We start from the raw sequence: 115,343 nt of genomic DNA, 5'->3' as shown, positions 1-115,343 counted from the left end.
GAATTCGTACTACTTTAAATGATAAAAGCGTACAAATAGGGTAGTTAATCTGCGGTTTAAAGAGGAAGGGTGGTTCAATTGCCAAACTCTACAGGATTGATATACAATTCACCAACGAGTGGAAATGTGGCTACACAAATCCTTGTAACTTGTTTAAATGACTCACTTAATATTCCTGCGAATATCGAGATTGAAGTTTTTAAGTGGGACACTACGCAAACCGCCAGAATTCCAGTCGGGCACGATCTATTTCAAGTCATACCCCAGGCATCCCGGACCCTGATTTATGCCTTAACCAATGCAGCGTTTTACGAAGTTCAATCGGACTACTTTAGCGCTACGAGTACAATTATTCATGTGTACGGTGTGGATTCTACAGGTGGGATTATTCAGCGGGTGTTGCAGTCAGAAATGATATTGGTTGATCGGTTTACGAATATCACCTAATTTTTGATGGAGGTGAGTAGCTTGCCCGTTGTAAATATTACAGGTGCACTCGGTGGAAATCAGTTCGAACCTTCGATTGCTGCCAACGAGTTGCTTCCGAATATCATATGTGCGGTTGCAGTAGATACAAGTACAGGCCCTACGCTCATTGGGTTTTATCGTTCTGTCGATACTGGCCAGACATGGACAACGACAATTTTGCAGCAGCCTGCTGGATACGCGGGCGCTGAAGCGCCAACCATTGATTACACATTTCCGAGTACGTTTATAGCGACAGTTCATGTATTTAACGGTGAGAATGATGGTACAATCATCAGTTACACGTCCTTGGATGATGGGGTGACCTGGTCTCCTCCAGTGTTTGTGAACAGGGGATATGGTTCTATCGTTCATAATGATGAGCCTTTTATCGCAGTGGATCGCTCCCCGGGTAGTCCGTACAGGGGAAATGCTTATGTCGGCTACACTCCACTTGCAACGATTGCTTCCTCTATTTTTGTCCAAAGATCTACTGATCAAGGGTTAAGCTGGCAGACACCTGACCGAATATCCGATCCACGAGGGATACATGACCGCTCATCAATAACTGTAGGTTTTTCAGGCCAAGTTTATGCAGGATATATTGTCACTGGCCCTGCCAGCCCTTCGGCGCTATTACGCATATCCTATGATGGAGGAATTTCCTACCAACCTCCTGTCCAGAGACAGTCCACTTTCATCTCTTCAGTAGTACCTGCGCCATCCCCTTTACCTGTTACGAATTATGCTTTTCGAGTTCAGACAAATTTGAGTTTGGGTGCTGACATATCGAATGGAGCCAATAGTGGTTCTGTCTATGCAACCTGGAATGATGCCCGGAATGGCTACACCGACATATTTTTGTGCAATTCACCGGATGGGCTTCTGTGGTCAGATCCCGTTAGCATTACCGGAGCACCCGCTGGTTCGCAAAACTTCTTCCCCTCCATTACCGTATCACCATTCACGGGAACTGTAAGGGTTATTTATTATTCTAATCAAATTAACGGGTTCCTTTTAGACGTGTATGTTGCTGAATCTTTTGACGGAGGAACTACCTTTACCAATCGCAGACTCACGACAACTTCGTTTAATCCCAACGGTAATTCCCCGGTGCCTACAGTATTAATTGGTGATTATATCACCGCTACAACGTATGCACCCGATAATTTGGCTGCAGTTTGGATGGCAACCACTCCGCCGACTGGAAAACTGGATGTTTATTTTGGAAGTTGATTACTCCAATGCATGGGGACAATTACACATAATTCACTGTAAGAAAGCTCTGTTAGCACAATGACTTCAACCCTCCAATCACCCCTCAATTGATGTACACGGCGCTCATCAACTCTAACTTGCTGGGAACGATTCGTGTAGGCCCTGAGAACTTTGATGGAGCAATGTATTCGGACTAATGTTTAGAGCCGTTCTCCTGGCTCACAGCCTCGTTACAGATCAAGCATTAACCTATTAACGGATCGTTTATCACCCTGCCTTGAGAAAGGCAGGTTTTTTTCTAATGATGAGAGTACATATAGCACTTTCATGGATCTGGCATCGTTTGTGATATAATGCGTTAGAGATTAAGGGAACGGTCTGTAAGGGTGAGAAACGGAAAGTCCAAGAGACCGATGAAATTTTGAATGGAAAGCAGGTTTACAATTCATGATGCAAAATGAAGTACAGCGATACCGCTTCAGTGAAGCCCCTGTATGGGATTGGCAGCGAGCCTATTATGAACAGAAGGGGTTACGCGCCTGGATGGATAATCAGGTACCGCAATATATTACGAGTAATCCGATGATTGCCGCGGCTTATGCCGAGATGATTTTTGGTTTTCTTCAGGACCTTGCGAGCAAGGGACAGACAACTGAGACGGTGACCATTCTCGAACTTGGAGCGGGCGTAGGGCGTTTGGCGCATCAGATCCTAATTAAACTGATGGAGTTACAGGATTTTGCAGGGGTGGAGTTACCTGCTTTTCGATATGTAATGACTGATCTGGTAGAGAATAATGTAATGGGGTGGAAAGAGCATCCTTCCATGCAATCTTTTATTCAACAAGGGATACTGGATTTTGCACGCTTTGACGCCATACAGGATACGGTATTGAATCTGGTGGTAGCAGGTACGGTTATCCGGCCAGGTGATCTGAAGCAGCCCTTGCTATTGATTGCGAATTACTTTTTTGACAGTATTCCTCAGGAGTTGATTTACATCAGTGAGGGTGAGATCTATGAGTGTGACATACTCCTCCAATCGCCAGATCCCTCTACCTACCCTGAACCTGCTCAATTGCTGGAGAACATGACAATGAGTTATGAGTACCGGCGCGCACCTGAATACAGTGCAGAGGATTACCCGTATCAGGAACTAATTGAATTGTACAAGGAAGAACTGGAAGATTCGCACATCCTGTTCCCGGCGATCGGCCTGTCTTGTCTGGACCGATTAAACAGGCTGTCGGAGTCTGGATATGTGTTAATTACGGCGGATAAAGGAGATCACCGATTGGACAACTGGAAGTTTGCCGAGCCTCCTGAATTCGTTCTTCATGGGAGTTTTTCTTTGACGGCTAATTATCATGGAATTCAATATATATTGGAAAGCCAAGGGGCGCAGACTCGTTTCACAACACATCACTACAAGGATCTGAATGTTGGATATATGTTAATGGTGGACGAACCGATGGCGTATGTGAATACACGGCTCGCTTACCATCGATTTGTTGAACGCTTTGGACCAGATGACTTTTTCAGTATAAAAGAGTGGATGGATCAACAGGTTGGCACGATGCAACTAAAGCAGATTTTACCGTTTTGGCGTCTCGGCGGATATGATGCAGAGTTCTTGATTCATAGTGCTAACCGAATCTCTAATCTTCTCCCTGAAGCAAGTGATGAAGAGATGCTTGATATTCAGCATGGAATCCACACCATGTGGTCTTCTTACTATGTAATGAAGCATCAAGGAGACGTGGCCTTTCTGGCAGGACAATTATTGTATGAGATGTATATGTATGAAGATGCCAAGCGGTTTCTCGAGCTTTCGTTGAACACGGATGCAAGGAAACGGAATACGGCTGTACTTTATGACTTGGCCGTGTGTTGTTATGAACTTGAATTGGAAGAAGAGACGCTGGCATACACCCGGAAAGTTCTGGCTTTGGAACCTGATCATGAAGAAGCGATGGCTTTGCTGAGAAGCTTTGAGTGATATTTACTTGAAACCTTCTTCTCTAATTAACGTATTAATGGGATAATCATACATTAATTTCCGACAAAAGGAATAGGGGGTTCAGTAAATGAAGAAGGTTCTGACTATTTTGCTATATCCATTTGCGTGGGTATTGGGGGCGTGGGGGATGTTGTCCGGGAATGCGGATAGCGCACTTTTTGCGAAGGATGTAGCTACAGATCGTGGCTATGATGGGCAGGAGCTTTATGATAGAATTGAACACAGAAATGCCTAATTACATACGATCTGAACTGTAAAGGTAATTGTCTCACAGAGCGATACGTGAAGTCAGTTACTCTTGAAGCGAGTGCAAGGGGCAGAAAAACTGCCTGTACAACCTTTAAGCCGGTTTCGTACCTGATTCAGGTATGAACCGGCTTTTATTAATGAATGGGGGATGAACGTTGAAGATTATTATTGGACAACCCAAGCTGGAGCAACAACTGTTGCAACTGGAAACGGAGTTAAACCAACATCCGGAAGCAGATCTGTTATTTTTCCCGGAAGGATATCTGAATCAGAACGTAAACGAGGCGAGCCGTCTGGCGGCTGCATACGGAACGATGATTGTATCAGGTCATCGCAGATTGGATGAACGTCCCAAGGATCGCTCAATCATTATTAATAAGGTAGGAGAGACTATACTGGAAAAGGCGAAGTATACACCTGCTGAGGTCGTTCAGGAGCAGGATTGGATCATAAGTACTTTATTATGCGACGAATTGGTGCAGCAAGGTTTTCGCAATGAAAATATAGGAAAAGTGGATATCATTATGCATTCGATTGGTGTGGGGATGTTCAGTGAGGAGCAGTATGCGGAATGGATTGAAAAGGCACGACAGATTGCATTACAAAATCAATGTATCGTTATGGGCACCAGCCACGCGGACGGCTCGTATCGTGACAGTGCAATTTCAATCCCGATCGCTTATTGTATCGCTCCTGACGGAGGATTGGTTCTGGAAGCCAAGAACGATACCAGGACGCGATTAATCGTTCTGAACAAGGGGGAAGTAACTGGTGCGCCTCATGGAGCGGAACCAAGACGGGTGAATATTCAAGTAACTCCCTACTAATAGCACAACGGCAAAATGGCAATGAAATGGGCTGGTGAGCTTGCCAAATCGCCCGGTCATTTGGATGGATAGCGCATATGTTATGGCATACCTTGAAATTCAAAGGAGGCCAAATGAAATGAGTGAAGTTGGATACGGTTGTAATAATGTTGGAGGAATTGGAAACGGTATGTGTACTTCTACTGCCGCAATTCTGGTACTCTTCATCCTGCTCGTTATCATCACGAAATCTTTCTGGTGCTGAGTCGGATCTAGTTAAGAAAAGGATGGTTAAACAAAGCTCCGCTGAAATTTCGGCGGGGCTTTCCTGTGTGAGTCAGATGAGCAGCAACGAGCTTTCATTTGACAACCGAAAACAATGTGCTTAAAATCACATAAGAGACTAATAACATAGATTGAAGGGATAGCAATGCCGTTTATTCGCTTTAAAGGATTCACAGGACCCCAACTGGAGGAAGTTGTACCCCGCATTACGGAACAGATGGCCTTGATTACCAATATTCCGCGAGAGAGAGTAAAGGCAGAACGTCATGATGTACAAGCTCTTACGCCTTCTCCGGCTTCAGTAGAGATCCTTATGTTCCAGCGTGATCAGGAGATTCATAATCGGATTGCATCATCCATGCAAGATATTTTGGAACAAGCAGATCTTCCTGATGTGCATATTTTCTTTAATATATTGTCACCCGCGCTGTATTATAAACAAGGCAAGCCGCTGACAGATTATCGTTTGGATTGAGAAAAAATAGCTGCACCGAAGTGTTTCGGAAGCAGCTTGGGACGAGCAGATGACTGCTCGTCTTTTATTTTTGAATCAAGAATTATGCGAGTGTGTTGTCGTATCCTTACTTCGTTTAACTCGGTTTAACGAGAAAGAGCAAAGCGCTGACACCATGAACAGAGCGCCGCCAATCACATATACCAGTCGAACCCCAAGCTGATCCGCAATAAGACCGAAAATGACTGTAGATATGCTCATGGCAGTAGATAGGATGATTTGATGTGCCGCGTATACCTTGGAGAGGGATTCGACAGGCACACTGCTCTGAAAAGCTGTTTGCTGAGCGACATCACGAATCTGGTAAGCAGGACCCATAAGTACGCACAGCACCAGAGCAAGCCAAGGAAGGCTGTTCAAGCCGTAAATGACGGTCAGCAGGCTGAATACAAGAGAACCGATGGCCATGCTGGAGATCAGATGTCTTTGTATGCGAGTCGCCAGTACGATAGCCACAACACCTCCAAGAATGGTACCCGCAGCATAACTGGAGTTGATAAGCCCCCACCAGCCTTCTTCTTGGCCGAGAGCTTCTTTCACAAAAGCAAGCGTAATCGCGCCAATCCAGATGGAGCCAGCCAGACCTTCAACCAGATCCATGAATGTAATCAGTCGCAGGGACCGATTTTTCCAAAGCATAATCCAGCCTTCCCGCAGCGCATCCCGTTTGGATGCGGATTTCTCCATTAGTTCCTGATTGTCGCGGGTCAGCGAGCTAATCATACTCATTAGAAGCAGTACGACCCATGACAAGGTTGCAGCCGCCCAGAATGTCTGTGAAGCTCCCCAGTGCATCACGATGAATCCTGTCATCGCATAACCGATGATAGTCACCGTCTGATTGGAGAAAGAGAGCAGGCTATTCGCTTTTACGAGATCTTCTCCTTGAACTAACCGCGGTGTTAAGGTGTTTAACAGCGGAGATTCCCATCCGTCCATAAACGACAGAATCGTCACTCCTACGAGAAGGAGAGGGATATGAGCAGTGAGATCGGTAAAGGCAATGGCGATTCCGGTGATCAGTAACGTTTTGGTTAAAGGAATACTGATGATAAGCCGGGAGAATACAAAACGGTTCACAAGCAATGGAGCAGTAAGTCCTGCCACGATACGTGAGGTCATTTGAATAAATGGAAACAGTGCAGCATACAGGACCGACCCGGTCTGTCCGTAAATAAAGGTTGTAATAACCATGATATATATGACATTAATGAGAGAGAGCAGCGTTTTGGCAGCCCAGTATGGATAAAATGCGATGTTCATGCTTAGGTGTCCTTTCCACACAACGATAAGTATATATTACGAGTACCGTTGTGAATGCACCACAAACAAAGTTGTCATTTTCCCATCATTGAAGTACCAAAAAAGGGCTGTCCAAGAAGGACAGCCATGCTCTCATTCCTATGTTTCAAGCCACAACGAGCGTAAAAGCAACAAGCAGCATCAACAGACTGGTCATTCTGGTTATAGCCATATAAGGAGGGCTAGGCTCAGTTTCGCCCCGGGAAATCCAGCCGTAGCGCAGGTACCAGCCGAATTTCGGAAAGCACAGATTGATGATACAGAGTGTCATGAATATAAAAAAGAGGGTTTTCATACCCGATCTTCCTTCCTCATTGTACATGACCGGCTCAAAATTAACGCTTACGTCTCGTGAAGAAGAAAACAATCAAAATAAGAATAATGACGATTAACAGAAATTTCATGAGGGTCCCTCCTGATGACATGATAAGTTTTGTTGTAAATGTTATTTAACAGACATTACCCAAGGAACACATGAATTGAATAACTATGTTACAATTAATTATATTGTCATTATATAATCACATACCATCGGGTTAATCTATAGCTTCATTTGGAACATGAACACTAAAGATTGGTGAGATGAAGGAGGAAGCATGACCAAATACAATCAACTCGCTATCCAATGGGAGTTTATCATCTCTAAAATTAAATCTTCCGTGACCGTAGTCGATGCAACCTTACCTGAATTTCCACTGATGTTTGTAAATGAGTATTTTACTCAATTGACTGGATACAGTGCGGAGGAGTCAATTGGACAAAACTGTCGGTTCCTTCAGGGGCCGGAGACAGACACGGATACTGTAAAGCAGATTCGCGAAGCGTTGGAAAAGCAACAGTCCATGAAGATTGACATCTTGAATTATACGAAAAATGGACAGAAGTTCTGGAATGAACTAAATATCGATCCCATCTTCAATGAATCAGGAGAATGTCTCTTTTTTGTAGGGATTCAATACGATATTTCAGAACGGAAATATGCTGAACAGCAGCTGCAAATGGCCGCGTCACTGGCAGAAATGAACAGCAGGGGGCAATTGGAATTCATCGGCAAATTGAACCATGAGCTTCGCACTCCCCTGAACGGAATTATGGGGATGATCGAGCTAATTAGTATGGGTGAAAGCAGCGATGAGCAAAAGGAATATTTGGAGCTGGCACGTGAGTCAGGTGAAGCCCTTCTAAATATTGTCAACAATAGTCTCGATATGGCTAAACTGGGCAGAGGGAAAATGATGTTGGAACAAATTGAATTTCAACCGTTGAAACTGGTACAACAGATCATCAAGACACATGAACCTGCCGCGCAGAATAAACAAATCCGCTTGCTCTGTCACGCAGACCTGAATCTTCCTGACGTACTCACAGGAGACCCTCTTCGTCTTCGGCAAGTGTTGGATAACCTGCTTAGTAACGCCATCAAATTTACGGAACAAGGTGAAGTGCAATTACAGATGGATGTGGAGGAGCATCGCGGGGATATGGTCACCTTAGTTTTCACTATACGTGACACAGGGATTGGCATTCCGGATACTCAGATCAATCATTTGTTCGAAGCCTTTACTCAGACCGATGTCTCTCATTCACGGAAATTTGGCGGCACTGGACTGGGGCTCACCATATGCAAAGAGCTGCTTGAACTGATGAATGGTCAAATTTCGGTAGAGAGTGTGGAAGGGAAAGGTACGAAGTTTGAGGTTACTTTGCCGTTGCTTCGACAACAGGCCATTCCTAACGTGGGTTAGTAGCAGCAGAACAGCCGGAGATTTCGGCTGTTTTTTTATGTTTTGCATTGTTTTACGAACGAACGTTCTGGTATAATGCAAGAGTTGAATGGGGGAGAGACAACATGAGTAGAAGACGCAGAAGGAGAAAGGGCACGGGGAGCCAGCGATTCAAAAAGCAGGTATTCACGCTGGTAGCCATGTTAATGGTTGCACTCTATGCTTGGGTAGGAGGAGAGTGGTCACTGGATCTTCCATCTCAATTAGGAGGAAGCAACAAGCATGTGGATCATACGATCACTTTCCCGTCAGAGCGGTATCCCGAAACGGCCAAACACATCAAAACGGCGATTAATTCAGGGCATTCGGATGTATGTACCATTGATCGAAGTGGGGCAGAGGGTAATCGGGATCTATCCCTTAAAGGTGTGCCCGTCAAAAAAGGTAAAGATCGGGATGAATGGCCAATGGCGATGTGTGCGGAAGGTGGAGCGGGTGCAGATATTCAATATATTAGTCCTAAAGATAATCGTGGTGCAGGCTCATGGGTTGGAAACCAGTTAAGTACATATCCGGATGGGACACGAGTGAAGTTTGTAGTGAAGTAAACGATGGGGGAAGAACTGTAAGAGGCACTAATACCGGAAATTTTAAAGTACATTGTAAAGTGCAAGTTGTGAAAAACATAAAACCAGACGTTGATGCGTCTGGTTTTATGGTGTGACTGAAGATATGAACACACGTCTTGTTTGCCTATAAATAGAGAGGTGCTTCATCTGGAATTACAGCTCAGCTGTACACAGATGCATTCCACTTGAATGATGAGAGCGAATGCTTAACAATCGTGTGACTTGTTCAACTTCGTCGAATGGAATCCACAGGCTTCCGTGGACGGTACGCAAGGAGAGAATGGACGCATCGGCTGTACGTTCCGGGAATCCTGTCACGGTTTGCCCGCTTGTATTGCGGACGATGATTTGCTGTTTACGGCGAATGGCAATTTCTACCTCTTTTTTCATATGTCATTGCTCCTGCTTATGGAATAGTAATTCGATATGTCAATAATTTCAATGGTTAATTTGTCTTCTTTATCTAGTCTATCAGAACTAGGTATGGATTTCCAGATACGAAATTAAATTTTACATAGGTGATTGGGCTTAGTGTGGACTATCGGTTTTTGAAGAAGCTCCTGGGGTTATATAAGGATAAGAGGGAGGGGATGCAAGTGACACAGTTATTGATCGGACTTGCGCGTACGGAGAATGAAGCCATTATCCTGTTAAATAAACTGAAAGAGGAAGGGATAGCAAATAAATATTTGGGAGCGGTAGCCAAAGAGCAGGTCAATCTTGAAGTGGTAAGCGAGAAGACCGGTCTGCCGATGCCTCTGAAGGGTGCAGGGACGGATGGAGCCTTAGGGGCACTTAAAGGTGTACTTGCTGGTCTGGGAAAGCGGATGGATCAGACGATGACCATAGGAAAAGCGGTACGAAAACTCGCAGGCAACGAGATTGGAAGTGAGACGGATGATCTGGTGCTAACCTTGACAGAAGCAGGGGTCTCTGAAAAGGATGCCAATTACTATGAAGAATGGCTGGTGCAGGGGCACATCCTGGTGGTAGTGGAATGCAGTGACGAAGATGCAGACCGAATTGCACCTATTCTTCTTTTTTAGTTTAATTTAAGCCTGATTTTAGGTTTCTTTAATGTTGGGGAGGTATTCTTACTTTACACCTCCCTTAATATAGATGGTTTATAGAAAGTTCGGGACCGCAACTCGAACTTTCTAGGCACTGCTTGCTCACGCTGGCAGTGCCTGTTTCATTTTTTTTGAATTATTTGTTGTTAGGGTATTGCAAAGTTATAAATTTCATGGTAAGATATTTCTTGTCGCCCGAAGTGATGAAGCAATACATACATATGCCGGGGTGGCGGAATTGGCAGACGCACAGGACTTAAAATCCTGCGGTAGGTGACTACCGTACCGGTTCGATCCCGGTCCTCGGCATCCATTAAGAAAAGGAAACTCCTTGATACATAAGGGGTTTCCTTTTTTTTATAGTTTGGATTCAATTTCCTGAGTCACAGGGATTGAGCGTCTTTTTTTCCGTTGGGGACGATTTACTACTATAATAAGGCATGTGTTTTGAACTCAATTCAGTTAGCCAGAATTGGGACATAGTTCAGACAATGAAAAATCAGTAAAAAAGCCTGCTCAAGTGCAGGCTTTCTTACATTAAGCAGCAACAGATCGGTGGAACCCAGAACATAGGGACGGGATACCTGAAGTTCAATTGAACTCTTCTATTAAATCCGCTGCACCACGGACTGGACAGCTCGCTGCCAGCCAGTGTAATAATTTTGTCGGGTGACTTCATCCAGCTTTGGTTCGTATGTCTCGTATAATATCAGATGGGCTGCAATCTGCTCCGGATCGGACCAAACACCTGTGCCGAGCCCGCCGAGATACACTGAGCCCATGGCCGATAGCTCAGCACAGGTGGAGCGGGCCACTACGCTACCCAGGAGATCGGCCTGAAATTGCATGAGCCAGGCATTGGAGGAGGCACCACCGTCGGTCCGCAGACCGAGCAGTTGAATGCCAGACTGCCGCTCAACGAATTCAACCGCATCTCTGACTTGATAGGCAATACTCTCCAGCGCAGCCCGGACAATATGGGCTTTAATGGTTCCGCGGTTCATGCCGGTAATTGCCGCCCTGGCAAATGGGTCCCAATAGGGTGCACCCATGCCAACAAAAGCGGGGACAAGATAAACGCCGTCGTTCTCTGGCACGCTTTCAACCAGTTCCTGCATTTCCGCAAAGGTAGAGAAAAGCCCCAAATTATCCTGCATCCATTTGATGCTGTCTCCGGTGGACCGGATGACGGCTTCAAGCGCATACGTAACCTGTCCTCCGGCACCCCAGGCGATCGTGGTTACAAGGCCGTCACCGCCATCAATCGGATGGGCGCCTACATTCATCAACACAGAGGTGCCGGTTCCAAAGGTTGCTTTGGCGCTTCCAGGCTTAAAGCAGAGGTGGCCATACAACGCGCCCTGGGAATCCCCGATCACGCCTGAGATCGGCACCCTTTCCTCAAAAAGGCTGCTGTCCGCCGTATATCCGAATATGGCATCGGAAGGCTTAACCTCGGGCAGCAGAGAAGAAGGGACAGCGAACATCAGGGCCAGGTCTTCGTCCCATTCCAAGGTATGGATATTGAACAGCGAGGTACGGCTGGCATTCGTGTAGTCGGTAGCATGTGTGCTACCGCCGGTCAGCTTCCAGATCAGCCAGCTGTCCATGGTTCCTGCGAGCAGCTTTCCTTCGGCCAGCAGCTCTGCGGCTCCTTCTGCATGACTAATGATCCAGCCCCATTTGGCGGCTGAGAAATAAGGATCGAGCATAAGTCCTGTTTTGGCGCGTATGGTCTCTTCATGGCCCGTTTGCTTCAGCCCGGCGCATAGGTCCGCAGTACGCTGGCATTGCCAGACGATGGCATTATATACCGGTTGGCCTGTTGTCTTATCCCACATTAGCGCGGTTTCCCGCTGGTTGGTAAGGGTCAGAGCAGCCAGTTCCGCCGGATGGATGCCGGTTTGCTCCAGCACGCTGTGGGCCACCTTTATGACATTATCATAAATTTCGAGCGGATCATGCTCTACCCAGCCTGGCTGGGGGAAGTGCTGTTTATGCGCCATTCCGCTGCGAGCGACGACTATTCCTTCAGAGTTTACCAGGAGTGCTTTGGTGCCTGAAGTGCTCTGGTCAATGGCCAATATATATTTCTGATTGTGGTCCATATGCTTCGCCCTTTACTTGTTGATCAATTCGAGCGCAACCTGCTTGATATTGTCGCCCGTAAGGCCATAGTGGCGGAATACCTCCGCTGTTTTGCCGGCAATGGCCGGTTCATCCGGGATGCCGAGTACCTTCATCGGAACGGGATGATGCTGTACGACAACCTCCGCCACGGCAGCGCCAAGGCCGCCGTAAATACTGTGCTCCTCAACCGTAATAATGCGTCCGGTCTCCCGGGCCGCAGCAATTATGGCCTCTTCATCCAAGGGTTTAATCGTATGCATGTTGATGACCCGTGCGGATACGCCGTTTTTGGCAAGCGCCTCGGCGGCATCGAGGGCAACACGTACGGTTTCACCGGCGGCAATGATCGTAATATCGGAACCTTCCTGTACAATTACAGCCTTACCTATTTCAAACGGATAATCGTCGGATTCGTATACGTCCTCGACCGGGTTGCGTCCGATCCGCACATATACGCCGCCGTCATATTTAACCAGCGCTTCGGTCATCTTCTTCGTTTCGTGGCGGTCAGCGGGAAGCACAATAGTCAGTCCCGGAATGGCACGGGCCACCGCGATGTCCTGTACGGAGTGATGGGACATGCCGAGCGCACCGTAGCTTACGCCGCCGCTGATCCCGATCAGCTTCACATTGGTCCGCGAATAAGCGACGTCAACCTTGATTTGCTCAATGCTGCGCATGCTCAGGAAGCAGGCAGGTGAGGTGACAAAAGGTTTCTTGCCGCTGTGGGCCAATCCGGCGGACATACCTACAATGTTCTGCTCTGCAATACCAACCTCTACGAATTGCTCCGGAAATGTATTGGCGAATGGAGCCATCGCGGCCGAACCGCGTGAATCACTGGCCAGTACCATAATATCCTGGTCGTCTTGGGCCAATTCCATCAGTGTGTCACAGATGACTTGGCGGTTGGGAATCTTGTTCATGGTTATTACACCTGCCCTTTCTGTGTCAATTCCTCAATGGACGCGCTCAACTCGGACAGGGCCAGCGTCAATTCCTCATCGTTCGGCACATGGTGGTGCCAGGCGGGAACATTCTCGGCGAAGGATACACCCTTGCCCTTGGTCGTATTGGCCATAATCAGTGTTGGTTTGCCGGGTACTTCCGGTACGGTGCGGAATGCCTGCAGCAGTTCTTCCATATCGTTGCCGTTGATGGAAACAACGTTCCAGCCGAAGGCGGTCCATTTCTCGTCCAATGGTTCCAGGCCCATGACCTCTTCGGTAGTTCCGCTGATTTGAAGCCGGTTGCGGTCGATAATGCCGACCAGATTATCTAGTTTATAATGGGCGCCTGCCATGGCGGCTTCCCAGTTGGAGCCTTCGGCCTGCTCGCCGTCTCCCATCAGACAGAAAACCCGGTAAGACCGTCTGTCCCGCTTGGCCGCCAGTGCCATTCCGACGGAAATGGGTAGACCATGGCCGAGGGCGCCGGTATTCATCTCGATGCCGGGAACCTTGTTGTTCGGGTGGCCGATGAGCCGGGTGCCGAACTGGCTGTAGGTTACCAGTTCTTCTTTGGGGAAGAAACCGCGGTCAGCCAGAACACACCAAAGTGATTCTACGGAATGGCCTTTGCTGGCAATGAAGCGGTCACGGTCTTCCCATTTCGGATTAGCGGGATCAATATTCATAATTTCATAATATAAAGCCGTCAAAATGTCAGTGTTACTCAAAGATCCCCCTGTATGGCCCGTTTTGGCGCGGTGAATAATGGTCAGCAGATCCATCCGGATTTGTGCGGCCTTGACTTTCAGTTCCTGGATTTCCATAATATCCTCCTCTGATAGATGTAATATATAAAATGAACTGATGCTTCGTAGAGGCAACTGCGCAAGGATTGGACTTTCTCTATTCTTTACACGTGTAGACCCGACTGTTTAGTGCGGGCAAGATCAGACCCCCTGAGCCAGCTTTGGATTTCCTGTTCTGTAGGATCTACGGGGTCCGGCGTCAGCCCCGGGATATAATTGCAGGCCTCGTAGATGGCCGGAATAACATTGGCATGGATGCCTACGGAATGATGAACATAAGGACCTTTGACGAGCTTTTCTTCCCACAGCGGCCAGTCGTTCACTTCCACCCATACATAGGAGCCGCGGGTATAAGGGCCTTCGATGCCACGGGCCTTGCCAAGGAACATCGAGTATTCACCGTGGTCGCCGTCGAACCGGGCAATGGTCATGCCGCCGCCGCGGATTTCGCCTTCATGGGTTCCTGGAGCATGGTCATCAAAGAGAAAGTGCTTACGCAGCTTCGGTTTCTGCTCCACAGAAAGCGAGACAGGGAAATTTCCGCAGTGGAACAGCAGTTCACCGTTGTCGTTTTCGGGATGGCGGACGGTGATGTCCGCAAAAAAGGTTGGTAATTCATTCATGGCGGCCGCCTGCACCATAATGGAGGTAATGGCTCCATGGATGTCCGTTTCGCAGGTGACCGGAATTTGTTCATCCGTCAGGATCGCATTGGCCAGACACGGCATTATCGACATCGCCTCCTGCAGCGAAGACCAGCACTGGATAGCGATAGCGCTGCTTCCCGTTTCACGGGCAAAGGACTTCATGGCCACCTTTAAAGCGGCGATCCGTCTGACGTCATCTTCGGTCACTTCGCTGTAGTCGAGCTTTTCTTTAATGTAATCCATCGTATCCAGCAGTTCGGCGCTGCTGCCGGCAGCGATTTTTCGGGTGCGGAGCTGAATATCGACAAGGGTGATCGGATGAATCTCAATGCCGAAGCGTTCAAGCAGCTCGCCCTCATTGCACATCATGGTCCAGAATGAAGCGGGACGCGGGCCGATCTGGAGAATCCGCAGGCTCTTGAATTGGCGCACAACGTTAGCTGCCGCGACAAAATTCGTGAAACCACGCTCGAATACCGGATCATTCACCCAGCTGTTGGTTACATAAGTGAAGGGGACGTTGAATCTGCGTAGTACTTTGCCTGTGGCGAAAATACCGCACTGGGTGTCGCGCAGGCGCATGCCATCCGCAAGGGGGGCTTCATCCCTCGGCCCCCAGAGCAGAACGGGCTTGCCAAGCGCTTTGCCGACCCGGGCTACCGTGTCTTCAGTACCGAAGTTGCAGTGTGGAAAAAATACGGCATCAACTTCTTCCTCTTTGAACCGCTTGGCAATCAGATCGGCATTAATGTGGTCGTCGTACAGCAGGCCTTCCTCGTTTAGGCCTTCCAGGTCCACAATGTCAATATCCATTCCAAAGCTCTCAATTTGCTTGCGGATTTCTACTTTGTACTTAAATGCATCCTCAGCGCTGAAAGTAAAACGGCGTGTTGGGGCGTAACCCAACTTTAATTTCTTCATCATCATTTCTCCTCGGTATGGAATATTTCAGCCTTGTTGAATGAAAACAATAACTAAACAAAATGACTATAGTTTAGTTATTTTGACTTAACTGAATATATTTTTCAGCTTTTTAGGTCATGTTAACATTGCGTTTAAGCGGTGTCAATGAATAATTTAGTGTAGTTTAGCTATAATAACTAAACTAATAACTAAACAAATTTGATTTTATTTAGCTAAACATTGCATCGAAACCCGATTCGGTGTAAACTTCACGTATTACTTTGTTGTGTTGTTACTTTATTAAGAAATGGAGAATCAAGGCATGAAGATGGAAGATATCGCTAAACTGGCCAATGTATCCAAAGCAGCCGTTTCATTGGCCTTCAGTGGCAAGCCGGGAATTGGCCCGGATACGCGAGAACGCATTCTCCAAGTCGCCTATGAAGCTGGATACAGCCCCAGGGGCAGGGAAGTGGCGATTACAAAAGTAGACAAATCGCTGCTTTTTCTTGTATGTACGAATTCAGGAATTATCCTTGAAGAATATTATCAACAGCCATTTTTCAAAGAATTGATTCATTTTATTGAAGAACGCTGTCGTCAGAAAGGATATTCCCTGATTTTTTCAACGGTAGATGTCGAATTTTTCCAGAGGGATATCCAGGTGGTCGCCGATGAGAAACGCAGTGTTGGAACCATAGTGCTGGGCACCAATTTGACCCGTGAGCAAATCAGGGATATTCATGCCAAACTGCCGAATCTGGTTGTACTTGACACCTGTTTTGAGACGTTGCCTGTACAATTTATTCAAATTAATAATGTGATGGGTGCATATCAGGCCGGGGTCTATTTAAGCAACATTGGACACAACTCAATTGGCTATATCGCTTCCAATGTACGAATTCATAATTTTGAGGAACGTAAACGCGGTTTTATGGCGGCGCTTTCGGAGCGAGGGCTAATGGTGCCCGAGGCAGCACATCTGTCCGTGGCGCCAACTATTCTTACTTCTCAGGATGATCTGAAACGGCAGTTAACCACTTATTTGGAGAACGGGCACAGTATGCCTACAGCCTGGTTTTGCGAGTGTGACTATATTGCGATCAGCGCCATGAAGACAATGAATGAGCTGGGCATCCGGGTACCACAGGATACTTCAGTCATAGGTTTTGATAATATTAACGAATCAATGGTTGTCACTCCGGAGTTGACTACGATCCACGTGGATAAAGAAAGAATGGCCAGTCTGGCCGTTGATCTACTGACTGATGCATTGTCGCAAGGGACAAGTAAAATTATCGTAGACACCATTTTTGTGGAACGGAATTCCTGCGCGGCTCCTGTCGATCGCGGGCTTGCAGGACAAAAGCCGGACAGCTCCGGGCTGGACTAAAATCGTATTGCATTGTATTAGAACAGGGGGACCTTGAATGAATTCACGCATGGTTTCGATTTTACAGCATCTGCTGGCTGCAGACATTCCTGTCAAAAGCGAGCATCTGGCAAAATTGATTCAGGTTACTTCACGCACCGTACGCAGTGACATCAGAGAGCTGGATGATTTCCTGGCCAAGCATGGAGCATCGGTTCAACCTGTTCGCTCAAGAGGGTATGAACTGAAGATTACAGACGATAGCAGCTTTCGTATGCTTTTACAGCAATTGTATCTGAACAATGAACCGGAGGATTCGGGATCACCTGAATACCGGCAGCTTTATTTAATCAGGCGCCTCCTGCTTGCCGGAGCGTATTTGAAGCTTGAAGAGTTGGCAGATGAGCTATATGTCAGCAAGTCCACGGTTCAGAACGATTTTAAGGGTGTTAAGCAGACATTGCTTGCCTACGGGATTGGCATAGACAAACGCCCCAACTATGGCATTAGGCTAAGGGGGGATGAAGTCCGGCTGCGTTTGTGCATATCTGAATTCGTTGTGAACCGCTCGGATGAAGAACGCACCGGAATACAGGATGCGCTGCGTATTGTCTCTCCCCGCGAGATGACGCTGATACGCAGCATCATTCTGGAACAGATTCAGAAGCTTGGCGTGAGCCTGTCAGATGTTGCCTTCAGCAATCTGACTATTCATATTGCGATCGCCTGTAAGCGAATTCGTGACGGTAACCGGGTCGCGTTGCTCATGGATGAGAAGGAAGAATTCCGGGCTGCTGAGGAATTTCAGGCTGCCGAGCAGATTGTGGCGTTGATCGAACGAGAACTGGGCTTATCTTTTCCCGAAGATGAGGTTGCCTATATAGCCATGCATCTGGCTGGAAACAAGTGGTTTGCGGAGGTAAACGGGGAAGAGATGGAACAAGCCGGTCCCGAGAAGATGCTGGACCGCGGGATTTATGAGCTGGGGAGGGAAATTCTTGCTCGAATTGACAGGGACCTTAACCTGAGGATCAGCAGGGATCAAGAGCTATTAATGGGTATTTGCCTCCATTTGAAGCCTGCGCTGAACCGTGTCAGATACGGGATGAGTATCCGCAATCCGATGCTGGAGCATGTGAAGAGCAACTATCCCTTGGCTTTTGAGGCAGGGGTCATCGGAGCCAAATTGATTGAGAGTAAACTCAATCTGTTGATTCCCGAGACGGAAATGGGCTACCTGGCTATTCATATCGGAGCGGCAATGGAAAGACAGCAGATGGATACCAGGCCCAAACGTTGCCTGGTCGTATGCACTTCGGGTGTAGGCAGCGCTCGTCTGCTGTATTACAAGTTAAGGAGCCAATTCGGCGAGAGACTGGAGGTTGTGGGCACAACCGAGCTTTACAAGCTGCAGCAGGTCCCTTTGCGCAACATTGATTTTGTGGTCAGCACTGTCCCCATTTCACAACCGTTGTCTGTTCCGGTAATTGTCGTGCAGACACTCCTGGGAGGCGGGGATATGAATAAAATTAATGATTTGCTGAACGGGGAGAAGTCGTATACTTTTCGCTACATCATGGAAGAACTCGTGTTTCTGAGAAAGAGCTTTACCACAAAGGAAGAGATCATTACGTTTCTCGGGGACAAAATGTCTGAATGCGGGTTGATTCGGTCCTCCAAAGGTTTCATCGGTCTGGTTCTCGAACGGGAAAATGCGGCACCAACTGCCTATGGGAATTTGGTGGCCATTCCCCATCCGATCATTCCGCAAAGCAATCGCACGGTATGGGCGATATGTACACTTAAGTCTCCGATTGACTGGTCCGGGCGGCCGGTACAATTTGTCTGTTTGCTCAGTATAGCCAAGAGTGGTGAAGAGCCCCAAGTGAAAATGTATCAACACCTGATGGGGCTGGTCGACGATTCCGAGATTATCCAGCAAATGCTGGAATGCAAAACGTATGGAGAGTTTGCCCAAGTTATTGTCAGACATAAACTGTATTGATCGTTCAAGGCTCTGTGTGGCGTTTGACCGGATTTTCGGCAGACGGCGGTGCGGAGTCTTTTTTTATTTTTCTTGGAGAGTGCTGTATTCGGCTGGTTGGTGCAAATATATGCGGGTGTAAGCATTTCCGCTCGTAGTGGAAAAGGATTGCGTTTAGATGTGAGTTGTAATCGTATACACTGATCTTGTAAGACAAAGAAATGGAATGTAAGAGGTGAACATAATGGATGAGTATCAGGAAATTATTATGGGGATTATAACCAATGCAGGGTTTGCCAAAAGCAAGGCTATGGAAGCTATCGCGCTTGCCCAGAAAGGCCATTCGGAGCAGGCGGCTGAATGCCTGGAGGAATGCAAGAAGGAACTGGTGAGTGCGCATAAATCGCAAACACGGCTGATCCAGCAGGAAGCGGGAGGAGCTACACATGAAGTGACACTGTTGATGGTACATGCACAGGATCATTTGATGTCAGCCATTACGACGAAGGATTTGGCGGGACATATGGTGGAGCTTTATGACAGATTAAACCGCTATGAAGCGGCGGTTGTTCATAACACTACAATCAGGGAGGACTAAGAATGAAACAAATTACTCTGGTATGCGCAGCGGGAATGTCAACAAGTATGCTGGTACAGAAAATGCAGAAAGCGGCACAGGCCCAAAATATTGAGGTAGAGATCAGAGCCACCTCCGAGAGTTCTTTCAAGGAGTATGCGGACAAGACGGATGTGTTGCTGATTGGGCCACAGGTCGGGTATCTGGAAGGTGATTTTAAAAGCAAATATGAACCTAAAGGCATTAAAGTAAGCGTAATCGATCGAATGGATTATGGCATGATGAACGGTGAGAAAGTGCTTGCCGATGCTTTAAGCCTGTAATCATTGGTTGCAAGTGGCTATTACTATAACAGACACGCTGCACTGTTGGCAGAAATGGACTTCAAGATCGGATGGCGTCAGAATGAGTACAATCTGGAGCAGTTGTGGCGGATTCACGAGAACAGCTTTTGTTAGTGAAGGATTCTAATTTCATCAAATGGAAGCGTTCTCTAACTAGTGTTTATCGATGAAATTCTAAAGCAGGAGATGAACGGATATGGCAAATGAACAAAAGCTATCCCACAAGCTGCAAAGATTCGCAGGTAAAATTCAGCAAAATCGCTATATGAGCGCTATTTCGAATGGTCTGATGTCAACACTTCCTTTTCTGATTGTCGGGGCGTTCTCAACGCTGTTCTCCGCACTTGCCTGGGAGCCTTATCAGAACTTTATTGCGCCGGTAAAAGGAATTATTGGTTTGGCATCAACCATGACTACGGGGATTATCGCCCTCTATGCCGTATTCTTCATTGCTTACAGACTGGCGCAGTCCTTCGACAAGGACCCGTTAGTTCCCGCAGCGACTGCGCTGCTCTCCTTCCTAATCCTTACGCCGGTGGAGACTTTCGACAAAGTCCGGGCATTGCCGCTGCAATGGCTTGGCGCTCAGGGATTGTTTGTAGCCATGTTTGTAGGTTTGGTCGCCGCGAGATTGTATATATGGATTGTTGACCGCAACTGGACCATTAAAATGCCGGAGGGAGTTCCACCTACGGTCGTCAAAACCTTTTCGGGCCTTATTCCAGCCATATTGGTCGCCGTCCTTTTCGTTGTCATATCCGGATTGTTCATGCAAACCTCTTTTGTTACAGTCCATCAATTTATATATACCTATCTGCAAGTGCCGCTGGAAGGTCTGGGCGGATCATTGGGGGCCCTGATTATTGCGCTGATCATCATGCAGGCACTCTGGATGTTCGGGATTCACGGAGCCATTGTCACTTTGGCTATCGTTAAGCCCATCTGGATGAGTCTGGATCTTGCGAACCTTGAGGCATTTCAGGCCGGTTCCCCGTTGCCGAATATTATTGGACTGGCGTTCTGGTACATCTATGCCAATTATGCACCAATGCTCGGATTCGCACTGTTGCTGGTCTTTCTCGCCAAGAGCAAGCAACTGCGTACGATTGGGAAACTTGGCCTGCCGGGGACGTTCTTCTCGATACATGAGCCCCTGAATTTCGGCATTCCGGTCGTTCTGAATCCGCTTCTGGCAGTTCCGTTTATCGCCTCCCCTATCGTTTGCGCGGTGCTGGGCTATTTTGCGACCACTATCGGCTTGCTGCCGGCACCAATAGGAATTTATCCTGCATTCGGAACGCCGATATTTGCTTTGGGATTCATTGAGGGCAGTTGGAGGCTTGCTGCTGCACAGCTTGTTCTTATTCCCGTTTGTATGTTGATCTATTATCCATTCTTTAGAATACTCGACAGACAGGCGCTGGAGAGGGAACGTAAAGCACAGGAGAATTCGGAACAGGAAGGGTTAGCCGGGATCAATGCCGGTGCAGTCATCTCATAAACGGACAATACACTCGGAAAACGGCGTATTCAGCGCCGTTTTCTGTTATTACTCGAGAGGGAGGAAATATTGTATGATCAAGCTTGGCATAGCGGAGAACAAACGTTATTTCGTCAGTGAAGGGGCTCCTTTTTTCTATCTAGCCGATACGGTTTGGAGCGCATTTACCAATATCTCGCTGGAGGAATGGAACTATTATCTGGACTACAGGAAAAGCCAGGGCTTTAATGTTCTGCAGATCAATTTGCTGCGGCAGTGGGATGCCAGCAGCAGTGATTTGAGTCAGGAGCCGTTTGCCCGGTGTGAAGACGGTACTTATGATTTTTATTCGCTCAATGAAGAGTATTTCAAAAGAGCAGAGCAAATGGTGGAAATAGCGGTGGGCAAAGGGTTTGTACCAGCGCTTGTCCTGCTCTGGTGCAATTATATACCCGATACCTGGGCGTCCAGAATCCGGGAAGATAAAAAGATGCCACTGGATGCAGTAGAAGCATATGTGCGTTATGCAGCGGACCGCTTCTCCAAATACTATCCGATCTATATCGTGAGTGGGGACACGGACTTTCCGTCCGAACGGGCAAATGAATACTATCGGACTGCACTTCGTGTTGTGAAAAGGCATAGCCCGGAGTGCTTGACCACCTTGCATATTCAGGGACGACTTGCGGAAGTGCCGGACGAATTCATAAACGATGGTGATCTGGATTTCTATATGTACCAGTCCGGCCACAATTCGCAGTTTCAGCCTACGGCCTACACCTTAGCTATCGACTTCAGCAGCAAGCCGGTAACACGGCCGGTGTTGAACTCGGAGCCTTGCTACGAAATGATGGGGTACAGTCGTCAGAATTACGGCCGGTTCAGTCGTGCCGATGTGCGCAAGGCTGCCTGGCAAAGTCTTTTATCCGGAGCGGCAGCTGGTGTAGCCTACGGGGCGCACGGAATCTGGAGCTGGCACAAAAAAGGCAAGCGATTCGGAGTTACAGGAGAAGGGTTTGACAGCCCTTATGATTGGCAGGCTGCCCTCAAGTTTGAGGGAGCGTGGGATTATGGATTTGCCAAATGGCTGTTTCAGATGTATGGGCTGACCGATTTGCAGCCGTGGAACATTGTGCTTAAGAACACGGAAGAGATTCGGGCAGCGGCAACCGCCAGCATGTCCAAGATCGCCATTTATATGCCTGTCAATACAGTGCTGAGGTTGGACGCGGACCTTGGTGAATATGAGTTTACGATTATCGACCTTGAACACCGCAGATTTGCGGCCGCTGTCATCACTGTTAAAGAGAAAACGACAGTTATAGATATGCATGATTTCGAAAGCGATGTTCTTTTGATCGGTGTGAAAAAATCAAATGAGGTGATATAGAATGGGGTTGGATCCTAACTTTCTGTGGGGCGGTGCAACCGCGGCAAATCAAAGTGAAGGCGGATATAATCTAGGAAACCGCGGTTTAGCCAATGTTGATTTATTGCCTACGGGCAACGATCGGGCAGGAGTAATGGCCGGGAAAATTAAAATGCTTGAATTGGATGATGAGCACTTTTATCCGGCACATGAAGCTATTGATATGTATCATCAGTATATGGATGACATCAAGTTATTTGCTGAAATGGGCTTTAAAACGTATCGCATGTCGATATCATGGACTAGAATTTTCCCCAATGGGGATGAAGAGATACCGAACGAAGAAGGTTTAATCTTTTATAAGAATATATTTCGGGAATTACAAAAACACAATATCGAGCCATTGGTAACTTTAGCCCATTTTGATGTTCCAGTTACTCTTATCAAAAAATACGGTTCATGGCGTAATCGTAAAATGATTCGTTTTTTTGAGAACTATTGTCGTACCGTATTCAATCATTACAGAGGGCTGGTAAAATACTGGTTGACCTTTAATGAAGTGAATATGATACTGCATGCACCGTTTTTGGGCGCGGGCTTATGCTTTGAACCAGATGAAAATGAAGAACAGGTTAAATATCAAGCCATGCATCATCAATTAATGGCCAGTGCGATTGCAACCAAAATAGCGCATGAAGTAGATCCGGAGAACAGGATTGGCTGTATGCTGGCAGGAGGAAATAACTATCCGTATTCTTGTCGTCCGGAGGATTATGCAAAAGCAGTTGAAAAGGATCGGGAAAATTATCTGTTCATTGACATTCAATCCCGGGGTGCCTATCCGAGTTATGCATTGAAAAAATTCGAACGAGAAAATATTCATATTGTGATGGAACAGGGAGACCAAGAGCTGTTAAAACAACATACAGTTGATTTTATTTCATTTTCCTACTACTCTTCCCGGGTTGTTGCCACCGATCCATCGGTTGCTCATGAAACGGCTGGAAATATATTCAAATCCATTAAAAATCCTTATTTGAAGTCTTCCGAATGGGGCTGGCAGATTGATCCTTTAGGATTGAGGTCAGCGCTTAATATTTTATATGACCGTTATCAGAAACCATTGTTTATTGTGGAAAATGGGCTTGGTGCGGTGGATACGCCAGATGAACATGGCTATGTGGAAGATGATTATCGAATCGAATATCTGAGAGAGCATATTAAGGCGTTTAAAGCGGCAGTCCTGGAAGATGGCGTGGAGTTGATGGGGTACACGAATTGGGGATGTATTGATCTGGTCAGTGCCACCAAGGGCGAAATGAGCAAGCGTTATGGATTTATTTACGTTGATCGTGATGATGAAGGTAAGGGTACTCTGAAACGTAGTAAGAAAAAATCATTTTATTGGTATCAAAAAGTTATCCAAAGCAACGGTGAAGATTTAGAATAAATCGTATTTAAATCTATGTCCTTAACACGAAACGAGCCTTAGAAGCGATTCTAGAGGCTTGTTTTTTGTCCGGATTTTTGAATTCTCCCGTACAATCCAAGTTCATAAATATAATCACATCATAATACATATCAGGAGACGCCCCAAGGGGAGCCCCGTTATGAATTATCAGGAACGATGGTGTATACTATCCATAGGCATAAATTACCTTTATCATGATGAACTCATGGTTGCAAAACAAAATAAATAATCGTATGGACGGAGGACTCAGCCCATGTTGAAACAGCTTAAGCCATATAAGGTGCTGCAGGAACGCAGAATCGAGGAGTTGAAATCAGACGCGTATCTGTTGGAACATCAGAAATCCGGTGCCAAAATTGTACTTTTGTCCAATGAGGATGATAACAAGGTATTCAGTATCGGTTTCCGCACGCCTCCGGAAGATAACACAGGTGTGGCTCACATCCTGGAGCATTCCGTGCTCTGTGGCTCCAAGAAATTCCCGGCTAAGGATTCCTTCGTTGAATTGTTGAAGGGTTCACTCAATACATTTCTGAATGCGATGACGTATCCGGATAAAACGATCTATCCGATTGCAAGCCGCAACGACCATGACTTCCATAATCTGATGGATATTTACCTGGATGCGGTACTCAACACGAATATATATGATAATGAAAAAATATTTCTGCAGGAAGGTTGGAATTACAACCTGACTTCAGCCGAAGATGAGTTAACCTATAACGGTGTTGTATATAACGAAATGAAAGGCGCTTTTTCTTCACCAGAACGGATTGTGCGCAGGGAAGTTCTGAATTCACTCTTCCCGGATACTACATATTCCTGTGAATCCGGTGGATTCCCTGACGAAATTCCCAATCTGACCTATCAGGGATTACTGGATTTTCACTCCAGATACTATCACCCATCCAACAGCTTCATTTATTTGTATGGGGATATGGATATGGAAGAAAAATTGCAGTGGCTGGACGAAAACTATCTGAGTGAATATGACCGAATCGAGATTGATTCTGCCATTCAGCTCCAGCCTGCATTCGAAGAAAGAGTCGACGCAGTCAAGACATACTCGGCCGGCAGCACGGAATCGGAAGTGGATAACAGCTTTCTGACCTATAATGCCGTTATTGGCACAAGTTTGGACAAGGAATTAAACGTTTCTTTTCAAATTTTGCTGTACGCACTGCTCAACGCTCCGGGAGCTGTTCTGAAGCAGGCTCTACTGGATAAAGGAATTGCAAAGGATGTATATGGTACGTATGATGACAGTTTGTATCAGCCTGTGTTCACCATCGGACTGAAGAAGAGCAATCTGTCGAGCAAAGAGGATTTTCTGGGTACGGTGAAAGACGTGCTGGAGCGTGTGGTGAAGGATGGTTTTGATCCAAAAGCGCTGCTCGCAGGCATTAATTCCTATGAGTTTAATCATCGGGAAGCAGACTATGGAAGAATGCCCAAAGGGTTGATCTATGGCTTCTCCTCATTGCAAAGCTGGCTGTATGATGATGAGGCTCCTTTCACTCATTTGGAAGCCAATGACGTATTTGCCGAGCTGAGAACGAAGATGAACGAGGGTTATTTCGAGCAATTGATTGAACAGTATATACTGCAAAATCCACATACTTCTTTTGTCGCAGTCACGCCGGATAAAGGGTTGAATGCTCGAAAAGAGGAAGCGTTAAAAGCGCATCTGAAATCGGTTAAGGCTCGGTTGAGCCAGGAAGAAATTCAGCAATTCATTCAGAGAACCGAGGCACTCGCGGAATATCAAAATGCTCCTTCAACCAAGGAACAACAGCAGGTCATTCCAACGTTATCGATAGAGGATATTGAACCGAAAGCATCCACACTGTATCAGACATTCCATCAGGTCGAAGGTACTACTGTTCTGCACCATAACATCTATACCAATGGGATTGGTTATCTGAGATTGTTATTCGATATTAAGGAAGTCCCACGGCACTTGCTGCCTTATGTTGGCTTGCTAAAAAGTGTGCTGGGTTACGTCGATACTCAAAATTTCTCATTTAATGAATTATCGAATGAAATCCATATCCATTCCGGGGGCATTCACAGCGGGATTGGTACGTATGCAAACGCACATGAGCACAAAGACTTCAGGGCTACCTATGAATTCAATGCCAAAGTGTTATATGACAAGCTTGGGTTTGCGTTTGACATGATCAAAGAAATCGTGTTCACGTCCAAATTTAATGATTCGAAGCGTTTATACGAAATTATTTCTCAGCTGAAAGGCAATTTGCAGCGCAACATGATCAGCGGGGGACATTCCGCAGGAATTGGCCGGTCGACTTCCAAACATTCGGCGGTTGCAAACTTTAGGGAATCGGTTAGCGGTATCACTTTTTACCAGTGGCTTGAGGACCTTCAGGCGAACTTTGAGGCAAGAAAAGAAGAGCTGTCGACCCGTCTTCAATCGTTGACCCGTTTTATTTTCAGACCGGAAAACTTGCTTGTGAGTTACACAGCGGATGATCAGGGATATGCGGGCTTGGAGAAACAAGTGTCCGATTTGAAGGCGAAACTGTTCACCGAAGACGTTGTCAAGGAAACAGCGGTATTCACACCTGTACAGCACAAGGAAGGGTTCAGATCACCATCTGAAGTCCAATATGTTGTTCAAACGGGTAATTTTATCGATAAAGGATATGCATACACAGGCTCACTTCGTGTCTTGCAGGGAATTCTGTCCTTGGATTACTTGTGGAACAATATTAGAGCCAAAGGCGGAGCCTATGGCTGCATGTCAGGCTTTAGACGTAATGGAGACAGCTATGTTGCATCGTACCGTGACCCGAATCTTGAGAAAACATATAAAGTATATGAAGCGATACCGCAATACTTGAAGGAGTTCAAAGCAGATACACGGGAGATGACAAGGTATATCATTGGTGCCATCCAGGACCTGGATACGCCGAGAACTCCTCATGGCGAAGGATCATTCTCTCTGGAGTGTTATCTGTCTAATGTCACCGAGGCGGATTTGCAGAAAGAACGGGATGAAGTACTGAGCACAACGGAAAGGGATATTATTGGTTTTGCCGAACTGGTGTCCACGATATTGGAACAACAGCAACGCTGTGTTATCGGCAACGAAAACAAGATTGAGGATCAGAAGCAATTGTTTGACGAAACGCTTGATTTAATCAAAAACTAGGGCTTGAATTGAATGATGCAACAATGCCGAAGGCTTAGCAGGGAATGCGCAAACACCTGATCCAAAATCCAAAGGGCGCTTTTATGAGCTGTAGTGGCTCATAACTGCCGCCCTTTTTTGTGTGTGAAAAAGAAGGTCATAGCCCGCAAAGACTGAAACTTTATTCGTCTATACTTTGTATGGACCAGGGTGGTGAGGTGTGTTCGATTACGTTTGGCATCCGACTGTGCCATCATGATTCCGAAGCAAAAGCCAGCGATGCCGAATTATTACCTGCATGTCCCCAAGCAAACCTTCAATCAGGCGGGTCTGATATTCCTTAATCACAACGTGAGTACTACAGGTGACTTATGCCTTGCTGCACACTTCTGGTCTGCTGTCCCCGGTTATGTTAAAATGGTGGATAGTCTATGAGTCGCATCATGCGGCTCTCGCAGGTGGCAGTCCGTTATGAGGGCTGCACGGGTATGTATTCATCAGGGAAAGGAGCCTATACATATGTTTGATAATGATTGGGACACTGTGCTCAAGGAAGAGACCGAAGCTGAGTATTTCAACCGTATTCGTTATGAACTCGCCGCTGAATATAAAACACAGACCATCTTTCCTCCCAAGGAGGATTTGTTCTCGGCCCTGAAACTGACACCGTATCATCAGGTGAAAGCAGTGATTATCGGTCAGGACCCCTACCATGGAGCGGGTCAGGCTCACGGATTAAGTTTTTCAGTCAGACCCGGGGTGCGAACTCCTCCTTCTTTGAAAAATATATACAAGGAGCTTCACGCGGATTTGGGTTTGCCGATTCCCAATCATGGATCACTGGTTCATTGGGCGGAGCAGGGCGTACTGTTGCTTAATGCCGTACTGACAGTACGGGAAGGACAGCCGAATTCCCATCAGGGCCTCGGTTGGCAGACATTTACAGATGCTATCATCCGGGCATTAAATGAACGTTCAGAACCGATGGTATTTATGCTTTGGGGCAGTCATGCCCAGAAGAAGGGCGCCTTCATTAACCGGGATAAACATCTGGTGCTGGAATCTACACATCCAAGTCCGCTCGCGGCGCATCGCGGCTTTCTGGGCAGTCGTCCTTTTTCCAAAGCCAATGACTTTCTGACCTCCAAGGGTATTGAGCCAATTGATTGGACGATACCGGAAATCTAGACAAAATGGGGGTGGAAACATTGCGACATTGGGTAGGACGAAAAGTAGCTGTATATCGGGCAACTGGCATACGAGAGCCATTGAAAGGAACACTGGTAGAGTGGGATGAAGAAGCGGATTGTGTACGAATCGGACCGAAACGGATCAAAGTATCGTTCGACAATATCGCAATGATCCGGCCGTTGCCTGAAGAGAGTCTTCCCTTGAAAAAAGCGCGTTCCGAGGTGCATAAGGTTGGATATGTGATGAAAAAGGCCGTGCAATTTGAAAATGCCATCTATTTCAAATCAGAGGTTATGATTTGGCGTCGGGCCAAGATTGTAGCGTTATCCACAACCATTTTACGCCATGATGATGATCAGGTTGAGCTTGCAGACGGCCGGGTTCTTCGTAAGGACAAGCATATGTTTGTTGTGCGCTCACGACGTGGAATACGATAAGTACGCTGATATTTAATATTCATTTCATGTAAAGATCATACGGATTTAATGTTAGGCCGTTATAGTAAGTAGTAACAACCCCTTCTAAATAATATATACTGATATGGGAGCCCGGCCGGCTGCAAACGGTCGGGTGTTTTTTTTGTTGAGCGGAGCAAGTTGGTGATGTAACATAGGTTTTACACTCGTGGTATACACTAATGAAATAGATAAATGAAGGAGTGAATTCCAGTGAAACGTATATGTGTTTTTGCAGGTTCGAACCCGGGGAATCACCCCGACTATACACAACAGGCTGTAACATTGGGGAAACAGATCGCTGATCGTGGATATTCACTTGTCTATGGCGGTTCGCGCATGGGATTAATGGGTGCAGTCGCAGATGCTGCTCTGGAGCAGGGTGGAGAAGTGATTGGTGTCATGCCGACGGGTTTGTTCCGGGGAGAGGTTGTTCATGGTGGTCTTACCCAACTAATTGAAGTGGGAACGATGCATGAACGCAAGGCGACGATGGCTGAACTTTCTGACGGATTTGTGGCGCTTCCTGGTGGGATGGGAACGTTCGAAGAGTTATTCGAAGTATTATGTTGGGCACAAATCGGCATTCATCGTAAACCGGTGGGTTTATTGAATGTGAACGGATATTACGAGCCGCTAATGAGAATGGTGGAGCATAGTGTGCACGAAGGATTCTCTAATACTTCACATCTCAGTCTGTGGAGTCTTGAATCCGACCCTGCCGAGCTGCTTGCCCGGATGGCAGCGTATGTCCCTGCACAATTGACTCAGAAATGGACTCAGCTGAATGAGAAGTAACTGCATGCATGATATTGGATTACCCGCTCCTGCGGAAAACTTTCCGTTCTGCCCAAGCAACTTCAAACCCGAGACATAGTCTATAGTGTACTTTCTTAAGAGGGGAGTGTCACTCATGAGCGAAATTAAAGGCGCAGGTTACGGGTACGGAGGCTTCGGCGGTGGAGCCTGGACATCCACAGGTGCAATTCTGGTGTTGTTCATCCTGCTCGTTATCATTTCCCGCACATTCATTATTTAATTCAGTCAGCCATTCCGGGACGGTGTCAGAGTCGCTCGGGCGACGCCCGATGAAGAAATGGCCTTTCCAAAGAGACGCCGGTGCGGCCGGCGTTTCAGGGGAACGGTTTTTTTCTGTCTAAAAAAAGAACCCTGCCTCAATGGATAAGAGACAGAGATTGGACGGAGTATTAGATGATTACCTCCGGACTACCAGGCAAACTGAGTGTTTTCAAGGCAATGTATACTCCAATGACGGCGGAAATAAGGAGAAGGATGGCAGAGATAAGAGCTAACTGATCGAGCCCGTGCTGTGCTGTAGCAACGGAAGTTTGATTGCTTGTTTTGTCAGGTACGGCCAGACCCCGAACAGATGCCTTTTTCATGTATTGGCGTGATCGGGGGGGAGTTCGTGTTTTACAGCCGGGTTTGAAGGATCTGCTTTTTGCAGAAATTCCAGGTAAGGGAGCTTTTTTGGAGGAAGATTTGGGAGATACCGATTTCTTCTTCGTTAGGGGTTTCAAAGGGCGACCTCCTTACAGCGGAGTGCAGTTGTCTATGACTGATACTATGTTATGTCTGCTCTACAGATTGAGTTCGCAAAATGAGTGAATCCCCAGCTTACAAGATGTTGTCCTATATGCGGGGCGTGAAATTAAACGCTCTGTTTATACAGGTATGACAAACGTCGTTTATAGTGAGAAACATAGAGTTAACTCAGGGAGGCGCTGGAATGAGAAGCATAGATATCATTGCCCATAGGGGAGCATCTGCTATTTGTCCCGAAAATACGATGGCTGCTTTTGAACGCAGCTTGCAGCTTGGGGCGACAGGTATAGAAACGGATGTGCAATTGTCCAGTGATGGCAGGTTGGTGCTAATTCATGATGAGACGTTAAGTCGAACAGCTGGAACGGAAGGTTGGGTCAAGGATAAATCGGTTGAAGAATTGCGTTCTCTTGATGCAGGCATCTGGTTTCATGCCAATTTTGCTGGGGAACGCATTCCATCACTGGATGAATTATTCGATCTGGTGCGTGGGAAGAATATTCTACTTAACCTGGAATTGAAGAATGGAATGGTTAGTTATAAGGGAATGGAGGAAAAAATCATAAAAGCAGTTCGGGATTGGGATATGGAACAACAGGTGATCCTATCGAGCTTCAATCATGCCTCACTAGTGAAGTGCAAACGTCTAGCTCCGGAAATCCGCACAGCACTTCTATATATGGAAAAGTTGTATCGTCCGTATGATTATGCAGCCAAACTCGAAGCCTCTGCTCTTCATCCCTATAAGCTGGCTGTAACACAAGAAGAAGTTGCTTCTGCGCTCGCTCAGGGCATTGCAACGCACCCGTTCACAGTGAATGATCCTGCCGAGATGCAGGCACTAATCAACATGGGTGTGCAAGGGATCATTACCGATGTCCCTGATGTACTTGCAGCGCTAACTGCTGTACATACCCGTTAATTATAGTAATGAGATCATGAGGCTGCATGGGATCTGTTGATCCGATGCAGCCTTTTTGCATACAAAAATTCATTTATGCAATAAACTTGTCCCATTTGTCCATTGCCAGAGACCGTTAGTTGACTTACAATGATCTATGGGAATGATAATCAATATCATTATCGTTATTAGTTTGGTATTAATAGAGAGGTGATTGGTATGTACATAGGATATGTCTACTCCACTCATAATGAGGGTGGGCGCATATGAGTTCGAAAGCTTCACCGGCAAGTCACGATACAGAATCGCCGACCGCCCATATACACACTCGTCCCTGGGCTGCCACATTAATCCTGACCGGGGGGGTTCTGCTGCTTGCTCTTGGGATGGCGTTGTCCATCTCGTTTGGAGCGGCAGATATTAAGCTGAGCGTAGTATGGCAAGCGATCTTCAATTTCAATCCCGACCTCACTCCACACCAGATCATATGGGAGATTCGGTTGCCGCGCATTCTTGGTGGAGCGATGGTTGGTGCCTGCTTCGCTGTAGCCGGTGCAATTATGCAGGGGATGACCCGTAACCCGCTGGCAGATTCCGGGTTGCTCGGACTGAATGCCGGCGCAGGATTTGCGCTAGCTGTCTGTTTTGCCTTTTTCCCGGGCATGCCGTATATGTATATCATTCTGTACTCCTTCCTGGGGGCAGGACTTGGCGTTCTTCTGGTTTATGGTTTCGGTGCAGCGTCCAAATCGGGACTTACGCCGCTCAGGCTGGTACTGGCAGGTGCCGCGGTATCTGCGATGCTCTCTGCATTCAGTGAAGGAATAGCGCTGTACTTCAAGGTTGGACAAGATATTGCATTCTGGACAGCCGGTGGTGTCGCCGGAACAAAGTGGTCTCAACTGGAAGTCATGTTCCCTTGGATTTTAGGTGCACTTATTGCAGGTCTGATCATCTCCCGTTCCATTACGCTGCTTAGTTTGGGAGAAGACATTGCTGTTGGATTGGGTCAACGTACAGGGCTGATTAAGCTGGTTGGTCTGATTGTGGTACTGATTCTTGCGGGTGCAGCCGTATCCGTTGTTGGAGCGGTTGGTTTCGTGGGTCTGATCATCCCCCATCTAACGCGAAAATTGGTTGGGGTCGATTATCGCTGGATTATTCCTTGTTCTGCTGTGATGGGCAGTCTGCTGCTTGTATTCGCAGATCTGGCCGCACGTATGATTAACCCGCCATATGAGACGCCGATTGGCGCCCTGGTTGCCCTGATCGGGGTACCTTTCTTCCTCTATCTGGCGCGTAAAGAAAGGAGGAGCCTGTAATATGGAATCCTCAACGCTGGTTCAAACAGAGCGTAAAAAGAAAACCAAAAGCACCATGGTATTAATTGTACTTGGCGCGTTAATTATTGCGGCTTTTATCGTCAGTATGAATACAGGGTTTACCAAGCTCTCGCCACTTGAAGTGATACGTACGTTGTTTGGTGGGGGAACACCCAAGCAGGACCTGATTTTGTTTGAATTCCGCTTGCCGCGTATTGTCATTTCGGTTCTGGTCGGTGCCGGACTTGCGCTATCCGGTTGTATCCTGCAGGGGGTATCCCGAAACCCTCTGGCTGATCCAGGTATTCTCGGTATCAATGCTGGGGCTGGGTTGGTTGTGATGTTATTTGTTTCTTTTTTTCCGACAACGACAGCGGCTCCGATATTTTTGCTGCCTATTCTGGCCCTGATCGGGGCGACCTTTGCTGCTTTTCTGATCTATGTACTTTCCTATAAAAAGGGAGAGGGTCTCCTGCCTACCCGCATGCTGCTCACAGGGATCGGTGTAGCGGCAGGGATCAGCTCGGCCATGATTGTGCTCACCCTGCGGCTCAGCCCGGAGAAGTACCAATTTGTGGCGACCTGGATGGCTGGAAGCATCTGGGGTTCCAACTGGAAATTCGTAATGGCGCTGCTGCCGTTTCTCCTTGTCCTTGTGCCGCTTGTTCTATATAAAGCTCGTGTGCTCAATGTACTGAACCTCGGTGATCAGACAGCGAGTGGTCTTGGTGCTCCGGTGGAGCGTGAAAGACTGATCTTGCTGGCTGCGGCCGTGGGACTGGCCGGATCATGCGTATCCGTCAGCGGAGGGATCAGTTTCGTGGGTCTGATCGGTCCACATTTGGCACGTCGTCTCGTTGGACCAAAACATCAGTTTCTTTTGCCTGCATCCGCACTTATTGGTTCATTGCTTGTCCTTGTGGCAGATACGCTGGGACGTGTCATTTTGCAGCCATCCGAGATCCCGGCAGGTATTCTCGTTGCGATCATTGGTGCGCCATATTTTCTGTTCCTCTTGAGTAGGACGAAATAAAAGTAATCATGTTGTGTGGTTGCTATAAGGAGGGCTTTAGCCCATGCTTCGTCGTTTTTTTACCTATTACAGACCATATAAAAAGCTCTTTATCTTAGATTTTAGCTGCGCGATCTTCGTAGCTCTGCTGGAACTGGCCTTCCCGCTCGCCGTTAATCGAGTCGTGGATGACCTGTTGCCCGGAGGACGCTGGGATTGGATATTATGGGCATGTCTTGCACTGCTCGCCATCTATTTGTTAAACTCGTTCCTCAATTTTGTCGTTACCTACTGGGGACACAAGCTGGGGATTAATATCGAAACCGATATGCGTAAGGCTCTTTTCAATCATGTACAGAAGCTATCGTTCCGTTTCTTTGACAATACCAAGACCGGACATCTGGTGTCTCGCATGACGAATGACTTGATGGATATCGGCGAGATTGCCCATCATGGTCCGGAGGATGTATTTATTGCGGTGATGACCCTGATCGGTGCATTCAGCATCATGATGAGCATTAACGGAAATCTGGCCGTGTTAACATTTATCATTGTGCCGCTCATTATTTATCTGTCGTTGTATTTTGGCAGCAAAATGTCCAAGGCGTTCAGCCGAATGTTTGGGGATATTGCGGACTTCAATGCACGTGTCGAAAACAATGTAAGTGGTATTCGCGTTGTTCAGGCTTTTGCCAATGAAGAGCATGAGAAAGCACAGTTTGCTGTGAATAACAGCCGTTTTCGCCAAACCAAGCTGATCGCATACAAAATCATGGCCTGGAACTCTTCCGTCAGTTACATGCTGATGAAGCTGGTTTCCCTCTTTGTGTTGGTGTGCGGCACATGGTTTGTCATTAATGGCAGTATGAGCTATGGACAATTTATTGCCTTTATTATGCTGTCCAACGTGTTCCTTACGCCGATTCAGAAGATTAACTCTGTGATCGAGACGTATCCAAAAGGAATTGCGGGGTTCAAACGGTATACGGAGCTGCTCGACATGGAACCGGATGTGGAAGATCGCCCGGGTGCCGTTAAGGTATCCCACTTGCGCGGAGATATCCGTTATGAGCAGGTGACCTTCGGCTATTCGGATCAGGAGCCTGTTCTTAAAGGCATCGATCTGAATATTCAGGCTGGTGAAACAGTGGCCCTGGTTGGACCATCCGGTGCAGGGAAAACAACACTGTGCAGTCTGCTGCCTCGATTCTATGATGTGCTGGAAGGTCGCATCACGATTGATGGTCAGGAGATCCAGGACATGACGCTGGATTCATTGCGCAGCCAGATCGGTATTGTTCAGCAGGATGTGTTCCTGTTCGATGGGTCCATCCGGGAGAATATTGCCTATGGCAAGCTGGATGCATCCGAAGACGAAATCTGGATGGCCGCTCGCCGTGCGCAGATGGAAACACTCATTAATTCCATGCCGGAGGGACTGGATACGCTGATTGGGGAACGCGGCGTGAAGCTGTCTGGCGGACAGAAGCAACGCTTGTCGATTGCACGCATGTTCCTGAAGAATCCACCGATTCTGATCCTGGACGAAGCCACATCTGCGCTCGACACGGAGACGGAAGCTGCCATTCAGCAGTCACTTGCGGAATTGTCTGAAGGGCGGACTACCCTGGTTATTGCCCACAGATTGGCTACCATCAAAAATGCAGACCGCATTATCGTTGTGGCCGAGCAGGGCATTACGGAGCAAGGGCGTCATGAGGAACTGCTTGCAGCTGGTGGCGTATACAGTCGCCTGCATTATGCGCAGTTTGGTGCGTGAATGTAACAGGATACAACAGCATTTGCAGATATGCCTTCGTCGGCTCAACAGGAGCAAGACGAAGGCATTTTTTTGTGCAGCTACAGAAACGTCTGTCTCTGCCTCAGCAGTTGTATGGGAAAGGAGCAGTCTGGTCCCCCAAAGGTCGTTAACATCCTATCCGTTAGGGTAATCATTAGTGAAAGGAAAAGGGTGTTCTGCTGCGTAATGCGTTCATCAGGATGCTCTGCCTTGCACATCAACATTCTAAACATATCTTTATCGTTATGAAGGAAAAACGAATTCCTTTATTGAAAGTGCCCATCATGTAAAATAAATATATATACGGGATTCTTTTGTGCATTGAGGTAAGAATGGTTCTTCTAAAGGAGGCAAACACGATGTTGCAATTGTTTATGACCTGGTTGATCTTGATCCTTATACTGGTGTTCTTATGGGAAGGGGTCAAAAAGACGGGACACGGTGGGGAAAAATCCAAGTTCAGACGTTGGGGCGGATGGTTTATCGGGATTTTTGTGCTAGGAACAGCACCTTTGGGCTATGCACTATATACGGAGTTGAAGGGAGGCTATATCGGTGCCAACATCGGCTTTGGACTGGCTTTGCTGTTTGTTTGGGCATATTGCGCCCTCTTGTTATGTGTAGGGTTGTTCTTATGGGGAAGATATGCATTCAAGCAGTACCGGAAGAAGTGATTGGATGTACGTGATGTTCATGTTAGCAGTGCTTCTCCTCTGTGCAACATTACCTATATAGGGAACGTTTAGGTGAGAAACAGTTCACGGAGGGGGAATTACATATGTTTCATCGTTGGCTTGTTTATATATCCTTGTTGATTCTCATCGTATGTCTTACAGGCTGTTCGCGGCAGGGCGAATGTGTGAATGAGCGAACGGGAGCAGAAAGTTCAATGGAAAACGGGTTTACCGGCTATGTCGTGGATCGCAAGGACGATTCCATTCTGGTCGTTGAGCCTGCTTATGAGGATTTCAGTGCAAGTGCGGGAGCGAGTCGGTATTATCCGGCAAAATGGTTCTCCAATGCGCCTGATCCACATCTCGGCGCTTACGTAGAAATCTGGACCGATGGCAGTCCGGAAAACGAGCCGTATCCCGGGCAAGCCAGAGCAGAAACGATCGCCATATCGTGCCCCGTGACACCGGTTGGTGCGCATATGACGGATGTGGATGCGATTCGAAGCGCACTGCGCTCACCTGATGCAGAGAACATCCATATTCCTGTCATTGAAGATACCCGATTTGATGCAGATTCAGGGACATGGACCATTCTTATGCGAGATGCGATGACAGCGAATGAAGGGCAAGTCGTTCATGTGATCGTGAAGGACGAGGAGCAAGTCGAGATCCAGGACGGAGAATGGGGGGATTCATAGCTGTATGATGGAGGGGAGGAGGCGTTGTATGAACATAAGAGAGATGTTACCTCAAGACAAACATGATTTTGGAGCGGTGCGTAAGCTAAGTGTATTAAGTAATGAGGAATTAAAAGAGATTTTACCGGAGCTGTTTGAGTGGTTACAAGATGGAAATTGGCCCATTTCCAAATCCGTAGAAGATTTACTTTTGAGATTCGGAGAAGAACTAATTCCCCATATCCAAAATGTATTTAAAACCAAAGATCCACAGTGGGAATATGTTATGCTGACAGGTTTGATGATTAGCAGATTGCCTTCGCAATATTTGATTATCTTGAAGGATGATTTGGGAAGGATATTAGAAAATCCTACGGCAGATGAGGTACTAGAGGAATTGGATGAGGTTATCATACCATTACTGAATAAAATACAATAACAAGTGATTTAAGAAACACATTTTTCAGTTTAGTGATTCAGAAAAGTTCATACTAAAGAGCAGTCCTTAACAACCTTGAACGGACTGGCCATTCAGGGTTGTTTTTTCTGGAAAAAAATCAAATCTATACGGTGGCGTTCACTCAAGCCTCCAGCCTAATATAACTTGAGTGATGTTTTTGCGGAGTAAATTGATGATCTGCTTATGTTTAATCTACAATCCACGAAAAAAACGAACATATGTTTTACAAATAAATTGACTTTTTGTGCCAACAACAACTATACTATTATTGTTGGCACAAAAAGTGAGGTGAAGCAATGTCCGCCAAGAAGATGGGACGTCCGTTGTCTGACAATCCCAAAAGCGAAACGATCAAAATCCGTGTTGATCAGGAAATTATGAACAAGCTCGATGCTTCGGCTGAGAAGCTAAATACGAACCGATCAGACATCGTTCGCAAAGGGATTGAGAAGATTTACGACGAACTCCAAAAATAAAAAAAGGAAGCAGCGTTCGTCCCGGAAAGAACAGCGCTGCTTCCTATCCCGCAATCACTATGAGAATGAGCTGACTGCATAAATATCCTACCATGTGCAGAACGCTCATTCAAGTCGATGCGATCACATTCCTAGGAGGATGCACATGAATTCGATTTTGGAAGCACTTTATAGCGGGCGACTTCGCCCAGACGAGATGATGATGCCAACTCATCCTGAATATCAATTATTAGGCCGACAAATTGCGGACATGACGGAACAATGGAAGAATCGATTGAGCGAGGACGAATTTCGCGAGCTTGAACAGTTGTTTGACTTGTGTGGTCAATGTGATGGCATGCACAGCGAAGCTGCATTTATTCAGGGGTTTCGACTGGGGGCCAACATGCTGATTGAAGTGATGAGTCAACGTGAGGAGTCGGTTTTGGCGACTTCTTTGGACTAATGATTTGATGAAGTAGCAGTTTATCGAAAAAAGAAGGTGTGATTTTGTATCAAGGAAAGTCAAGAAAATTTATCATTATATTGTTGTCGTTGTATACTTGTTTAACATTTTATTTCATGTTCCTGGGCTTCGATAGAAGCTCGTCCAGTCTTGATCAGGGCTTGCGATACAGCTTAACGCCTCAAGGAATTCCTTTACATTTTCCTATGGGGAGAGATTTTACGATTTGGTTTTTTGAAATGGGGAACTTTATAGCATTCATCCCTTTCGGGATGGTCATTCCGCTCCTCTTTCGCTGTGGGTTTATTCGTTTTATCAGCATATTTATTCTCTGTATTACGATGTTAGAGACATTGCAAATGGTTTCACGTTTAGGAGCGTTTGATGTAGACGATATCCTGATTAATACTTTAGGGGCTGCCGTGGGATATGGGGCACAGCGGATCGAAAGGAATCAACGGAATACATTAAAAGGACTTATTCGAATCTTTCTGACAGCGATTATTTTTTCAATAGGTATGATCACTGTTGTTGGCGGACTCAATCATTATTTAGATAACGTTGACGGAAAAAGCGTTGCACTGAATGAACTTGCTTCGAGTGACGGGGCTGTAGTATGGGATAAAGGACTTTCCGGTTTTACAGTAGGCCAGACAAAGATCGAGCCTCAAATCAATCTGTACCGTGGAAAACATCAAAAAACGAATGAGTTTTCATATCTCTTGAACGGCAAATATAAAAATATGGAAGGTTATTTCGCTATACCGGGCGATGTTTCCCGCATGGCAAGCGATGAGACGATTACGATAAGCTTTATCGCTGATGGAACAGAGATTTATTCCCTGGGTTTATCAGCTGACCAAGTGCAGAACCAGCCTGACTCTTTTCAAACTCCGTTAAAGGGGGTTAATGAACTGACTATAAAAGTAATGAATGATGGTTCAAATCGGGTGACTAATTTAGTGATGTGGGACATTACGCTGACGGAGGCAAACACAGGGCAAAAGTTCATCAACAGCATTAAATCCATTTTTTGATAGATCAAACATAAAGCCCTCGATCCTGCCACCAATGCGGCGAGATCTGAGGGCTTAATTTACTTTCATGCCAAATCAACAACAACTATACATCCACTACATATCGCTACATTAATTCGCAATATTCCCCGCCATCTTCAGACGACGTGCAATTTCCTTAAAGTCTTCTTGTGAAATGCCCGGTGCGAACTCTTCTTCCACCGCCGGAGCCTCGGGAATCGGGAACCCTTTAGGCACACCTTGAATCACTTCCAGGGGTTGTCCATCTTCCGGGTGAGTGCCTTTCCAGATCTGACTGATGGCGTTAAAGTCCTTATCGCTATAGGTATACAGCTTGGTGTGTACGCCTTTTTCTTCATATTTGCGAGCCTCGTTGAAGGATTTATTGTCCAGGGACGGGATCGGAACCAATTTGGTCACGTTGACACCTGTGGCGATTTCAAGCGCTTTGGCATACGCCACGACATGCACGCCACCGCGGACGAGGAGGAAGCCGACGACTTCCCGCGCTGCCGGGTGATCCGTCATCTCATATACCTTCATTTTATGGGTACGGGCACCACATTCGAGGAAGAAGTTATGCAGCAGATCCTCGACCAGATTGCCGCTGTTGAATACATTCGCCCCCGTCCACGGGTTGCCCATGGAGTCAAATGGCATCGCGCCTTGTGCTCCTGCCAGATAGTGATAGGAGAGACGAGCATCTTTGACCGAACCCAGCGGTGTATCGTCCGGTTCTTTGTATTCGGTAGAACCCCGCAGACAGTGGTTGATGCCGTGAGACACCAGCTCCACATGACCCAATTCCTCGGCCGTGATACTCATCACTAGATCATAGAAGGGCTTCAGCTTCTCTTTGGAACGAAAATTAAAGGATTGGTAGAGGTAGTTGTTCAATGTAGACATTTCTCCAAATTTGCCACCCAGCAACTCCTGAATGGCAGCGGCTGCATTCGGGTCAGGCTTCTCGACGTTGGGAATCTCAATCAGGATTTCATCCATGCGTTTGAACATTGGAATATAACCTCCCTCAAAATGGTGTTTCAGTCCTTAGCTATTCCAGATAATGGAGTCACTCTGTCATGGCCTATTACACGTTTAGTGGATATTTTAAACAAAAAAACAACCAAGTGGGACTAAAGGATGGCATAACTCATGCCTCATCGTTTCTTGTATCTTCCCACGTTAGTCATTTACAATCTGAATATTGTACAATCAGGTCAAGTCCTCTTGTGATAGGAGAGTATAATCAATTATTTAAGGAGTAAGAGATGGATAAACGTTGGGTGAAAATGGCATGGATCATGGTGATCCTGATGTACATAGGAAGCTTGCCTATGCTACGAGCGAAGTCCACGTGGATGAACAAACGAGGCAATTGCTCGAAGAAAAGTACAATCTGGACCGGCCACAAGAGCCGCAGACACAAGCAAACATGTTTTCGGGGGATTGGGGGATTAGTTTCCGTTACCATACGGTGCCGGATACGTTCGACAGGCTTTTGCAGATCGTTCCCTTTTCATTGCGGCCGTTGGCTTGGATCTTGCGTTTATTCGTGTAAAATGAAACCCGAACGGGCAGGATAACAGGAAACCTATTGCCCAAGGAGTGAGTGCACATGAAAATGCTCATCGTTACACTGATGACGGTGGTTCTAAGTATGGCAGGATTCACTACAGCCTCGGCTACTGGAGGTGCGGTTCCCGATTATGCAAAGTGGGGGATTATTGCGGTAAAAGAAACACAAACGAAGTATAATGTGGATATTTTGGACTATAAACATATTGGCCGCACCTCACTTACAGCAGATCAATCCCGTGAACAGTTTAAGCTATGGGTGCGTAACAAAGAGGGCAAACAATTTGCAGTATATGTGAATGTTGATTTTAATCCGTCTACACAGCAATTGAAAAAGGTACAATTCACTGAATCGGATCGACGTTGATCATACGTAAAGTCATGAGCTGATGTATGAACGGGATGTAGGATTCCACAGTGAACAGGATGTAACCAGGCATTCCTTGTTAAAAGGGGAGAGTCTGGTTTTTTCATTTCAAGAAAATCCTTTTTTTAGTTGTTGAATAAAGAACTGATGTTCGCATATAATAATGAATACAAACAAATGTTCTTATTGGAGGGATGATTATGCTAGGGAAATATATTGGTCAGATGGTGGAGCTCGTCTACATGGATCGTGCAGGACATATTACGCAGCGGCAGATTCGAATCAACAGTGTGCGAGGCGGAATGATCAGAGCATCGGCAGGAAAAGAGGGGTCACCCCGAACATTTTTGGAGCAAGGTATTTTAGCATGGCGTCCTGTACTCCATAAGGATGGGAAGGAAGAAATATGCTGAATGATTTTGAACGCAAAATTCTGCGGATTATCGTTAATTATGTGGGACAGCGGCGGCGTGTACCGCGAATGGATGAACTGGAGAACAAGACGGGCCGAGGCAAAGCCATAATTCATGAGTCATTGCTGGAGCTTGAGCGCAGGCAGCATATCCTGTGGGAAAATAAGTCCACCTTGGAAGGCATACTTATCTTGCAGGCATGGGAGCAGGAGACACAGCCGATTCGCAAAAGCCAGTCTGGTGGCGATGCCGTGAAATATTTTACCGAGTATTAGCGTTAAATAAGAAAAGCCAACCCGGATTGCCCGGATTGGCGCCCTTGCATGCATCTATTTTAGAACATAGGAAGCTGGTCGAGGTTATTGGTTGGGTCCCCGTCGGCGTCACCACGAATGTACATTTCGCCATCTTTACCTTTAAATACGTTCACACCGGCTATGGCTCCTGCTTTTACTTCTGCCAGAGCTTGTTGGTAATCCAGTACACGTCCTGCTGAAGTTTGGAACGCCGTCAGATCGCCGTCACCATTTTTTTGTACTGCTGTGAAGCTTTCGCGTGTCGTTTGATCCATGATGTCACACTCTCCTTCTCTGACCAAATAGGAATCTGGTTTCCTTTTTAGCCTGTCCAAATGCTAAGAAAGTATGTACCACTTGACGATTTTACTATGCCAAGACTAGTTTATAACGTTTACAGGCTCTTTTTCATACGAACATGCAGAATACCTGCATCATAAAAAGGTTCTTCCGAGATGACTTCATATCCGAGCTTCTCATAGAACGTCTGGGCTTGGCACTGTGCATCCAAAATAGAGTAGGAGAGGCCCAACTCACGCGCTCTTTCTTCCATGGCCAGGAGCAGGACACGCCCGTAACCAAAGGAACGATGAGATTTAAGTACAGCGATGCGCTGCATTTTGGCGGTATCCTTCGCGTAATAGATCAGACGACCTGTGGCTACGGCCTGTCCATCTGTACTTAATAATACATGATGCACATCAGGGCTAATGACATCATATTGATCAATTTCAATGTCAGCAGGCACTTGCTGCTCGATCACAAAAACATCATTGCGAATGCCCAGTGCTTTCTGAAGTTGTTCTTCGGTTGTTACATAACGGATCTCGGCTGCCAATTCCATTCCTTCTTTCTGCTCTACGCGCATATCAGACTGAATTATACAAAAAAATGCTTTTCCTGTATAGTTAGTCTGGAACATACTGGGAGAGGCGGTGGGATTCATGGGCATGGCAGGAGTGATGGCAATTACACTTTTGATGTCGGCCGGGATGATTGCTTTGTTATATTATGTGACCAAGAAGGCGTATTCCAAAAAGTGGGATGAAGAAGACGAGTGAGATGCGACGTGATATTCCTCAGGGTAAGACTTCAACGTGCCCTTGTGGTGAGTATACGTCATGCACGACAGACTTGGAATACACATCCAGCCAGACAGGAAGGTCCTCATTAACCTCATTGGGCTGCTGCAACTGTTGAAATTGTACGGTATGTTCATCCCGCTCTAAACTACAACCGACAGCAGCGCTGATTAATATAACAAGCGCAAGTAAACAGGCTACGTTTTTAGCTGTTAGATATGAACGTGCTTTGCGTTCTCTTATGTCCCTCATATGAAAGTCACCTCGACGTTAAATGGTAATCCTTCCTTTATTGTACACATATTTTATTGAAATATTACCAATAAAACAATTGACAATGAACGCGGTTACTTGGTATGATACTGTTACTTGATTGGAAAACAATCAGATATCATGATCTGTTAGCTCAGCTGGGAGAGCACTATCTTGACAGGGTAGGGGTCAGTGGTTCGAGCCCACTACAGATCATACGCAAGAAGCCTTACGATGTGAGGCTTCTTTTCTTTTTTTCGCCAAGCGGTAACGTTGTGTCTTTTGGCAAAGGTCATAAACAGCTTGTTATTCATTTTCTGCGCGGAGGGTTACCCGTCTGGGTAGAGGTCGTGGGTGGTACATCTTCGTTCAGGCTTACTTCAATGTGCCCAGATGAAAGTGATATTTGGAGCAACTGATTAAAGGGAAAGAGGGAGAACAGGCGATGAACACGATCATTTATTCAGTGGAACCACCTAAGGATTTCGAACAATTGCTTGCTCTATATGAAGCTTTGGGCTGGAATTTGTTAAATCTGACTCTCAAAGATTTGGAACGTATGTGCACCAATAGCTGGTATGCCTTATATGCATATGAGAAACAACGCCTTGTCGGCATGGGACGCATCATTTCGGACGGAGTGATCACAGGCGTGATATGCGGAGTATGCGTCCTGCCTGATTATCAATCTCAAGGAATCGGCAAGGCATTGATGCAGCAAATGGTAGAGCATTGCGAGGCTAACCAAGTGATTCCACAATTGCTATGCTCTGAGGGGTTGGAATCCTATTATGCACAACTGGGATTTGAGAGATTTACGATTGGCATGAAGAAAAATATAAATCGATAGTGGCTGATACAAGCCCAATAATAACGTCTGTTCAAGTGCTGTCCATGCACGTGTGGGATGGCATCAGAATATTACAAGAGTCGCCTAAGAGGCTGACTCTTTTTTTATTTTTCAAAAACAGTTTACAAACAAAATTAGATTGTGTACAATTAAATTGTTAACAAATGAAAAAAACGATAAATGAAGTTTAACCAATACATTTCAATGATGAAGAGGAGCCGATACAAAATGAAAACATTATATGAAACTACAGTCATCAATACAGGTGGACGTCAAGGAATCGTACAATCGCCGGATAACGTATTTATGCTCGATGTTGCTGCTCCACCTGAATTGGGAGGCAAAGTGACGACAGCTACGAATCCGGAGCAATTGTTTGCAGCGGGGTACAGTGCTTGCTTTAATTCTGCTCTGGAGTTTCAATTGAAGAAACACAAAGTTGAAATTGAAAGAAGCACGGTATCTGCTACAGTGATGCTTGTTACGGACCCTACAGATAACGGGGTGAAGCTTCAAGTAGATCTGGAAGTTAAAATTCTCGGTCTGGATGAGGAGACAGCACAGAAGTTTGTCAAACTTGCCCATGACTACTGCCCATATTCCAAAGCGATCAAAGGCAATGTCAATGTTTCTGTAGAAATGGCTTAATCAATGAGCCAGGTCAATTAAACATCTTGGACCCTATTTTTAAAGTCTGAATCAAATACCTAAAATACTGAAGGCCTCCGAAAAATCGGAGGTTTTTTCGTATGCTATTTACCTTTTCAGAGAAACCGGTATTAGACAAAGATACTAATCTTGGTTGAAATATACCCGTATGGGGTATATTATGAGTATGTAAATTGAAAACCCAAAGGAGAGTAACCCATGAAAAAATACGTAATCATAGGGCTGACTACGGTAATGGCGGGAAGTCTAATGTTAAGTGGATGTGGCAAAAGCGCTGAGCAGAATAGTAACAGCAGTGACAGTCACGCTGCGAGTACAGGAGAAATGCACCATTCTGATTCGGGAGATTTACCGGAAGGATTACATGAAAAGAGCAATCCTACATACCCAGTAGGCAGCCAGGCCGTGATGAGCACAGACCATATGGCTGGAATGAAGGGTGCAGAAGCAACGATTGTGGGGGCCTATGAGACAACGGCCTACGCGGTGTCATATGTACCTACCACGGGAGGAGATCCGGTGAAAAACCATAAATGGGTCATTCAGGAGGAAATTCAAGATCATACGGATCAACCGTATGCCGCAGGAGCAGAGGTTGTGCTGGATGCTGACCACATGCCAGGAATGAAAGGTGCCAAAGCAACCATTGATTCGGCGGAGCAGACTACCGTATATATAGTTGATTATACACCGACAACAGGTGGAGATCCGGTGAAAAACCACAAATGGGTTACGGAAGAAGAGTTATCTGTCAAATAAGAAAGCTTGAATGGATACAAGTTAGCTCCTTCATCCATGAATATAATTTTAAGAAGCGCGGTATATACCCAAACCACCCTGTCTTTAATTTTCAGGCAAATAGGGTGGTTTTACATAACATTTTTTAAATTATTATTAAATTTCCATTCAATTATGGGTTATAATGGAACAATTAAGACTAAAGCTGCTGGAAAGGGGAATGTATTATGATGGACTTTAGCAAGCCGCCCCATGCCTCCGAGTCACATACACACAAACAGCGCCATGAAGAACGTGAAGAACAGCTTTTATCCGGAGGGAAAAGCATTTGGTGGGAAATTAGCAACTGGTTGATCCTTGGTGGCATTCTCGTGGTCATCTTCTTATTATTTAAGTACGTTTTTTAATCTTCTTAGTATCATTGGATAAAGTGAGATCATAAGCACATTTAAATCACTTAGGTGAAAAACAAGAACACTAGGAAAGGGGCCAGATATATATGGGCTCTTTTTTCTTTACTCCTTTACTTCTTTACTTCTATAAATATAAAATATATTTACTTAAATAACAAATGACAAAAATCAATAATTGTCATTTGTTATAATCTGTGTTAATCTAAGTTCAACGGAGGTGACTTGAGGATGGTGTAACCATCTCATTCGTATGGACAAAACACAAACTTCTGAATTCTTAACCAAAGAACAAATTATTGCAGCAACGCAGGAAACCCTACGACGCTTTGGTGTCGCCAAAACATCGGTTACCGATGTCGCTAAGTTGCTCGGGGTCAGCCACGGAACCATTTACAGACACTATAAAAGCAAGAAAGAATTACTGGAGGGCGTAACCGAACAATGGCTTGAAGATGAGATTATTGCGCCTCTGACGGCGATAACTCAGGATCAGCATTACATCGGAGAAGGAATTCAACATCTGAAGGTATATATAGAAGCATTAATCAAGCGTAAACGTCACTATGCGGAATCCGATGCAGAGTTATTTGAGATGTATGCACGTGTTACACAGGAATCTGCAGATATCATCTACAAACATGTACAACATCTGGTAAGTCATTTGAGCAAGATTATCCAGCATGAGCGCCAGTTCAATTTCGATCACCCCGATCAGGTAGCAACGGCAATTCTACAAGCTACAGCTCGTTTTCACCATCCGGCACATGCCTATGAGTGGCAGAGCCACAACATTGATGCGGAATTTGCCCAAGTATGGTTGTTGATAGAAAAGGGATTATTACATTTGGATGAAGAGAGGAAGTAATCGGAAATGAAAAAGTTGACAGGTAAAGTGGCCATTGTAACAGGCTCATCCCGGGGAATTGGACGTGCCATTGCGGAGCAACTCGCTGAATTGGGTGCGGATGTCGTCATCAACTACGCGAGTAGTCCGGACAAAGCAGAGCAAGTGGCGGAAATCGCTCGCCAAAAAGGAGTACGTGCCATCACGGTCCAGGCCGATCTTGCACGGAAGGAAGACGTGGAGCGTTTATTTTCCGAAACGATCAGCAAGCTTGGCAAAGTTGATATTCTGATCAACAATGCAGGCATCATGAAGACGACGCCTCTGGCAGATGTAACGGAGGAAGAATTTGATCAGCAGTTTGCAATCAATGTGAAAGGGACCTTCTTTGCCTGTCAGCAAGCACTGAAACACATGGAGAAGCAGGGCCGAATCGTTAATTTTTCTACCTCTGTAACGGGACAAATGTTTCCTGGATACAGCGTATACGCTGGAACCAAAGGAGCGGTGGAGCAGATTACCCGTCAGCTTGCAAAGGAGTTTGGTTCCAGACAGATTACTATTAATGCCGTAGCACCCGGTCCGGTGAATACCGAACTGTTCACCGTTGGAAAGACAGAGCAACAGCTCGAGGGGATGCGTAAATTGAATGCATTCGGTCGTCTGGGCGAACCGGAAGACATTGCGAATGTAATCTCTTTTCTCGTCAGTGAGGAGTCTCAGTGGGTTACAGGACAGACGCTGCGGGCTAACGGCGGCTTCATTTAACGACAACATGCACCTAGTTTATTCCTTTTGACACACAACCGGGCGAATCCCCATATGATGCATTACATCAACAAGCACTTGGGGAAATGGGGAATCCGGGATGGCAAAAGCAAAGGGAAAGAAGGCGCCTGCGTTAAAGAGTGACAAACTCCGTGTATCCATGAAGTTGGTCACTTCGGATGTATGCGAGCGCTGCAAAACACCCTGCACACGAGGAATGGATTATGCAGCACGGATGCGAACAGAGGGCGCTGTAGGCAAGGGCGTCCCATGTATACTGACGCGTCATACTTCTTCGTAGATATAGTTGAACACTTAGCAACCTGGGATAAGTTCGTATAATTACGCATTTCCAACAACAATACTATAGAGGCATCCTTTAACAAGGGTTGCCTCTTTTTGATCGTTCCAAGGGGTGGAAGAAATTCTGGATAAAAAATGAAAAATGATGAAAAACAGCGCAACTTTGTGGATGAACCTGCAGTATAAATGTACAACAGCTAGCAGCAGGGGAGGGAATATTGACGGAATGAAATGGAAAAGAATTTTGCTGTGTGTCACGGTATTCTCCTTGCTCGGCGGGTCTTTATTGTTTGCAGATTCAGTGAACGAGAAGATTCGGGTTCTCATAAACGGCAAGGAAGCAGCTGACGGTGGTTATCTGATTGACGGAACGACCTATGTACCTGTAAGGGAAGCGGGCGGAATCGCCAGATGGGATAGCACAAACAAGAGAGTAACGGTGATTAAACCGAATGTACATATTTTTCTCTTCAAGGGAGATACCGTATTTGGTAATGTTAACGTGGGTAAACTTAAATTTAATGTGTTCTCACAAGTGGACAGTTTAACAACGGATATAGCTGCTGTGAAGGTGACGATAACCAATCCAAGTGGTGAGGTTAAGGATATTCAATCTCAGGAGCTAAAGACGCAGAAGGACAACTTCTGGTTCCGTACGTATGATTTTACGTATGATTTCAGCCGGGCTGGCAAGTACCAAATCGGTTTTTATATTAAAGAAAATGCAAACAGTAACTATGTGCTTGTAACCGAGAAAATCATTACCGCGCTCAACGAATGAAGCAAAAATAACCTTGTCCGTAAAATTGACCTGGGTCATTGAACATGTTACGATATGCAAGGTTACACAATTTCTATTTATAAAGCGAGGTATTTCAATGAGCGATCACACACATGAACACGGCGATGCCTGCGGATGCGGTCAAGACCATGACCACGACCACGAGCATGAAGAAGTTCTTCTGACACTAACAGACGAGAACGGAAATGACGTGGAGATGGTTTTGGTGGAGACGTTTGACGTGGAGAAGCATGTTTATGCGCTCCTGCTGGAACGTAACAATCCTGAAGCTGACGGTATCATTCTGCGTATGGAAGAAGAAGACGAAGAAATGGTGCTCTACAATATTGAAGACGAAGAAGAGTGGGCCCGCGTTGAAGCGGCGTACAACGAACTCGTTGCAAGCCAAGAGTAGTCAACCTTTTGGAATAAAGCATGAAGGCTCCTTGATATCAAGGGGTCTTTTGTTTGTTTTTTCACAATTTTATATGTTTTTTCTTCAAAAGAATCGACAGAATAGGTGAGAAAATGCAAATGGATCAACGTTCATAATCCAAGTTTGGACAAAGACAGAGCAATGCTGCATCCGAAAAATAAAAGGACCAAGCGTAGGCCTGGTCCTTTTGAAAATAATCCATAATTGGAAGAGAGTGCTTTAAAAAATGGCATCAGCCTCAACAATAACCTTAACGTTGGTGACGCTACGGTCTTCGGGTCCTTTTACAGGAAGTCCAACTTCGACATGATCAATGATGTAGTCGATATTCTCCTGGGTGATAACCTCACCTGGCAGCAGAATCGGAATACCTGGCGGATAAACGTAGATGAATTCCGAAATAATCCGGCCCGCGGATTCCTTGAAAGGAATAACCTCGGTATCCCCATAAAACGCATCACGCGGAGTCAGCATCAGCTGAGGCACATCCGGAACCTTGACTACCAGTTCATGGGCAGGATTCACCTGATAATACGTACGGGACAGGTCTTGCAGGGCACTTAGCAAGATATCTACGGAATCATCCGTATCTCCTGGCGTAATGAGGCACAGAATATTATACATATCACTGAGTTCCACCTCAATGTTGTAATGCTCACGTAGCCAGTTCTCTGTTTCGTAGCCTGTAATTCCAAGATGACGAACATGAATGGTTACTTTGGTTGGGTCATAATTGAAGGTAGCCTCTGTGCCCAGCAGTTCTTTGCCAAAGCAATATAATCCATCCATATCATTAATGGAGCGTCTTGCAAATTCAGCCAGATCGATCGCTTTCTGTGCAATTTCATGACCATGCAAAGCCAAATTGCGTCTCGATGTATCAAGGGAAGCAAGCAAAATGTATGAGGTTGATGTGGATGTGAGCAGGCTCAGAATCGTCTGTACACGCTGCGGATTCACATACCCATTCTTCGTGTTTAGGTTGAGTATGGAACTCTGCGTCATGGAGCCACCGAGCTTGTGAACACTCGTCGCAGCCATATCGGCCCCAGCTGCCATGGCAGACAGTGGCAGATCCTCATGGAAATGAATGAGTACGCCGTGAGCCTCGTCCACAAGGACAGGGACCTGGTAGCTGTGTGCCAGCTCAACGATTGCTTTCAGATCTGTACATACCCCGTAATAAGTCGGATTAATGACGAGCAATGCCTTAGCATCAGGATGGCGCTCCAGCGCCCTACGTATGGATTGAATGGTCACCCCGTGATCGATACCAAGATTGGCATCTTGTGCGGGAGAGACAAATACAGGTTTCGCGCCTGAGAAAATAATGGCAGACAGAACGGATTTGTGTACATTACGGGGCACAATAATTTTATCGCCCGGTCCACAGACCGATAGAATCATCGTCATAATCGCACTGCTTGTACCTTGTACACTAAAATAGGTATAATCGGCTCCGAAGGCATCTGCAGCCAGCATTTGTGCTTCTTGAATGACTCCGGTCGGCTGATGCAGATCATCCAGTGGTGCGATGTTGATCAAATCTATGGAGAAGGCATTATCACCGATAAATTCACGGAATTCGGTATCCGCTCCCAATCCTTTTTTATGTCCCGGAATATGAAATTGCACCGGATTGAGTGCCGCGTGATTTTTTAAAGCGGTAAACAGCGGCGTACGGTGGTGATCCATCAGTGCTGTCACAACCTTTCCTAATTATAATTTGTAAGAAAAACGTCTTTCGACGTAAATTCTATGAAGACAGGCCGCATTTAGCGGATGTTTTCTTGCGATCACGGAATAGTTCAGCTTCGCTGAAACTCATCATTTTGTAATCTTAAACAAAGATGAGTATAGCAAATGTAGAACCGAATGCAAGCAGTATTGCTTGACAAATTTTCGAATTGCCGAGATTTGGGCACATCCCCTAGGGTTACAGTAAGGATAGGAGATGGGCAAGCAAGCACCGAAAGGGGAAAAAGAATGCAAACTAATACTAAACCAGCCAAAATCCTGCGCTCACCTTTTTTTATCGCCATGTGGCTAACACTTTTTCTAGTTGAAATTATCAAAGGGGCCCTGTTGGTCGCTATTCTGCCCGTGTATATGGACAATATTCTGGGCTTGTCCGCTGGCGTGATTGGTGTAGCCTTTGCCCTTCAATATTTGGGGGATAATCTGTTCCGGGCTCCCTCCGGCTGGGCAGCAGAACGGATCGGGTTCCGCGCAACCATGGTGACGGCATTGATCTGTACATTGATTGCTGTAATCATGATTATATTTTTCAAAAGTGCATTTGGACTTGCCATGGCTTGTCTCATTCTCGGAATCGGGACGTCACCCCTTTGGCCCTGTGCCATGACAGGCGTGACGGCAATGTCGGGCCCACAGAACAAGAACGGCACAGCCATGGGCGCGCTGGAGATGGCGGCTCTTGGGGGAACAGGACTTGGGCCAATCGGCATGAACTGGCTGCTGGAGCGGACGAACCATGATTACCGTACCATTTTCCTGGTATTAATGGGGTGTGCAATCCTGGTCATTCTGGTTGCCATGATTCTTCCCGGACGTGTCGTTGTTGAGGGAGAACATTCAGAAGAAGATTCCAAGCGGGCAGATATGAAATATCCAGCCAAACCGAATTTGCTTACACCGTTTATTCGACTTCAGAAGAGTGTGCAGGGCACACTGCGGCGGGTACGCAGCACGCTTAATGTTAATCCACTGGTATATCCTGCACTGTTCATGCAGTCCTTTGTCATAGGTCTGCTTAGCCCGGTGATTACGCTGTACACACGAACAGATCTGCACATCTCGCCCAACTTGTACAGTTTGTTGCTGATCGCGGGTGGAGGTATTACGGTCATTGCACTGTTGCCTGTGGGGAAAATGGTAGATCGGTTCGGAACGGCACCGTTCCTGAACATTGGTTTTTTGATGGCAGCAGTGAGTCTGTTTGCTTTTTCCTCCATTACGTCCATTCCTGTCGTGTTCGGTGTCGTCATGCTGGTTGGTGTCAGCTATGCGATGATTCTCCCGGCTTGGAATGCGTTTGTGGCCACCTTGATTCCCAAAGGAGAACGCGGAGCGATCTGGGGATTCTTCCTGACCCTTCAGGGATCAGGCATGGTCGTAGGGCCGATTGTATCCGGGCTGTTATGGGATCATATTAGTCATCCGGCCCCATTTATCGGAAGTGCTGTTGTTATGGCTGGACTTGCCGTTGTGCACTATGTATTATCACGTAAACCGTATCGAACAGCTCCTGCCAAATGAACCGATTGAGGTCTGATGAGGATGTTCTATTAACAAAAGGGAGTTCCATCAACCATACGGGTTGTGGGACTCCCTTCTTGGTGTTGCAAAGCGCATCCAGGTAGATGACAACAGAAAGTTATTCTGCCTGCTGAACAGGTCCTTTCTGAATTAAACGGTCTTCGTATCCCGCAAGTCCACCTACCATAAAGACATCTTGTACAGCGGCAGCAGCGTTTTGAACGTGGAACGAATCGTCTCCAGGAACTTGTCCCCATCCGCAGTTAATGGATCATCCCGATCCACGCGCAGCCCGCACATGACCTCGGCTTTTTTTACTGTCTTCAGCTTGGTGATGATTTTGTCAAAGTCCTCATCCTGCATGTCCTTTTGCAGTGTACCGTGAGGAGCCATGTGATCCATGGACCAATAGAACTCTCCAGGCAAACTGCTGCGCACTTCATCCAGCTGGCGTTCAAGGCCCTCCGCAAACGTTGTTTTGTTCGGACTTTCGTAGATGATGGCGAAAATAACAAACAGATGTGTATCGAACATGCCTACTTCGAAGTGAGGCAGTGCTTTATAACCACGCTTGGACGAAGCCCAGGCGACCCATGTATCTTTTGGAGGATTAACGGTACGGCGCGCGTGTTTCGCAACATGCACAAACATCTCTTCTCCGCATAATTCTGTCAGATAAGGCGTAAGTTCAGTACCCAGCTCTTCCAGCTTCGGTCGAACACGTTCAATGAGCAATTCCATGCGCGGTTCCAGCCCCGGGACCTGAAACACATCAAAATCACTACTTTTAAAACCTGAGAAAGTCATCTGTAATCCTCCATTTCGCGTCCATTATATCATGAAAATCGGGGGCTTGCCCCTGTGCTCCTGCGGAAACGTGAGGTCCTTAGCTGCATTCGGTGAAAAATAGTCAAATAACCAAGTACCCTTACATAAAATGAAGTATAAAATAGGGTAAGCCGATTGAGAAGAAGCGATGGAAGAAGATGGCCGGAGCACATCCGGTACAGAAGGAGGGAGTGCCGTGAATAAGAGTTATGAAGTTGAATATTGCAATCTGGAGCTGCGGTTCAACCGTCGGCATATCCAAAATTTGATCAAAGACCTAATTCGTGAGGGGTATTCACTATATTGGAGCGAGGACGAATCCTTTTTTATCCTGTCAGTCCGCACCGGACGCAAGCTGGTAAAGCTCCGTTTTCAACAGACACGCAGTGGGAATTACAAGATGACAGGAGATTACATTATCAAGGACGCAAAGCTTGCAGAATGGCTGGAGAAGTTGATTGGGGATACCCGCGGGCACGCCGTGGTAAAACGGTTTAAGGATCAGCAGATGACCGTGGAAAATATTTTGTTTGGGGAAGTCATTCGTCTTGTGGAAGTATCCGGGTTCAAACAGCGTGTCATTTTTCAAAAGGAACCTGCGCCGACGGCGGAAGAGATGGAAGACATGTTCCTTTCGCGCGAAGGCGAGGAACGGCTCATGCTGCTCCGCATGGAAGTGGACGATGAACTGGAACGTCTGCACGCAGCCATTCAGTTGAATAACGTCGAAAAAGCGAATGCCTGTCGTGAAGTTTTAAAACAGTTGTCAGGGCATATGTTGATGCTGGAGGGCTGAATATCATGCTGTATTTATGAAAATACGATGAACACCTCAGGCAATTGGGGTGTTTTCTCGCTGTGCGACCATGGTCCGGGGTTCACTTCTATGCGTAAAACCGTTAAAATGGAGGTATTGTTGAGAATTCATTTCAATAAAATTAATTGGAGCAAAGGATGGAGGACCAGATGGCGAAACAACAGATCGGTGTCATTGGACTTGCAGTAATGGGCAAAAATTTGGCCCTTAACATTGAAAGCAGAGGTTTCACGGTGTCGGTATTTAACCGTTCCCCGGAGAAAACCAACGATCTTCTGAAAGAAGCCGAAGGTAAAAATCTGACAGGCACATTCTCCATTGAAGAGTTTGTGGCATCCCTGGAATCCCCACGCAAAATCCTGATCATGGTACAAGCAGGTAAAGCAACCGACGCGACCATTGAACAACTGCTTCCTCATCTGGATGAGGGTGACATCATCATTGATGGGGGTAACGCCTACTTCCCTGATACCCAACGTCGCAGCAAAGAGCTGGAAGACAAAGGCATTCGCTTCATCGGTACAGGTGTATCCGGTGGTGAAGAAGGCGCACTGAAAGGCCCTTCCATTATGCCAGGTGGACAGGAAAGTGCGTATAAGCTGGTTGAACCGATCCTGACAGCCATTTCGGCCAAAGTCGGAGACGATCCTTGTTGTACATATATCGGACCAGACGGTGCCGGACACTATGTGAAAATGGTGCATAATGGTATCGAATACGGAGATATGCAGCTTATCGGTGAAGCATATCACTTGCTCAAATCCGTGCTGAATGTGTCTGTTGAAGAGCTGCATGCGATCTTTACGGAATGGAATCAAGGCGAGCTGGACAGCTACCTGATTGAAATTACGGCCGACATCTTCTCCAAATACGATCCGGAAACCGGCAAACCGATGGTTGATGTCATTCTGGATGCAGCAGGTCAAAAAGGAACAGGCAAATGGACAAGCCAAAGCGCGCTGGATCTGGGCGTACCCTTGTCCATGATCACGGAATCCGTATTCTCCCGTTTCCTGTCTGCCATGAAAGATGAGCGCGTGGCGGCGAGCAAAATCCTGAACGGACCAGCGACGGAAGCATTCTCCGGTGACAAAAAAGCATTCATCGAGAATGTGCGCAAAGCCCTGTTCGCAAGTAAAATCGTATCCTACGCGCAAGGCTTTGCCCAAATGCGTGCAGCTTCCGATGAGTACGGCTGGGATCTGAAATACGGCAACATCGCCATGATCTTCCGCGGTGGTTGCATCATCCGTTCGCAGTTCCTGCAAAATATCAAGGAAGCATACGACAAAGATGCAGAACTGAAAAACCTGCTTCTGGACCCGTATTTCCAAAATATCGTTGAATCCTACCAAGGCGCATGGCGTGAAGTTGTTGCAGCTGCCGTAACCCAAGGCATTCCGGTTCCTGGATTCTCCAGCGCGTTGTCCTACTATGACAGCTACCGCACAGAGCGTTTGCCTGCAAACCTGCTGCAAGCACAACGTGACTACTTCGGTGCTCATACGTTCAAACGCCTGGACAAAGAAGGCAGCTTCCACCACAACTGGATGGAATAGTATCATATATACGATCCATGAGATTGGGCTAAAGAGCGTCCTGATTCAGGAGCCTTGGCTGAAAGAGAAGCATGGACAGAGGCTTGGAGAATCGGTTAATACCGATGAACTCCAGGTCTCTTTTTACTGGTATTGTAAACTCGCCTGGAGTTACGAACATGAGACGCTCTATGTTGAGAAGATGAGACTTTTCTATTTTTTAACGAATTCTGAAGGGCTTATTTTGATGATATGAAGTGAAAGTAGGCTGTTCTGATGGAATTTTGGGAAATAGGTTTACTGAGATTCGTTAGAATTTCATAATCCCCTGGATCTCGGAAATTAGCTCATCTGAGTTCATTAGAATCCTATGGAGTAGATGGACTTACTTCGATATGCGTTGGAGTGATTGCAAAGGCTCAAGGGGAAGTCGCGACCAAAACGGAATGGCCTTTCCCCGTCCGCAGGGCTGTGTTATGATAGGACAAAAGTGCTCACGAATTGCTTGAAATAAAGGAGTGTACACCTTGAGCAAGTCTAACAATATTATTCTCATCGGCATGATGGGAACCGGCAAATCAACCGTCGCTGACATGCTCGCACGCGAGTTGGGCTACCGACTGATTGATGTGGACGCCGCGGTGGAGAGAGAGGAAGGCTGTACGATTCCTGAATTGTTCACAGGCAAGGGAGAGACGTATTTCCGCGATGCCGAGAGCCGCATGTTATGCTCGGTGCTGGAGAAGAAGGCGCAGGTAATTGCAACCGGAGGCGGTGTCGTTCTGCGTTCAGGCAATTGTGATGTCATGTCTAAGAACGGATGGGTGGTTGCCCTGACTGCGGATCCGGCAGTGATTGTACAGCGCGTTAGCGGCTGTGATAATCGTCCACTCTTGGCAGGTAATGCGGAGGAACGCATACAGACCATTATGCAGGAACGGAAGGACGCATATCGGTTCGCACATTACACGGTGGATACAACGGAGTTATCCGCTGCTGAAGTGACTCGTCTAATTTTAGCGCATTACCGCGTCTAAGCTTGTAATTATTTCATATTCTCGTCAGTGAATGCAGGAATTGACTGTACTCATGAGTACAGGGCCGAGGCACGGAGAGGGATAACTTTCGCATATGGAAAAAGATTGTGCCGGAGGATTTAAGGATTAGTGGAGCCATGTCATCGGTGTAGGTAGATATAAAAAAACGGGCCGATGGGCCCGTTTGACATACAGAGGCCTTGGCTCAGCTAAGCTATGCAAGACTGCTGATGCAGCTTGCTATATCTCATGCATGAGCCACGCCCTTGATGCTGTGTTAGTCTTCCTGTTGCCATTGAAGCATGCCGCCGACCATGTTGGTGCAGCCATCGTAGCCGAGCTGCTGTAAATATTCACAGGCACGCTCACTGCGGTAACCGCTCCGACAGATCAGGACAATCTCACCTGATTTTTCGATTTCAGACAGTCTGTCCGGAATCTGCCCAAGCGGGATGTGCTTGGCTCCCTCAATCATGCCTTGCGCGACTTCATCGTCCTCACGGACGTCTATCATCTGGAGCTTTTCTCCCGCCTTTAAACGGCGGCGGAGCTCAGAAGTTTCAATTTCAGCAATTTGTGTCATATTCAGGTCCTCTTTTCTGTATGGACTTAACGCCTTTAATGATACCCAAGCGATGCATGGAATGTCAATTTGGCAGAATAGCATGACTGTAAGGAATCTTATACTTATATGTAACAGGACCATCTTATGAATTTTAAGAAGGCACATTATAATCAATGAAGGAGAATTTCATCCATGGACGTTATCGTTAATCCAACCCCAACCCTAAGCGGGGAAATTGGAGCCCTGTCTTCCAAAAACTACACCACACGCTACCTGCTTGCTGCTGCGCTGGCAGAAGGCACCAGTACGATTCATTATCCAGCACATAGTGAAGATAGTGATGCTATGCGCAGATGTATTCGCGATCTTGGAGCCGAGCTTGAAGAAGATGACAGCAAAATCGTTATCAAGGGCTTTGGCAGCCATCCCCGTGATGTGCGGGAATTGAATGTCGGCAATGCGGGAGCCGTACTGCGCTTCCTTATGGGCGTAACAGCACTTTGCCCTGAAGTAACGTTTGTGAATACGTACCCGGATTCTCTCGGCAAACGTCCACATGATGATCTGATTGACGCACTGGGCCAGCTTGGTGTTGAGGTTCAGCATGAGCAAGGGCGTCTCCCGATTACGATCAAAGGCGGTCAGGCCAAAGGTGGACATATTCAAGTCTCAGGTTCGGTCAGCTCCCAGTACTTGAGCGCATTATTGTTTGTAACTCCTCTTCTGGCAGAAGACAGCACGATTGAAGTATTGAACGACTTGAAATCCAAAGTGGTCATTGGTCAGACGCTGGAAGTACTGGAGCAGGCAGGTATCGTCATTCATGCAAGTGATGATTATATGTCCTTCCGTGTACCCGGGGGTCAGGCTTATAAACCGCAAACGTATACTGTTCAGGGAGACTATCCGGGTTCAGCAGCTGTCCTCGCGGCCGCGGCTGTCACCCAATCGGATGTTAAAATTTTGCGATTGATGGAACAGAGCAAACAGGGTGAGCGTGCCATCGTTGACGTTCTGCGCATGATGGATGTGCCGTTGACGCATGAGAACGATGTGGTACATGTACAAGGTAACGGTAAATTGAAGGCTGTCGAATTTGACGGAGATGCCGCGACGGACGCGGTGCTCGCGATGGTAGCTGCGGCTGTATTTGCGGAAGGGACTTCACGGTTCTATAATGTAGAGAACTTACGTTACAAGGAATGTGATCGAATTACAGATTATTTGAACGAGCTGCGGAAGGCAGGTGCCAACGTAGAGGAGCGTCAAGCCGAGATTATCGTACACGGTCGTCCGGAAGGTGTCGAGGGTGGCGTTGAGATCAACGCTCACTACGATCATCGCGTAATTATGGCACTCACTGTTGTTGGTCTGCGTTCCAAGGAGCCGCTTCGTATTCGGGATGCACACCATGTAGCCAAGTCTTATCCGCAATATTTCGATCATTTGCAGGCGCTTGGCGCCTCGGTTCAATGGGTAAAAGAGTAAAATAACACGTTAAGCTGAAAAGGATGGTGCTTGAACATGGAATTTAACAACCCTACTCGTGAAGAAATTGGACAACTTTTGCGCAAGGCAGGCAACATCGCAGTCGTCGGCTTATCGGACAAATCGGATCGTACCTCCTATATGGTAGCGGAGGCCATGCAAAGCAGAGGATATCGTATCATACCGGTAAATCCTCAAGTGCAAGGCGAGATTCTCGGTGAGACGGTATATGCCACACTCGCGGACATTCCTGAGCCGGTTGACATTGTGAACGTATTCCGCCGTGATGAATATTGTGCGGATGTCGCTCGTGAAGCTGCCGCGATCAAGGCCAATGTATTATGGCTCCAGCTGGGGATTCACAGTGATGAAGCCGTACAGATTGCTGCTGAGAGCGGTATGACAGCCGTGACGAATCGTTGTATCAAGGTAGAGGACTCCATCGTTCTGCGCGGTGCTGGACGCGGTTAAGTCTCGATTCTTGAAAAATCCCGTTAACCTCGAGTTGGCGGGATTTTTTCTGTTTTATGAACTTTAAACATAGGGTACCATCTGCAGATTATGAGGAATGAGGTTAAAATCAAAGCGCTGCTCCGCTCCATGTAGTTATGGGGCAACCACAGATTTGGACTCCTTTTTGTCATGTCTGAAGGAAGTGGGATACAAATTGCCAATTGGTTACTGTTTTGCTTTGACAAAACGTTGCGTAAAGCTTACCATCTAGGATAGAAAGGAGAGGTCGCCATGAATTGGCTCGGATCCTTGCAGCAGCTCGGACGAGCGGTAATGCTGCCTACAATGGTCCTGCCCGCCGCCGCAATTTTGCTGAGTGTTGGCAGTTTGCCCTGGGACGCCTGGGGATTGAAAGTTGTTGGTGAAGTGTCTACCGTGGCCGGACACGGTATTTTTTATTTTTTGCCGTATTTGTTCGCTGTCGGTGTAGCGCTGGGACTCTCCAACCAGGCCGGACAAGCGGGACTCGCTGCTCTGGCTGGTATTGTGATATATGATCAGGTGACTCGCAATTTCGGGGATGGCACCATTCAACCTGCTTCCTTAATCGGAATTATTCTCGGCGCACTCGCCGGGGTGACGCATAATCGGTTCAAAAGCATTAAATTGCCCGAAATCTTACAGTTTTTTGGCGGTTCAAGGTTTGTTTTGCTCATTGTTGGACTGTGCTCGGCACTGTTCTCCTTTTTTATGTTATGGATCGCACCCATACTGCAACATGCATTGAACGCCATCGCCACCTGGGAATACAGTCTCGGCGGTTTTGGGCTGTTTATATATGGGGTCCTGTACAGGGTACTGGTGGCCTTTGGACTGCATCATCTGCTTAACAATGTGTTCTGGTTCCAACTGGGAACGTATGAAACAGCAGACGGAAATATTGTGCAAGGGGATTTGCCACGTTTTTTTGCAGGCGATCCGACAGCAGGATATTTTATGGCGGGGTTGTTCCCGATCATGATGTTCGCAATTCCAGCGATTGCCTTTGCCATTATTCAGGAAGCAAGGGAAGACCTAAAACCGAAAATCAAAAAAACATTTCTTACTTCCGCGCTTGTTTGTTTTCTGACAGGGGTATCGGAGCAGATTGAGTTTGCCTTTTTGTTTGCTGCACCATATCTGTTTATCGTGCATGCAGTCATGTCGGGTCTTGCGATGTGGATCAGCTACTGGCTTGATATACGCCATGGTTTCTCTTATTCGGCTGGCATTATTGACTACATACTCAATTTTCATCTATCGGAGAATGCGTGGAAGATCATACCGGTTGGCATACTATATGGGTTGGTTTATTATTTCCTGTTCAGATGGGCGATCCGCACGTTCAAGATTCCGACTCCAGGCCGTGAAGAGGGGTCCATGCTGGAAGATTGGGTAGGTAACATTCCTTATCAGGCGCCTCTCATTTTGGAAGCACTGGGTGGGAAAGAAAACATTGTGCAGGTAGAGGCCTGTATTACAAGGCTTCGTCTCACCGTGCATAATGATCGGTTAATCGATACAGGTGCAATGAAGAGTATGGGGTCCGCAGGCCTTATCAAGCTGGGTGGCGGTAACGTACAAGTCGTATTTGGCACCTACTCGGAATTGATCCGGGAAGAGATTGCAAAGCTGCTCGAACGGGATCTGCAGCAGGTTCTGTTCTGTGCTCCGGTTCAGGGTAAGATGTTACCGATTGAAGAGGTGCCGGATCAGATATTTGCAGCCAAGCTTGTGGGCGATGGTGTAGCCTTTGTTCCGGAAAAGGGAGAGCTGGTCTCGCCCGTATACGGAACGATTATGCACATGTATCCTACGATGCATGCCTTGGGGATTTCAACCCGGGAAGGACTTGAGGTCCTGTTGCATATCGGGATTGACACATCCCAACTGAAAGGCCACTTTGAAGCCTTTGTTCAGGAAGGGGACACGGTGGAGCCGGGTCAGTTGTTAATCAAGTTTGACCTGGCTGTATTGCGAGCCGAGGCGGCATCGCTGACGACACCGATGGTGATCACGAATCCAGATCGTGTTAAATCATGGAGTTTTGCTCCATTTAAGCAAGTTAAGAAAGGTCAGGCATCCGTTATGTCCGTGGTGCTCTATGACAGGAACGTTGGAGGGGTAGAATGAAGATACAAGGCATCAACGGCGCTGCAGGCATAGCCATCGGCAAAGCATTTGTCCTGCCCAGTTGGGAATGGGATCTGCCGGATCAGAAGATGGATTCGGTGGATCTCGCCCAAGAGTTCGAACGGCTGTACGAGGGCATACGGACATCGAAGGATGAGATTGAATATATCAAGAATGAGTTCAAGGAAGTCGTTGGGCCGGAAGAGTCCAGCATCTTTGATGCACATCTGGCGATTCTGGAAGATCCCGTATTCATGAACGAGATTCGTGGCATAATTGAGCGTCAATACAAGGCGGCAGAAGTGGCCGTCAAAGAAGCGATTGATCATTTTGTCACCATGTTTGATCTGCTGGAAGATGAATATATGAAGGAACGCGCCATAGACATCAAGGACGTTGGAAACCGATTGTTAAAGCATTTGCTGGGTGCACCGGAAATTACGCTTCCATCGGATACACAGCCTTATATTCTTGTGGCTAAAGAGCTGTCTCCCTCTCAACTTGCGCATTTGAATCCAAGTCATGTGCTGGGCATCGTGACCCTCATCGGAGGTAAAACGTCGCACTCCGCTATTATGGCCCGTGCCCTTGGTATTCCACTCGTTTCCGGTCTGGAAGCGAGTCTTGGCATGCCGGTAGAGACCGGGGATATGCTGGTTGTCGATGGAGATAACGGCCTGGTATTTACAGAACCGGATCGTAAGACAATTGAACGTTACACGATGATTCGCAGCAAACAATTGAAGAAAAAAGAACAGTTGCAGGTACTTGCTACAGTGGATGCGGTAACCAAAGACGGCTCCGTTCTGCATCTGGCTTCTAACATCAGTTCCGTCAAGGAACTGGATATGGCATTGAAACATGGGGCGAAGGGCGTTGGTTTATTCCGGACAGAGTTCCTCTACATGGACCGTGCTACATTTCCGGGGGAGCAGGAGCAATATGAGGTCTATCGTCTTGTTGCTGAGAAAACGGCAGGTCAGTCGGTAGTTATTCGTACGCTCGATATTGGTGGTGACAAGCAGCTCGACTATTTCGAACTTCCGGAAGAAGATAACCCGTTTCTGGGATATCGTGCGATTCGAATCAGTCTGGACCGCAAAGATCTGTTCAAAACACAGCTTACAGCCATTTTGCGCGCCAGTGCTGCCGGTAATGTTAAAATTATGTACCCGATGATCTCTTCGGTAGAAGAACTTCAGGAGGCCAATGAAATCCTGCGTGAAGCGATGTCTGACCTGGACGAGCGAGAGTTGCCGTACGATCCGCATATTCAGGTGGGCATCATGATTGAGGTGCCAGCAGCGGTGATGATCGCCGATCTGCTTGCCGAGGAAGCTGATTTCTTCAGTATCGGTACGAATGATTTAGTGCAATACGTACTGGCTGTAGACCGAATGAACGAGCAGATTGCTCACATGTATCACCCGTATCATCCTGCCGTACTGCGCATGCTGCGCGCGACAGTGGAAGCGGCACACACTGCAGGGATTGATGTCAGTGTGTGTGGGGAGATGGCCGGAGACGAGCGTTCGATCCCTATATGGCTGGAACTAGGTATAAGCAATTTGAGTATGTCCCCACAATCCTTGCTGCGTGTGAAGCACAGGGTATTGAATACGACGACTGCGGCTGCCAAAGAGGCAGCACAGGATTGCTTCACCCTGCGGACAAGTGCAGACATCGAACAGCGTCTGCAGGTCTTCAATGATTCGATGGGTAGCCCGGATGAACAGAGCGGATCAAATGCATCTTAGATTGATTTATTTCTATTAAATACCTTCAAATGAAAATATTTACTTTTGTACAATTTTGGAAAAAAGAAGTATTTAATAACAAAACCCCACGCCAATATCAATATGGCATGGGGTTTTGCTTTATTTTTCAGCAAGGGCATCACAAAATGCTTTGCCATACGGAGGAAGGTCAGGCGGACGACGAGCCGAAATGATGTGTCCATCTACGACAACAGCTTCATCTTTCCAGATGGCTCCGGCATTTTCCATGTCATCCCGGATGCCCGGGGTAGAAGTGACGGTAACTCCGTCCAGTATTTTGGCAGAGATCAATACCCAGCCTGCGTGACAGATCTGACCGATGGGTTTCTGATCCGCATGCATTTCCTTGACGAGTTCAAGTACTTTGGAATAACGCCGCAGCTTGTCCGGTGCCCAGCCTCCGGGTACAAGAATTCCATCATATTGTGAGCTGTCGAGTTCTTCAAAACTGTATTCCGCCTCTGCGGGAACACCATATTTACCGATGTAGGTTTTGCCTTTTTTCTCTCCGGCGAGATGCACTTCGGCGCCTTCTTCGCGAACACGATGCACCGGATACCACAGTTCCAGATCTTCGAATTCTTCATCGACCAGGGCGATGACTTTTTTGCCTGTTAGTCTCATCATCATCTCTCCTTTTACGGTAAGTAGCACATAGCGTCTTTATTGTAACAGATTCTCATGGTAACTTCATGGTCATGCATGTTCTCCAACCACGCAAGCGATTACAATGCAATGAATCCCTACATTCGACAACCTTCATCTGGGGACAGTGGTAATTTGTGCAACCTATGGTTTATAGCAGGATTTGAGCGGAATTAGGTCGAATGATATCTATATAAGAGCATAGAACGAATGAGGTGATGACTGTGCGTAAGACGTGCAGATGCGGACATGTAATGGAACTGGAATTAAGAACGGTGGTATACGCCAAAAAAGTGGAGATTCGTAACGTACCTGTATTTGCGTGTACAGATTGTGTTTCCTACGAAGTGCTTCGACCGGTCAAGCCGGATTTGAAAGCGTGCATCAGTACGTTGGGAGAACAGCCTGCGAAACAGGATGTATCGTTTGGGGAGCGAAATGAACTTGCAGACCTCTTGCATGAACAGTTGCTGGCCTGGCCTGATGCTACAGATCGCGAGATGGAACATCGGATGCAGCATGCTGTAGAAGAGCGCATTAATCTGCTTCTGGATATTATGGGGTACGCCCAGAAATCCGGCGATGCAGAGTGGATTGAGACAACGGAGCGCAGATTGGGGCAATTATCCGGTTTTGTATGGAAGGCGCACTTCTCGAATGCTGTCTAATTTTGACGTGTAAAATGCTTGTTTTCATGAAAATTGGCTTTTTCGCTCTCTTTTTGTTAAGATATCGTAGAGTGAAAACGCTCAACATAGCGGTAATCCTGGTAAAGGGGGATGTATATCAAATGGCTGACATGACTAAAATGACAAGTATTGAACAGCTAAACTCCGCAGTGGAGGCTACCGAGGATCAACCTTTGCTTCTGTTTAAGCACAGTACACGCTGTCCGATCAGCGCGAATGCCTATCAGGAGATGAACGATTATTTGCAAAATAGTCCAAGTGAACAGGTGCAATACGGGATCATTTATGTAGTGGAAGACCGTCCTGTGTCCAATGAAGCAGCGGATAAGCTGGGTGTTAAGCACGAATCTCCGCAAGCGATTCTAGTCAAAAAGGGAATTCCTGTATGGCATACTTCCCATTCGAATATTACTTCAACCACAATCACGAATGCACTGCGTGAGTCCTAAAGCCTATTTTAATTGATTAATGCATAAATTTGTCGTAATATAAATCTTAATGAAAATGGTATGAAAATTTACTGGTAATGGAGAGAAGTACTGTGACGGTAACCATTTATGATGTGGCACGTGAAGCTGGTGTCTCTATGGCAACGGTATCACGGGTTGTTAATAATAACCCTAATGTTAAGCCACAAACACGCAAAAAAGTATATGAAGCCATCGATCGGCTCGGATATCGTCCGAATGCGGTAGCCAGAGGTCTGGCGAGCAAGAAGACAACCACGGTAGGGGTCGTCATTCCGGACATTTCGAACTCAACCTTTGCAGAGATTGCCCGCGGAATTGAAGATATTGCGAATATGTATCACTACAACATTATTTTATGTAACGCGGATAAGAAGAAAGAAAAAGAAATTCGTGTAATTAACACACTGCTTGAAAAACAGGTGGACGGTCTGCTCTTCATGGGTGGAACGGTGACGGACGAGCACATTCAGGCGTTCCAGTCAGCGGCTGTACCGATTGTTCTCTGTGCAACAAGTGACGAGAAGGGCACGTACCCATCTGTAGATATCGATCATGAAGCTGCGGCATTTGACGCTGTAAACACGTTGATCCGTCATGGACACAAGGAAATCGCAATGATCAGTGGTACACTGCAAGATCCTGCCAACGGTTATGCTCGTTTTCAAGGGTACAAGAAGGCGCTTGAAGCAGCAGGTATGGAATATCAGGAAGATCTCGTACGCATTGGTAACTATCGTTATGAGTCCGGTGTGGAAGCGATGAAGTATTTCCTCGGATTGAAGAAAAAACCTTCGGCGATCTTCGCTGCAACAGATGAAATGGCAATTGGTGCTATTCACAGCATTCAGGATGAAGGTCTGAAAGTACCGGATGACTTCTCTATCATCAGCGTGGATAACATTCGTATGGCTTCTATGGTCCGCCCTCAGTTGACCACTGTCGCTCAACCGATGTATGACCTGGGCGCTGTAGCGATGCGTTTGCTGACCAAACTGATGAAGAAGGAAAATGTGGAGAACCCACGGGTTATTTTGCCGCATGAAACGATTCTTCGTCTGTCTGTAAGCCACGCGGACGTAGTTTAAATAAGAAAGGGAGAAGGAATTCTCTCTACATAGTGGAATTACGGAAGCTCCGGAAACGGAGCTTTTGTGCTGAATGGGTCTCTGAACGTAAACGAAAAACACACTTGGAGGGAAACGAGTCCAGGTTTAACATGCAAAATGCAGAATGCGATACGGGAGGTTAGAACATGCGAGAATTGATCGGTATTATTGGTGCAATGGATGAGGAAGTAGAACTTCTCTTGGCCGGGATGAAGCAACTGGAGACTGTAAAACAAACTGGAATTACCTATGTCGCAGGCGAATGGCTGGGTAAGCAAATTGTGGTTTGCAAATCGGGTGTAGGTAAAGTGAATGCGGCTGTGACGACACAGATTTTGATTGATCGTTTCCAGGTTAACCGTATTATTTTCACAGGTGTCGCAGGCGCAGTTAATCCGGAGTTGAACATTGGGGATATGGTCATCTCGTCGGTGTGTGTACAGCATGATATGGATGTGACACCGCTTGGATTTGAGCGCGGGGTTATCCCTTACCAGGAGACGTCTGCATTCCCGGCGGAAGCATCACTTATCGCGTTGGCTGAAGAAGCCTGCAAAGCGCAGGGAGCGAACTATCTGATCGGCAAAGTACTGTCAGGAGATCAGTTCATTGCTGACAAGGATACGGTGAACATGCTGTATACCGAAATGGACGGGGCCTGCGCGGAGATGGAGGGGGCTGCCGTAGCCCAGGTCAGTTTCATGAACCGTGTTCCGTTCGTTGTACTTCGTGCGATGTCTGACAAAGCCGATGGATCAGCACATGTGAACTTTGCCGAGTTTACGGTGGAATCTTCCCAGCGTTCTCACCGTATTGTGGAACATATGCTGGAACATATGTAACCCTCTAAGGGTGCATATGTTGAGCATGATAAAAGGTTAAAAGACAACAAAAACCGCTTATTCATAACAGTTCATCCGTGGATGAATCTGTTCATGAAAAGGCGGTTTTTCTATGTATACCTTTTCGGAAATCATCCATATTGATTCTTCATTAATACATAAAACGATGGCGGAATCGCACCCGGTCGAACTGTTCCTCCGATTCCAAGGGCACTTGGTTGCCGATGCGAACCATAAGGCAGTTGGCTGGATGAGAACAAATCTCGGGATCATCCGTGGCGTACCAGGTCATGTCTACGGTTTGCATCAATTTTTCCATCATCTTGCGGTAATCCCATACGGAAAGGGCGCTGCCCTTCAAATCCCAATGCCAGTAATATTCTGTTGTAAATACGATATATTTCTCCATCTGTCCATTTTCAAACGCAGTGAGCAGCATTTCCCGTCCAATCCCCAACGATCGAAAGGCATCTGCAACCTCAATAGCACCCAGCTCAATCAGATCGGTCATATTGCCTTCGGACCAACGTTCGCATTCATCTGCATAATGGAACGTTACGTAGCCAACAATGGTTTCATCTTCCCTTGCAATGATGATTCGACCTTCGGGCAATGCGGCAATTTCGGCCAATGCCTTCTGTTGTTCCGAAGGGCGTCTGAAGGCATCCAGATCTGCATGAAATTCAAGCTGCTTAATCGTCTCGGCCTGAACGGGTCCTTCAATGATGATTCGGTGGCCGGACTTGAAGATGGAACGCATATGATACTCCTTGATATGCTCCATAGTTCATGCTCCTCTCTCCCCCTACTTATAGAGGTTGTTCAAAAAGTCCGCTTTTGATTACGAAGGATGCCTAGTGGCATCATCAGCATCGAATATGGAATTCAGCCGAAATGTCCGTTGCTCACGTAGTTTTCCCTACGCTCCGCTACTCCATTTCTAGCTTCATCCCATCTTCTTGGTACTGAAAACCGATCTTTTTGAACACATATTTATAGCAAAAAACCAAAAATTTGAAAAGCCATAGACGATGATTGAAAAGATTTGCTATAATTGCGTAGACAAAAAATGTTCACAAATCAACAGCAGTTTGGATTCATCGGTTTGGCCTGGCAAGTACATGATGAGAAGTTCTCTCTACTAATGTAAGCGCTAACTGGAAGTTCAGTCAACACAAAGGCAATGAGAAGTGACCCATAATGGGAATCGAGATGTCGAGTTGAAGGAGGCTGGCAAGCATGAGTCAAGCACATGGTGAGATGCTGCAAACGGTTGTGTCTGAATCTAATCTGGGCGATTACACGGAGGCCCGAAGCCGGTTTGATTGGGAATCGGTTGAAAGGCACTTTACGTGGCACGCCAGCGGAAAAGTCAACATGGCGCATGAAGCGATAGACCGTCATGTATTGGAAGGAAGAGGCGGAAGAACAGCACTTTTATACAGCGATGCTTCGCGGGAAGAGGCATATACATTTGCTGATTTAAGTGAGCAGTCGAGTCGCTTCGGTAACGTTCTTCGCAAATATGGAGTAACCAAGGGCGATCGCGTGTTTATTTTTATGCCTCGCAGTCCTGAGCTCTACTTCAGTCTGCTGGGCACATTGAAAGCCGGGGCTGTTGTAGGTCCGTTATTTGAAGCTTTTATGGAGACTGCGGTTAAGGACCGTTTGGAGGATAGCGGAGCTGTGGCACTGGTGACGACTCCTCAATTGCTGGGACGAATCAAACGTTCCGAATTGCCGGAACTCAAGCATATTTTTGTTGTGGGTGGAGGTCCGCAAACGGAAGAAGGACTCATCGACTTTGATGCAGAGATGTCCGCAGCTTCGGATGATATGGAAGTGGAATGGCTGACTCGTGAAGACGGTCTCCTCATTCACTATACGTCAGGCTCTACAGGCAAACCGAAAGGTGTATATCATGTGCAAAATGCGATGATTCAGCATTATTACACCGGCAAGGTTGTACTCGATCTGCGCGAAGATGACGTATACTGGTGCACCGCTGATCCTGGTTGGGTTACGGGTACATCTTATGGAATTTTTGCACCCTGGTTGAATGGCGTGACCAATGTTATACGTGGGGGACGTTTTAGTCCGCAAGATTGGTACAGCACCATTGAGAAAAATAAAGTCAGCGTATGGTACAGTGCACCGACTGCTTTCCGCATGTTGATGGGGGCGGGCGAAGAGACGATTGCCCAGCATGATCTGAGCAGTCTTCGTCACGTCATGTCCGTGGGTGAGCCTCTTAATCCGGAAGTGGTCCGTTGGGGCTGGAAAGCCTATGGCCAGCGTATTCATGACACCTGGTGGATGACGGAGACAGGTGGACAGCTGATCTGTAACTATCCGGGCATGCCGATCAAACCGGGCTCCATGGGACGTCCATTACCAGGAATTGATGCGGCAATTATTGATGATCGAGGACAGGAGCTTCCGCCATATAGTATGGGGAACCTGGCTATTCGCACATCCTGGCCGTCCATGATGGCGAAGATCTGGAATAACCCGGCCAAATACGAAGAATACTTCCGACTCTCTGGCTGGTATGTATCCGGAGATTCCGCTTATATGGACGAAGATGGCTACTTTTGGTTCCAGGGCCGGATTGATGATGTGATTAACTCTTCTGGTGAACGGATTGGTCCCTTCGAGGTGGAGAGCAAGCTCGTAGAGCATCCTGCAGTAGCAGAGGCGGGCGTAATCGGTAAGCCGGATGTAACTCGGGGTGAGATCATCAAAGCCTTTGTGGCACTCCGTGAGGGGTATGAGCCGACACCTGAGCTGAAGGAAGAGATCTATCGATTTGTAAAAGAGGGCTTGTCTGCTCACGCCGCTCCGCGTGAGATTGAGTTCAAGGATAAACTGCCGAAGACCCGCTCTGGCAAGATTATGCGCCGCGTCCTGAAAGCCTGGGAGCTGGATCTGCCAACGGGTGATCTGTCGACCATTGAAGACTAAAGAATAAACCAGCGGACGCAGCACGTCTGCCTGTCCCACGATTCCAATTCAAAGCCTGATCCGTGTCTCATTGCGGATCAGGCTTTTGCTTTTGGGTATCCATGCAAAACAAAACCCCATCCTCAAGATGCGAGAATGGGGTTAAAAGTGGAATCTTGATAACTCTGTATTAAGGTTGGAAATGCACGGCCCCGGACGGTTCAGATTCGCCTACACTGTTGCTGGCGGATACTTTGAACCATCCGCTAGTGGATGCAGGCACTCCGTAATCCATGGAAGTACCTGAAGTCGTTCCAATTTTGGTGTAAGGAGCTGCGCCCGTTTCACTATAATATACAGCATAACTTTGGACGCCATCCGCTTCAGGATTGGATGCCCACTGAATGCGTAGTCCTTGCGAGAGAGCCGTAACGCTGACCTGACCAGGAGCAGCCGGAGCCGTCGTTGCGGTGTTTCCATTCTCGGAATCTTCCGGGATAACTACGGTTCCCGGAACAGTAATCGGTTCTTTTATTTCTTCATCTGCAGGAGGTTCTGCCACTCCTGCGCTGCTAACTGCTGCGCTGGGAGCAGACTCACGACCAGCGACATCCACTGCAGTGACGTAGAAAACAAAGTTTCCACCTTGTGCATATGCAGTAAATGATCTGGACTCACCTGTCAGGACAACCTGCCCCTGATTCTGGAATCCGGCGCCATTGACGGAGCGATAGAGACGATATCCGACGACATCACTTTCCGGTGTGGCGTTAAACGTAATCACGGCGTTTCCGTTACCAACGGATATTCTTACATTGCCTGGCGCATCTGGTGCCTTGCCGTTATCCGTTCTTGGATCAATCTGTGTCGGCATGTCGGCATCCGCATCTTCCGGCAGGTAATACCCAAGTGATTCGTGACGACTCATCCGTGAGAAAGCGCTTTGCAATTCTTTGATGAGATCAGAGATTGGTTTCTTGCGTTTAACAACCGTTTTCTCTTTCGTCATGTCTCCAGGTGTTTGATCGCGCGGAATGTAGTTTACACCATTGTAGGTAATATACTTGGCTTTGGCGACACCGTCATCGCTGTCCTTCGGCACAAATTTGCTGTTGAAAATATCGGTGACATATCTGTCTGTCAACGAAGTTGGCAATTTGCCACTATAAGCTGAGACGGTTCGTGTCTCAATCCCGGATGGTTTCTTGAATGAATCCGTGACAAACATTTCTTTGTCTGTGGCAATGACTTGATTCATGATTTGGGTCCATAGTTGCTGAGCGCGTTTCTTTTGTGATTTGGTTTCCAGTGTGTTTACTGACTGTTTGTATCCAACCCAAACTCCCAGTGTGACATCTGGCGTGTAGCCTTCGAACCAGACATCCGCGTAATTTTGGGTTGAACCCGTTTTACCTACGATTGGCACACTTTTGGAATACTTGTAATTTTCACGGACTTTATCTGCCGTTCCTTCCGTAATAACGGTACGGAGCATATCTGTCATCAGGTATGCGGTTTGTTTAGAGAAGGCCTGAACAGGTTCTGCATCGTGTTTATATACAATATTTCCTTTGGAGTCTACAATTTTGCTGATCATATAGGAATCATTGTATACACCGTTGTTGGCTATGGCTCCATACGCACTAGTGAGCTCCTCAACGGTTACACCGTACTGAAGACCTCCAAGAACGCCGGTCTGGGCCTGGTAGTCATCCTTCTGGATGGTGGTGATTCCGAGCTTCTTGGCAAAAGCCCATGATTTGTCGATCCCGACTTCTTCGTTGAACAGCTTCAGAGCAGGTACATTTAATGAGTAGTTCAGTGCTCGGCGGGCTGTCACGAGTCCTTGGTAACGATTGTTGGCATTTTTCGGAATATGGAATCCGTTCGGGCCGTCTTTCAGAATGATCGGTGAATCATCGATAATGGAGGCCGGTTGAACAAGACCTTCATCCAATGCAGGCAGATATGCGGCAATAGGTTTCATGGTCGAACCTGGCTGACGCATCATCTGGGTTGCATAGTTCATCTGTTCATCCTGGAAATCACGGCCTTCGATCATGCCAAGAATAGCACCCGTTTTGTGATTGATGAGTATGGCAGCAGTCTGTTCTTTTCCTTTCACGGAATCGTCAGCTGAGAAATTACTGTCATCTTCGGCAATGGTACGCATCGTTTTGTATACACTCTTGTTAATGGTTGTATAGATGCGGTATCCACCTGTACGCAACTGCATCTGGGCTTCTTCCAGCAGGGCGCTGCTTTCTTTTTGTGGTGTATCGGTATCCGAATCCTTGGCTGTACCCGCAGTGGCATCCGTGCCTTCAGCTTTATCCGAATTCAGCTGTTTCATCAAAATCTGAGCAGCTTGTCGTTCCGTTTCCATCATAAGGTATGGATAAGTGTTGTAAGCTTTGATGGTTTTGGGTGCGAGAGAACTTTTGATATCAAAAGCAAGAGCTTCGTCATATTCGGTTTGATCAATTTTGCCCAGTTCCAGCATACGGCGCAAGACCAGATGCTGACGATTGATTGCACGCTCAAAATTGTCCTCAACAAAGTCGCCTTTTCCATTAAAGGCAGAATAAGAGGAGGGGAGCTGAGGCAATCCTGCAAGATAAGCAGCCTGAGCTGTGTTTAATTTGCTCAAATCATTAATATTGAACAGTCCTTTGGCAGCTGCCTTGACTCCATATACATTATATCCACTGGAGCCGTTACCAAAAGGAACCTTGTTCAGATACGCTGTCATAATTTCGTCTTTGGTCAGGAAACGTTCGAGTCGGAGCGAAAGTAATATTTCTTTCACTTTCCGGTCCTCGGTTCGATCCAGATTGAGAAATACACGCCGGGCCAATTGTTGAGTCAGTGTGCTGCCGCCCGTTTGAACAGATTCTTTCAGCACTTTCTGTTTCACAGCGCGGAGCGTTCCGCTCATGTCTACACCTTTATGTTCGTAAAAATGATTGTCTTCAATCGAAATAACAGCATCAATAACTTTCTGCGGGATCTGGTCAAAGGTGACCGGACGCCTGTCTTCTTCTGTTCGTAATTGGCCGATCGGACTGCCGTCGGCAAAGTAAGCAAAGCCTGTGATGGAGTTTTCGCTGACTTTCTGTTCAATCAGGGCCCTTGACCGGACGGGCTCGTCTTTCACAATGGAACTGACGTAACCCATCAAAGCACCGCCTGCAAATAGCACCCCCATGAATCCCAGGACAACCATCCATTTGACGACACTACCCAGTCTGCGGGCAAAACTGCGCTTGCGGGCAGGCTGTTCATCAGGCTTTTTCTTATTAACATCAACCATTCAGTGTCTTCCTCCTTTTAACAGCACTTATTATAGCATAAAAAGGCGGGTTTGCATGCCTGAGAAATACAAGCAATGGTCGAAAATTGCCATTCTTTCTTGCATAATGATATATATCATGCGAAATTAAATTACATATCATGAGAAACCCTGAAGAATTTCAGTAAAACATGGAAGTTGCCTGTCTGCAAAGTGGGGCTATGACGGGAAGATGGGGCAGAAGGGAAGAGGCCGTAACTGTATATTTTACACAGTACGGCCTCTTTGTTTCCCTTTGAATGACTTCTATTAAAGACTATAGACCATTTCTTCAAATTAAGTTCTGAAACGCTGAATCAGTTCAAGCAGCTCCTGTGTTAACTTCGCAAGCGCAGCAGAGGCAGCTGTAATTTCTTCCATCGCTGCAAGCTGTTCTTCGGAGGCGGCTGCTACACTGGAAGCGTGATCTGCCGTCTCATGACCTATGGTTTTGAGTTGCTCCAATGTGGCATCCACCTGTTGTGACCCAGCAGACATTTGCTCTGCGATGGCTGAAATATCCTCAATCTGGGTATTCACATCCGAAATTTGTGATGAGATGGAGAGGAACAGTTCTCCACTTTCGTTAATTACATCGGCAATATGAAGGACTTCGGAATTTCCTTTTTCCATATTTACGACAAGGGAGAGCACTTCTTGTTGAACTGCATGAATTAATTCAGCAATCTGTTCGGCAGACGTGCGTGATTGTTCGGCCAAATTGCGAATTTCAGAAGCTACCACACCGAATCCGCGGCCATGCTCGCCTGCTCGCGAAGCTTCAATTGATGCGTTAAGGGCGAGGAGGTTGGTTTGGCGACTTACATCGCTGATCATCCCGGTTATGTTCCCAATCTGTACCGAACGCTGACGGAAGTTCTCCAGTGCAGACATGGAGCCCTGTGCAGAAGCAGAGGCAGAGTCCACCATTCGCATGGCAGACTGGATCTTGTCCGTTCCTGCCGCGGTTTGGTCAGCCACACTCCGCGAAGATTCAGCTACATCTGCTGCGGCTTGGGCAATCCGGCCAATGCCAGTGGATATCTCATTCATGGCACGTGAAGTTTCTTGAAGCTCATGCGTTTGAGTGCCAGCCTTTTCAGCAACTTCCTGACCTGTTAAAGCAATGACCTCAGCGGCCTTGCCTGTTTCTTCTGCACTGGCTGTCAGCTGCTGGGAAGTGGAACCCACAGACAAGGCATGCTCCGATATCACAGAAATGGTATGGCGGAGCGTATCCATCATCTGGTTCAGATGCCCTGACATCACACCAAATTCATCTTTGGAATAGACGGGAAGCTTCTGTGTCAGATCTCCATCTGCGAGTTGCCCGGCAACCGTATTGACCCGATTCACCTGCCTTACAATGGACAGGATTGTGTAGGTCACAACACCACCAAGCAGCAGCACAGCGAGAACCGCAATCATAATGGACCAGCTCAGGCTATCGTAGAAGGGCTGTAAAATATGACGTTTGGGCAGGGCTGACACGAGATGCCATTTCGAATCCGTTCCTTGCAGCTGAGCAGGCTCTGCGATAAACAGTTCTTGCTCTGATCCATCAGAGACGTAAAACTGGGACTCACCCGCTTGAATCCGTTGAATGGCAGTTTGAATCTCTGCGGGGATCACAGCGTCTTCCTTGACCAGTTCCGGTTTGGTTCCATGCGCAGCAATTTTTCCATCACTTGTAACCAGCATGGCGTAGCCGTTATCCGGATTCAGCGACGAGATGTTCTGTTGAAAACGTTCAATGGTGAAATCGGCTCCGACAATGCCAAGAAACGTATTATTTTCATCCAGCAAAGGCAGGACGATGGAGACAAGTAACGTTTCCTTGCCAGCTACCGTGTAGGTAATCGGCTCAGACCAGTAGACGGATTTATTCTTTTTTGGTTCCTGATAATACCTGCTGGTTTCACTTTCTCCCTCATAGGTTGTCAGAGGTTCCAACAGTAGGGAGTTGCCATCACGTATCACGTAAGGAATGAAGCGGCCGGTGTCATCGTCATAAACGGTCTTATTCATATTTTCTGCATCTTTTCCATCAAAAGCATCAGGTTCCCATCCGGTATAAAATCCGAAAACCTTCTCGTCTTTTTTTAAATATTGTTCCAGAAGCTGCACAATCTCTTTGCGGTCAAGCGACCCTGTATGAGCTGCATCCACCAATGTGGTGCGTATCGTATCAAGGGTGTTTTTCACTTGGTTCATCTCAGTCATGAATTCATTTTTAGCTCGATCGGAAGCTTGTGCAGCAACGGTTTCACCGTACTGAACACTCTTGTTGTAGACCATGTTGGTGTTAAATGCAATGAGTGTTCCAATACAGCAAAGTAATACGACTCCCAGTAACAGCCCAAGTTTGACCGCCAGTTTGCGATTGTTCAGAAACTTTATCATTGAATTCCCCCATGTTTCTCTTTAGAAGTACGATGTATTATTCAGTTCTCCAAAAGGGAGTGTATAGTTTATATCGTTACTTGGGGGTTTATTATGTATATGCAAATAAAAAAACACATAAAAAAACAGCTGCCGAGAAATCTCGGACAGCTGTTTGGCGTGAAGCTTTAATAAAATGCATCGATTAACGGTTGTAGAACTCGACGATTTGTTTTTCGTCGATGTCTTGGGACAATTCCGAACGCTCAGGCAAACGAATGAATTTACCTTCCAGAGCTGTATCGTTGAATTCTACGTATGCAGGAAGATGCGAACGGTTTTCCAAAGCTTCCTTAACGGAAGAAAGACCGCGGCTTCTTTCACGCAGGCTAATAACGTCGCCAGTGCTTACTTGGTAAGAAGCGATGTCGACTTTTTTGCCGTTTACAGTTACGTGACCGTGGGATACCAACTGACGCGAACCTGCGCGGGAGTTAGCAAAACCAAGACGGTAAACGAGGTTGTCAAGGCGGCTCTCAAGCAAGAACATGAAGTTTTCACCCGCGATACCTTGCATTTTTTGCGCTCTAGCAAAGAGAGTGCGGAATTGCTTCTCGCCCAAACCGTACATGTGACGCAATTTTTGTTTTTCTTGCAACTGCATACCGTAGTTGCTGATTTTTCTCCGTTGGTTTGCTCCGTGCTGACCTGGAGGGAAAGGACGTTTCAATTCTTTGCCTGTTCCGCTCAGGGAAATGCCGAGGCGACGGCTCAATTTAAATTTAGGACCAGTGTAACGTGCCATGTTTAAAGTAGCTCCTTTTTAGTTAAGTTCATATAGGGCTCTGTTTGCGCTCCAATTTGTTGATGCGGGCCAAGCCGCGCATAGAACGATCAGGAAAGTTCAGCCGCTGTCCTGAAAGCAACAAAAAGAATGAGGGTGACACAACCGGTAATGCCCAAATTTAAAGACCCATTAGTAGTCTTCATCAACAATTTATATTACAGTTTACTAGAAGCAAAGTCAAGCGTGTGAGAAACGAAAAAAAACGTCTAAATTTGTCGATAGGTCATTAGGCCCAAAATAATGGGACAATTTTCTGAAATATGGATGCAAAAAACCTTTAAAGAGAGTAAAATAGATTGTATCTTAACTTTAAATGATCTTGTACATTAAGGTTATCGCATAGGATTTGCAGGTTTGCGATAACGTCTGCAGATTAATGCATCCGATTTGTTGGATGCAAAAACGGTGCAAAGGAGCGCCTGACATGTTAGAACATCTAAGAAGCATACCAGCCAGCTTGATTTCGCGAAGTTCGGGCGATTCCGCATCTTCTGTCGCTCCTCACGAAGAGCATGTATTCTGGATGCAAAAAATGGACATCACACCTTTTGATTTTTCATATTTGGGAAGTTTGTTACAGCAAGCATATACCGATTGGCAAACCCAGCGTCAGCCAAACGCAGACAGATCTCCAATGACTTATAACGTATGGAATACGGAAGGCATCTGCATGGGGCACGATAATGAGCAGTCTCCGGAGCTGGATGTATATCCCGCGGTATTACAATGCATTGAATCAGGACAAGCACAGTCCTTGCGGGGTTCCACTGAACATGGAGAGTACCTTCTCCTTGCAGAGCCGCTTTTCTCCAGGACAAATCAGGATATGTTCGCTGTATTTACTGCAATAACCTACGAGCAAAATCGATATGAAACGTCTAAAGCCGTTGTTCGATCGGAGGCAATGCATTTTCTTACCTGCTTTTACCGAAGATTTGAATACATATTTATGACGGATCTGTTACGTGCTCATGAGCAAACTGCACGAGAAGAACACCGAAGATCGATTCTTTTCCAAATCGTTCAACGGATGCATGACAAAATGGATGTAGATGCAATTCTGGATGAAGTGTTTGACAGTATTGATTATTTATATCCAACCACTTGCATGAAACTGTACATGTCTCAGGATCAGAGTAGCTTCAATCCCCGTATCAAACCATTGCTTGTTCATGAACGGGGAGAAGATATCTGTGTTCGTTCGTTTATGGAGGGCAAGCTTATCATTGTTCGGTCAGACGAAGGGGAACAGCGTATTCTGGAGGTAGGCCTTCCACTAAAAGGTAAACAAGGCATCTATGGTGTATTTCATATTGAAATGAATGAGGAGTTACTGGAAGATTCCGATCTGAAACTCATCACCATGATGGCAGATACAGCAGGGACAGCCTTTGAAAATGCCAAGTTGCATGAACAATCGAATATGTTAATCCAAGAACTTCGTCTAATCAATGATCTGACGCAACGCTTGAATAAAAGCTTGCAACTAATGGAAATTTATCAATTCTCCGAGCAGGAGTTGAAGGACATCTTTCAGGCTGAAACGTGTTGTATCCTTCAACTGAATGACAGTACAAATCAATTCGAAGTGATGTCATCCAATGTGCATGAAATATGCCGCAAATCATTCCCGGTGGACTACGGTATTGTAGGTTTGCTCTATGAGAAAGAAGAACCGCTTATTCTGTCTGATTATGCGAAATACGATAAGGTGTCTTCGGTATTCATGGATCTCACTGGCTCCATGTCATTGATGGCGTCGCCCCTTCGGGTAAATGGTGAAGTGAAGGGGGCTATTTTGCTGGGACATACGAAAAAGCAATATTTTTCGTATGATAATTACCGTCTGCTCCAGATGCTGTCCATTCATATCGGACTTGCACTCTCCAATGCGACGCTTCATGCCGAGGTGCGACGTTTGGCGAACCTGGATATGCTGACAGGGCTGTATGTGAGGCATTACCTGGATAGTGTGATCCATGAACGGCAGACGAATGAATTCTGTGGTTCACTGGTTGTGGTAGATATTGACCAGTTTAAGCAGGTGAATGACACGTTTGGGCACCAAACGGGTGATCAGGTATTGAAACAGGTGAGTGATATTGTAACAAGTTCTGTTCGGCTTGACGATATCTCTGCCAGATGGGGCGGGGAAGAACTGGCCATCTATATGCCGCAGATCGGTTCTCGTCAGGCACTAGAATATGCCGAAATCATTCGCAGGAGGGTGGCCGAAGAGACAAGGCCTTCCGTGACCGTATCCAGTGGTATTGCTGAATGGAACTGGATGGATGAGAAGGTCAGTGTGGAATCGTTATTTTACCGCGCTGATATGGCTCTGTATAGTGCGAAGCATGGCGGTAGAAACCGGATTGTCGTGGAAGAACACGAAGTTACACGCTAAGGGAGGACTATTCCGTTTGAGGAGTCGTCCTCTCTTTATTTTGGGAAGCGGTAATGCCAAAGGAAGGAAGTATAAGCAAATAAGGGAGGGGCAGGCTATGGAGAAAGTTGACGAAAGGGTGAAGTAGAACATGTTGAACCGTCGGTATGTTCGTGGGCTATTGTTGATTCTGAGTATTGTGGTGGTGTGTGCTCCTGGTTGCGGTCTGCTGCAGCGAAATCAGAGTCCGGAGGAATTATTCTCACGGGCACTGTCGGGGATTGCCGGTAAAGAAACGTTGAGTTTTGATGGAGAGGCGGGACTGCGGCGTGAGAGCAGCGGACTATTCGAGAATCAGTTCAAATTTGAAGGCAAGCTTGAGAATCATGATCGACTGACTTTGCAAACAAGGCTGCCTGGAGCTGTGACTGCTGTCGGAACAGGAGTAAATGGAGTGAATGCCGCCGCTGTGAACAATAACGGTCAAGCGAGCGGATTTAGCGCTTCATTTGAACGAAAACAAGGACAATGGATGGCTTTAACAGCCGAGCACGAGCCCCTGCGCGGTTCGCTTTCCCGTTTTAATCCAATCGCTCAAATGGAAAGTATTGATCGGTTGAACAAAACGATTAAGTCCGAGTACGGTTCAGGTCGCCGAACCCAAATATTGCGGATTGAACTTGCGCCCAAAGACGCCAAAACCTGGGCACTCGCTCAGCTTCATGACGAGATGAATGCGATACGTGCAGAGTATATGCACAAGGCCAGTAAGGTGAAGGGGGCGAGCCAGGAGAAGCTGGAGAAGGACTTGAATAAAGTGTGGGAGCAAGGAGAAACGTCGATGGAACAGATGATGAAGCAGGCCAACGTACAGACGGTATATCATCTTACGGTGGATCGCAAAACCAGCTTGCCTTTGCGACTTTCCTCGGAAAGCCAGGTGGACTATAAAGACATGAACAACAAAAGCAACAAAGAAGCACTTGTCACTGATGTAAATTTCAGGTCTTATGAGTAAACGAGTTTGAGCGACTGCCTGCTGACGGGATCGTTGTAGCATGCTACAATAGTATCGTAATTTACCGTTGTTCAATTCAAAGATGGCAGATGACAGGAGGAGTTTACAAGATGAAGGACCCAAGAATTCAGAAGCTCGCAGCCAATCTGGTGGGCTACTCTGTAGATGTACAGCCCGGCGAAAATGTGCTGGTTGAAATGATCGGCACGGAACGTGATCTGATGAATGCAATTATTGAAGAAGTAGGCAAAAAAGGTGGTAACGTCTTTGTACAGCTGACAGACAAGACGGTACAGCGTGCGATGCTGAAAAGTGCGACAGAAGACATGATGAAAACCTGGGCAGAGATCGATCTGAACCGGATGAAGCAAATGGACTGTTACATCGGTATTCGTGCAGGAGAAAATGTGAACGATCTGTCCGATGTACCGGAAGAAAAAATGAAAATGTACAATTCACTTTATTCCCATCCGGTACATAGTGAGCAGCGGGTTAAACATACGAAATGGGTTGTGCTTCGTTATCCGAATGCAAGCATGGCGCAGCTGGCGAATACGAGCACAGAAGCGTTTGAAGATTTCTACTTTGACGTGTGCAACCTGGATTATGCCAAAATGGACAAAGCCCAGGATTCCCTGGCCAACCTGATGAAACGCACAGACAAAGTACGTATCACTGGACCAGGAACAGACCTGAGCTTCTCCATTAAAGGTATCGGTGCAGAGAAATGTTCTGGCCAAAAAAATATTCCGGATGGCGAAGTGTACAGTGCTCCTGTACGTGATTCCGTGAACGGAACGATTAGTTATAACGCGCCAACGCTGTATAACGGAATTACTTTTGAGAATATCAAGTTCACGTTCAAGGAAGGCAAAATTGTTGAAGCAACGAGCAACGACACAGAACGTCTTAATGAAATTCTGAATTCAGATGAGGGCGCTCGTCATATCGGTGAATTCGCCATTGGATTCAATCCACATATCCTGCACCCGATGAAGGACATTCTGTTTGATGAAAAAATCGCAGGCAGCTTGCACTTTACACCAGGGCAGGCCTATGAAGAAACAGACAATGGAAACCGTTCCTCCATTCACTGGGATCTGGTATTAATTCAGCGCCCGGACTACGGTGGTGGCGAAATTTATTTTGATGATGTGTTGATCCGTAAAGACGGGATTTTCGTTATTCCTGAGCTGGAATGCCTTAATCCAGACCGTCTGAAGTAGGAACAGCATTTTGCTGTTGCTAGGAAAGCGGATTCACGGTATCATGTAGTGGTAATTAATAGATGATACCAAAAGTGAAAAGACGGAGGGATTCCTATGTCGAGTAATAATGCAGCGGTAGTGGAAATTGCTCAAACAGCGGGCAAGTTTACTTCTTCAATCGTGCTTCATTCAGAGAACAAGTATATCGATGTCAAAAGTATTCTTGGGCTGTTTACAACGTTAATCAGCACGCACAGCTATGAACTGCATGTTCATGGCCCGGATGCAGCAGAAGCCAAAGCAGCCATGTCAGAAGTATTTGCCAAGCATGGACTGAATGTAAGTATCGCATCCGAGTAATGACTCGAGGAAGCATCTCTGCCTATAATGGGCAGAGGTGCTTTTTTTGCATGAGATAATTCGGGTATACGGCAAGACCTCCGGAAAATAGGGGGATTAGGCAGGAATAGTGGTCTTCAGGTTGTATGCTTATTTTGGTCAGGTTCTTGTATTAGCTCCTGATTTCGTCTAATATTAGAGGTAGAACGTCTTTACGCGATTTTGGGACATAGGGGGGAAAAATGCATGACTTCATCTGATCTGCAGGACCAGTTGCACTTGAAAGCGATCAGTCTTCTTCAAGAAGATGCAGATAAAATACAGAAGCTTATAGAAGTACAGATGGAGAATCTGGCTACCCGCTACTGCCCTCTCTATGAGGAAGTATTGGATACACAGATGTATGGGTTCTCCAAGGAAGTTGATTTTGCTGTTCGTGCAGGGCTTCTTCCAGAAGGTGCAGGTAAGCAGCTGGTTAGCGCGCTTGAGCGGAATCTGGCAATTCTATATGAAGCTTTGAATAAGAAGAATGAGCAATAGCCTGCAATAGCGTGGGTCAGAATAGAAGGCATGCAGGTGTTTGCATGCTTTTTTTGTACGTTTGAAGTGAAATGGGTAGTCTGATGTGCTGGAGGAGAAGTGATAAATAAAGAGGCAGCCCGAAAATGTATTTTCGGCTGCCTCTTACGCTAAATTACCTAAGATGGGAAAATGCTGAGCGGGTTTACACCAAGAAAAACGATACGCCCAGGATGATATACACGACTAACAGGAGCAGACCTTCGTACCAGTTTGTTGAACCGTCCTGAGTGATGGACTTGGCTATAAACACGGATACACCGATGGCAACCAGTTCAATCGTTGTAAAGACAATATTCATCGTATTACCCATGAAATAACTGACAAAAATCAGAACAGGTGCAACGAAGAGTGCGATTTGCAAACTGCTGCCAACCGCGATTTCCACGGCGGCGCCGATCTTGTTTTTCATGGCAAGCATGATGGCTGCACTATGCTCGGCGGCGTTACCGATAATGGCAACGAGGAAGGCGCCGACAAACAGCTCACTCAGGCCAAACTGTTCGGTGAATACTTCAAGCGTACCCACAAGCCATTCACTGACGAAAGCAACCATGACTGTTGCCAGAACGAGATAGAGAATCGATTTTTTCTTCGACCACTCCGGTGCGTGTTCATGTGGTAATTCTTCATCCCTGTCCTCTGTGACATCGGCAAGATAGTTCTTGTGAGTCACCATGGAAAAAAGCAACCAGGCGATGTAGGCAAGAATCAGCAATCCTGCGACAATGAGACTGAGTGTATTCGTATCCTTTTGTGTAATGGAATGGGTGTTCAGGAAGACGGCTGGAATAAACAGAGCAATGATGGCTACAATCATCAGGGAGCCGTTCAGACCGGCAAGCGATACATTGTAATTCTGAATTTTGAATTTGAGTCCGCCAGCAAAAATACTTAAACCGAGCACCAGCAGCAGGTTACCGATAATAGAACCAGTCAAACTCGCTTTAACCATGTCAAATAGTCCTTCTTTAACAAGGAAAATGGCGATGATCAACTCGGCGGCATTGCCGAAGGTAGCATTCAGAAATCCGCCCAGCCGTTGACCGGCATAATGGGCCACATTTTCGGTAGCCTTACCTAGAAAACCGGCTACGAAAATAACCGAAATGGCTGATATCACGAACTGTAGAATCGAATCCCATTTCATGTAGTGGGCGACGGCGCTGAGTGCAAAAGTCACAATCAGCAAAATGGATGAAATCCGGTTTCTCACAACAACACCTCGGTTAACTGATTATTTTGTTTTAAACATCATCATAAAAATACTTATGAGATTATTTTCATATTTCAATATAACCAAATCGTGGTAGGTTGTAAACGCATCTTTTCGAGTTTAATTTGCTTTTTGGGGTGGAAAGGATTTAAAATACGAGTAACGAAGTGAAGGAGGATGTGGCATGGCAGAACAACTTCAACTGGAGGGCGGAAACATCCGGATTGCCGATGACGTAGTGGCGAAAATTGCCGGAATGGCTGCGATGGAGACGCCCGGAATTGCCGCAATGTCTGGAGGATTGTCAGAGGGCTGGGCCAAGCGCCTGAGCGGTAAAAACGTACAGAAAGGCGTAGGCGTTGAGGTCGGCCAGCTGGAAGCAGCCATTGATCTGCGCATCATCGTCCTGTACGAGACACCGATTCATGAAGTTTCCCGCATGCTCCAGCAGAATGTACGAGAAGCGGTAGAGACCATGACCGGATTACGTGTTGTTGAAGTTAATGTAAAGGTAGAAGGTGTATCTTTCAGAGGCGACGACCTGTAAACTTTAACAATCCGTAAGGGAAGAACAACGGTACATCTACCGATTCTTCATCGAGATAGACAACACCAAAAAGACTTCGCATCGAATAAATAGGATGCGAAGTCTTTTTGTTTGCTTTCATCTGGACTTGGTTCGAAAACCATTCGAATAACGTTTACTTCTCATTACCGAATTCGACGAATGGATTCACGTGAACGAAGCGCGGGAGAGGTACGTGATGTCTGAACCGTCACTGACTTCGTTTTCTCTTCCTTGATGACGTCCAGATTATTAGTGCGTGAGATGCTGAGCACGATGCCCATCGCCACCATCATTACAAAGAGTGAGGTACCGCCATAACTGATAAATGGAAGAGTAACCCCGGTCACCGGAATGGTTTGCGTTACGCCCCCGATGTTGATAAATGCCTGGATCGCGATTAATCCCATAATCCCTATACCAACTAGTGTCCCGAATGGATCTGGACAGCGGAGGGATACGATTATTCCTCGCCAGATGAAGTACAGGTAGACCAGCAGAAACAGGACACTTCCAATAAAACCAAGCTCTTCCCCAATGACGGAGAAAATGAAGTCATTATAGGCATTCGGCAAATAATGCAGCTTCATCGTACCTTGCCCGATACCAGAGCCAGTGATGCCCCCATCCCCAATCGCCACCAGGGAGCGATAGAGGTTAAGGCTTCCTCCTGTTTTCTCGGATAATGGATCAAGGAACGCATGAATCCGATCGATTTTGTAGTTCTTTGTTGCTTCTGTAGCGGAGCCATTTGTCGTATCTGGAGAAGATACGGAGGAGAACAGGGCGTTTGCTCCCAGCGCCAATGCGGCTCCGAGCACAACCAGCAGAATGGAACCCATAATATGTTTCATACTGGCCCCGCCTGCATAGATGACAAGGCCGCATGTAGCCACGAGAATGAAGCATGTACCAAAGTCAGGTTGCAGCATGATCAGTCCCGCAATGAACCCAACAATGACCAGCACAGGGATGTACCCTGTCTTAAGATCCCTGAACCGTTCCCCTTTTTTGGTGATTAGTGCAGCAAGGTACAAAATGATAGCGATTTTGGCAAACTCGGCGGGCTGGACGCTGAATCCAAAGATACGAATCCAGCTTCGTGCACCGTTCAACATCGCACCTGAAACCAAAACAACCAATAGCATCACCGTGGTAATGAGGAAAAACGGTGCATAAAGCTTTTTGTATTTGTTAAATCGGATGTTCATGGCAAAAAACATGCCCACTAAACCGAGAACCGCCCACATTAGTTGTTTTTTCGTGAAGAACAGGGCATCATTGTTAAAACTTTTGCTTGCAATTGCAATGCTGGAACTGGAGCTAAACACCATCACCAGTCCGAAGCCCACCAACAATAAAGTGAGGATTAGCAGTTGGAAATCCGGCGTGCCTCTCTTCGTTTTCGTTTGGGCCGTTTGTTGTTTCATGATTCGGCCCAGCCTAAGCTTCCAGCAGTTCTTTAAGCTGCTGTAATTTTTGGGCCGCCAGCTTCACGACTGGCTGCGGTACGGTAGAGTCATAATCCAGACCATGCGGGAAGGTTGCTTTTCCAAGATAAACAGCTTCAACCGCGAGAACCGTATCCGGTTTTTCGAGTTTGCCATCGATCGCACGGGTATTAATGCGTACAAAGTATTCCGATTTGGTTTGTTCATCTTCAATTTTGTAATCATATGTAGCACGATAATATTCCCACTGCCACCGGACAAATCCGACTTTCTCGGCGCTCTCATCCAGGTATGCCAAGTCGCTCTTCAAGCCATCCAAGCCTGTATTCTCAAAAATCATAAGCGTCTGATCCTCCTCATAAGCTTCCGAGAGTATAAATCTCGTTCTTTTCTCTAGTTTATGATAGTATGTTTCCCCTTCCCGTGCAAGCTTTCCAGGGGTCATTCGTATCGGTTTTCTTCCAATTCTGCTACAATATACAGCAATAGGTTTCAAGAGGAAGGTTCGGGCTTGATGAAAGTCCCGTTCAGAGAGCGAAAGGATGGGGAGACATGACAAACAATATATGGTGGGATGATTTGCAAATCCACATGGTAGAATGGCGTCGTCATCTTCATCGGAATCCTGAGGTTTCCTTTCATGAGGAGAAGACATCCTCTTTTATAGCGGGTATGCTGGAGAGTTTTGGCGTTGAAGTGAGGCGTCATGTGGGCGGGCATGGGGTTATTGGAACCATTCGGGGGGATAACCCAGGGCCTGTCGTGATGCTTCGTGCGGATATGGATGCACTTCCGATCCAGGATGAGAAGGACGTTGAATATGCGTCACAACATGCAGGAGCCATGCACGCCTGCGGCCATGATGGGCATGTATCCATTTTGCTGGGAACGGCACTTTATTTTAGTCGCCATAAACATGAGATCAAGGGTGAGATACGCTTTTTATTCCAACCTGCAGAAGAATTGCTTCCGGGTGGCGCGCTCAAGGTTATTGCAGACGGCGGACTGGAAGGGGTGGATGTCATCTATGGCATTCATCTGTGGACCCCGCTTCCTGTGGGCGTGGCTGCGAGTACACCAGGACCGATGATGGCAGCGGCAGATGACTTCTATATTGAGATCACAGGAAAAGGTGGACATGGCGGCATGCCACAGTCTACAGTGGACAGTCTGGTGGCTGGCTCTGCTCTGGTGATGCAGTTGCAGACCGTTGTCAGTCGCTCGGTGGATCCCTTGCGTCCAGCGGTGTTAACCATTGGCACGATGCAGGCGGGTTCTGCACAGAATGTCATCGCCGAATTATGCAAATTGACTGGTACGGTGAGAACCTTCGACGAAGAGACACGCAGTATCATGAAAGAACGTGTTCATACGATTGTTGCTCAGACAGGAGCAATTTATGGTGCAGAGACTCAGTTGAACTATATTATGGGGTATCCTCCAGTCGTCAATGATGAGCAGGAAACGGCCCGATTCTTTCGGGAAGCAGTGGACGTATTCGGGGCAGACTCTGTACAGAAGTCACCCATGATGATGCCCGCTGAAGATTTTGCCTATTATCTGCAGCAGATTCCTGGCTGTTTCATGTTCGTCGGAGCAGGTAATCCGAAGAAGAATGCGATTTATCCGCATCATCATCCGAAGTTTGACTTTGATGAAGATGCCATGCAAAATGCTGTGAAGCTATTTATTGCCATGGCTAAGGGGTATACAGCCGAATGATTTGAATGCAGTTGGGCATCCTATTCATACCAAGGTATGAGCAGGGTGCTTTTTTGGTATGGTCTTTGTAGAGGTTAAGTTAAGGTTAGCTGCTGTACTGTATAGGTTCATTTTCGGAAGACACCGGAATTGGACTTTTTGTGATGCCTCTTATCGAGGAATCGATACTTTTTTTAATTAGGGGGAAGCGGAATGGAGAAAACGGAGGCCTGTATTGTTCAGCGGGATTTTACAGTATTGCTTGAAGTGGGCCATCCCGGATTTGATCAGGCCAGAGCTCAACTGGGAATGTATGCCGAACTGGTAAAGACACCAGCGGCTTTTCATACCTATCGAATCACGGCCTTGTCTTTATGGAATGCCGCCGCACTGGGATGGAGCGCTGATCAAGTGATTGCGAGTCTGGAATCTGTGTCCCGTTGGAATGTTCCTGCCGCCCTGATTCAGGATATCCGAAGAATTGTGGATCAATATGGAAAGTTGAAATTGCAGTCTGACACAGGTCAGGGCAAAATGCGTCTTGTCAGTGAAGATGAGCGATTGCTGGATGAATTAAGCGGCATGAAGACGATCTCGGCTTTCCGGATGGAACGTGTCGATCCTCATGAGCTTGAGTTGGACGGGGAGAAGCGCGGACTGCTGAAGCGTGAATTGACCCGTTTGGGTTATCCGGTGCTGGATTATGCAGGATACAGGAATGGAACAAGTCTTCCATTTGGTTGGCAAGAGGATACAAGCGCACATTCAGGACAATTTGAGTTGCGTCCTTATCAGCAAGACGCTGTGAATGCTTTTGAAGGCAGCGAGGGTATGGGGGGGAGTGGTCTGCTTGTGTTGCCCTGCGGGGCAGGTAAAACGGTTATTGGATTGGCCGTACTGGAACGCCTGCAATGTGAATGCCTTATTTTGACCTCTAACACTACGTCCGTGCGGCAATGGATTGAGGAATTACAGAATAAAACAACTATAACCAGTGAACAGATTGGTGAGTATTCCGGTCAAAAAAAACAAGTGAGACCAGTGACTGTGGCTACATATCAGATTCTTACGCACAGAAAGTCCAAGGATGCTGATTTTACCCATATCAAATTGCTCAGTGAACGTCAGTGGGGGCTGATTATTTATGATGAGGTACATTTGTTGCCAGCACCTGTATTTCGAGCTACGGCAGATATTCAAGCTACACGAAGGCTGGGATTGACCGCAACATTGGTGCGTGAAGATGGTTGTGAGCAAGATGTATTTTCACTTATTGGTCCGAAGTTATATGACATGCCATGGAAGGAATTGGAGCAGCAAGGCTGGATTGCAGATGTACAATGCCAGGAAATACGTGTCCCTTTTTCAACTGAATTGAGATCTAATTATTTGGAAGCAGAGGTCAAACATCAATTTCGTATTGCCGCCGAAAATCCGGCCAAATTAGCTGTAATCCGAAAGATACTGGAACGTCATCGGGGGTTGCCATCTCTTGTTATTGGACAATATTTGAATCAGCTTGAGACCATTGCCCGGGAAATTGATGCTCCACTTATATCTGGTACGATGTCTCAGCAAGAGCGAGTGAAATGGTTTGCAGCTTTTCGACGTGGTGAGATCAAAACGATTGTCGTATCCAAGGTCGCCAATTTTGCTGTAGATCTGCCAGATGCTGCTGTTGCACTTGAAATATCAGGAAGCTTCGGCTCAAGACAGGAAGAAGCCCAGCGATTGGGTCGGATTCTAAGGCCGAAGTCCGGAGAAAATAAAGCTTATTTCTATGCACTTGTATCGGAAGACAGCAAGGAACAGGAGTTTGCGTTACGTCGTCAGATGTTTCTGGTTGAGCAAGGATATGAATACAAGATTGTTCATGAATTATAATAAATCACCCGTGTTCATTTCCGTGTCTAAAATAAAGAGAAAGGATTGGTCAGGCCATGAATAATACACAGGACCTTCTGGATGTGAGTTTATTAAACGAGCTTTCGTGCATGGAGCACACGGTACTTGGTGCGATTTTTCACAAACAGGCCGGACAACCTTTTTCCGTCATGATGTCAGCAGCAGAGTGGGCTTCAATAGGTCTCAGCAGAGCAGAAGCTATAACCGCATTTATTACACTTCGGCAAAAAGGATGGATTGAAGCCGTGCTCAAGACGTGGGGCGAACGGCTTTATTACATACCTCATTCTTTACTTCCTTTAATGACGATAACCTATGCTGAACGGGTTGGACACTTCGTGCAGCAGAAGGTGGACGATGTGCAGGGTGAGATTACGATAGATAACTCCAGATCATGTCATGGGATTCTGGTTATCCGAGAGGGGAAACCCGATATTGCGGCAGAGCTTCTGCATATTTTGGCCTGGATGGTTAAAGAAGGACAGAACCAAGGACTTCCCCTCACCGGCAAAGGAACTGTTCATAAGAGAATAGTCAAGCAATTAAGCCGGATCACGGTGCTGGATCATGAAGATTTTGCTGGATTGGATATTCACTATAATCCTATGGATGTGTACCCGGTTCATGTTGCTGTTATTTTTGATGTGCTTCTCAGTCTGGGTTTGATTGAAAAGAGTCATAACCGGATGTATGTATCCATTGATCGTCTGGATCACTGGTTGTCGTTGTCGTGGCCTTCCATGCAGCGGGTAATTTATAACATATGCATGGACCGATACGGTGCAGCCGAGCCAGTACTTCAGCATTTTCGCTATCAATTGTCGTTACTTGCTCCAGGCTCCAATGAATGGTTCGCTATCGCAACAGCGACTCCAGACAGTGATTGGTTAAAAGAAGGGATGGATATTAAAGAAAAAGCACGGGGATGGCTTGATCTTTTGGCGGCGTTTGGATATGGCGAAGTAGGTGAGACTTCCGAAGGAGGGTTGTATTATCGCTGGTTGATTGAACCTGTCAATTTGTTAGATTCAGGCAATGATGGCGCAATGGATTCAGGAAACCAGACTTTTTTTGTGCAGCCTGACTTTGAAATTATGGTTCCGCCAGATATACCTCCGCAGGTACGCTGGAACCTGGAGATGATTTCAGAGCTTGCAAGTCGTGACCGGATGTCTATATATCGGGTGACAAAGGAACGGATCATCGCTGCATCAGAGATCGGCTTTACCACAGATGATATGGTCAGCTTTCTTGGACGGTATGCCGGATCAGGTCTGCCTGAGCATGTGAATCTGGCCATACAGCAGTGGGGAAAAGAAGCAGCACATTTGCATGGAGACGCTGATCAAAATACCGGTCTAACGGAAAAGGTCAATGAAGCAAAGAACTTGAATGGATGGATATTTGATTTCAGACGAGAGTTATCTGAAAAGCTGAAGAGGACGGAACGGATGCAATTTGCCGAGGAATCCATTACAGGACTTGAGCTGGAAAAGGAACTCTTTTATGTGCGTGGTCGTGAGGGGCTCATTGAAACAGGCCCTGATCTGCATCTTTATGATCAGGATGAGTCGATCACGGAGCAATCAGGTCTTTTTCCCGGGTATGGGGAGATTCCGGAGGTATGGCACAACCAGTGGAGGGGTTATCATATGTCCACAGCTCGTCAGATTGTAGCGAAAGCGATTGAATGGCAGACCAAACTGGGTCTGAAGCTGGACAAGGATGTCATTTATTTTATTCCGGATCAGATTCACGGTTATGAAGATTGGACACTAACAGGATGGCATTCGTCAGACATCGGTGTACATCCCGAACGGCTTACATTTTCGCCCTCCGAATGGAGCGAGATACGTCTGATCATCCCTGAACAGGCCAAAACATGAACCAGCTCCAAATCGCCGATCCCTTGTTCCCCTAATTTCTATTTGCAGGAAAAACTCTTCTTAACTATTCGGGGATATGCTATTATGAAATAGTCTACGTTAGTAGAACTTTATATATAGATAGGATGAATTTCATGAGCGTAGCGGAAATGAACACGGTCGATATGGCCCAAGTGTTAACGGGCGCATATGAACTGGGCGACATGATTAACCAATCTGCCGAAGTATCGGATTATTTATATTGGAAGCAGCAAGTGGAGACGAACCCTGAAATTCAGGCGGGAATACGCAAGCTGAACGCCAAGAAGGAATTATTTGAAGAAACCCAGCGTTTTGGTCATTTTCACCCGGACTACCACGCGGCAAAAGATCAGGTTAAGGCGTTGGAGCTGGAGTTGGAACAATTTGAGGCAGTAGCGCGTTTCAAACAGGCGGAGAAATCGCTGGATGAGATGTTGTTCCAGATGTCGGAGACGATTGCCTTTGCAGTTTCAACCACAATTAAGGTACCAAGTAATGATCCAAATCCGAAAGGCGGCTGTGGAAGCGGCGGCAAGTGCGGTTGTAGCTAAAGAATGATAACCCAATAGACTCATGATAGACCGGACCCTTTTGAGGCTCCGGTCTCCATTATAGAAAGGGGCGGGGAAGCGATGATGTTTGCGGAAAGGACAGGATTTATTATTTGGGTCAGTGATTTGAAAGCGGCTCGTAATCTCGAAAAATATGGTACCGTTCATTACATCTCCCGCCGTATGCATTATGTCGTTATGTATGTTAATGCAGAGCGGGCTGAAGATACGATGAAAAATGTGAACAGACTTTCCTATGTGCGCAAGGTCGAACGTTCCTACCGGAATGAGATCAAAACAGAGTATGCCAGCAAAACGATGGACAAAACGAGTTTTTACGGAATATAACAAATCGTTGGGAATGAACAGTGAACTTGTTGCCACTGTTCCATTCGAAACGATGAACACTGAGTGGTCCTTCGGGGCCGCTCTTTTATTGAATTAGGTGTAAAACGGCTTTTGTGAAAAAATCTGAACTTACGCCTTGAGGTTACGGGACTTATGTTGTAATATATTGGGTAAAGAAATAGATAGAAAGTCCTATCTGGTGGAGAGTGATTCCCATGCGTGATAAGGTGATGCAACGTTGGAGCACCTATGAGCCTTTTTTTGTGGCTCTTGGAGACAAGAAAGTGGCCGACATCGTCATTACCCATCATGCCAAAGTGCGGTACGCAGATCGTATTGAGCCGACACGTAATGATGATGACCATATTGCGGCATGGTTATGGGAGTGTCTGAAGCAGGACCGTATTACACCATACTACCGTAATGAGCAGGATGTCTACCTAATTGACGAAGATCTGGTCGTGGTTGCTGAGTTTTCCGAACTTGAAGGGGAATATGATATCGCTGGCAATCCACTTCATAAGATGATTGTAGTTACGTTTCTGGGGAAAATGTCCGAGACGATTGAATTGCGGGATCTGAAATCGTATTATTCGTGGCTGAGACATTCAAGACGAATGACTCTTGTTAAGAACAGTCGCAAGCATAAGTAAGTTCGGAATTATCCCTATTTTCTGAAATAATAGATTCAGGCTACATCGCATGCAGACAAGCTGCATGCTTTTTTTGTTGTAATTATAGAAATCGGCTACAATGGGGAAAGCGTACAGAAGAGGGGCGAAGATATGAATTTCCATCAATTGCATATTTTTTATACCGTTGCGGAGAAGGGGAGTTTTTCAGCGGCTGCGCAAGCATTACATATGACACAACCTGCGGTGACGATGCAGATTCAATCCCTTGAGGATTATTTTGGCACCAAACTGCTGCTCCGTTCGACCAAGAAAATAGAATTGTCCGAGGCTGGACAAACATTATTGCCTCATGCAAAACGAAGTGTAGAACTCGTTAGACAGACTGATGAGGCGATGTCGGCGTTCACACAAATGCTGCAAGGACGATTGCAGCTCGGGGCAAGTTTGACAATCGGTGAATATGTATTGCCACGGATGCTGGGGCCATTTGCCCGTCAATACCCGGATATCTCCATCGTTATGAAAGTAATGAACACAACGCAAATTATGGATGATATTTTGAAACATCAGCTTAACTTTGGTTTGATCGAAGCGCCGGTTCACCACCCGGATATGATTGTAGAGCCGGTCATGCAGGATGAACTGAAACTGGTGGTTCCGGCTGGACATGCTCTGGCTGATCGCGGGGAAGTGGAGCTTGAAGAGGTACTGAACTACGCATTTGTACTGCGGGAGAAAGGCTCGGGTACCCGTCAGGTCATGGAAGACCAGTTGCAGAAGAGAAATATTGATCCACAGGACATGAATGTGGTGATGGAGCTTGGCAGTACGGGAGCTGTAAAATCTGCTGTGGAAGCGGGAGTGGGAATCACGATGTTATCTCCATCATCCGTCCAACATGAACTTGCCCTTGGATTGGTCCATATCGTGGATATTCGTGGACTTGAGTTCAAACGGCAGTTCTATGCCATACATCTGAAATCTTCATTGCTTCCCTTGTCGGCAGTGGCCTTTTTGAATTATTTGCGTCAGCAGGAGCAGGCAACGTTAGAAGGGTCAACAGAATAGGGAAAATAAATGCAGTTGCTGGACAAGTGCATGATAGACCCAAGATTGGTGGAATGCAATAAACGGCAACGTTTAAACCTGTAATGAGCTGATTAAAAGGAGCTGTTATTTATGAGTCATCATCTAGGACGTTGTGACCTCCATACCCATAGCCAGGCTTCGGACGGAATGCAGCCACCTGCCGAGAATGTTAAGCTTGCCAAACAAAGGGGCTTGGCTGCAGTTGCGCTGACAGATCACGATACGGTAGCGGGTGTAGCTGAGGCACAGCGGGCTGGCCGCGAGTATGGTATAGACGTTGTTGCAGGAGTAGAGATTAGTACCCGCGCTGGTGGCAAGGATATTCATGTGCTGGGGTATTATGTGAATACAGAAGATGAGAAATTTCTGGAGCGGCTGCGCGGACTTCGGGAAGCGAGGGAAGAACGAAATCATCGGATCATTGCCAAGCTGCAGGAGCTTGGACTCGAAATCAGCTGGCAGGAGGTCATTGATAACCTTGGCCGACCGCTGGAGCCGGATGAAAGCATCGGTAGACCTCATATGGCCGATGTGTTGGTACGCAAAGGATATGCCGCTGATATGAGGGATGCGTTCAACCGTTATTTGGCTGAAGGCCAACCGGGCTTTGTGTCGGTTCCCCGAGTGGCACCGGAAGATGCATGCCAGTGGATTAAAGATGCGGGTGGTGCTGCAGTTATTGCCCATCCTGGTTTATACGGAGACGATGAATTGGTTCGTCGTATCGTTGTGGACTCCAATCCTGATGGTATTGAAGTGGTTCATTCCGATCATGGACCAGAAGAAGAGCGCAGATATGCGGAACTGGCACGGGAATTTGGATTAATTCAAACAGGCGGATCGGATTACCACGGAGTAAGGCAAGGGGTTGTTTTTCACGGGGATCTGGGTAGCAAAACCGTAACCATGGATGTGCTCGATAAACTCCGGGCCGCGGCCGGAAAGTCTTAAGTCGGAGATTTTTATATGTTGGGTGAGACTGGGATAGAACGATGTAGGGTCATGGGACACATCCTTAAAAGTGGATTTATAGATAATCGAATTATTATACGTCAAAATGAATTTATATTCAAAACAAAAAGTGAACTACCAGAGTTAGGTCATATTTATTTGAAAAACAAAAAATCCCCCGAACAGTCTCCTGTTTCGGGGGATTATGCGCTGTATAACAGGATTAAAAGCAGGCATTCTATCCGTTTTTGATCGTGGATGGCAAGCTCTTAATCAACTCTTCATTTGGTGTAACAAACACGGTCTTCTGATTGTCGTAAATGACAAAACCTGGTTTGGCACCACTTGGTTTGCGAACGTGACGAATAAGGGTGTAATCCACGGGTACGCTGCTGGATTCTTTGGCCTGACTGAAGTAAGCTGCGAGTTGTGCAGCTTCTTCCAGGGTTGCTTCGCCAAAGTCAGTGCTGCGAATGACGACATGTGAACCCGGGATGTCTTTGGTATGCAGCCAAGTGTCATTGGACGAAGCCAGACGGTTGGTTACGTACTCATTTTGCAGGTTGTTTTTGCCTACGAGAAGTTCAATACCTTCCGAAGAAGTAAACTGATGCACCGTTGGGCGGTCGTTTTTCTTTTTCTTCTTGCCTTTTTTGTTGCGGTCACGCAGATAACCCTGTTGTACAAGCTCCTCGCGAATTTCCTCGATATCGTTCATGGATGCGATGGACAGCTGCTGGAGCAGATTGTCGAGATAGTCGATCTCGTCTTTCGTTTTCCCGAGTTGCTCATGAATGACAGCCAGGCTGTTCTTATATTTGTTATATCGTTTGAAATAACGCTGTGCATTGTCAGACGGTGTAAGCAATGGGTCGAGCTGAATGGTAATGTTGGCTTGATCTTCATCATAGAAGTTCACCAGCTCCACGCTTTTATCCCCTTTGCTGACCTGGTGCAGGGAAGCAAACAGCAGTTCACCCCATAATCTGAATTTGTCCGCATCGTCAGCTTCCAGCAGATCCTTGTTTAAATTGTCCAGCTTTTTAATGTTTTTGCTTCGCTCATTTTGCAGGAAACGCAGGAGGTCGCTTACTCTTTGCTTGACAGTATCCCGCTCGGCCTTGTCCCCGTAATAATCCTCCATGCATTTGCTCATCGTGTCATAGGTTTTCTCCGCGTCCTTAATGCTCTGAAGCTGAACGGCCGAGAAAATCTTTTTGCCTTTGGCATTCAGTCCGGTCACTGGGGTGTAGTTGTGTACTCTTACCAATCCCATGACGGACTCAAAAGCATTCCAAAGCACATTGGCTTCGATACGAGCAACATCTTCGCTTGCAGCTTGATCAGCTTCTTGAGCGGCTGGCACCCGGGAGGTAATCTCTCCGGCGATCAGTGGACTAAGACCGCTGAATGAATTCACCAGCCAGCGTGAAGCCTCTTCTTCTGAAGCATTGTAGCTATTTTCAAATTCAGTGTTGCTTATTTCCAGCGGATTGCTTTTATGTTGTTCTGGCGGTTCTGTGTACGAAAATCCTGGCATGATAACCCGGTAGCTACTGATTGACGGAGTCACGTGGTGAATACCATCCAGGATGGTCCCCGTAATCGGATCGACCAAAACAATATTACTGTGACGCCCCATCAATTCAATGATAATCCGTTTGACTGAAACATCACCCAACTCGTCGCGCTGACGCATGTCGATATGAATGATCCGTTCCATGCCAATTTGACGAATCTCCTCAATGATTGCTCCTTCACAGTGTTTCCGCAGCAACATGCAGAACATGGGAGCTTCCGTCGGGTTAACAAACGTTTTCTCCGTAAAGTGTACACGAGGATACGTTGGGCTGGCAGAGATAAGCAATTTGCTATTCCCGCGCTGAGCCCGAAGGGTCAGAACCACATCATGGCCGTTAGGCTGATGAATTTTGCTAATGCGTCCGCCCTTGCAGCCTTGCAGTTCATGTACGATGGCTCGTGTTACGATGCCGTCCAATGCCATTTTTTTCAACTTCCTCTCTATCTATAACTGAAACGGGCAACCGGTATATGTAATAAAAACAGAACCCGCTGCAAATACGTCGTCGTTTGTATTGCAAAAGTAGAATTGCTACTTCATAAATAACCGCTGACCTTTATTTTAGCGTATTCTGTCCATCAGGGAAAGGATTTGCCTTTCGGTGCTAATCGGGGCCCTGTCCGAATACATATAGAGCAGGTAGTTTGTCCGGCATAGCGTACAGCCTGAGGATTAGCATAGCCGGTGATGCAGGGTGTGAGGTTTTACAGAGGAAATACAGACTGGGAGGGAATCTTGAAGCATGGAACATACCAAGTGGCACCAACTAAGCGTTGAGGAGCTTCGTAATACCCTTGGCGTAAGTCCAGAGGAAGGGTTAACCGAAGAAGCTGCAATGGAGAAGAGGAAAGCTGTCGGTTCGAATGAACTGAGCGAAGGCAAGCGAATATCTCCAATTACGTTATTGCTTAATCAATTTAAGGATTTTATGGTTCTGGTATTGATGGGAGCCACGCTGGTATCCGGATTGCTTGGAGAGTACCTGGATGCTGTAACGATTGTTGCCATCATCGTACTTAATGCCATCCTTGGTTTTGTACAGGAATTCCGGGCCGAGCGCTCACTTCGTGCACTGAAGCAGTTGTCGGCACCGCTTGCCAAGGTGCTAAGGTCTGGTCAGGAAGTACAATTGGCAGCCAAGCAGTTGGTTCCAGGGGATATTGTCTTTGTGGAGAGCGGCGATCGTATACCTGCTGATGTACGCTGGCTGGAGACGAACAGCCTGGACGTTGAGGAATCCGCATTGACCGGTGAATCGGTTCCTGTAAGCAAACATTGCAATCCCATTGCTGCTGAAGACGTACCGCTCGGAGATCAGAAGAATATTGGATTCATGGGAACGATGGTTACTCGTGGTACCGCCAAAGGGGTGGTGATCCGTACGGGGATGGATACCGAGATGGGCAAAATCGCCGATTTGATCCAAAATACGGAGGAACAGGAAACACCACTCCAACACAGGCTGGAACAGCTGGGTAAAATTCTGATTTTTGTCGCGCTCGGGTTAACCGTCATGGTCGTTGTTGCAGGTATTCTGCATGGACAACCGGCTGTAGGCATGTTTCTGGCAGGGGTCAGCCTAGCGGTGGCCGCCATACCGGAGGGTCTGCCGGCTATTGTAACCATTGCACTGGCCCTTGGTGTACAGCGGATGATTAAGCGAAAAGCCATTGTACGCAAGCTTCCATCCGTCGAAACGCTTGGTTGTGCCTCGGTCATCTGTTCGGACAAGACAGGTACGTTGACCCAGAACAAGATGACAGTTACGGATGTCTGGCTGGAGGGACGCAGCATCAAGGTAACCGGAGACGGATATGCACCAGAAGGACAGATGCTGGAGAACGGTCGTAACGTGGAACTGAAGAGTGATCAGACCTTGCGGAGGCTGCTCCAGATTAGCGCACTATGCAACAATGCGAGTATTATCGAGAGTGTTGCAGATGAGATGCGGAATAAAAAGAAAGGCAAAGAGACGAAAAAGGATAGCAAGAAAGATACAAAGAAAGACCATGCTAAGGAAACGGTCAAGGAAGACAGCGTGGTATGGGAACTGAAAGGTGACCCTACGGAAGGAGCACTTGTAACGCTGGCTTCCAAGATGGGCTTAACCCCTGCAGGATTGAAAGAATTATATGCACGTCAGCAGGAATTCCCGTTCGATTCGGATCGGAAACGGATGTCTGTCCTGGTTCAACATCAGGGTGGTCGCATGATATATACCAAAGGTGCACCTGATGTGCTGATTGGACAATGCAGCTACATTCTGTGGGAAGGCAATGTTGTGCCTTTCACGGGAACACTGCGCCAGAAGGTTATGGCGGCTAACGAGAGTATGGCCGGGTCTGCGCTGCGGGTTCTTGGAATGGCTTATCGCGATGTGAGACCGGATGAAAAAGTGGATAATGAACATGCAGCGGAGAGTCAGCTCGTCTTTGTAGGGCTGGCAGGCATGATTGACCCACCGCGACGTGAAGTACGGGATGCGATTGCGACATGTCGCAGAGCAGGCATACGTACCGTAATGATTACGGGTGACCATGGCACCACAGCAGAGGCCATTGCCCAACAGCTGGGTATTCTTCAACGGGGCGGGGCTTCACTCAGCGGCCAGCAATTGGCAGGCATGACAGACGAGCAGCTGGATAAACAGGTGGAGGGCATTTACGTGTTTTCACGGGTATCGCCTGAGCACAAACTGCGTATTGTAAAATCATTGCAGCGCAAAGGACACGTCGTAGCGATGACCGGAGATGGTGTGAACGATGCGCCAGCCATCAAAGCCGCAGACATCGGTATTGCGATGGGAATCACAGGCACGGACGTGACGAAGGAAGCATCAGCGTTAATCCTGAGTGACGATAACTTTTCTACTATTGTAGCTGCGATTGAAGAAGGCCGTAATATTTATGAGAACATCCGAAAATTTATCCGTTATTTGCTGGCATCGAATGTAGGCGAGATTTTAACCATGTTTTTTGCGATGATGATGGGCTTGCCTTTGCCGCTCGTGCCAATCCAGATTCTCTGGGTCAACCTGGTGACGGATGGATTGCCGGCCATGGCACTCGGTGTGGATCAACCGGAAAAAGATTTGATGGAACACAAGCCGCGCGGCGCCAAGGAAAACATTTTTGCCAGACGACTGGGCTGGAAAATCGTCAGTCGGGGTGTATTGATTGGACTTTGTACACTTGGAGCGTTTTGGCTCACTCTTCAGGCTGCGCCGGATCAACCGGGTCAGCTCATTAAAGCTCAATCCGTAGCCTTTGCTACGCTCGTTCTGGCACAGCTCATTCATGTATTCGACTGCCGTAGTTCCCGCTCCATTTTTCACCGGAATCCACTGCAAAACAAGTATCTGGTTCTTGCAGTCATTTCATCCATCGTGCTGATGCTGGCGGTCATGTATGTGGAGCCGTTACAGCCTATCTTCAAAACCGTACCGCTGGGCATGCGTGAATGGGCCATTTCCATCGTTGCCGCAGGCATTCCAACCTTCCTCATGGGAGCAGGCAGCGTGTGGGGAGGTCGTCGTAACCGCCGCCGGATGGGCCCTGGGCGCTTCGTACCGAAAAGTACAAAGTTTTCGGCATAAAATCAATAGCAATTCCTTATCGTTTTCGTTATGCTATCCTCAAAATGATTCGAGGCAGGTTCCCTCGGCATTTTACAGGATAGCTTTTTTTATAACGCTTTGGCAGCAGACTGCCAAAAGGAGTGGGCAAGGTTATGGAATTTACGAAAATGCATGGACTCGGCAACGATTTTATTGTTGTGTTTGGAGAACAACAGCTTCCGGCTGATGCAGCAGAATTGGCTGTAAAATGGTGCAACCGTTTCTTCGGCATCGGCGCGGATGGCCTGGTTTATATACTGCCTTCAGAGAAGGCGGATTTTCAGATGCGCATCATGAATTCGGACGGTTCCGAAGCAGAGCAGTGTGGAAATGCAATACGCTGTGTATCGAAATATGTATATGATCACGGTCATGTGAAACGAGAACAGATTACGATTGAAACCATCGGTGCAGGTGTACAACCTGTCAGCCTGAACATTCGTGATGGTAAAGTGGAAACCGTTCGTGTTGATATGGGAGAACCCATCTTGGACGGACTTCAAGTTCCAACAACTGTAGACGCCAAGCCGGTGGTGAATCATTCTATTGAAGCGAACGGACAGGAGTTCAAATTTACGGCTGTATCCATGGGTAACCCTCATGCGGTCATCTATGTGGATGATGCTGTGAATTTTGATCTCTCCACATGGGGGCCGCTTCTGGAGGTTCATCCCATGTTCCCCAAAAAAATTAATGTGGAGTTTGCAACCGTTCGCGATCGCGGATATGTGGACATGCGTGTATGGGAACGCGGCGCTGGACCAACCCTTGCGTGCGGAACCGGAGCTTGTGCAACACTGGTATCTTCCGTTCTGAACGGACATACGGATCGCACAGCGGTGATCAGCCTTAAGGGCGGAGACCTTCATATTGAGTGGAACGAAGACGACAATCATGTGTATATGACCGGACCAGCTGAAGTTGTATTCAAGGGAATCACTTCGTAAGAAGACGGTTTAAATGAAGAGGCCTGAGGGCCTCTTTTTTTGCAGTTATAGGAATTCATGCTTGTCCAGATGGTTATGGAGACTTAATTTTACGGAAAACCTGTGTTTTTCTTCGTTTCGGGACGTTTTTTGTGTTACATTAGTATGAAATGATCAGCCAGGCGGGGGGAAAAGGGATGAAGGCGGATTTGCGCAGTGTAATGCAGGAACGGGTTCTCATTGGGGATGGGGCGATGGGAACCTTCCTGTATCAGATGGGATTCCCGGTAGGGATTTCATATGAAGAGTTAAACTTGATTTCACCTGAAGTGGTGGCAGATGTACATCGTCGTTATCGCGATGCGGGTACGGAAATTCACGAAACCAACACGTATTCTGCCAATTACGATAAGCTGTCCAAGTTCGGTTTGGAGTCCAAGGTGGAGGATGTCAATCGTGCCGGTGCCCGCATTGCCAAAGAAGTCGCTGGCCCAAATGGTTATGTTCTCGGCGCGGTTGGCTCCATCCGTGGAGGAAAGCGGACGAACGTATCAACGAGTGAATTGAAGCGTTTCTATCAGCAGCAGATTTATGCACTGCTGGATGAAGGAGTGGACGGCATTTTGCTCGAAACCTTCTATGATATCGAGGAAATGGATATCGCTCTTCTACAGGCGCGCAAGCTGAGTGATTTGCCAGTCATTGGACAGTTCGCTGTGGAGGATGTTGGGCATACACTGGATGGGTTTACGATGCCTGAGGCATTCCGAATCATGCGTGAGCAGGGGGCTGACGTCATTGGTTTCAACTGTCGTTCAGGTCCAAACGGAATTATGCGGGCGATGGAAACGGTGTCGGGTCGTATTGGTATTCCCATGTCTGTGTATCCGAATGCGGGGGCAGCGGACTATGTAGACGGTCAGTTCCGTTATGGCGCGTCACCGGAATACTTCGGACAGACCGCAGTGCAATTTGCTGAACTGGGTGCGCGTATTATCGGAGGCTGCTGTGGTACGACACCTGATCATATCACGGCGATTGCCCAGGCTCTTGTTGAATATACACCTGCACCTATACTGGAACCTGATCCGTCAGAGTCCAAACCTCGAATTATTCTGCATGAGAATGTAGATGAACGATCCGGACGGGGTGGACAGCCCACGATTGTGGATCTGGTCAAACAGCGCCATACGGTTATCGTCGAACTTGATCCGCCCCGTGATCTTGACATTGCGAAGTTCATGAAAGGGGCCGAGACACTGAAAGCAGCTGGTGCAGATGCGTTAACATTGGCTGATAATTCCCTTGCAGTTACCCGGATGAGCAATATGGCTCTTGGTCATCTAGTTCAGGATCGCACAGGATTGCGCCCACTGGTGCACATTGCCTGTCGTGACCGGAATCTGATTGGAACACAGTCGCACATGATGGGGTTTGACGCGCTTGGCATTAACCATGTACTGGCTGTAACCGGTGACCCTGCACGATTTGGTGACTTGCCTGGATCAAGCTCGGTATACGATCTGACTTCTTTTGAAATTATACGTATGATCAAGCAGTTGAACGACGGTGTGTCCTTCTCCGGTAAACCGCTCAAGCAGAAGGCGGGATTTGTTATCGGTGCCGCATTTAACCCGAATGTGAAACATCTGGATAAAGCTGTACAGCGGCTAGAGAAAAAGATTGCTTCCGGAGCTGACTATATTATGACGCAACCGGTGTACGATCCCGAATTAATTGTAGCCATGCATGAAGCGACAAAGCACTTGGATGTGCCCATTTTTGTAGGGGTTATGCCACTTGCCAGCGGCCGAAACGCAGAGTATCTGCATAATGAGGTTCCGGGTATTCAGTTGTCAGATGAAGTGCGTTTACGGATGGCAGGTCTTGAAGGCGAAGAAGGCCGGGCGATGGGTGTGAAGATTGCCAAGGAGCTTCTGGATGTAGCGACAGAATATTTTAAAGGAATCTATTTAATGACTCCGTTCATGTTCTATGGTATGACGGCCGAATTGACCCAATATGTCTGGGAGAAGTCGGAGCATCAATGTCCTACTTGTTTCAACCCTAATAATCAATTACAATAGTGTAACGGATGTGATGCCGATGTCATTCAGTATGACCGGATACGGTCAATCCGCCTTTCATTTCGGAGGCTATAAGGTACAATTGGAAATCAAGTCTGTTAATCATCGTTATTGCGAAGTGATGATGCGTCTCCCGAGAGAGTGGACGTGTTATGAAGACGGATTGAGGAAAATGGTACAGAGCCGATTAAAACGTGGGCGGATTGATGTTTATGTGATGAAAGAAAAAGATGAAGACCAGGCTCTTCCCGCTGTTCTGAATGAGCAGGCGGTCAGGGCCTATCTTCAGGCCGCAGAGCAATTGGAAAGCCGCTATGGCATGCAGGGCAAACCGAGTATTATGGATATGCTGTCACTTCCAGAAGTCATGATTCATTCGGATGGGACAAGTTCGCTTCCCGAAGAACAGAAAGACGAATGGGAGCGTGTCCTGCAGCTTGGGTTGGAAGAGGCTTTATCCGGTCTGGAGCAGATGCGCGCTCGCGAGGGTCTTCATCTGGCCAGTGATCTGGAGCGACGAGTCAGTCGCCTGGAATCACTGCATACCGAGATGCTTGCTCTTGCCCCGACTGTGGTGAGTGATCATCGCAACAAGTTAAGACAAAGGCTTACGGAAATGCAGGAAGAAGGCTCTTTCCCTTTTGACGAGCATAAATTAGGTATGGAAATTGCTATGTTTGCCGATCGTTCTAACATAGAGGAAGAGCTTACGCGTCTACTGAGTCACTTTGGACAGAGCAGGGAGCTGCTGAGGAGTGATGAGCCGGTAGGCCGCAAGTTGGACTTTCTTATTCAGGAGATGAATAGGGAAGTTAATACGATTGGATCAAAAGCCAACCATTTGGCTCTGGTGAACCGTGTTGTCGAGATGAAAGCGGAACTGGAGAAGATTCGTGAGCAAGCGGCGAATATCGAATGAGCGGTCATTTTTCGGCAAAAGAGTCGCATGTATAGGGGGAAGAACCTGATTATGGCAATCAAACTCATTAACATTGGATTCGGTAACATCGTATCGGCGAACCGGATTATATCCATCGTGAGTCCGGAATCGGCGCCGATCAAGAGAATTATACAAGAGGCAAGAGATCGTCATATGCTGATAGACGCAACGTACGGAAGACGTACTCGTGCCGTTATTATTACGGATAGCGATCATGTCATTCTGTCTGCGGTACAGCCAGAGACGGTCGCCCATCGTCTTTCTTCGAAAGATGATGATAACGACGAATAAAATGGAGTGTAATATGTCTAAGGGATTACTGGTTGTGTTGTCCGGCCCATCTGGGGTCGGGAAGGGTACAGTATGCAGCGCTTTGCGCAAACGGGTGCCGGAGTTGATTTATTCTGTATCGGCAACGACTCGTCAGCCTCGTCTGGGAGAAGAACATGGTGTCAATTATTTCTTCAGAAGCCATGAAGAGTTCCTGAACATGATTGCTGAAGATCAATTGTTGGAGCATGCAGAATATGTAGGGAACTATTACGGAACACCGCGTGATTTTGTGGAGAAAACGATTAATGAAGGCCGGGACATCATTCTTGAGATTGAAGTTCAAGGCGCCTTAAAAGTGAAAGAGAAGTTCCCGGAAGGGATCTTTGTATTTCTGTTGCCTCCTTCATTGGACGAGCTTAAAGATCGCATTCAGGGCCGTGGTACGGAAAGTCAGGCGACGATTGATCACCGGATGTCCGTCGCGGTAGATGAGATCAGTCTGCTGGAGCAGTACGATTACGCTGTCGTTAATGACGAAATTGATTTGGCGTGTAAACGAATAGAAAGCATCATTATCGCCGAACATTGTAAGATCAATAAATAATCCAATTCCGCAAAGGATTGCGATAATCAGTGGAGCTGCTGTCATAGGATATAGGTAGAGCAGCTTCGTCTGGTTAACGTGGTTTAGACGATTCATCATGATCCGTCAGTGGTGCATTGCGATTATACTAATGCAAAGAGGTGTTTTGTAAATATGCTGTATCCTTCTATTGATGAAATGATGAACAAAGTTGACAGCAAGTATTCACTTGTTGTTGCCGCTTCCCGCCGTGCCAGACAGCTTCGTGAAGGTGAGAAAACGGATTTGAGAAATGCCAGATCCCATAAACAGGTTGGCGTTGCACTCGAAGAAATTTATGGTGATCTGCTCGTTGTCATCAAAGGACAGGACGAAGAGGAAGAAGAGTAAGCCGCTAGCGGCGCTCTTCAACTGCATACGGCGCAAGCCGGCTTTATTTGACAACCGCGAGGTTGTTATTTTTTTCTCTATTCATCCTTATAATGCGTGTTCAAAAAGACCGGTTTTCAGTACCGAGAAGATGGGATGAAGCTAGAAATGGAGTAGCGGAGCGTAGGGAAAACTACGCGAGCAACCAAAATGTTTCCTTTGGAAACATACTTCGTAAGCCTCCCGCTTATTTCGGCTGAATTCCATATTCGATGCTGATGATGCCTCCAGGCATCCTTCGTAATCAAAAGCGGACTTTTTGAACAACCTCTTATAATGTCATATATATCGGGGGAATAACCATGTTGAACGGTAAAAAAATCGTGCTCGGTGTAACTGGCGGCATAGCCGCATACAAGGCGGCGACATTGTGCAGCAGGCTGGTACAAAAAGGGGCGGATGTCCATGTCATTATGACGGATTCCGCGAAACAGTTTATTACCGAATTAACGCTGCAAACCTTGACCCGAAATGTGGTATATAGTGATACATTTGATGAGCGGGAGCCTTCCGTTGTCTCGCATATTCATCTGGCGGATATGGCCGATCTTGTATTGGTTGCTCCGGCAACAGCCAATGTCATTGCCAAAATGGCACATGGCATGGCCGATGATATGCTCTCAACAACCTTGCTTGCAACGACGGCTCCCGTGATGATCGCTCCGGCGATGAATGTACATATGTATGATCATCCGGCGGTCCAGCACAACATGTGTTTGCTCACCGAACGGGGAACCCTGATGATTGAGCCGGGTGAAGGGCAGCTGGCTTGCGGGTATGTTGGCAAAGGACGCCTGGAAGAGCCGGAGACGATTGTCGATGTGGTCGAACGGTTCTTTGAACAACAGGAGTTAGCCAAACGGGAACGTCATGAACTAGCTTCTTTGCTTAAGGGCAAAAAGGTTGTAGTCACCGCAGGCGGGACGATTGAACGCATTGACCCGGTAAGGTATATTACAAACGATTCTTCAGGGAAAATGGGATTTGCCATTGCGGCAGTAGCGCGTGATCTTGGGGCGAACGTTACGCTGGTGATGGGCAATACACAGGTTCCGCCACCAGCCAATGTACATGTAATTCCCGTACAGTCGGCACAGGATATGTATGATGCGGTGGCTGGACAGTGGGAGGATGCCGATATCGTTGTGAAGGCGGCAGCTGTTGCGGATTATCGTCCCAAGGATGTGTACACGGAGAAAATAAAGAAGAAGGGCGATACGTTCTCGCTTGAACTTATTAAAAATATAGATATTCTTGAAACACTGGGCAAGCAGAAGAGTCACCAATTTCTGATTGGGTTTGCTGCTGAGACCAATTCAATGGAAAGGTATGCACGTGAGAAACTGGAACGGAAAAACTGTGATCTGATCGTAGCCAATGATGTCACCCGTGCGGGTGCCGGATTTGGAACAGATACCAACGCGGTGCACATCTATGACCGTGAAGGGTTGGTGGAAGAGCTTCAGGTGGTGGCGAAGGAAGAAGTCGCCCGCCGGTTGCTTTCGATTGCGGCGGAGCGCATTGCCGGGAGGAATTAATATGGAAATCGCCAAGGTTATTGTCGATGTTCCTGTGAAGCAGACGGATCGGCCTTTTGACTATCTGGTACCGGAATCCATGCGTGAATGGATTGAGATTGGCAGCAGGGTAGGTGTACCTTTTGGTCATCGGACGGTGCAGGGCTTCGTGGTTGATCTGGTGCCTCGCACGGGCACGGAGTCTTTCAAACTCAAACCGATTCAGGAGTTGCTGGATATCGTTCCACCGTTATCTGAAGATTTGGTTGAATTGGCTGAATGGATGAGTGAACGTTATGCCAGCAATCGCATTTTGTCTTTACAGGTCATGGTACCAACTGCGCTGAAAGGGAAAGCAGAGCGGTATATCTCACTTGGAGATGCCCTCGACGGACAAACGGGAGGTTCGGAGACTGGTGAAGAGGTTCTATTTGTATGGGGAGAGGAATCGACGACAGAGAAAGTGCAGCAGGATATTATTCGTTTTGTGAAGAGTCGCGGGCAGGTTCCTCTGCAACAACTCAGTCGGAAATATCCCAATCATGCGATGCTGATCAAGAAGCTGTTGCTAAGTGGTGTGTTACTGGAGAGCCAGGCGATTAAGGACAAGCTGAATAAAAAAACGATGAAGTCAATTAATCTGGCTGTGGATGTGGCGGCTGTGGAAGAGGCGTTGACTTCGTTCCCTGCAAAGGCACAACGGCAGAAAGAAGTTCTGGCTTTTTTGCTTGAAATGAAAGAACTGCTGCCAATGGCGATGAAAGAATTGCTGGCCACCCTTCAGGTATCAGCAGCTACAGTCAAAGGGCTTGAGGAGAAAGGGTTGGTTGTGACGGAGGACGTCGAAGTCTTCCGTGACCCTTATCAGGGCCGTAAGTTTCGTGCGACCGAGCCACTGAATCTGACTGACGAGCAGCAGCATGTCTATCACAATATTAATGGTCGATTGCAGGAGAGGCGCCATGGCGTCTTTTTGCTTCATGGTGTAACAGGCAGCGGTAAGACGGAAGTATACCTCCAGACCATTCAGCGCTGTATTGAACAGGATCGGCAGGCGATTGTGCTTGTACCCGAGATTGCTTTGACACCGCAGATGGTAGAGCGTTTCAAAGGACGCTTTGGTGACCAGGTTGCCGTGATGCACAGTCGGTTGTCTGGCGGAGAGCGTTATGATGAGTGGCGCAAAATTCGGGAAGGTCAGGTGAAGGTTGCCATTGGCGCCCGTTCAGCAGTCTTTGCTCCGTTCAGTCGTCTTGGTCTGATCATAATGGACGAGGAGCATGAGACTTCATATAAACAAGAAGAAACCCCGAAATATCATGCCCGTGATGTAGCGGTAAAAAGAGCACAGCAGCACCAGGCCGTCGTTGTTCTGGGTTCAGCGACACCTTCGCTGGAAAGTTACTATGCTGCTCGTTCACAGAGTAATGATGACTTTGCACCACTTTTGTTGGAGATGCCTACCCGCGCACTTGGCAACAAGCTGCCGGAGGTCCGTATTGTTGATATGCGTGAAGAGCTGAAGGATGGAAATCGCTCGATGTTCAGCCGTGCCTTGCACAAAGGACTGGAGGAGCGGCTGGAACGCGGGGAACAGACCGTGCTTCTGCTGAATCGACGCGGATATTCCACCTTTGTGATGTGTCGCAGCTGTGGGTATGTTGCCGGCTGTCCCGAATGTGATATTTCGCTAACCTATCATCAGCGCTCCAACAATCTTCGTTGTCACTATTGTGGATATGCGGAAGCAGCGCCTGAAGTGTGCCCGGATTGCGGTAGTGAGCATATTCGGTATTTTGGGACAGGTACACAGCGAGTAGAGGAAGAGTTGGCGAAGCTGTTCCCGGGTATTCGCGTCATTCGGATGGACGTGGATACGACGAGCGAAAAAGGCTCTCATGAGAAGCTGCTGAAGCAGTTTCGCGAGAAAAAGGCAGACGTATTGCTGGGCACCCAGATGGTTGCCAAGGGGCTTGATTTTCCTGATGTCACCCTGGTTGGTGTCATAACAGCAGACTCGGCACTCAATTTGCCAGATTTCCGGGCTGCCGAAAAAACATTTCAACTGCTTACCCAGGTGGCGGGTCGTGCAGGTCGACATCAACTTCCGGGTGAGGTCTTTGTTCAGTCCTATACACCAGAGCATTATTCGATTGGGCATGCGAGTCAGCATGACTATGTTTCGTTTGTCCGTGAGGAGCTGTTGCATCGGCGCAATTTGCAGTATCCGCCTTACTGTCGCCTGATTTTGGTGACCTTCTCACATGAGCAGCTTCCGGTATTGATCCGTCTGGCTGAGAACTACACACGGATACTGAAAGAAAAGGCAAATGCTGCTGGCTGGTTAGGCAGCCTGGATCGTTTCAGCAATGATGCCTTTGACGTGCTTGGACCGGTAGCGTCGCCCATTCCTCGGATCAAGAATAGATACCGATTCCAATGTATGATAAAATGGCGGGGGGATGTCGACGCCATCGGACTGGCGCTTGCGACGGCCCGGCGCATGGACGACGATGTTCAGGCGCAGAAACTGCAAATTAGTCTGGATGTAGACCCGCAAATGTTAATGTGAGCATTTGGAGTAAAATGCGGATGTAAACAAGCGGTATAAACATAGATTAAAAACAACATGAATGATGGCTCGATTCCTTAAAATCAGTTTTTGATACCTGCTACATAGCAGAAAATCAGTACTTATTTTTGAAATGAGCCTCATGTCCTGAAATTATGATGAGGATTAGGAAGGTGCTTACAACATGTCGATTCGTATTATCGTGAAAGAACCGGATGAGGTACTACACAAAAGAGCTAAAGAAGTAACCAAAGTTACACCCAATGTACAGAAACTGCTGGATGATATGGCAGATACGATGTATGACGCTGAAGGCGTAGGTCTTGCTGCACCACAGGTTGGTATTTTGAAACGTCTCATTGTGATCGATGCTGGAGATGAGCAGGGCTTGATCAAGATGATCAATCCTGAAATCATTTCGAGTGAGGGAGAGCAATTTGGACCTGAAGGCTGCCTGAGTATCCCTGGCATTAACGGTGATGTACGCCGTTTTGAGACAGTTACAGTCAAAGGGCTGGACCGTGAAGGCAAGGAACTGATTATTACGGGCAGCGGGTTGTTGTCACGCGCATTCCAGCATGAAATTGACCATCTGGATGGCGTACTCTTTACAGATATTGCTGAAAAGGTGTACGAAATTGCAGCCGAACAAACCGGGCCGCGTCGTAACTAAGGAGTGATCGACTTGAATATTGTTTTTATGGGAACGCCTGAATTTGCAGTACCTTCTCTTGATATGCTTATAGCCGAGGGGTATAACGTGGTTGGCGTAGTGACACAGCCGGATAAACCACAGGGTCGCAAAAAGGTGCTTACGCCAACACCAGTCAAGGCTGCGGCAGAACGCCACGGCCTGCCTGTATTTCAACCGGTGAAACTGCGTGATCCGGAAGCAGTGGCCCGATTGGCCGAATGGAAGCCGGATCTGATTGTAACCGCGGCCTTTGGGCAGATTCTGCCCAAAGCTGTGCTGGATATGCCCGTTCGAGGTTGTGTAAACGTGCATGGTTCGCTTTTGCCCAAATATCGCGGTGGGGCCCCGATTCAGCGTTCCATTATTAATGGGGAGCCAGTAACGGGAGTTACGCTGATGTTCATGGCGGAAGGTCTGGATACAGGGGATATGATCTCACGTGTTGAAGTGCCGATTACGGATGAAGATACATCAGGCTCCATGTTTGTAAAGCTCAGCGAAGCGGGCTCCAAGTTGCTTCAGGAAGAAATGCCGCGGCTGGTTGCTGGCGAAACAAAGGCTGTCCCTCAGGATGAAGCCGAGGCTTCGTATGCCCGCAATCTGACTCGGAACGATGAGAAGATGGACTGGAACCGTACATCGCGTGAACTGTTTAATCAGATTCGCGGACTTGTGCCGTTCTCAGGTGCATTTACGATGTGGGATGAGCAGGTCTTCAAAGTCTGGGCAGCAGCAAATCCGAATCAGGCGGATGTGCTCACGTCTTCGGATGCTGGACAAGCTGAGCCGGGAACAGTGTTGCAATTAGGCAAGAACGGCATTGAAGTTCGCACAGGTGATGGTTCCCTCTGGCTTACTGAGGTCCAACCCGCTGGCAAAAAAGTAATGCAAGCCGCTGACTTCGCCCGTGGCGGTACCCTGAAACCAGGAACGGTGCTGAAATGAGCGGAAATACGCCGGGTCGCCCGTCAGGAACTGGTCATAAAGTCGCAGGAAATGCGTCCGGGCGCGGAGGAAACCAGGGTCGTCCAAACTCGGGGAAATCAGGTGGTACAGGAAATTCATTTGCATCCTCATCTTCAGCAAATGGTGCATCCCGCTCGGAGCGGCCCAAAACCTCTGCTCGTGCACTCGCAGTGAAGGTGCTCAGCGCCGTTGAACAAGAGGGGGCTTACAGCAACCTTGAGCTGAACCGACGTTTGAAAGAAGCCGAGCTTAGCCCAGCAGATGCGGGGCTGGCTACCGAACTGGTCTATGGTACGATTTCGAGACTGAATACCCTTGATTATTTTCTGGAACGTTACGTAGCCAAAGGTGTATCCAAACTGCAACCCTGGGTTCGAAGTTTGCTGCGTATCAGCGTGTATCAGATGATATATCTGGACCGGATTCCGGAACACGCGGTGGTGAGCGAAGCCGTCAACCTGGCTAAAAAGTTAGGTCATCAGGGTATCTCCGGTATGGTGAACGGGGTTCTGCGAAATATGATCCGTAACCGTGATCAACTGCATATTCCCGAGCATCTGCCTGCGGCTGAGCGTATTTCACTTGAGCATTCTCACCCGCTGTGGTTAGTCAAACGCTGGATCAGCCAGTATGGCGAAGAGACGGCGGAAGCGATCTGTCGTGCGAATAATGAACCGCCTGCGGTTAGTGTTCGCGTGAACACAACAATGACTACACGTGAGAAATTGATGCAAGAGATGGAGAGTACGGGTGCGATCGTGGAACCCTCCCGACTTAGTTCGGAAGGCATTCTCGTTCGCAGTGGTGGCAACATGGCACTTACGTCCTGGTATCGGGATGGCCTGCTGTCCGTTCAAGATGAAAGTTCGATGCTCGTAGCCGAGGCAGTGGGGCCTGAAGAAGGTCAGATTGTACTGGACTGCTGTGCAGCACCCGGTGGCAAGACAGCTCATATGGCGGAGAAAATGCAGGACCGTGGACGGATTGTTGCGAATGATGTACATGCTCATAAACGTCAATTGATTATGGATCAGGCGGATCGTCTGGGACTCAGTTGCATTGATGCCGTTACAGGAGATGCTCTGGATCTGGATGAGCGTTACCCAGAGGCATCGTTCGATCGTATACTGCTGGATGCACCGTGTTCCGGTTTAGGTGTTATTCGTCGCAAGCCGGATGTCAAATGGACCAAATCCACAGAAGACATCAAGGATATTTCCAACTTGCAGCGTGAACTGCTGGATCGGGTTGCACCACTGTTAAAGCCAGGTGGTATTCTGGTGTATAGTACATGTACGATTGAGCCTGCGGAGAACGAGCATATGGTCGCTGACTTTTTGGATCGGCATCCAGAATACAAGGCGGCTGAAGAGTTGGTCTGGTCTGGATCGGAAACAGCCGATTGGAAGGTTGTGAACGGTGGGGTGCAGATCTTGCCTCAGTACGCTCACAGTGACGGATTTTTCATTGCGAGGTTGACAAGGATAGGCGATTAACAGTTTAATAAAGCACGGAAGGATGACCGCCGAGGGAAACTTCGGCGGATTTCTTTGTGATAAGACAGAAGGTTGAACATCGGTAAAAAGTGATGATATGGTGCGATGCAGACACTGAGGTGTTATAATGCATGAAGTACGGGCAGCAAGGGTATACATGGATGTAAAGTGGTCTTTGTGATAGAATAGGAAGAATGAAAAGAAAAGAAGGAATAGGTGTTGACAACAAAATGAAACCTTTTATATATGATTATTCCCTGGAAGAGCTGCAACAGTGGGCTATCGATAACGGGGAGCCGGCTTTTCGCGGTGGTCAGATTTTTGACTGGATTTATGTGAAACGTGTAAATGATTTCAGTGAAATGACGAATCTGTCCAAAGCACTGCGTGAAAAGCTGACTGAACAGTTTGAATTCGTTACACTTACCGAAATTACGAAGTTTGAATCCAAGGATGGAACGGTGAAATTCCTGTTCGGTCTGCATGATGATCATGCGATCGAAACAGTGATTATGAAGCACAATTATGGCAACAGCATCTGTGTAACGACACAGGTTGGTTGCCGGATTGGGTGTACGTTCTGTGCGTCCACGCTGGGCGGACTCAAGCGTAACCTTACAGCTGGCGAAATTGTCGCTCAGGTTGTGCAAGCCCAAAAAATTCTGGATGAACGGGGTGAACGTGTCAGCAGCATCGTAATCATGGGTTCGGGTGAACCTTTTGAAAACTATGAAGCCACGATGACGTTCTTGCGTATCATGATTCATGAAAAAGGACTGAATATCGGTCAGCGTCATATCACGGTATCCACAAGCGGAATCGTACCGAACATCTACAAGTTTGCTGATGAAGACACGCAGATTAACCTTGCGATCTCCATTCATGCGCCTAACGATGCATTGCGTTCCAAACTGATGCCGGTAAACCGTCGTTTTCCTTTCGATGATGTTATGGAGTCACTGCGTTATTATCTGGCCAAAACCGGAAGAAGAATTACGTTTGAATACGCACTTATTGGTGGCGTGAACGATCAGCCGGAGCATGCGGCAGAACTGGCGGGCGTGCTGAAGAACATGTTGTGCCACGTCAACCTGATTCCGGTAAACCATGTACCTGAGCGGAAGTACGTAAGAACATCCAGAAGTGATATTTTCAATTTTCAGAAGATTCTTTCGGAGCAGGGTGTGAATGTAACCATTCGTCGTGAACAGGGACATGATATTGCTGCCGCTTGCGGCCAGCTTCGTGCAAAGCATATGGAGTTGAGGTGAGAACGTTTTGATCAAAACAGTTCATGTGAGCCATATCGGACGGGTGCGTTCGGTGAATGAAGATTCAGCCTGGATTCGAAATCTTGAAACAGGTTATATACTGGGTATTGTTGCCGATGGTATGGGCGGACATCTTGCAGGAGATACGGCGAGCCGCCTGGCGGTAGAGACGTTGGTGCAGGATCTGGGAATGCTTGAACCAGGTCTGTCACATGCGTCTTTGTCAGCCGCACTCAGCGATGCTATTTTGCATGCCAACGAAGTCATCTTCCGCACCGCATCCACAGATGACAAATACCATAACATGGGTACCACTGTGGTAGCAGCCTTATTGAATGATACGGAGGGCGTTATCGGTCACATCGGTGACAGCAGGGCATACAAAATTGCGAACAAACATTTGATCCAGTTGACTGAAGACCATACTCTGGTGAATGAATTGTTCAAAAATGGTCAGATCAGCAAAGAAGACGTCTCTCATCATCCGCGTCGCAACGTGCTGACACGTGCACTTGGCACAGATGCCGAAGTGAAGGTGGATCTGGATACAATCAAGCTGGAAGAGGGCGAGGTTCTCCTCCTCTGCAGTGATGGCTTAAGTAACCTGGTCAGCAATGAGCAACTGATTCAGGTCGCAGGTAATTTGGATCTGGCATTGGAAGATCGGGCAGACCGTTTGCTTCAGCTGGCTTTGCTTGCCGGTGGAGATGACAATATTACGGTTGCACTGTTTGAATTGCAAAAGGAAGGTTCCGCGGTATCGGAAACGGGGTGTGAGTCATGATTGGGCACCAGCTAGGCGGACGCTATGAAGTAATCGAGCGTGTCGGCGGTGGAGGCATGGCTCTCGTGTATAAGGCCCAGGATCTTTTGCTCAATCGGAACGTAGCCATCAAAGTGCTAAGGCAGCAATTTGTGCATGACGAAGAGTTTATTCGTCGTTTCCGCAGGGAAGCACAGTCCGCAGCATCACTGTCCCATCCCAATGTAGTCAGTATTTACGATGTGGGGCAGGAAGATGACGTGCATTATATTGTCATGGAGTACGTCGAAGGCAAAAACCTGAATGAAATTATTAAAGAGCGGGCGCCTCTGCAGGTAGACGAAGCGGTTCGAATCGCTTCCCAGATTGCGGATGCCCTCGATCATGCACATCATAATCAAATCATTCATCGGGACATCAAACCGCATAATATATTGATTGGCCGTAATGGCCGTGTGAAAGTAACAGACTTCGGGATTGCCCGCGCGGTTACGTCTACAACTATTACACAGACCGGCTCGGTGGTCGGTTCCGTACATTATTTCTCACCGGAGCATGCCAAAGGCATCGTGACTGGCGAGAAGTCGGACTTATATTCTCTAGGTATTGTACTCTATCAAATGCTGACTGGGCAGCTTCCATTCCTGGGAGAGAGTCCAATCAGTGTTGCGCTGAAACACTTACAGGAAGAGTTTGATGAACCACGAAAATTCAATCCTTTGATCCCGCAGAGCGTGGAGAACGTTATTCTGAAATCCATGCGCAAAAATCCGCAGGAGCGCTACCAGTCGGCCAGAGAAATGCAGACAGATCTCGAAACCTGCCTGATGCCGGAACGACGCAATGAAACAAAGATTGATTTTCCGGATGAGGATGATATCGATCAGACCCGCGTTATGCCAGCGATCAAGCCGGAGCCGCGTGGCGTAACGTCAACAGGTGCTGTACCTGTGACGGATTCTGACGATGATAATAACAAAGGCAAGCCCAAAACAAAGAACTGGAAGAAGCCGGCGCTGCTGATCTCGTTGACAGTCCTTATTCTCATCGCCATGGTTGGGGTCGTATGGTACGTAAAAGGCATGCTCGTTGTGCCTGATGTTACGGTACCCAATGTGATTGGCCAAACCGAGGAAAAGGCTCGTCAGATGTTGCAGGATAAAGGACTTGTGGTCAGTACCGAGGTCATCCGGAAATACAAGGAAGGTGTGGACCCTGGCATTGTATTTGACCAGACCCGAAACGAAGGCGATGTGGTCAAGGAAGGCTCCGAGGTGCAGCTCAGTGTTGGGGCTGA

111 protein-coding genes and 2 tRNA genes (1 of these 113 cut by a window edge) are annotated in these 115,343 nt (G+C 47.1%); 89 read left to right on the top strand and 24 right to left on the bottom strand.

Translation table 11 applies throughout. The features are described from left to right. The first annotated feature begins 78 nt into the window (after positions 1 to 78). The 7 genes from ACFTRD_RS19275 (at position 79) to ACFTRD_RS19245 (ending at position 5,517) form a co-directional block, all read left to right on the top strand. Positions 79 to 447 carry a hypothetical protein gene (locus ACFTRD_RS19275; protein WP_379382756.1) on the top strand — a complete coding sequence of 123 codons (369 nt, stop codon included), beginning with the start codon at positions 79 to 81 and terminating at the stop codon, positions 445 to 447. A gap of 21 nt (positions 448 to 468) precedes the next feature. Next, positions 469 to 1,701, top strand: coding sequence for a sialidase family protein (locus ACFTRD_RS19270; RefSeq protein WP_379382754.1), 1,233 nt, complete (start codon positions 469 to 471; stop codon positions 1,699 to 1,701). 429 nt (positions 1,702 to 2,130) lie between these two features. Further along, positions 2,131 to 3,681, top strand: a complete 1,551-nt coding sequence (locus ACFTRD_RS19265) for a tetratricopeptide repeat protein (protein WP_379382752.1) — start codon at positions 2,131 to 2,133, stop codon at positions 3,679 to 3,681. Positions 3,682 to 3,769: 88 nt separating this feature from the next. Further along, positions 3,770 to 3,937: a hypothetical protein gene (locus ACFTRD_RS19260; protein ID WP_192268891.1), complete on the top strand. Its 168-nt coding sequence runs from the start codon at positions 3,770 to 3,772 to the stop codon at positions 3,935 to 3,937. 169 nt (positions 3,938 to 4,106) lie between these two features. Continuing rightward, positions 4,107 to 4,778 (top strand): carbon-nitrogen hydrolase family protein, encoded by a 672-nt coding sequence (locus tag ACFTRD_RS19255; RefSeq protein ID WP_379382750.1) that lies wholly within the window; start codon positions 4,107 to 4,109, stop codon positions 4,776 to 4,778. A 118-nt stretch (positions 4,779 to 4,896) separates the two neighbouring features. Then, entirely contained in the window at positions 4,897 to 5,022 is a 126-nt protein-coding gene (locus ACFTRD_RS19250) for a sporulation protein YjcZ (RefSeq protein ID WP_192268887.1), read from the top strand. A 165-nt stretch (positions 5,023 to 5,187) separates the two neighbouring features. Next, a complete protein-coding gene (locus tag ACFTRD_RS19245; protein ID WP_192268885.1) occupies positions 5,188 to 5,517 on the top strand; it encodes a DUF1904 family protein in 330 nt (109 codons plus the stop codon). Positions 5,518 to 5,592: 75 nt separating this feature from the next. On the opposite strand, the gene ACFTRD_RS19240 is transcribed toward ACFTRD_RS19245, so the two are convergent. Beyond that, positions 5,593 to 6,819, bottom strand: coding sequence for an MFS transporter (locus ACFTRD_RS19240; RefSeq protein WP_379382748.1), 1,227 nt, complete (start codon positions 6,817 to 6,819; stop codon positions 5,593 to 5,595). A gap of 145 nt (positions 6,820 to 6,964) precedes the next feature. Continuing rightward, on the bottom strand, positions 6,965 to 7,153 hold the full coding sequence (locus tag ACFTRD_RS19235) for a DUF6199 family natural product biosynthesis protein (RefSeq protein WP_192268881.1): 189 nt from the start codon (positions 7,151 to 7,153) through the stop codon (positions 6,965 to 6,967). Positions 7,154 to 7,454: 301 nt separating this feature from the next. Here ACFTRD_RS19235 and ACFTRD_RS19230 point away from each other — a divergent pair, with 301 nt between their 5' ends. Further along, positions 7,455 to 8,603, top strand: coding sequence for a sensor histidine kinase (locus ACFTRD_RS19230; protein WP_379382745.1), 1,149 nt, complete (start codon positions 7,455 to 7,457; stop codon positions 8,601 to 8,603). A 104-nt stretch (positions 8,604 to 8,707) separates the two neighbouring features. After that, entirely contained in the window at positions 8,708 to 9,190 is a 483-nt protein-coding gene (locus ACFTRD_RS19225) for a DNA-entry nuclease (RefSeq protein WP_379382743.1), read from the top strand. 174 nt (positions 9,191 to 9,364) lie between these two features. Here ACFTRD_RS19225 and ACFTRD_RS19220 read toward each other — a convergent pair whose 3' ends face one another. Beyond that, complete coding sequence (locus ACFTRD_RS19220) at positions 9,365 to 9,601, bottom strand: hypothetical protein (RefSeq protein WP_379382741.1); 237 nt, start codon at positions 9,599 to 9,601, stop codon at positions 9,365 to 9,367. Between the two features lie 206 nt (positions 9,602 to 9,807). Here ACFTRD_RS19220 and ACFTRD_RS19215 point away from each other — a divergent pair, with 206 nt between their 5' ends. Together ACFTRD_RS19215 and ACFTRD_RS19210 are read left to right on the top strand one after the other, a co-directional pair. Next, a complete protein-coding gene (locus ACFTRD_RS19215) occupies positions 9,808 to 10,257 on the top strand; it encodes a hypothetical protein (RefSeq protein ID WP_379382739.1) in 450 nt (149 codons plus the stop codon). 247 nt (positions 10,258 to 10,504) lie between these two features. After that, positions 10,505 to 10,590: transfer RNA gene (locus ACFTRD_RS19210), tRNA-Leu, on the top strand. Between the two features lie 299 nt (positions 10,591 to 10,889). On the opposite strand, the gene glpK is transcribed toward ACFTRD_RS19210, so the two are convergent. The 4 genes from glpK to ACFTRD_RS19190 form a co-directional block, all read right to left on the bottom strand. Next, positions 10,890 to 12,389 (bottom strand): glycerol kinase GlpK, encoded by a 1,500-nt coding sequence (gene glpK, locus ACFTRD_RS19205; RefSeq protein ID WP_379382737.1) that lies wholly within the window; start codon positions 12,387 to 12,389, stop codon positions 10,890 to 10,892. Positions 12,390 to 12,401: 12 nt separating this feature from the next. Then, positions 12,402 to 13,337 (bottom strand): transketolase family protein, encoded by a 936-nt coding sequence (locus ACFTRD_RS19200; RefSeq protein WP_379382735.1) that lies wholly within the window; start codon positions 13,335 to 13,337, stop codon positions 12,402 to 12,404. A gap of 5 nt (positions 13,338 to 13,342) precedes the next feature. Beyond that, the gene (locus ACFTRD_RS19195; RefSeq protein ID WP_379382733.1) at positions 13,343 to 14,185 is read right to left on the bottom strand and encodes a transketolase; all 843 of its coding nucleotides are present in this window, start codon (positions 14,183 to 14,185) and stop codon (positions 13,343 to 13,345) included. 86 nt (positions 14,186 to 14,271) lie between these two features. After that, positions 14,272 to 15,735, bottom strand: a complete 1,464-nt coding sequence (locus ACFTRD_RS19190) for an L-fucose/L-arabinose isomerase family protein (protein ID WP_379382731.1) — start codon at positions 15,733 to 15,735, stop codon at positions 14,272 to 14,274. Between the two features lie 304 nt (positions 15,736 to 16,039). On the opposite strand from ACFTRD_RS19190, the gene ACFTRD_RS19185 reads away from it, so the two are divergent. The 12 genes from ACFTRD_RS19185 (at position 16,040) to ACFTRD_RS19130 (ending at position 30,153) form a co-directional block, all read left to right on the top strand. Next, positions 16,040 to 17,110 (top strand): LacI family DNA-binding transcriptional regulator, encoded by a 1,071-nt coding sequence (locus ACFTRD_RS19185; protein WP_379382729.1) that lies wholly within the window; start codon positions 16,040 to 16,042, stop codon positions 17,108 to 17,110. Between the two features lie 37 nt (positions 17,111 to 17,147). Next, positions 17,148 to 19,094, top strand: a complete 1,947-nt coding sequence (locus ACFTRD_RS19180; protein ID WP_379382727.1) for a BglG family transcription antiterminator — start codon at positions 17,148 to 17,150, stop codon at positions 19,092 to 19,094. A 223-nt stretch (positions 19,095 to 19,317) separates the two neighbouring features. Further along, complete coding sequence (locus ACFTRD_RS19175; protein ID WP_379382725.1) at positions 19,318 to 19,671, top strand: PTS sugar transporter subunit IIA; 354 nt, start codon at positions 19,318 to 19,320, stop codon at positions 19,669 to 19,671. A 2-nt stretch (positions 19,672 to 19,673) separates the two neighbouring features. Beyond that, positions 19,674 to 19,973 (top strand): PTS sugar transporter subunit IIB, encoded by a 300-nt coding sequence (locus ACFTRD_RS19170; protein ID WP_379382723.1) that lies wholly within the window; start codon positions 19,674 to 19,676, stop codon positions 19,971 to 19,973. A gap of 217 nt (positions 19,974 to 20,190) precedes the next feature. Then, on the top strand, positions 20,191 to 21,495 hold the full coding sequence (locus ACFTRD_RS19165; protein WP_379382721.1) for a PTS sugar transporter subunit IIC: 1,305 nt from the start codon (positions 20,191 to 20,193) through the stop codon (positions 21,493 to 21,495). 73 nt (positions 21,496 to 21,568) lie between these two features. Further along, positions 21,569 to 22,864, top strand: a complete 1,296-nt coding sequence (locus ACFTRD_RS19160; RefSeq protein ID WP_379382719.1) for a glycoside hydrolase family 140 protein — start codon at positions 21,569 to 21,571, stop codon at positions 22,862 to 22,864. A 1-nt stretch (position 22,865) separates the two neighbouring features. Then, a complete protein-coding gene (locus ACFTRD_RS19155; RefSeq protein WP_379382717.1) occupies positions 22,866 to 24,293 on the top strand; it encodes a 6-phospho-beta-glucosidase in 1,428 nt (475 codons plus the stop codon). Positions 24,294 to 24,567: 274 nt separating this feature from the next. Beyond that, on the top strand, positions 24,568 to 27,489 hold the full coding sequence (locus ACFTRD_RS19150) for an insulinase family protein (RefSeq protein WP_379382715.1): 2,922 nt from the start codon (positions 24,568 to 24,570) through the stop codon (positions 27,487 to 27,489). A gap of 498 nt (positions 27,490 to 27,987) precedes the next feature. Then, positions 27,988 to 28,656, top strand: coding sequence for a uracil-DNA glycosylase (gene ung, locus ACFTRD_RS19145; RefSeq protein ID WP_192268870.1), 669 nt, complete (start codon positions 27,988 to 27,990; stop codon positions 28,654 to 28,656). Between the two features lie 20 nt (positions 28,657 to 28,676). Then, positions 28,677 to 29,096 (top strand): hypothetical protein, encoded by a 420-nt coding sequence (locus ACFTRD_RS19140; RefSeq protein ID WP_379382712.1) that lies wholly within the window; start codon positions 28,677 to 28,679, stop codon positions 29,094 to 29,096. 231 nt (positions 29,097 to 29,327) lie between these two features. Continuing rightward, a complete protein-coding gene (locus ACFTRD_RS19135; protein WP_192268866.1) occupies positions 29,328 to 29,912 on the top strand; it encodes an LOG family protein in 585 nt (194 codons plus the stop codon). A 115-nt stretch (positions 29,913 to 30,027) separates the two neighbouring features. Further along, positions 30,028 to 30,153: a YjcZ family sporulation protein gene (locus ACFTRD_RS19130; protein WP_379382710.1), complete on the top strand. Its 126-nt coding sequence runs from the start codon at positions 30,028 to 30,030 to the stop codon at positions 30,151 to 30,153. Positions 30,154 to 30,322: 169 nt separating this feature from the next. On the opposite strand, the gene ACFTRD_RS19125 is transcribed toward ACFTRD_RS19130, so the two are convergent. Then, on the bottom strand, positions 30,323 to 30,655 hold the full coding sequence (locus ACFTRD_RS19125) for a hypothetical protein (RefSeq protein WP_379382708.1): 333 nt from the start codon (positions 30,653 to 30,655) through the stop codon (positions 30,323 to 30,325). 209 nt (positions 30,656 to 30,864) lie between these two features. On the opposite strand from ACFTRD_RS19125, the gene ACFTRD_RS19120 reads away from it, so the two are divergent. From ACFTRD_RS19120 to ACFTRD_RS19075, 10 genes are all read left to right on the top strand, one after another. After that, positions 30,865 to 31,602 (top strand): glycerophosphodiester phosphodiesterase, encoded by a 738-nt coding sequence (locus ACFTRD_RS19120; RefSeq protein WP_379382706.1) that lies wholly within the window; start codon positions 30,865 to 30,867, stop codon positions 31,600 to 31,602. A 245-nt stretch (positions 31,603 to 31,847) separates the two neighbouring features. After that, positions 31,848 to 32,903: a FecCD family ABC transporter permease gene (locus tag ACFTRD_RS19115; protein ID WP_379382704.1), complete on the top strand. Its 1,056-nt coding sequence runs from the start codon at positions 31,848 to 31,850 to the stop codon at positions 32,901 to 32,903. Between the two features lies 1 nt (position 32,904). Next, positions 32,905 to 33,936, top strand: a complete 1,032-nt coding sequence (locus ACFTRD_RS19110) for a FecCD family ABC transporter permease (RefSeq protein WP_379382702.1) — start codon at positions 32,905 to 32,907, stop codon at positions 33,934 to 33,936. Positions 33,937 to 33,979: 43 nt separating this feature from the next. Continuing rightward, positions 33,980 to 35,695: an ABC transporter ATP-binding protein gene (locus tag ACFTRD_RS19105; protein WP_379382700.1), complete on the top strand. Its 1,716-nt coding sequence runs from the start codon at positions 33,980 to 33,982 to the stop codon at positions 35,693 to 35,695. A gap of 380 nt (positions 35,696 to 36,075) precedes the next feature. Continuing rightward, a complete protein-coding gene (locus tag ACFTRD_RS19100) occupies positions 36,076 to 36,390 on the top strand; it encodes a hypothetical protein (protein WP_379382698.1) in 315 nt (104 codons plus the stop codon). Between the two features lie 104 nt (positions 36,391 to 36,494). Further along, positions 36,495 to 37,088, top strand: coding sequence for a hypothetical protein (locus ACFTRD_RS19095; protein ID WP_379382696.1), 594 nt, complete (start codon positions 36,495 to 36,497; stop codon positions 37,086 to 37,088). 28 nt (positions 37,089 to 37,116) lie between these two features. Then, positions 37,117 to 37,506, top strand: coding sequence for a DUF5071 domain-containing protein (locus ACFTRD_RS19090; protein WP_379382694.1), 390 nt, complete (start codon positions 37,117 to 37,119; stop codon positions 37,504 to 37,506). A gap of 317 nt (positions 37,507 to 37,823) precedes the next feature. Further along, positions 37,824 to 38,003 (top strand): ribbon-helix-helix protein, CopG family, encoded by a 180-nt coding sequence (locus ACFTRD_RS19085; protein WP_090901180.1) that lies wholly within the window; start codon positions 37,824 to 37,826, stop codon positions 38,001 to 38,003. 145 nt (positions 38,004 to 38,148) lie between these two features. Then, a complete protein-coding gene (locus ACFTRD_RS19080) occupies positions 38,149 to 38,448 on the top strand; it encodes a DUF6809 family protein (protein ID WP_379382692.1) in 300 nt (99 codons plus the stop codon). A 44-nt stretch (positions 38,449 to 38,492) separates the two neighbouring features. Then, positions 38,493 to 39,485: a VanZ family protein gene (locus ACFTRD_RS19075; protein WP_379382690.1), complete on the top strand. Its 993-nt coding sequence runs from the start codon at positions 38,493 to 38,495 to the stop codon at positions 39,483 to 39,485. A 111-nt stretch (positions 39,486 to 39,596) separates the two neighbouring features. Here the strand turns inward: ACFTRD_RS19075 and ACFTRD_RS19070 are convergent, their stop codons facing one another. Further along, positions 39,597 to 40,499, bottom strand: coding sequence for a manganese catalase family protein (locus ACFTRD_RS19070; protein ID WP_379382688.1), 903 nt, complete (start codon positions 40,497 to 40,499; stop codon positions 39,597 to 39,599). 283 nt (positions 40,500 to 40,782) lie between these two features. Here ACFTRD_RS19070 and ACFTRD_RS19065 point away from each other — a divergent pair, with 283 nt between their 5' ends. From ACFTRD_RS19065 to ACFTRD_RS19050, 4 genes are all read left to right on the top strand, one after another. Then, the gene (locus ACFTRD_RS19065) at positions 40,783 to 41,046 is read left to right on the top strand and encodes a hypothetical protein (protein ID WP_379382686.1); all 264 of its coding nucleotides are present in this window, start codon (positions 40,783 to 40,785) and stop codon (positions 41,044 to 41,046) included. Positions 41,047 to 41,103: 57 nt separating this feature from the next. Continuing rightward, positions 41,104 to 41,430 carry a DUF3889 domain-containing protein gene (locus ACFTRD_RS19060; RefSeq protein WP_379382684.1) on the top strand — a complete coding sequence of 109 codons (327 nt, stop codon included), beginning with the start codon at positions 41,104 to 41,106 and terminating at the stop codon, positions 41,428 to 41,430. Positions 41,431 to 41,630: 200 nt separating this feature from the next. Next, the gene (locus ACFTRD_RS19055; protein WP_192268839.1) at positions 41,631 to 41,843 is read left to right on the top strand and encodes a hypothetical protein; all 213 of its coding nucleotides are present in this window, start codon (positions 41,631 to 41,633) and stop codon (positions 41,841 to 41,843) included. Next, positions 41,837 to 42,118, top strand: a complete 282-nt coding sequence (locus ACFTRD_RS19050) for a hypothetical protein (RefSeq protein WP_379382682.1) — start codon at positions 41,837 to 41,839, stop codon at positions 42,116 to 42,118. Before ACFTRD_RS19055 ends, ACFTRD_RS19050 begins: the two co-directional genes overlap by 7 nt. 59 nt (positions 42,119 to 42,177) lie before the next feature. Here ACFTRD_RS19050 and ACFTRD_RS19045 read toward each other — a convergent pair whose 3' ends face one another. The 3 genes from ACFTRD_RS19045 to ACFTRD_RS19035 form a co-directional block, all read right to left on the bottom strand. Further along, positions 42,178 to 42,414 carry a DUF3892 domain-containing protein gene (locus ACFTRD_RS19045; protein ID WP_192268835.1) on the bottom strand — a complete coding sequence of 79 codons (237 nt, stop codon included), beginning with the start codon at positions 42,412 to 42,414 and terminating at the stop codon, positions 42,178 to 42,180. Between the two features lie 119 nt (positions 42,415 to 42,533). Then, positions 42,534 to 42,977, bottom strand: a complete 444-nt coding sequence (locus tag ACFTRD_RS19040) for a GNAT family N-acetyltransferase (protein WP_379383126.1) — start codon at positions 42,975 to 42,977, stop codon at positions 42,534 to 42,536. 241 nt (positions 42,978 to 43,218) lie between these two features. Beyond that, the gene (locus tag ACFTRD_RS19035) at positions 43,219 to 43,473 is read right to left on the bottom strand and encodes a hypothetical protein (RefSeq protein WP_379382680.1); all 255 of its coding nucleotides are present in this window, start codon (positions 43,471 to 43,473) and stop codon (positions 43,219 to 43,221) included. A 143-nt stretch (positions 43,474 to 43,616) separates the two neighbouring features. On the opposite strand from ACFTRD_RS19035, the gene ACFTRD_RS19030 reads away from it, so the two are divergent. From ACFTRD_RS19030 to ACFTRD_RS18985, 10 genes are all read left to right on the top strand, one after another. Next, positions 43,617 to 43,689, top strand: a tRNA-Val gene (locus ACFTRD_RS19030). Between the two features lie 229 nt (positions 43,690 to 43,918). After that, positions 43,919 to 44,323 carry a GNAT family N-acetyltransferase gene (locus ACFTRD_RS19025; protein ID WP_192268803.1) on the top strand — a complete coding sequence of 135 codons (405 nt, stop codon included), beginning with the start codon at positions 43,919 to 43,921 and terminating at the stop codon, positions 44,321 to 44,323. Between the two features lie 228 nt (positions 44,324 to 44,551). Continuing rightward, positions 44,552 to 44,971, top strand: coding sequence for an organic hydroperoxide resistance protein (locus tag ACFTRD_RS19020; protein WP_192268801.1), 420 nt, complete (start codon positions 44,552 to 44,554; stop codon positions 44,969 to 44,971). Between the two features lie 219 nt (positions 44,972 to 45,190). Then, complete coding sequence (locus ACFTRD_RS19015; protein WP_379382677.1) at positions 45,191 to 45,751, top strand: YdhK family protein; 561 nt, start codon at positions 45,191 to 45,193, stop codon at positions 45,749 to 45,751. 206 nt (positions 45,752 to 45,957) lie between these two features. Beyond that, positions 45,958 to 46,137, top strand: a complete 180-nt coding sequence (locus ACFTRD_RS19010) for a hypothetical protein (RefSeq protein ID WP_192268797.1) — start codon at positions 45,958 to 45,960, stop codon at positions 46,135 to 46,137. Positions 46,138 to 46,393: 256 nt separating this feature from the next. Beyond that, positions 46,394 to 47,008 (top strand): TetR/AcrR family transcriptional regulator, encoded by a 615-nt coding sequence (locus ACFTRD_RS19005; RefSeq protein ID WP_379382675.1) that lies wholly within the window; start codon positions 46,394 to 46,396, stop codon positions 47,006 to 47,008. 6 nt (positions 47,009 to 47,014) lie between these two features. Further along, positions 47,015 to 47,755 (top strand): SDR family oxidoreductase, encoded by a 741-nt coding sequence (locus ACFTRD_RS19000; RefSeq protein ID WP_379382673.1) that lies wholly within the window; start codon positions 47,015 to 47,017, stop codon positions 47,753 to 47,755. Positions 47,756 to 47,855: 100 nt separating this feature from the next. Then, positions 47,856 to 48,056 carry a hypothetical protein gene (locus ACFTRD_RS18995; RefSeq protein ID WP_082704281.1) on the top strand — a complete coding sequence of 67 codons (201 nt, stop codon included), beginning with the start codon at positions 47,856 to 47,858 and terminating at the stop codon, positions 48,054 to 48,056. 228 nt (positions 48,057 to 48,284) lie between these two features. Next, on the top strand, positions 48,285 to 48,839 hold the full coding sequence (locus ACFTRD_RS18990; RefSeq protein WP_379382670.1) for a stalk domain-containing protein: 555 nt from the start codon (positions 48,285 to 48,287) through the stop codon (positions 48,837 to 48,839). 97 nt (positions 48,840 to 48,936) lie between these two features. After that, the gene (locus ACFTRD_RS18985) at positions 48,937 to 49,254 is read left to right on the top strand and encodes a DUF1292 domain-containing protein (protein ID WP_062326331.1); all 318 of its coding nucleotides are present in this window, start codon (positions 48,937 to 48,939) and stop codon (positions 49,252 to 49,254) included. 240 nt (positions 49,255 to 49,494) lie between these two features. Here ACFTRD_RS18985 and ACFTRD_RS18980 read toward each other — a convergent pair whose 3' ends face one another. Next, entirely contained in the window at positions 49,495 to 50,970 is a 1,476-nt protein-coding gene (locus tag ACFTRD_RS18980; RefSeq protein WP_379383124.1) for an aminotransferase class I/II-fold pyridoxal phosphate-dependent enzyme, read from the bottom strand. Between the two features lie 291 nt (positions 50,971 to 51,261). Between ACFTRD_RS18980 and ACFTRD_RS18975 the strand changes: the two genes are divergently transcribed. Further along, the gene (locus ACFTRD_RS18975; RefSeq protein WP_379382668.1) at positions 51,262 to 52,554 is read left to right on the top strand and encodes an MFS transporter; all 1,293 of its coding nucleotides are present in this window, start codon (positions 51,262 to 51,264) and stop codon (positions 52,552 to 52,554) included. 180 nt (positions 52,555 to 52,734) lie between these two features. Here ACFTRD_RS18975 and ACFTRD_RS18970 read toward each other — a convergent pair whose 3' ends face one another. Next, positions 52,735 to 53,361 (bottom strand): YktB family protein, encoded by a 627-nt coding sequence (locus ACFTRD_RS18970; RefSeq protein ID WP_379382666.1) that lies wholly within the window; start codon positions 53,359 to 53,361, stop codon positions 52,735 to 52,737. A 217-nt stretch (positions 53,362 to 53,578) separates the two neighbouring features. Here ACFTRD_RS18970 and ACFTRD_RS18965 point away from each other — a divergent pair, with 217 nt between their 5' ends. From ACFTRD_RS18965 to ACFTRD_RS18955, 3 genes are all read left to right on the top strand, one after another. After that, complete coding sequence (locus tag ACFTRD_RS18965) at positions 53,579 to 54,178, top strand: hypothetical protein (protein ID WP_379382664.1); 600 nt, start codon at positions 53,579 to 53,581, stop codon at positions 54,176 to 54,178. A 170-nt stretch (positions 54,179 to 54,348) separates the two neighbouring features. After that, positions 54,349 to 55,758, top strand: coding sequence for an NADP-dependent phosphogluconate dehydrogenase (gene gndA, locus ACFTRD_RS18960; RefSeq protein WP_192268781.1), 1,410 nt, complete (start codon positions 54,349 to 54,351; stop codon positions 55,756 to 55,758). 506 nt (positions 55,759 to 56,264) lie between these two features. Then, the gene (locus ACFTRD_RS18955; RefSeq protein WP_379382662.1) at positions 56,265 to 56,774 is read left to right on the top strand and encodes a shikimate kinase; all 510 of its coding nucleotides are present in this window, start codon (positions 56,265 to 56,267) and stop codon (positions 56,772 to 56,774) included. A gap of 277 nt (positions 56,775 to 57,051) precedes the next feature. On the opposite strand, the gene ACFTRD_RS18950 is transcribed toward ACFTRD_RS18955, so the two are convergent. Then, entirely contained in the window at positions 57,052 to 57,357 is a 306-nt protein-coding gene (locus ACFTRD_RS18950) for a rhodanese-like domain-containing protein (protein WP_192268779.1), read from the bottom strand. Positions 57,358 to 57,531: 174 nt separating this feature from the next. Here ACFTRD_RS18950 and aroA point away from each other — a divergent pair, with 174 nt between their 5' ends. The 4 genes from aroA (at position 57,532) to ptsP (ending at position 63,209) form a co-directional block, all read left to right on the top strand. Further along, on the top strand, positions 57,532 to 58,827 hold the full coding sequence (gene aroA, locus ACFTRD_RS18945) for a 3-phosphoshikimate 1-carboxyvinyltransferase (protein WP_192268777.1): 1,296 nt from the start codon (positions 57,532 to 57,534) through the stop codon (positions 58,825 to 58,827). 36 nt (positions 58,828 to 58,863) lie between these two features. Further along, the gene (locus tag ACFTRD_RS18940) at positions 58,864 to 59,298 is read left to right on the top strand and encodes a CoA-binding protein (protein WP_192268775.1); all 435 of its coding nucleotides are present in this window, start codon (positions 58,864 to 58,866) and stop codon (positions 59,296 to 59,298) included. Between the two features lie 273 nt (positions 59,299 to 59,571). Further along, positions 59,572 to 61,452 (top strand): glucose PTS transporter subunit IIA, encoded by a 1,881-nt coding sequence (locus ACFTRD_RS18935; RefSeq protein ID WP_379382659.1) that lies wholly within the window; start codon positions 59,572 to 59,574, stop codon positions 61,450 to 61,452. Further along, positions 61,449 to 63,209, top strand: coding sequence for a phosphoenolpyruvate--protein phosphotransferase (gene ptsP / locus ACFTRD_RS18930; RefSeq protein WP_379382657.1), 1,761 nt, complete (start codon positions 61,449 to 61,451; stop codon positions 63,207 to 63,209). The genes ACFTRD_RS18935 and ptsP overlap by 4 nt, the downstream gene beginning before the upstream one ends. 120 nt (positions 63,210 to 63,329) lie before the next feature. Here ptsP and ACFTRD_RS18925 read toward each other — a convergent pair whose 3' ends face one another. Continuing rightward, positions 63,330 to 63,857, bottom strand: a complete 528-nt coding sequence (locus tag ACFTRD_RS18925; protein WP_379383122.1) for a type 1 glutamine amidotransferase domain-containing protein — start codon at positions 63,855 to 63,857, stop codon at positions 63,330 to 63,332. Between the two features lie 242 nt (positions 63,858 to 64,099). Between ACFTRD_RS18925 and ACFTRD_RS18920 the strand changes: the two genes are divergently transcribed. The 4 genes from ACFTRD_RS18920 (at position 64,100) to ACFTRD_RS18905 (ending at position 66,982) form a co-directional block, all read left to right on the top strand. Further along, the gene (locus ACFTRD_RS18920; RefSeq protein ID WP_379382655.1) at positions 64,100 to 64,543 is read left to right on the top strand and encodes a hypothetical protein; all 444 of its coding nucleotides are present in this window, start codon (positions 64,100 to 64,102) and stop codon (positions 64,541 to 64,543) included. 122 nt (positions 64,544 to 64,665) lie between these two features. After that, the gene (gene ytxJ / locus ACFTRD_RS18915) at positions 64,666 to 65,013 is read left to right on the top strand and encodes a bacillithiol system redox-active protein YtxJ (protein ID WP_379382653.1); all 348 of its coding nucleotides are present in this window, start codon (positions 64,666 to 64,668) and stop codon (positions 65,011 to 65,013) included. A 92-nt stretch (positions 65,014 to 65,105) separates the two neighbouring features. Next, the gene (ccpA, locus tag ACFTRD_RS18910; protein ID WP_024631149.1) at positions 65,106 to 66,119 is read left to right on the top strand and encodes a catabolite control protein A; all 1,014 of its coding nucleotides are present in this window, start codon (positions 65,106 to 65,108) and stop codon (positions 66,117 to 66,119) included. 167 nt (positions 66,120 to 66,286) lie between these two features. Continuing rightward, the gene (locus ACFTRD_RS18905) at positions 66,287 to 66,982 is read left to right on the top strand and encodes a 5'-methylthioadenosine/adenosylhomocysteine nucleosidase (RefSeq protein ID WP_379382651.1); all 696 of its coding nucleotides are present in this window, start codon (positions 66,287 to 66,289) and stop codon (positions 66,980 to 66,982) included. Positions 66,983 to 67,133: 151 nt separating this feature from the next. Here the strand turns inward: ACFTRD_RS18905 and ACFTRD_RS18900 are convergent, their stop codons facing one another. Continuing rightward, positions 67,134 to 67,766, bottom strand: a complete 633-nt coding sequence (locus ACFTRD_RS18900; protein ID WP_379382649.1) for a GNAT family N-acetyltransferase — start codon at positions 67,764 to 67,766, stop codon at positions 67,134 to 67,136. Positions 67,767 to 68,221: 455 nt separating this feature from the next. Between ACFTRD_RS18900 and acsA the strand changes: the two genes are divergently transcribed. Then, positions 68,222 to 69,946 carry an acetate--CoA ligase gene (gene acsA / locus ACFTRD_RS18895; RefSeq protein WP_379382647.1) on the top strand — a complete coding sequence of 575 codons (1,725 nt, stop codon included), beginning with the start codon at positions 68,222 to 68,224 and terminating at the stop codon, positions 69,944 to 69,946. A 169-nt stretch (positions 69,947 to 70,115) separates the two neighbouring features. On the opposite strand, the gene ACFTRD_RS18890 is transcribed toward acsA, so the two are convergent. The 3 genes from ACFTRD_RS18890 to rpsD all read right to left on the bottom strand — a co-directional run bounded on the left by ACFTRD_RS18890 (position 70,116) and on the right by rpsD (position 76,443). Continuing rightward, complete coding sequence (locus ACFTRD_RS18890) at positions 70,116 to 73,238, bottom strand: transglycosylase domain-containing protein (protein ID WP_379382645.1); 3,123 nt, start codon at positions 73,236 to 73,238, stop codon at positions 70,116 to 70,118. A 315-nt stretch (positions 73,239 to 73,553) separates the two neighbouring features. Then, entirely contained in the window at positions 73,554 to 75,659 is a 2,106-nt protein-coding gene (locus tag ACFTRD_RS18885; RefSeq protein ID WP_379382643.1) for a methyl-accepting chemotaxis protein, read from the bottom strand. Positions 75,660 to 75,843: 184 nt separating this feature from the next. After that, positions 75,844 to 76,443 carry a 30S ribosomal protein S4 gene (rpsD, locus tag ACFTRD_RS18880; RefSeq protein WP_062324239.1) on the bottom strand — a complete coding sequence of 200 codons (600 nt, stop codon included), beginning with the start codon at positions 76,441 to 76,443 and terminating at the stop codon, positions 75,844 to 75,846. Between the two features lie 466 nt (positions 76,444 to 76,909). On the opposite strand from rpsD, the gene ACFTRD_RS18875 reads away from it, so the two are divergent. The 5 genes from ACFTRD_RS18875 to ACFTRD_RS18855 all read left to right on the top strand — a co-directional run bounded on the left by ACFTRD_RS18875 (position 76,910) and on the right by ACFTRD_RS18855 (position 81,973). After that, positions 76,910 to 78,889, top strand: coding sequence for a sensor domain-containing diguanylate cyclase (locus ACFTRD_RS18875; protein WP_379382640.1), 1,980 nt, complete (start codon positions 76,910 to 76,912; stop codon positions 78,887 to 78,889). Between the two features lie 130 nt (positions 78,890 to 79,019). Then, positions 79,020 to 79,886 carry a hypothetical protein gene (locus ACFTRD_RS18870; protein WP_379382638.1) on the top strand — a complete coding sequence of 289 codons (867 nt, stop codon included), beginning with the start codon at positions 79,020 to 79,022 and terminating at the stop codon, positions 79,884 to 79,886. Positions 79,887 to 79,996: 110 nt separating this feature from the next. Beyond that, entirely contained in the window at positions 79,997 to 81,112 is a 1,116-nt protein-coding gene (locus ACFTRD_RS18865; protein ID WP_379382636.1) for an aminopeptidase, read from the top strand. Positions 81,113 to 81,208: 96 nt separating this feature from the next. Next, entirely contained in the window at positions 81,209 to 81,454 is a 246-nt protein-coding gene (locus tag ACFTRD_RS18860; RefSeq protein WP_062324243.1) for an HPr family phosphocarrier protein, read from the top strand. A gap of 225 nt (positions 81,455 to 81,679) precedes the next feature. Beyond that, positions 81,680 to 81,973, top strand: a complete 294-nt coding sequence (locus tag ACFTRD_RS18855) for an Fpa/YlaN family protein (RefSeq protein WP_024631139.1) — start codon at positions 81,680 to 81,682, stop codon at positions 81,971 to 81,973. 184 nt (positions 81,974 to 82,157) lie between these two features. On the opposite strand, the gene cax is transcribed toward ACFTRD_RS18855, so the two are convergent. Next, positions 82,158 to 83,228, bottom strand: a complete 1,071-nt coding sequence (cax, locus tag ACFTRD_RS18850) for a calcium/proton exchanger (protein ID WP_192268751.1) — start codon at positions 83,226 to 83,228, stop codon at positions 82,158 to 82,160. A gap of 184 nt (positions 83,229 to 83,412) precedes the next feature. On the opposite strand from cax, the gene ACFTRD_RS18845 reads away from it, so the two are divergent. Further along, positions 83,413 to 83,775 (top strand): Asp23/Gls24 family envelope stress response protein, encoded by a 363-nt coding sequence (locus ACFTRD_RS18845; protein WP_024631137.1) that lies wholly within the window; start codon positions 83,413 to 83,415, stop codon positions 83,773 to 83,775. 164 nt (positions 83,776 to 83,939) lie between these two features. Here ACFTRD_RS18845 and ftsW read toward each other — a convergent pair whose 3' ends face one another. Both ftsW and ACFTRD_RS18835 read right to left on the bottom strand, forming a co-directional pair. Further along, on the bottom strand, positions 83,940 to 85,223 hold the full coding sequence (gene ftsW, locus ACFTRD_RS18840; protein ID WP_379382632.1) for a putative lipid II flippase FtsW: 1,284 nt from the start codon (positions 85,221 to 85,223) through the stop codon (positions 83,940 to 83,942). A 13-nt stretch (positions 85,224 to 85,236) separates the two neighbouring features. After that, complete coding sequence (locus ACFTRD_RS18835) at positions 85,237 to 85,584, bottom strand: YugN family protein (RefSeq protein WP_053784292.1); 348 nt, start codon at positions 85,582 to 85,584, stop codon at positions 85,237 to 85,239. A 212-nt stretch (positions 85,585 to 85,796) separates the two neighbouring features. On the opposite strand from ACFTRD_RS18835, the gene ACFTRD_RS18830 reads away from it, so the two are divergent. From ACFTRD_RS18830 to ACFTRD_RS18795, 8 genes are all read left to right on the top strand, one after another. Beyond that, entirely contained in the window at positions 85,797 to 86,966 is a 1,170-nt protein-coding gene (locus tag ACFTRD_RS18830) for a M20 family metallopeptidase (RefSeq protein WP_379382630.1), read from the top strand. Between the two features lie 192 nt (positions 86,967 to 87,158). Further along, positions 87,159 to 88,829, top strand: coding sequence for a DNA repair helicase XPB (locus ACFTRD_RS18825; protein ID WP_379382628.1), 1,671 nt, complete (start codon positions 87,159 to 87,161; stop codon positions 88,827 to 88,829). 56 nt (positions 88,830 to 88,885) lie between these two features. Next, a complete protein-coding gene (locus ACFTRD_RS18820; protein ID WP_379382626.1) occupies positions 88,886 to 90,736 on the top strand; it encodes a helicase-associated domain-containing protein in 1,851 nt (616 codons plus the stop codon). A gap of 134 nt (positions 90,737 to 90,870) precedes the next feature. Beyond that, entirely contained in the window at positions 90,871 to 91,308 is a 438-nt protein-coding gene (locus ACFTRD_RS18815; RefSeq protein WP_379382624.1) for a YlbF/YmcA family competence regulator, read from the top strand. Between the two features lie 84 nt (positions 91,309 to 91,392). Continuing rightward, entirely contained in the window at positions 91,393 to 91,656 is a 264-nt protein-coding gene (locus ACFTRD_RS18810) for a YlbG family protein (RefSeq protein WP_063565591.1), read from the top strand. Positions 91,657 to 91,871: 215 nt separating this feature from the next. Beyond that, positions 91,872 to 92,309, top strand: coding sequence for a hypothetical protein (locus ACFTRD_RS18805; protein WP_062324249.1), 438 nt, complete (start codon positions 91,872 to 91,874; stop codon positions 92,307 to 92,309). Between the two features lie 132 nt (positions 92,310 to 92,441). Next, entirely contained in the window at positions 92,442 to 93,359 is a 918-nt protein-coding gene (locus tag ACFTRD_RS18800; RefSeq protein ID WP_192268738.1) for a selenium metabolism-associated LysR family transcriptional regulator, read from the top strand. 111 nt (positions 93,360 to 93,470) lie between these two features. Next, a complete protein-coding gene (locus ACFTRD_RS18795) occupies positions 93,471 to 94,331 on the top strand; it encodes a PHP domain-containing protein (protein ID WP_379382622.1) in 861 nt (286 codons plus the stop codon). Positions 94,332 to 94,569: 238 nt separating this feature from the next. Here ACFTRD_RS18795 and ACFTRD_RS18790 read toward each other — a convergent pair whose 3' ends face one another. Further along, positions 94,570 to 96,336, bottom strand: coding sequence for an Rqc2 family fibronectin-binding protein (locus ACFTRD_RS18790; RefSeq protein WP_379382620.1), 1,767 nt, complete (start codon positions 96,334 to 96,336; stop codon positions 94,570 to 94,572). A gap of 319 nt (positions 96,337 to 96,655) precedes the next feature. On the opposite strand from ACFTRD_RS18790, the gene ACFTRD_RS18785 reads away from it, so the two are divergent. The 15 genes from ACFTRD_RS18785 to pknB form a co-directional block, all read left to right on the top strand. Next, positions 96,656 to 99,508, top strand: a complete 2,853-nt coding sequence (locus ACFTRD_RS18785; protein ID WP_379382618.1) for a calcium-translocating P-type ATPase, SERCA-type — start codon at positions 96,656 to 96,658, stop codon at positions 99,506 to 99,508. A gap of 134 nt (positions 99,509 to 99,642) precedes the next feature. Further along, a complete protein-coding gene (gene dapF, locus ACFTRD_RS18780; RefSeq protein WP_379382616.1) occupies positions 99,643 to 100,476 on the top strand; it encodes a diaminopimelate epimerase in 834 nt (277 codons plus the stop codon). A 176-nt stretch (positions 100,477 to 100,652) separates the two neighbouring features. After that, complete coding sequence (locus ACFTRD_RS18775; RefSeq protein WP_379382614.1) at positions 100,653 to 102,542, top strand: bifunctional homocysteine S-methyltransferase/methylenetetrahydrofolate reductase; 1,890 nt, start codon at positions 100,653 to 100,655, stop codon at positions 102,540 to 102,542. 19 nt (positions 102,543 to 102,561) lie between these two features. After that, a complete protein-coding gene (locus ACFTRD_RS18770) occupies positions 102,562 to 103,461 on the top strand; it encodes a YicC/YloC family endoribonuclease (RefSeq protein WP_379382612.1) in 900 nt (299 codons plus the stop codon). A 51-nt stretch (positions 103,462 to 103,512) separates the two neighbouring features. Next, positions 103,513 to 103,773 (top strand): extracellular matrix/biofilm regulator RemA, encoded by a 261-nt coding sequence (gene remA / locus ACFTRD_RS18765; RefSeq protein WP_006209218.1) that lies wholly within the window; start codon positions 103,513 to 103,515, stop codon positions 103,771 to 103,773. A gap of 13 nt (positions 103,774 to 103,786) precedes the next feature. Beyond that, a complete protein-coding gene (gmk, locus tag ACFTRD_RS18760) occupies positions 103,787 to 104,359 on the top strand; it encodes a guanylate kinase (protein ID WP_024631121.1) in 573 nt (190 codons plus the stop codon). A gap of 153 nt (positions 104,360 to 104,512) precedes the next feature. After that, positions 104,513 to 104,728 carry a DNA-directed RNA polymerase subunit omega gene (gene rpoZ / locus ACFTRD_RS18755; protein WP_024631120.1) on the top strand — a complete coding sequence of 72 codons (216 nt, stop codon included), beginning with the start codon at positions 104,513 to 104,515 and terminating at the stop codon, positions 104,726 to 104,728. 341 nt (positions 104,729 to 105,069) lie between these two features. After that, entirely contained in the window at positions 105,070 to 106,305 is a 1,236-nt protein-coding gene (coaBC, locus tag ACFTRD_RS18750; protein ID WP_379382609.1) for a bifunctional phosphopantothenoylcysteine decarboxylase/phosphopantothenate--cysteine ligase CoaBC, read from the top strand. A 1-nt stretch (position 106,306) separates the two neighbouring features. Further along, positions 106,307 to 108,856, top strand: a complete 2,550-nt coding sequence (priA, locus tag ACFTRD_RS18745) for a primosomal protein N' (RefSeq protein WP_379382607.1) — start codon at positions 106,307 to 106,309, stop codon at positions 108,854 to 108,856. A 184-nt stretch (positions 108,857 to 109,040) separates the two neighbouring features. Further along, entirely contained in the window at positions 109,041 to 109,529 is a 489-nt protein-coding gene (gene def, locus ACFTRD_RS18740) for a peptide deformylase (protein ID WP_192268718.1), read from the top strand. Between the two features lie 12 nt (positions 109,530 to 109,541). Next, positions 109,542 to 110,495, top strand: coding sequence for a methionyl-tRNA formyltransferase (gene fmt / locus ACFTRD_RS18735; protein ID WP_379382605.1), 954 nt, complete (start codon positions 109,542 to 109,544; stop codon positions 110,493 to 110,495). Then, positions 110,492 to 112,012, top strand: a complete 1,521-nt coding sequence (rsmB, locus tag ACFTRD_RS18730; RefSeq protein WP_379382603.1) for a 16S rRNA (cytosine(967)-C(5))-methyltransferase RsmB — start codon at positions 110,492 to 110,494, stop codon at positions 112,010 to 112,012. The genes fmt and rsmB overlap by 4 nt, the downstream gene beginning before the upstream one ends. Before the next feature lie 230 nt (positions 112,013 to 112,242). Continuing rightward, positions 112,243 to 113,283 (top strand): dual-specificity RNA methyltransferase RlmN, encoded by a 1,041-nt coding sequence (rlmN, locus tag ACFTRD_RS18725; protein WP_062324423.1) that lies wholly within the window; start codon positions 112,243 to 112,245, stop codon positions 113,281 to 113,283. Between the two features lie 7 nt (positions 113,284 to 113,290). After that, positions 113,291 to 114,067 carry a Stp1/IreP family PP2C-type Ser/Thr phosphatase gene (locus ACFTRD_RS18720; protein WP_379382601.1) on the top strand — a complete coding sequence of 259 codons (777 nt, stop codon included), beginning with the start codon at positions 113,291 to 113,293 and terminating at the stop codon, positions 114,065 to 114,067. After that, positions 114,064 to 115,343: the 5' portion of a Stk1 family PASTA domain-containing Ser/Thr kinase gene (gene pknB / locus ACFTRD_RS18715; RefSeq protein ID WP_379382599.1), read on the top strand. 931 nt of this gene lie beyond the right edge of the window; the window shows 1,280 of its 2,211 coding nt (coding positions 1-1,280); the start codon lies at positions 114,064 to 114,066; its stop codon lies off the right edge, out of view. Before ACFTRD_RS18720 ends, pknB begins: the two co-directional genes overlap by 4 nt.

This window comes from Paenibacillus sp. NPDC056933 (assembly GCF_042674385.1).
Classification (GTDB): domain Bacteria; phylum Bacillota; class Bacilli; order Paenibacillales; family Paenibacillaceae; genus Paenibacillus.
Note: the sequence above shows the minus strand (reverse complement) of the source record. Positions and strands in the feature narration are given on the sequence as shown.

Coding starts and splice junctions, on each gene's coding strand:
- ACFTRD_RS18890 (WP_379382645.1), bottom strand. CDS start 73,238: ATGGTTGATGTTAATAAGAAAAAGCCTGATGAACAGCCTGCCCGCAAG.
- ACFTRD_RS18935 (WP_379382659.1), top strand. CDS start 59,572: ATGAATTGGCTCGGATCCTTGCAGCAGCTCGGACGAGCGGTAATGCTG.
- ACFTRD_RS19015 (WP_379382677.1), top strand. CDS start 45,191: ATGAAAAAATACGTAATCATAGGGCTGACTACGGTAATGGCGGGAAGT.
- ACFTRD_RS19185 (WP_379382729.1), top strand. CDS start 16,040: ATGAAGATGGAAGATATCGCTAAACTGGCCAATGTATCCAAAGCAGCC.
- ACFTRD_RS19050 (WP_379382682.1), top strand. CDS start 41,837: ATGCTGAATGATTTTGAACGCAAAATTCTGCGGATTATCGTTAATTAT.
- ACFTRD_RS18820 (WP_379382626.1), top strand. CDS start 88,886: ATGAATAATACACAGGACCTTCTGGATGTGAGTTTATTAAACGAGCTT.
- ACFTRD_RS18825 (WP_379382628.1), top strand. CDS start 87,159: ATGGAGAAAACGGAGGCCTGTATTGTTCAGCGGGATTTTACAGTATTG.
- glpK (WP_379382737.1), bottom strand. CDS start 12,389: ATGGACCACAATCAGAAATATATATTGGCCATTGACCAGAGCACTTCA.
- ACFTRD_RS19120 (WP_379382706.1), top strand. CDS start 30,865: ATGAGAAGCATAGATATCATTGCCCATAGGGGAGCATCTGCTATTTGT.
- ACFTRD_RS18865 (WP_379382636.1), top strand. CDS start 79,997: ATGAAGGACCCAAGAATTCAGAAGCTCGCAGCCAATCTGGTGGGCTAC.
- ACFTRD_RS19235 (WP_192268881.1), bottom strand. CDS start 7,153: ATGAAAACCCTCTTTTTTATATTCATGACACTCTGTATCATCAATCTG.
- ACFTRD_RS18940 (WP_192268775.1), top strand. CDS start 58,864: ATGGAATTTAACAACCCTACTCGTGAAGAAATTGGACAACTTTTGCGC.
- ACFTRD_RS19180 (WP_379382727.1), top strand. CDS start 17,148: ATGAATTCACGCATGGTTTCGATTTTACAGCATCTGCTGGCTGCAGAC.
- ACFTRD_RS19105 (WP_379382700.1), top strand. CDS start 33,980: ATGCTTCGTCGTTTTTTTACCTATTACAGACCATATAAAAAGCTCTTT.
- ACFTRD_RS18845 (WP_024631137.1), top strand. CDS start 83,413: ATGGCAGAACAACTTCAACTGGAGGGCGGAAACATCCGGATTGCCGAT.
- aroA (WP_192268777.1), top strand. CDS start 57,532: ATGGACGTTATCGTTAATCCAACCCCAACCCTAAGCGGGGAAATTGGA.
- ACFTRD_RS19045 (WP_192268835.1), bottom strand. CDS start 42,414: ATGGATCAAACGACACGCGAAAGCTTCACAGCAGTACAAAAAAATGGT.
- gmk (WP_024631121.1), top strand. CDS start 103,787: ATGTCTAAGGGATTACTGGTTGTGTTGTCCGGCCCATCTGGGGTCGGG.
- ACFTRD_RS19170 (WP_379382723.1), top strand. CDS start 19,674: ATGAAACAAATTACTCTGGTATGCGCAGCGGGAATGTCAACAAGTATG.
- rpoZ (WP_024631120.1), top strand. CDS start 104,513: ATGCTGTATCCTTCTATTGATGAAATGATGAACAAAGTTGACAGCAAG.
- ACFTRD_RS18885 (WP_379382643.1), bottom strand. CDS start 75,659: ATGATAAAGTTTCTGAACAATCGCAAACTGGCGGTCAAACTTGGGCTG.
- ACFTRD_RS18905 (WP_379382651.1), top strand. CDS start 66,287: ATGCGAGAATTGATCGGTATTATTGGTGCAATGGATGAGGAAGTAGAA.
- ACFTRD_RS19025 (WP_192268803.1), top strand. CDS start 43,919: ATGAACACGATCATTTATTCAGTGGAACCACCTAAGGATTTCGAACAA.
- acsA (WP_379382647.1), top strand. CDS start 68,222: ATGAGTCAAGCACATGGTGAGATGCTGCAAACGGTTGTGTCTGAATCT.
- ACFTRD_RS18990 (WP_379382670.1), top strand. CDS start 48,285: ATGAAATGGAAAAGAATTTTGCTGTGTGTCACGGTATTCTCCTTGCTC.
- ACFTRD_RS18985 (WP_062326331.1), top strand. CDS start 48,937: ATGAGCGATCACACACATGAACACGGCGATGCCTGCGGATGCGGTCAA.
- gndA (WP_192268781.1), top strand. CDS start 54,349: ATGGCGAAACAACAGATCGGTGTCATTGGACTTGCAGTAATGGGCAAA.
- rlmN (WP_062324423.1), top strand. CDS start 112,243: ATGAAACCTTTTATATATGATTATTCCCTGGAAGAGCTGCAACAGTGG.
- ACFTRD_RS19175 (WP_379382725.1), top strand. CDS start 19,318: ATGGATGAGTATCAGGAAATTATTATGGGGATTATAACCAATGCAGGG.
- ACFTRD_RS19065 (WP_379382686.1), top strand. CDS start 40,783: ATGGATCATGGTGATCCTGATGTACATAGGAAGCTTGCCTATGCTACG.
- ACFTRD_RS19070 (WP_379382688.1), bottom strand. CDS start 40,499: ATGTTCAAACGCATGGATGAAATCCTGATTGAGATTCCCAACGTCGAG.
- ACFTRD_RS18970 (WP_379382666.1), bottom strand. CDS start 53,361: ATGACTTTCTCAGGTTTTAAAAGTAGTGATTTTGATGTGTTTCAGGTC.
- ACFTRD_RS19160 (WP_379382719.1), top strand. CDS start 21,569: ATGATCAAGCTTGGCATAGCGGAGAACAAACGTTATTTCGTCAGTGAA.
- ACFTRD_RS19165 (WP_379382721.1), top strand. CDS start 20,191: ATGGCAAATGAACAAAAGCTATCCCACAAGCTGCAAAGATTCGCAGGT.
- ACFTRD_RS19000 (WP_379382673.1), top strand. CDS start 47,015: ATGAAAAAGTTGACAGGTAAAGTGGCCATTGTAACAGGCTCATCCCGG.
- ACFTRD_RS18900 (WP_379382649.1), bottom strand. CDS start 67,766: ATGGAGCATATCAAGGAGTATCATATGCGTTCCATCTTCAAGTCCGGC.
- ACFTRD_RS19020 (WP_192268801.1), top strand. CDS start 44,552: ATGAAAACATTATATGAAACTACAGTCATCAATACAGGTGGACGTCAA.
- priA (WP_379382607.1), top strand. CDS start 106,307: ATGGAAATCGCCAAGGTTATTGTCGATGTTCCTGTGAAGCAGACGGAT.
- ACFTRD_RS19010 (WP_192268797.1), top strand. CDS start 45,958: ATGATGGACTTTAGCAAGCCGCCCCATGCCTCCGAGTCACATACACAC.
- rsmB (WP_379382603.1), top strand. CDS start 110,492: ATGAGCGGAAATACGCCGGGTCGCCCGTCAGGAACTGGTCATAAAGTC.
- ACFTRD_RS18830 (WP_379382630.1), top strand. CDS start 85,797: ATGACAAACAATATATGGTGGGATGATTTGCAAATCCACATGGTAGAA.
- ACFTRD_RS19005 (WP_379382675.1), top strand. CDS start 46,394: ATGGACAAAACACAAACTTCTGAATTCTTAACCAAAGAACAAATTATT.
- ACFTRD_RS19265 (WP_379382752.1), top strand. CDS start 2,131: ATGATGCAAAATGAAGTACAGCGATACCGCTTCAGTGAAGCCCCTGTA.
- def (WP_192268718.1), top strand. CDS start 109,041: ATGTCGATTCGTATTATCGTGAAAGAACCGGATGAGGTACTACACAAA.
- ung (WP_192268870.1), top strand. CDS start 27,988: ATGTTTGATAATGATTGGGACACTGTGCTCAAGGAAGAGACCGAAGCT.
- ACFTRD_RS19240 (WP_379382748.1), bottom strand. CDS start 6,819: ATGAACATCGCATTTTATCCATACTGGGCTGCCAAAACGCTGCTCTCT.
- ACFTRD_RS18815 (WP_379382624.1), top strand. CDS start 90,871: ATGAGCGTAGCGGAAATGAACACGGTCGATATGGCCCAAGTGTTAACG.
- ACFTRD_RS19195 (WP_379382733.1), bottom strand. CDS start 14,185: ATGGAAATCCAGGAACTGAAAGTCAAGGCCGCACAAATCCGGATGGAT.
- ACFTRD_RS18775 (WP_379382614.1), top strand. CDS start 100,653: ATGAAGGCGGATTTGCGCAGTGTAATGCAGGAACGGGTTCTCATTGGG.
- ACFTRD_RS19200 (WP_379382735.1), bottom strand. CDS start 13,337: ATGAACAAGATTCCCAACCGCCAAGTCATCTGTGACACACTGATGGAA.
- ACFTRD_RS19080 (WP_379382692.1), top strand. CDS start 38,149: ATGAATTCGATTTTGGAAGCACTTTATAGCGGGCGACTTCGCCCAGAC.
- ACFTRD_RS18795 (WP_379382622.1), top strand. CDS start 93,471: ATGAGTCATCATCTAGGACGTTGTGACCTCCATACCCATAGCCAGGCT.
- ACFTRD_RS18980 (WP_379383124.1), bottom strand. CDS start 50,970: ATGGATCACCACCGTACGCCGCTGTTTACCGCTTTAAAAAATCACGCG.
- ACFTRD_RS19230 (WP_379382745.1), top strand. CDS start 7,455: ATGACCAAATACAATCAACTCGCTATCCAATGGGAGTTTATCATCTCT.
- ACFTRD_RS19225 (WP_379382743.1), top strand. CDS start 8,708: ATGAGTAGAAGACGCAGAAGGAGAAAGGGCACGGGGAGCCAGCGATTC.
- ACFTRD_RS19250 (WP_192268887.1), top strand. CDS start 4,897: ATGAGTGAAGTTGGATACGGTTGTAATAATGTTGGAGGAATTGGAAAC.
- ACFTRD_RS19245 (WP_192268885.1), top strand. CDS start 5,188: ATGCCGTTTATTCGCTTTAAAGGATTCACAGGACCCCAACTGGAGGAA.
- ACFTRD_RS19060 (WP_379382684.1), top strand. CDS start 41,104: ATGAAAATGCTCATCGTTACACTGATGACGGTGGTTCTAAGTATGGCA.
- ytxJ (WP_379382653.1), top strand. CDS start 64,666: ATGGCTGACATGACTAAAATGACAAGTATTGAACAGCTAAACTCCGCA.
- ACFTRD_RS18875 (WP_379382640.1), top strand. CDS start 76,910: ATGTTAGAACATCTAAGAAGCATACCAGCCAGCTTGATTTCGCGAAGT.
- ACFTRD_RS18785 (WP_379382618.1), top strand. CDS start 96,656: ATGGAACATACCAAGTGGCACCAACTAAGCGTTGAGGAGCTTCGTAAT.
- ACFTRD_RS18805 (WP_062324249.1), top strand. CDS start 91,872: ATGCGTGATAAGGTGATGCAACGTTGGAGCACCTATGAGCCTTTTTTT.
- ACFTRD_RS19095 (WP_379382696.1), top strand. CDS start 36,495: ATGTTTCATCGTTGGCTTGTTTATATATCCTTGTTGATTCTCATCGTA.
- rpsD (WP_062324239.1), bottom strand. CDS start 76,443: ATGGCACGTTACACTGGTCCTAAATTTAAATTGAGCCGTCGCCTCGGC.
- ACFTRD_RS19260 (WP_192268891.1), top strand. CDS start 3,770: ATGAAGAAGGTTCTGACTATTTTGCTATATCCATTTGCGTGGGTATTG.
- ACFTRD_RS18800 (WP_192268738.1), top strand. CDS start 92,442: ATGAATTTCCATCAATTGCATATTTTTTATACCGTTGCGGAGAAGGGG.
- ACFTRD_RS18995 (WP_082704281.1), top strand. CDS start 47,856: ATGGCAAAAGCAAAGGGAAAGAAGGCGCCTGCGTTAAAGAGTGACAAA.
- ACFTRD_RS18925 (WP_379383122.1), bottom strand. CDS start 63,857: ATGATGAGACTAACAGGCAAAAAAGTCATCGCCCTGGTCGATGAAGAA.
- ACFTRD_RS18860 (WP_062324243.1), top strand. CDS start 81,209: ATGTCGAGTAATAATGCAGCGGTAGTGGAAATTGCTCAAACAGCGGGC.
- ACFTRD_RS19190 (WP_379382731.1), bottom strand. CDS start 15,735: ATGAAGAAATTAAAGTTGGGTTACGCCCCAACACGCCGTTTTACTTTC.
- ACFTRD_RS19115 (WP_379382704.1), top strand. CDS start 31,848: ATGAGTTCGAAAGCTTCACCGGCAAGTCACGATACAGAATCGCCGACC.
- ACFTRD_RS18870 (WP_379382638.1), top strand. CDS start 79,020: ATGTTGAACCGTCGGTATGTTCGTGGGCTATTGTTGATTCTGAGTATT.
- ptsP (WP_379382657.1), top strand. CDS start 61,449: ATGAAGATACAAGGCATCAACGGCGCTGCAGGCATAGCCATCGGCAAA.
- ACFTRD_RS19055 (WP_192268839.1), top strand. CDS start 41,631: ATGCTAGGGAAATATATTGGTCAGATGGTGGAGCTCGTCTACATGGAT.
- ACFTRD_RS18770 (WP_379382612.1), top strand. CDS start 102,562: ATGTCATTCAGTATGACCGGATACGGTCAATCCGCCTTTCATTTCGGA.
- ACFTRD_RS18835 (WP_053784292.1), bottom strand. CDS start 85,584: ATGATTTTTGAGAATACAGGCTTGGATGGCTTGAAGAGCGACTTGGCA.
- remA (WP_006209218.1), top strand. CDS start 103,513: ATGGCAATCAAACTCATTAACATTGGATTCGGTAACATCGTATCGGCG.
- ACFTRD_RS19110 (WP_379382702.1), top strand. CDS start 32,905: ATGGAATCCTCAACGCTGGTTCAAACAGAGCGTAAAAAGAAAACCAAA.
- ACFTRD_RS18975 (WP_379382668.1), top strand. CDS start 51,262: ATGCAAACTAATACTAAACCAGCCAAAATCCTGCGCTCACCTTTTTTT.
- ACFTRD_RS19035 (WP_379382680.1), bottom strand. CDS start 43,473: ATGAGGGACATAAGAGAACGCAAAGCACGTTCATATCTAACAGCTAAA.
- ACFTRD_RS19100 (WP_379382698.1), top strand. CDS start 36,076: ATGTTGCAATTGTTTATGACCTGGTTGATCTTGATCCTTATACTGGTG.
- ACFTRD_RS19150 (WP_379382715.1), top strand. CDS start 24,568: ATGTTGAAACAGCTTAAGCCATATAAGGTGCTGCAGGAACGCAGAATC.
- dapF (WP_379382616.1), top strand. CDS start 99,643: ATGGAATTTACGAAAATGCATGGACTCGGCAACGATTTTATTGTTGTG.
- ACFTRD_RS19085 (WP_090901180.1), top strand. CDS start 37,824: ATGTCCGCCAAGAAGATGGGACGTCCGTTGTCTGACAATCCCAAAAGC.
- ACFTRD_RS19220 (WP_379382741.1), bottom strand. CDS start 9,601: ATGAAAAAAGAGGTAGAAATTGCCATTCGCCGTAAACAGCAAATCATC.
- ACFTRD_RS18950 (WP_192268779.1), bottom strand. CDS start 57,357: ATGACACAAATTGCTGAAATTGAAACTTCTGAGCTCCGCCGCCGTTTA.
- ACFTRD_RS19130 (WP_379382710.1), top strand. CDS start 30,028: ATGAGCGAAATTAAAGGCGCAGGTTACGGGTACGGAGGCTTCGGCGGT.
- ACFTRD_RS19090 (WP_379382694.1), top strand. CDS start 37,117: ATGAACATAAGAGAGATGTTACCTCAAGACAAACATGATTTTGGAGCG.
- ACFTRD_RS19155 (WP_379382717.1), top strand. CDS start 22,866: ATGGGGTTGGATCCTAACTTTCTGTGGGGCGGTGCAACCGCGGCAAAT.
- coaBC (WP_379382609.1), top strand. CDS start 105,070: ATGTTGAACGGTAAAAAAATCGTGCTCGGTGTAACTGGCGGCATAGCC.
- ACFTRD_RS18810 (WP_063565591.1), top strand. CDS start 91,393: ATGTTTGCGGAAAGGACAGGATTTATTATTTGGGTCAGTGATTTGAAA.
- ACFTRD_RS18790 (WP_379382620.1), bottom strand. CDS start 96,336: ATGGCATTGGACGGCATCGTAACACGAGCCATCGTACATGAACTGCAA.
- ACFTRD_RS18855 (WP_024631139.1), top strand. CDS start 81,680: ATGACTTCATCTGATCTGCAGGACCAGTTGCACTTGAAAGCGATCAGT.
- ftsW (WP_379382632.1), bottom strand. CDS start 85,223: ATGAAACAACAAACGGCCCAAACGAAAACGAAGAGAGGCACGCCGGAT.